Below are 91,180 nucleotides of genomic sequence, written 5' to 3'. Positions count from 1 at the left end.
GCTGGGCACGTCACCATTGTCGGTGACGCGATGACGTGCTGGTCAGCGGTGCCGCACGTCACTTGAGCCGGTCACGGATCCGCTCCCGCATCCGCTTCATCGTGAACCCGCGCGGGTCGATCTTCCCGGGCTGCCACTCCAGGTGCCCGATGACGGACCGTTCCGTCCAGCCGTGGTGGCGGCAGATCGCGGCGGCGGCCTTCGCTATCGCCGCCAGCTGGACCTCCGGCCAGGGATCCTCGCCGTCGCCGAGGTTCTCGCACTCGAAGCCGTAGAAGTACCGGTTGCCGTCGGTGTTCGCCTCGTTGTCGGGCGGCAGCGCCCGCTCCGCGATCACCGCGCGCAGTACGTCGTCGTCGCCGCTGCCCGCGTGGTTGGCGCGGCCGTAGCCGACGAGGTGCACCCGGCCGTCCTTGGTGATCACGCCGTGGCACAGCGGTCCCGGCAGGCCCTCGTAGCCCTTCCGGCACAGCTCCACGGTGTGCTTGCTGCCCTTGGTGACCGTGTGGTGGATCATCACGCCGTGGACCGGTCCCCACGGTCCCTTGTGGTTGCGGTTGTGCCGTCTCCAGTCGCCCACCTCGACGACCGTGAGCCCTTCGGCCCGCAGCCTCGCCAGGAACTTGGCCGCGGACATGGGTGAGGCCATGGCCCGCCTCCTTCACCCGTGCGCGACGGCCGCACCGTGCGACCGTCTGGTACCGCTGGATGTACCGAAACGGAGGCGGCCGGAATCCTCCTTCGCACAGCGTGCGAGCCGATTCGGTCAACATCCGGACGGGCGTTCGTGCGGCCGGGGAGGGCGTGCGCGGCGGCGCGCGCGGCTGGTGAAGGTCCCCATTTCTGCCCGCCGGGGTATTGATCCATTCCCCCTCTTTCGGGTAATAGCATCGACACGCTGAGTGATGGAAGGCTTTTCCGTGAGATCGGTGCCCGGCCCAGATCGCGGCCGGACACACAACCGGGAGGGCAGTTCCATATGTCGGTAGGCGAAGAGGTCCGCACGGAAGAGACCAGGCCCCAGCAGAGCCTTGGTACGGCGGCCGCGCGGAATCTGGCCACCACCACCAAGTCCGTTCCCCAGATGCAGGAGATCAGCTCGCGCTGGCTGCTGCGGATGCTCCCCTGGGTGGACGTGAAGGGCGGCACGTACCGGGTGAACCGGCGGCTCACCTACGCCGTCGGCGACGGCCGCATCACCTTCGTGAAGACCGGTGACCGCGTCGAGGTCATCCCGGCCGAACTGGCCGAACTCCCCGCCCTGCGGGGGTACGAGGACGAGGAGGTGCTGGCGGAGCTGGCGCGGCGCTGTGAACAGCGCGAGTTCCAGGCGGGCCAGGTGATCGCCGACTTCGGCAACCAGACCGACGAGGTCTACCTGCTGGCACACGGCCGCGTCGAGAAGGTCGGCACCGGCCCCTACGGTGACGACGAGAGCCTCGGTGTCCTCGCCGACGGCGCCCACCTCGGGGAGCGGGCGCTGCTCGACCCGGACGCCATCTGGGAGTACTCGGCCCGTGCGGTCACCGCCTGCACCGTCCTCGTGCTGTCCCGGCAGGACGTCGAGCAGGTCGCGGAGCGCTCCGACTCCCTGCGCGAGCACCTGGAGTTCGCGCGGGCCGTCCCCGACCAGCGAGCCAACAGGTACGGCGAGAAGGAGATCGACCTCGCGGCCGGCCACGAGGGCGAGCCGGACATCCCGCACACCTTCGTGGACTACGAGTCCCGGCCCCGCGAGTACGAGCTGAGCATCGCCCAGACGGTCCTGCGCATCCACTCGCGCGTGGCCGACCTCTACAACCAGCCGATGAACCAGACCGAGCAGCAGCTGCGGCTCACGGTCGAGGCGCTGAAGGAGCGCCAGGAGCACGAGCTGGTCAACAACCGCGAGTTCGGGCTGCTGCACAACTGCGAGTACGACCAGCGCATCCAGCCGCACGACGGGGTGCCCGGCCCGGACGACATGGACGAACTGCTCAGCAGGCGGCGCGGCACCAAGCTGTTCCTGGCCCACCCGCGCGCCATCGCCGCGTTCGGGCGGGAGCTGAACAAGCGCGGCCTGGTGCCGGAGACCATCGACATGGCCGGGAACCGCATCCCCACCTGGCGCGGGGTGCCGATCTTCCCGTGCAACAAGATCCCGGTCACCGAGGCCCGTACCAGCTCGATCATCGCGATGCGTCTCGGTGAGGAGGACCAGGGCGTCATCGGGCTGCGGCAGTCGGGCATCCCGGACGAGATCGAGCCGAGCCTGTCGGTGCGGTTCATGGGCATCAACGAGCAGGCGATCATCAAGTACCTGGTGACCGCCTACTACTCGGCCGCGGTCCTCGTCCCGGACGCGCTCGGCGTGCTGGAGAACGTCGAGATCGGCCGGTGGCGGTGACCTCTCCGGCAGGCCTGCCGTGTTCCCGCCCGGCGGGGCGGGAACACCCGGCGCGGCCGGCCGACGCGCGCGAAGGGCGGGGGCCCATCTCCATCCACACCGACGACGGCGACGGCACCGACGGGCGCGACACGGCTGAGGCCCAGGAGGCGGCGGCGATCCTCGCGCGGACCAGGGCGGTGGTCGACCCCGCGCTGCGCACGGCCGTCGGGTCGCTCCCCGGTGTCCTGCGCCGCATCGCCCGCTACCACTTCGGCTGGGAGCAGGCGGACGGCACCCCGGCGCTGGGCAACCCGGGGAAGGCGGTGCGCCCCGCCCTGGTGCTCACGGCCGCCGAGGCCGTCGGCGGCGCCGGGGCACGGGCGACCGCCGTATCCGCGGCCGCGGCGGTGGAGCTGATCCACAACTTCACGTTGCTGCACGACGACGTGATGGACCGCGACACCACCCGCAGACACCGGCCCACCGCGTGGACGGTGTTCGGCGTCGCGGACGCCGTCCTCGCCGGGGACGCCCTCCAGGCGGTGGCCCAGCGGCTGCTCGCCGACGACCCGCACCCGGCGTCCACGGCGGCCGCCTCCCGGCTGGCGTCCTGTGTCGTGGAGCTGTGCGCGGGCCAGCAGGTGGACACGGCACTGGAGGGGTGCCCGCCCGCCGAGGTCACCCTCGACGAGGTCCTCGCCATGGCCGAGGCCAAGACGGGCGCGTTGCTCGGCTGCGCCTGCGCGCTCGGCGGGCTGTACGCGGGAGCGTCGCAGGACGAGGTCGAGGCGCTGGACGTGTTCGGCCGGGCGTCCGGCCTCGCCTTCCAGCTCATCGACGACGTGATCGGCATATGGGGCGACCCGGGCCGCACCGGCAAGCCGGTCGGCGCGGACCTGGCCGCCCGCAAGAAGAGCCTGCCGGTCGTCGCCGCCCTCGCCTCCGGCACCCCGGCGGCGGAGGAACTCGCCGAGCTGTACGGCGCCCCGTACGACCAGGGCGACCTGGAGCGCACGATACGGGCCGTGGAGCGGGCGGGCGGACGCGACTGGGCGCAGGCCCAGGCCGCCGACCGGATGGCGCGGGCGATGCAGGAGCTGTCCCGAGCGATCCCGTCCCCGGAGTCGGCGGGCGGCCTGCTGGCCCTCGCCGAGTACGTGACCCGCCGCACCAGCTAGGCCCCGGCCCCGATGCTCCGGCCGCGCGGTCCCTGACCCCGCGCGGCCGGTCGGCCGTCCCGCCCGCTCAGGGCCCGGACCGAAGTGCCGTCAAAGGGGGTGGGCCCACCCTCTCGACGCCACCCGGTAGGCTCAACTGCCGTACGAGCAAGGCTTGTTGAGGCGTCAACGAGGGAGGGGTGGGCATGGGTGTGGCGATACGGGCGGCGGTGCCGGACGACCGGGAGCTGATCGTCCGGCTGCTGGACGAGGCCTTCCAGGACGACCCGGTGAGCGGCTGGGTCTTCCCCGGCACGGAGTACCGCCGTACGCACCACCACAAGCTGATGGCCGCGTTCACCGACATCGTGCTCGCCGAAGGGCGGATCGACCTCACCGAGGACGGCACGGGCTGCGCGCTGTGGCTGCCGACCCCGGCGGAGGCGCACGGCGACGACGACGGGCCCGCCCAGCTGCGGGCCGCGATCGACCCGGCCAACGAACGCATCGAGCTGATCGGCAGCCTGACGGCCGGGATCCATCCCGCCGGACGGGCGCACGAGTACCTGTGGATGATCGGGGTGTCCCCCCAGCGTCAGGGTGCGGGTCTGGGCACCGCGCTCATCGCCTCGGTCCTCGACCGCTGTGACCGGGAGCAGCGGCCCGCCTACCTGGAGGCCAGCAGCGCCCGCAGCCGCGCGCTCTACGAGCGGCTCGGCTTCGAGCAGCACGGCCCCGCGCTGGAACTGCCCGACGGCCCCCTGATGTGGCCGATGTGGCGCGAGCCCCGCTGACCCCCTTCTATTCCTCCGGCACCACCGCGGTCACGATGCGTTCCACCAGCCCTTCCGGCACGCCCGTCCCGGGCAGGACGCCGTCCAGGACACCCGGCAGGGTCAGGTGTTCCACGATCAGCCCGAGCATGGCGAGGTAGAGCACGGCGACGGTCGTGTCGTCGCCGGGCAGTCCGGCCTCGCGGTGGAACCGCATGCCGTACTCCAGCTGGCCCCGCACCGACTCGGTGTAGGAGGCGCGCAGTTCGGGACGGCGGGTGGCCTCCAGGCGGAGTTCCAGCAGGGCCAGATACCCGGTCCGGTCGCGGGCGGCCCGGCCCATCAGGTCGTGCATCAGTGCCGTGACCAGCGAGCGGTCCCTCGGCAGCGCCATCAGCCCGGCGAGCACCTCCGGGTCCGGCGCGAGCCGCAGGTGCACCCGGGCGTCGATCTGGCGCAGCAGGTCCTCGCGTGAGGTGAAGTAGTTGGAGGCGGTGCCCACCGGCACCCCGGCCGCCGCGTCCACCGCGCGGAAGGTCAGCCCCCGGGCGCCGTCCCGCGCGAGCACCTCGATCCCCGCGTCCACCAGCGCCGCCCGCCGCTCCGGATTGCCCGCCATGAACGGAATCCTCTCTCCCACTTGCGGCACCGCCGCGCCGGTGCCGTAAAAGCCCTTGCGACCACTACAAGCGAAGTACTACAACAGGAGTGGTCAACGACCCAGGCAGCCTACGAAAAGAGACCGGCTTGCGAAAGCTCACCTACTTCATCGCCTGCTCGATCGACGGGTTCATCGGCGACCCGGCGGGCGACGCCACCTCCATGTTCGCCTTCCTCGACGAGGAGTTCCTCGGCCACCTCGCCAAGGAACACGCGGACACCCTGCCGACGCAGGCCCGCCGCGCCCTCGGCGTCGACGACGTACCGAACACGCGCTTCGACACGATCGTCCAGGGCCGCGCCAGCTACGAGACGGCCCTCAAGGAGGGCATCACCAGCCCGTACGCGCATCTGCGCCAGTACGTCGCCTCCCGCACCCTCGGCCCGTCCCCGGACCCGGATGTCGAGATCGTCGCCGACGACCTGCTCGGCCGGGTCCGCGCCCTCAAGGCCGAGGACGGCGGCCTGGGCATCTACCTCTGCGGCGGCTCCCGCATCGCCGGTGAGCTGCTGGACGAGATCGACGAACTGGTCATCAAGACCTACCCGCAGGTGTACGGCACCGGCATGCCGATGTTCGGCGGCACCGGCTTCGCGGTCACCGACTTCGCGCTGGAGTCCGTACGCGCCTTCGGCAACGGCGTGCTCATCCGCACGTACAACAGGAAGCGCTGAGCCCTAGCCCGCCCTACCCTTGGGGCATGGGCAGCAGCGAAGGCCATGCCTGTCCCGTCTGCGGACAGCCCGTCGAGACCGTGGTCCAGCGCCACAAGACGCTCGGTGCCTGGGTGCCGAAGTGGGTGCCTGGCCCGTGCCGCAACCCCGACTGCGCCGCGGCGCACACCGAGGAAGGCGCCACGGCCGAACGGGAAGTACGTCCGTCCCCCGCCCCGGAGATGCCGGACGCCCCGGAGGGATCACGGCAGCCTCCCGGGGCGGCCGGGAGAACCCCGGGGAATCCCTGACCGGGGTGTCGAGAAGCCCGGAACCGGCTCCGACGTCCCCTGTGGACGTGGAGCCCTGGCCGGGGCGGTGCCGCCGGGCGGGGCCCTACGGGCGGCCGGGCAGCCCGCCGGTCGCCGGGTCCCTGCCCGTCAGACAGTACGTACCGCCCACCGGGTCCCGCATGACGGTCCAGTGGGCCCCGCGGGAGACGACGACCGCGCCCAGCCGCTCATGCGCGGCCCGGACCTCGTCCACGTCGGCGCAGGCCAGGTCGAGGTGGGCGGAGTGCGGCCGTTCGTCGTCCAGCCGCTGGAGGAGTATCCGCACCGGCAGCGCGGCCGACGGCCTGACCACGTGGAACTCGGGCCGCGAGCCGGGCGACGCGTGCCATCCGTCCGCCAGCCCGCTCCAGAAGGCGACTTCGGCGTCGTAGCGCGAGGGCGGGATGTCCAGACACACCTGGTCCAGCCGACTGCCCCGCACCACACCCGGCCGCGCCGACTCCCCCTGCCAGGGCACCGCGCAGAACAACTGCCCACCGGGCGAAGCCAGTACGGCCCACCCGTCGTGCCCGGCCACCAGCCGCGCGCCCAGCCCTGTCGCCCGCGCCGTGAACCGCTCGACATCCTCGACGGCGAAGTCCAGATGCGCACCGCCGCCGGACCCGACCCCCTGGACCTTCACACAGGGGTCCGCCCCGTCGGTCGGCACCAGCGTCGCGAACTCGCCCCGCTCACCCCGGGGTTCCGACAGCCGGGTGTCCGTGACGGCGGTCCAGAACCGGACGGCGGGGCCGAGGAGTCCGGCGGGGCGGTCGATGAAGGCGTACGTCCAACGGATGACCATGGAGTGATCGTAGGCGGGTCGGTGAGCGCGGAGGAGCGGTTCGGGTGGCGGAGCGGGGGCCGAGGGGCCCGGTGGAGCGGATGGAACACCATCAGGTCGCGATCTACCTGGCGGCGCTGGCCGCGGGCGCCCTGACCGGCTGGGCCGCGCCCGCGGCCGGTCCGGGCCTGGAGCGCGCGATCGGTCCGGTGCTCGGCGCGCTGCTGTTCGTCACCTTCCTCCAGGTCCCGGCCGCCGAACTGGCCCGCTCGCTGCGCGACGGCCGGTTCCTGTCGGCGGCGCTGGTGGTGAACTTCGTGGTCGTACCGCTCGTCGTCGCCGCGATGTTCGCATTGCTGCCCGCCGACCAGGCCGTACGGCTCGGGGTGCTGCTGGTGCTGCTGAGCCCCTGCGTGGACTACGTGATCGTCTTCTCCGGGCTGGCCGGGGGTTCCCACCGCCGACTGCTGGCGGCCACCCCGCTGCTGCTCGTCGCGCAGATGGCGCTGCTGCCGGTGTTCCTGTACCTGTTCATGGGCTCGGGGCTGGCCGATGTCGTGGAGGCCGGGCCGTTCCTGGAGGCGTTCCTGGTCCTGATCGTCGTACCGCTGACGCTGGCGTGGGCGCTCCAGACGTGGGCCGCGCGCCGCCCGGCCGGACGGGCCGTCACGGAGGCGGCGACGACCACGATGGTGCCGCTGATGGCCGCCACCCTGCTGGTCGTGGTCGCCTCCCAGATCCCGAGGCTCGACGACAGCTTCGGCGATGTCGCCGCGGTCGTCCCGTTCTACGTCGTCTTCCTGGTCGTCATGCCGTTCGCGGGCCGGGGCGTGGCCCGCCTCTTCCGGCTGGACGCCCCGGCCGGGCGCGCGATCGTCTTCACCGGCGCCACCCGCAACTCCCTCGTCGTCCTGCCGCTCGCCCTCGCCCTGCCCGACGACCTCGCCGTGGCGGCGGTCGTCGTGGTCACCCAGACCCTGGTCGAGGTGATCGGCATGGTCGTCTACGTGCGTGTGGTACCGGGGCTGGTGGCGGACCCGGTGGCCAGGGGCGACGGCTGACCCCCGGGGGCGGTGAGCCCGTCCTCCGCCAGCCGGGCGCGCAGGGTGCCCTCGAAGTCCTCGGCGCGGGCCAGCTGGACCCGTAGCTTCTCCACCTGCTCGGCGGCGGCCTGCTGGTAGCCGCGGACGCGTTCGAGGAGGGCCTCGCGCTCCTCGGCGTCCGCGCCCGCGTCGAGACGGTCGGTGGCGTCGAGCAGGTCGCGCATCTGGTCCAGGGAGAAACCGAGCGGCTTCATCCGCCGGACGACCATGAGACGGGCGACGTCGTTCTCCGTGTAGAGACGGAAGCCGCCCTGGGACCGTGCGGAGGGGACGACGAGGCCGGTCTCCTCGTAGTGGCGGATCGTGCGCAGGGACAGCTCGGTCCGTGCGGCGACCTCGCCGATCTGCATGTGCTTGCCGTCCACGCCCGCGTTCCTCTGGTCCCTCTGCCTCGTCAGCGGCGGCCCCTGCCCCAGCCGGGCGCCGCCATCTCTACCCTAACGTCAGGGTAGAGTTGTCTCCGTTGCCGTGTCGGGGCCGATGGTGCCCCCGGCGAAGATCCGATTCTTGCAGGAGAGAAGCGTGCGCGAGTCCCTGACGCCCGTCGCCGCCGCCTGCCCGCCGTGACACCGCGCCCGCCGGCGTAAACCCCGGCCGCGCCCCGCGCCTCCACTGAGTGCCGCCCGGCACTTCCCCTTCCCCTTCCCCTTTCTCTTCCCGCATGCCCCCGTGCCCGCCGCCCGGGTGTGCCCGAGCACGACAGGTTCCGTCTCCCTTGTCTTCTGCCGCCCCTGCTGTGTCCCCGGCCGCGCGCCTGCGCGGTCTGAAGCCCGACTGGATCTCCGACCCGAAGGTCTGGCGCACCGAGGTCCTGGCCGGTCTCGTCGTCGCGCTGGCCCTGATCCCCGAGGCGATCTCGTTCTCGATCATCGCGGGCGTGGACCCGGCGGTGGGCCTGTTCGCCTCGTTCACCATGGCCGTGACGATCGCCGTCGTCGGCGGCCGACGGGCGATGATCTCCGCCGCCACCGGCGCCGTGGCCCTCGTGATCGCCCCGCTCAACCGTGAGCACGGCTTCGGCTACCTCGTGGCCGCGGTCATCCTCGCGGGAGTGTTCCAGGTCGTCCTGGGCGCACTCGGAGTGGCGAAGCTGATGCGGTTCATCCCGCGCTCGGTGATGGTCGGCTTCGTCAACGCGCTCGCCGTCCTGATCTTCATGGCCCAGGTCCCCGAGATGCGGGACGTGCCCTGGGCCGTCTACCCGCTGATCGCCGGCGGTCTCGCGCTCATGGTGTTCTTCCCCCGGATCACCACGGTCGTCCCGGCGCCGCTCGTCTCCATCGTCATCCTCACCGTGATCACCGTCGGCGCGGCCATCGCGGTGCCGACCGTGGGCGACAAGGGCGAACTGCCGTCCGCCCTGCCGGTGCCGGGCCTGCCGGACGTGCCGTTCACGCTGGACACGCTGACGACGATCGCCCCGTACGCCTTCGCCATGGCGCTGGTCGGCCTGATGGAGTCGCTGATGACCGCGAAGCTCGTCGACGACATCACCGACACCCACTCCGACAAGACCCGCGAGTCCGTGGGCCAGGGCATCGCCAACGTCGTCACCGGCTTCTTCGGAGGGATGGGCGGCTGCGCGATGATCGGTCAGACGATGATCAACGTGAAGGTCTCCGGCGCTCGGACCCGTCTGTCGACCTTCCTGGCGGGCGCCTTCCTGATGGTGCTCTGTATCGTCTTCGGACCGGTCGTCTCCGACATCCCGATGGCCGCCCTCGTGGCCGTCATGATCATGGTGTCGTTCGCGACCTTCGACTGGCACTCCATCGCCCCGAAGACCCTCCGGCGGATGCCCGCGGGCGAGATCATCGTCATGCTCGTCACCGTCGCCTGTGTGGTCGCCACCCACAACCTCGCCATCGGTGTGGTCGTCGGCTCCATCACCGCCATGGTCATCTTCGCCAAGCGCGTCGCCCACCTCGCCGAGGTCACCGCGGTCGTCGACCCCGACGGCAGCACGGTGGTCTACCGCGTCACCGGCGAACTGTTCTTCGCCTCGTCCAACGACCTGGTGGGCCAGTTCGGCTACGCCACCGACCCCGACAAGGTGATCATCGACCTGAGCGCGGCCCACATCTGGGACGCCTCCTCCGTCGCCGCCCTCGACGCCATCGAGACCAAGTACACCCAGCGCGGCAAGACCGTAGAGATCACCGGCCTCAACACCCCGAGCGCCCATCTGCACGACAGGCTCAGCGGCGAACTCACGGTCGGCCACTGACCACTTGAGCCGCCCCACGCGGCGGCTGCCCCGCACACGACCGCACCCGGCCCGTCATGGACGGTGGCCGGGTGCGGTCGGGAGCGTGCGGGCCGGGTCAGGCCTTCTTGGTCTCCCAGAAGATCTTGTCGATCTGGGCGATGTAGTCCAGAGCCTTCTGGCCGGTGGCCGGGTCCGTGGACGCCTTGGCGGCCGAGAGGGCCTTCAGGGTGTCGTTGACCAGCTGGTGCAGTTCGGGGTACTTCTCGAAGTGCGGGGGCTTGAAGTAGTCGCTCCAGAGCACCGAGACGTGGTGCTTGGCCAGCTCGGCGCGCTGCTCCTTGATGGTGGTGGCACGAGCCTGGAAGTGCGGGTCGTCGTTGCCGGCCATCTTCTCCTGGACGGCCTTCACCGACTCCGCCTCGATGCGGGCCTGGGCCGGGTCGTACACACCGCAGGGCAGGTCGCAGTGTGCGCTGACCTTGACCTTGGGGGCAAACAGGCGGGAAAGCATGAAGCGTTCCTTCCTCGTGATCGTCTTCTCAGGTGGGACATTACTCCCTGAGGGACGGGATTTCGCGAGTGCCCCCTTGGGCTTAGGACAAAAGTCCGGGGTCAGACTGAGACTGGTGGAGGATCCGACCGGGGAGGTGCCGGGATGCCGGAGTTGTCGCCGGAGAGCGAGCGGGGCAGGGGTGTCCCGCCGTTCGGGCTGGCCGAGGTGACGGGGCCGTCCATGGTGCCGACGCTGTACCACGGGGACAGGCTGGTGCTCCAGCACCGGGCCCGCATCCGGCCGGGGGACGTGATCGTGCTGCGGCATCCGTTCCAGCAGGACCTGCTGGTGGTGAAGCGGGTCGCCGAGCGGCGGGAGAGCGGCTGGTGGGTGCTGGCCGACAATCCGTACGCCGGGGGCGACAGCACGGACTACGGTGCCGTCCCCGACGAGCTGGTGCTGGGGCGGGTACGGCTGCGGTACCGGCCGCCGAAGCCCGGTCAGCGGTCGCCGCTGGCGGTGCTGCGCTGGCTGCTGTCGGCGGCCAGACCGGTCTTCTCCGACCGGTCCGCGCGGTCCGCCTCCAGACGTTTGCGGGCACGGTAGGCGGCCACGTTCGCCCGGGTGGCGCAGCGGTCCGAGCAGTAGCGGCGGGACCGGTTGGTGGAGGTGTCCAGGTAGGCGTTGCGGCAGGGGGCCGCTTCGCACAGGCCGAGGCGGTCCACGCCGTACTCGGTGAGGTGGAAGGCCAGGCCCATCGCCGCGATGGCCGCGTAGCCCGCGGTCGCGTTGGACGGGTGGTCGGCCAGGTGCATGTGCCACAGAGGGCGGCCGTCCTCGTCGCGGTGGTCGTGGCCGGAGATCTGCGGGCTGACCGGGAACTCCAGGAGGAGGGAGTTCAGCAGGTCGACGGAGAGGGTCTCGTCGCCTCCGTCCGCCGCCTCGAAGACCGCGCGCAGCCTGGCCCGTACCGACCGGAACCGGGTGACGTCCGCGTCGGTGGCACGCCGGGCCGCCGACTGGTTGCCGCCGAACAGCTCACGGACCGCCTCGACCGAGGTCAGCGAGTCCTTTCCGCGGGCGGGCTCCTCGCTGTTCACCAGTCGTACGGCGTAGTCCGAGTAATAGGCCAGTTCCACTTGTGGTCCTTCTGGTCCTCGTGGGGCGGTCTGGGGGGGGGGAGGGCGAGTAATGGCTGATCCATGTTCAAGGGTATTACGCGGTGTGACGGGACGGCACGGGCACGGCGAAGGGGCGGTACGGATTCCCGTACCGCCCCTTCGCCGTCGTACCGCTACAGCACCTTGGACAGGAACGACTTCGTCCGTTCGTGCTGCGGGTCGGTCAGGACGTCGCGCGGGTGGCCGGACTCGACCACCACGCCGCCGTCCATGAAGACCAGGCTGTCGCCGACCTCGCGGGCGAAGCCCATCTCGTGGGTGACGACGACCATCGTCATCCCGGACTCGGCGAGGTCGCGCATGACGTCGAGGACGTCACCGACCAGCTCCGGGTCGAGGGCCGAGGTCGGCTCGTCGAACAGCATCAGCTTCGGGTCCATCGCCAGCGCCCGCGCGATGGCGACGCGCTGCTGCTGGCCGCCGGAGAGCTGCGAGGGGTAGTTGCGGGCCTTGTCGCCCAGGCCCACGCGCTCCAGCAGCTCCATCGCCCGCTCCCGGGCCTGGCCGCGGCTGACGCCCTTGACCTGGACCGGGGCCTCGATGACGTTCTCCACGGCCGTCATGTGCGGGAACAGGTTGAAGCGCTGGAAGACCATGCCGATGTCCCGGCGCTTCAGGGCGACCTCGCTGTCCTTCAGCTCGTACAGCTTGTCGCCCTTCTGGCGGTAGCCGACCAGCTCGCCGTCGACGTACAGCCGCCCGGCGTTGATCTTCTCCAGGTGGTTGATGCACCGCAGGAAGGTCGACTTGCCGGAGCCGGACGGGCCGATCAGGCAGAACACCTCACCCGTCTTGACCTCCAGGTCGATGCCCTTGAGGACCTCGACCGGGCCGAAGGACTTGTGGACGCCCTCCGACTTGACCATCGGCACAGTGGCCTGCTTGTCCGTCTCGGTCATGCCGCCGCTCCCTTCCGGTTCGACAGGGAGAGCACGTTCTTCCTGATCTTCTGCCACGGCGTGGGCGGCAGCTGGCGGGTGGAGCCGCGGGCGTAGTAGCGCTCCAGGTAGTACTGGCCGACGCTGAAGACCGACGTCAGGACCAGGTACCAGGCCGCGGCGAGGAACAGCATCTCCGCCGGGGCGCCGGACGTCTGGCCGATGTCCTGGGCGACCCGGAACAACTCGGAGTACTGGACGACCGACACCAGCGAGGTCGTCTTCAGCATGTTGATGACCTCGTTGCCCGTCGGCGGCACGATCACCCGCATCGCCTGGGGTACGACGATCCGGCGCAGCGTCTTGGCGTGGCTCATGCCCAGCGCGTGCGACGCCTCGGTCTGGCCCTCGTCGACCGAGAGCAGACCGGCGCGGCAGATCTCCGCCATGTAGGCGGCCTCGTTGAGGCCGAGGCCGAGCAGCGCGGTCAGGAACGGGGTCATGAAGTCCGACCACTCGTCCCGGTAGAACGGCCCGAGGTTGATGTACTCGAAGACCAGGCCCAGGTTGAACCAGACCACGAGCTGCACCAGCACCGGCGTACCGCGGAAGAACCAGATGTAGAACCACGCGATCGCGCTGGTCACCGGGTTCTTCGAGAGCCGCATCACCGCGAGCAGGATGCCGCCCACCACACCGATCAGCATGGCCAGGACGGTGATCAGCAGCGTCTTGCCGACACCGCTGAGGATGCGGTCGTTGAAGAAGTAGTCCGGGATGGCGCCCCAGTTGATCCTGCCCTGGGAGAACGCGTAGATGATCCCGCCCAGCAGGGCGAGAGCGACGACGGCGGACACATAGCGCCCGTAGTGCCGGACCGGGATGGCCTTGATGGCCTCCGGTCCGGCCGGGGGTGTGTCGGCCGGACCCGTCGTCTTGTCGTTGTCAACAGTCACGGGTGTTGCCTTTCAGTGGCCGCTGGCCGGGGTGTGCCGAGCGATCACTTGCCGCCGTTGACGACGGCCTCGTCGACGGCGCCCTCGGTGACGCCCCACTTCTCCAGGACCTTGGTGTACTCGCCGTTCTCGATGACCGCGTCCATCGCGGCCTTGATCGCGTCGCGCAGCTCGGCCTGGTCCTTGGCGATCGCGATGCCGTACGGAGCGGCCTCGACCTGCTCGCCGACCAGCTGGAAGTCGTTGCCGCCGCCGGAGGTCTTCACCGCGTACGCGGCGACCGGGAAGTCGGAGGAACCGGCGTCGGCACCGCCCGCGCGCAGGCGGGTCTGGGCCTGCTGGTCGTTGTCGAAGGCCTCGATGGTGAGCTTCTTGCCGCTCGGGCACTTCTTGGCCTCGTCCTTGGCGAGGTCCTCGGAGACCGTGCCGCGCTGCACCACGAGCTTCTTGCCACACAGGTCGGACCAGGTCTTGATGCCCTGGTCGTCACCCTTCTTGGTGTAGATCGAGACACCGGCGGTGAAGTAGTCGACGAAGTCCACGCCCTCACCGACCTTCTTGCCGGTCTCGGAGTCGATGCCCTCCTGGCGCTCCTTGGTGTCGGTCATCGCGGACATGGCGATGTCGTAGCGGTTGGAGCGCAGACCGGTGAGCAGGGTGTCGAACGTGCCGTTCTCGAACTCGAACTTCACGCCGAGCTGCTTGCCCATGGCGTCGGCCAGGTCGGGGTCGATACCGACCGTCTTGCCGGACTCGTCCTTGAACTCGACCGGGGCGTAGGCGATGTCCGAGCCGACCCGGATGACGCCCTTGTCGCGGATCGACTGGGGGAGCTTGTCGGCCAGGGGGGCCGCGCTCTGGGTGGCGGTCCCGGTGCTCTCGTCGGAGCCGCCGCCCTCGGTCTGGTCACCGCAGCCGGTGAGAAGCAGGGCGCCTGCGACCGCGATCGAGCCGACCGCTGCCAGCCGGTTGCGGGTGGCGGTCGTACGACGGGTGGAGCTTGCGGTCATGGTGGGTTCCTCCGGCGGATGGGTGGAGTTGCCGATGAGTCTGGGGTCGACGAGAACACACGCCTTCGAGTGTTGCGACCTTGTGTGATTACCGCATCTTGCCATTCGGACTGAACCATTCAGGCGACCCGCTATGTCAAAATCGGATAACGGGTGACCCCCGAACCGCATCATCCGGTACATCACGACCGGATCTTCTGCGGGAATCTGCGCTTCCTACCGGAAGATCTTCGGCGCATCTCGGGATATGGATGCTCGTTCCTTGACCTTTCGACGGGCTTGAGCGCTAGTCAAGGGTTTGTCCAGCACTTGTCCCGATTTCGTGGGAAGAGTCATGTCGCCGCCGTGTGACCTTCGCGTTATGGACTCGTCCGCGACGCCGTCCGTCCGGTAAGAAGGTTCTTTACACCCCTCATCCGGGGCTCAGGGCGCGTGTGCGGCGCGCCCGTCGCGTAATGCCCGATAGGTCCCCAAACGTGCCGGGGGCCAGGGAGTGCGCGGTGCCCGCCCACCCCTCACCAGGAGTGGTCAACCCTCAACCCATGAAGACTTAAGGGGTAAAACGAAGTGGCAGCGGAGATCGTCAATCCTCGCAGCGACAGCGACGTCGGCAGTACGGAACAGGAGGGCGGGGGCGAGCCCCTCGATTCCTTCGACCCGGCGTTCGCGCTGCACCGTGGCGGCAAGATGGCCGTGCAGGCCACCGTGCCGGTCCGCGACAAGGACGACCTGTCCCTGGCGTACACGCCCGGCGTCGCGAAGGTGTGCACCGCGATCGCCGAGCAGCCCGAGCTGGTCCACGACTACACGTGGAAGTCGTCCGTCGTCGCCGTCGTGACGGACGGTACGGCGGTGCTCGGGCTCGGCGACATCGGACCCGAGGCCTCCCTCCCGGTGATGGAGGGCAAGGCCATCCTGTTCAAGCAGTTCGGCGGCGTCGACGCCGTTCCGATCGCGCTGAGCTGCACGGACGTCGACGAGATCGTCGAGACCGTGGTGCGCCTCGCACCCTCGTTCGGCGGAGTGAACCTGGAGGACATCTCGGCGCCCCGGTGCTTCGAGATCGAGCGCAGGCTCCAGGAGGAGCTGGACATCCCGGTCTTCCACGACGACCAGCACGGCACCGCCGTGGTCACCCTGGCCGCGCTGCGCAACGCCGCCCGGCTCAGTGGCCGCGCCGTCGGTGACCTGCGGGCCGTGATCTCGGGCGCCGGTGCGGCCGGGGTCGCCATCGCCAAGATGCTCATCGAGGCCGGGATCGGGGACGTGGCGGTCACCGACCGCAAGGGCGTCGTCTCCGCGGACCGGGAGGACCTGACGCCGGTCAAGCGGGAACTGGCCGGGTTCACCAACAAGGCCGGGCTCTCCGGTTCCCTGGAGGACGCGCTGGCGGGCGCCGACGTGTTCATCGGGGTCTCCGGCGGTACGGTTCCGGAGGCGGCGGTCGCCTCCATGGCCGAGGGCGCGTTCGTGTTCGCCATGGCCAACCCGAACCCCGAGGTGCACCCGGACGTCGCGCACAAGTACGCGGCGGTCGTGGCCACCGGGCGGTCGGACTTCCCCAACCAGATCAACAACGTGCTGGCGTTCCCCGGGATCTTCGCGGGCGCGCTCCAGGTGCGGGCCTCGCGGATCACCGAGGGCATGAAGATCGCGGCGGCGGAGGCGTTGGCGGGGGTCGTCGGGGACGATCTCGCGGCCGACTACGTCATCCCCTCTCCCTTTGACGAGCGGGTCGCTCCGGCCGTTACGGCGGCGGTGGCGGCGGCGGCGCGTGCCGAGGGTGTTGCTCGGCGGTGAGGATGTGTGGACGGCCCTGTCTCCTGTTGGGGGCGGGGTCGTCTTTTTGTGCGCGGGGCCGATCGGGTGGTTTCGGTTTGGTGGCGGGTGCGGGTGGCATGTGGCTTGTCGCGCAGTTCCCCGCGCCCCCGCGGGTGTTGCCCGTACCGGTGTCGCGTCGTCGTGCAAGAGGGTGTGTGTCACAGGCGGGAGCGGTTTCGCCGGGCGACCGCTGCGCCTAGGGTCGGGGGCATGTTTGCCGTCTACGCCGCCCGTATCGATCGTGAGCAGCCGTTGAACGGACTGGAGTTGGGGGAGCGTCCGGCTCCTGAGGTCCGTCCTGGCTGGAGCACCGTCGATGTCCGTGCCGCCTCCCTCAACCACCATGACCTCTGGTCCCTGCGCGGTGTCGGTCTGCCCGAGGACCGGCTGCCGATGATCCTCGGGTGTGACGCCGCCGGTGTCGACGAGGACGGGAACGAGGTCGTCCTGCACTCCGTGATCGGACAGACCGGTCATGGCGTCGGGCCCAGGGAGCCCCGGTCGATCCTGACCGAGCGCTACCCGGGGACCTTCGCCGAGCAGGTCGCCGTGCCGACGTGGAACGTGCTGCCGAAGCCGAAGGAGCTGTCCTTCGAGGAGGCCGCCTGTCTGCCGACGGCGTGGCTGACGGCGTACCGGATGCTGTTCACCAACGCCGGGGTGCGGCCCGGGGACTCCGTGCTGGTGCAGGGCGCCGGGGGCGGGGTCGCCACCGCCGCCATCGTGCTCGGCAAGGCCGCCGGGCTGCGGGTCTTCGCGACCAGCCGGGACGAGGCCAAGCGCAAGCGGGCGCTGGAGCTGGGGGCCGTGGAGGCGGTGGAGACGGGTGCGCGGCTGCCGCAGCGGGTCGACGCCGTGATCGAGACGGTGGGCGCGGCCACCTGGTCGCACTCGGTGAAGTCGCTGCGGCCCGGCGGCACGCTCGTCATCTCCGGGGCCACCAGCGGTGACCGGCCCTCGCACGCCGAGCTGACCCGGATCTTCTTCCTGGAGCTGAAGGTCGTCGGCTCGACCATGGGGACGAAGGACGAGCTGGAGGACCTGCTGTCCTTCTGCGCCGCGACCGGCGTACGGCCCGTCATCGACGAGGTGCTGCCGATGGACCGGGCCCGGGAGGGCTTCGAGCGGATGGCGGCGGGGGAGCAGTTCGGGAAGATCGTGCTGACCAACGGCTGAGGCTCAGCGCGCGTCAGGGGCGGCCGGTCCGGAGTTCCCGGGTCGGCCGTTTTCGTGCGCGATGCGTCAACTCTGGTTGACAGGAGCGGCGTGTCAACGTAGGTTGACGTCATGACCGAAGCAACGGATCTCGCCGAGCGTGCGGGTGACCGCGACCCCCGGGTCGGACTCCGGGCCGTCGCCGCGCTGCGCAGGCTGCTGGAGCAACTGGAGGCCGTGCAGGTGCGCAGTGCGCGCAACCAGGGCTGGTCGTGGCAGGAGATCGCCGCGGAACTCGGCGTGAGCAGGCAGGCCGTGCACAAGAAGTACGGGAGGCGATGATGTTCGAACGGTTCACCAAGGACGCCCGGGCGGTGGTGAAGGGGGCCGTGGAGCACTGCGTCCGGACCGGCGCCCGGACCGTGGAGGCGGAGCACCTGCTGCTCGCCCTGCTCGACCGGGAGGCGAGCCGGGGGGCCTTCGCGCTGGCCTCGCTCGGGCTGACCGAGCGGCGGGAGTCGGTGGCCGGGGCACTGGCCGAGGCGCGGCGCCGGGCCGGACTGTCCCAGGCGGACACCGACGCGCTGGCCGGCCTGGGCATCGACGTCCCGGCGATCGTGTCGCGGGTGGAGGAGGCGCACGGGGTCGGGGCGATGTCCGGTGACCGTAGTGCTGGTCCCGCCGAGGGCAAGGGGTGGTGGGGCGGGCACCGGCCCTTCAGCCGCGGCGCCAAGAAGGTGCTGGAGAACTCGCTGCGCATGGCGCTGGCCCACAGTGACCGTCATATCGGGGACGAGCACCTCCTGCTCGCCCTCACCACCCTGCCGGGCGTGGCCTCCGAGGTGCTCGCCGATCACGGGGTGACCCATGCGTCGGTGACCCGGGTGCTGTACGGCGGGGGAGAGGCGAAGGCCGGCTGAGGCGAAGGCGGGCTGAGGCGAAGGCGGGGCTTGGGGTCCGCGCCCCGCTTTGCCTCCTGCCCTGCCTCGCCTCCTGCCCGGCCCTCGCCTTCGGGGCCGCCTCGCCTTGGGTCCGTTATGCCTTAGGCGCCCGCAGCAGTGCCCCGATGTGGGCCGCCGCTGTGGACAGCTGGCGGCGGGCGTCGCGGAGCTGGTCGGGGGTGACGCCGTGGTCCCGGGCCGCGTCGCGGATGTCGTCGCGGAAGCGGTCGAGGAGGCGGTCCAGATCGCGGGCCGGGTCGCCGGTGGAGATGTCGTCATGGGCCCATGAGGGCTGGTAGTCGGCCGGGAAGTCCTCCGGGGTCACCGAGAACTCCGGCTCCTGGTCCGCCCTGGCGGCACCGGCGCGGCCGAACCCGAAGTCCCGGCCCAGGTCCTTGCCGAAGTCCATGCCGAACTCGCCGAACTCCTTGGCCAGTTCGCTCAGGCCCTCGCGCACTCCCGTCGGCCAGTCGCCGCGGGCGAAGTGGTCCTGCACCTGCTCCTGCACTCGCCGGGCGATCCGCTGGATGCCTTCCTGGGCCAGGGCGCGCGCCTGGTCCTGAGCCTCCTTGGCCTGGCGGCGGGCCCGCTGGGCCTCCTCGCGCGCCCGGCGGCTCTCGTCCTTGGCGCGCCGGGCCTGGTCCTTCCACTCCTGCTTGGCCCGGCGCATCTCCTCCTTGGCGGTCCGCCAGGCCTCCTTGTCGCCCTGGGCGTCCGTGCCGTCCTCGGCGGAGCCGCCGCGCTGGGCCGCGCTCGCCGCCGCCCGCATCTCGCGCCGCAGATCGCCCGCGGCGCCCCGGACGTCGGCGCGGATCTCGGCGGCGAGTTCGGCGACCGACTCGCGGATCTCCAGCTCCAGGTCGGCCAGTTCACCGCTGCGGTCGGCCAGCTCGGCACGGCCCGCGTCCGTGATGGCGTACACCTTGCGGCCGCCCTCGGTGGTGTGGGTGACCAGGCCCTCGGCCTCCAGCTTGGCCAGCCGGGGGTAGACCGTGCCCGCCGAGGGGGCGTAGAGGCCCTGGAAGCGCTCCTCCAGGAGGCGGATCACCTCGTAGCCGTGGCGCGGGGCCTCGTCCAGCAGCTTCAGCAGGTAGAGCCGCAGGCGGCCGTGAGCGAAGACGGGGGCCATGTCAGAGCACCTTCTTGTCGGTCGTGCCGTCGGCCGGGGCGCTGGTCGTGGGGCTGTCCCCGTTCGCCGCGGCATCGGGATCGTCCCCCTGGCCTTGCTGTGGACCCTCCTCCGGCTCTACGTCCCACACCCCGTCGTCCGACTGCGGGCGGCGCAGCAGGGCGATCGAGCCGGAGACGGTGGTGGCCTTCAGCCTGCCGTTGCCCGCGCCGAGGCGGCCGGTGATGCGCTTGGCGCCCCACTGGCCGTCCACCCGCAGGTCCTCGAAGGCGTTGGAGACGCTGCCGCTCGCGGTGTTGGCCTCCACCTCGGCGTCGGCCGGGTGGGGGAGGCGGATGGCGATCTCGCCGGAGACGCTGTTGAGGCTGATGTCGGTGGGACGGCTCGTGGGGTCGAGGTCGACGATCATCGAGCCGCTCACCGAGTCGGCCCGCACCGACGAGCCCGCCTCGACGACGGTCAGGTCCCCGGAGACGGAGTGGAAGCGCAGGTCGCCGGTGAGGGCCTGGGCCTCCAGGTTCCCGGAGACCGTGTCGGCGCGGATCTGGCCGGCGAGGCCGACCAAGGTGGTGTCCCCGGAGACGCCCTTCACGTCCGCCCGCCCCTCCAGGCCGGAGATCACGGCAGCCGCGCCCACCGCGCCCACCTCGACGCGGGTGCGCGCCGGGACGGCGAGGGAGACCACGGCGCTGCGGCGCCAGCCCTTGCGGTCGAGCCATTTGAGGAAGCCCTTCCAGGGCAGGTCCTCGTACGCCACGGTCAGGACGCCGTCGCGCTGGGTGACCACCAGGGGCGGGCCGTCGATGTCGGAGACCTCGAGGCGGGCGGAACCTTCTTCCGTGCCCACCACGTTCACCGTTCCGTTGACGATGCGTACCTGGAGTTCGCTCACGGGCGCGTCGAAGGTGAGCTTGCGCGGCTCCGCGACGGACCACTCGGACATGGTGAAGACCTCCGACCTCCATGGCGACGGACGCGCCATATCGCGTCTCGTGTTATTCACGATATATCGCGGGCGGTGGAAGTCAAGACACTCGTTACGGTGACGGTGGTCGCCGCCCCCGCGGGCAAAGTCGCCGCCTCGGCACGTAAAACCGGACAAATTGCCCTAGCGTGTGCACATGCCGCCGGAAGACCACGCCCCTGCCTCCCCGGGCGCGCTGCTGCTGTGCCGCGCCGAGCCCGGAGCCGTCGTCCCCGTCGCCCGGTTGCTGCGCGAGAACGTGCTGCTCAGCCCCGCGGGCGAGGGCTGGAGCCTTCTCGTGCCGGAGAGCGGCCCTCACTTGTCCGGCACCGACTCAGCCGACCCCGTCGACCGCGTCCTCACCGGCTGGGCCACCGCACTCGCCGTGGGCGCCCCCTGGCCCGTAGTCGCGCTGTGGTGGGACGCGGACCGCGCCGGATACACCCTGGCCTCCGGTTTCCGCCGCCCCGTCGGCTATGTCTGGCTCACGGACGGCACCCCGGCCGGGGAGGACGAGGCGATGCGCACCTTCGCAGCCCGCCTGGGGCTCGACCCCGTCCAGGACGTGGACTCGCTCGGCCCGCTGACCGAGCCGGACCCGGAGGCCGACGCGCGCGCCCGGCTCCGGGGCCTGCTCGCGGTGCTCGCGCGGGTGGGCGTCGCCCTGCCCGCGGGGCTCGAACCGGGCGGCCCGGCCGACCGGCTGCGCGAGGCGCTCCGGGAACGCCACGACGTGCAACGGATCGAGTGGTCCGGCAGCTGGGAGGCCGTCCGTACGGGGCTCAGCGCGGTGGACGCGAGCCGGGTCGGCCCCTGTCTGCCCTGGTCCGGCGACCCCCGGGCGCGCGCACTCGCGCTCGCCCAGATCGCCGCGGGACTCCCGCTCACCCTCTGGGGCCTACGCCGGCACAGCGGCGGCTGGACGACGGCGGGCGCGCTCCTGCTCGCGCAGGGCGCACTCACGCTCGGCTACGACCTCACCCACCCGCCGGACTGACCGCCCCGGGCGGACTGACCTCCTCCGCCCGCCTGACCAGCCCCGCCCGCCTGACCGCCCTACTCGTCGTCCTCGTCGTCCAGCCGGGCCAGCCAGGTCGCCAGCCGCTCCACCGGAACCTCGAAGTCCGGGTTGAGGTCGACGAACGTACGCAACTGCTCGGCGAGCCACTCGAAGGAGACCTCTTCCTCGCCGCGCCGCTTCTCGAGTTCCTCGATGCCTCGGTCGGTGAAGTACATGGCGGCTGCTCTCCTGCTGTCCGGAACGGTGCTGCACGCACAGCCTACGTAATGGCCGCCGGGACCGTCGCGCAGCGGAAGCGAGAAGGTCCGGCCCGGGAGAACCCCGGGCCGGACCTTCAGGCGTGCTCGTCAGCGGCTCAGGCCTCGAACACCTCGCGCACCAACTGCTCCTGCTCCGCCTGGTGGCGCTTCGCCGAGCCCACGGCCGGGGACGACGAGTGCGGGCGGGAGATGCGGCGCAGGCGCTCGCCGTGCGGGACGTCGGCGCCGACCGCGAGGTCCAGGTGGTCGATCAGGTTCAGGGCGATGAACGGCCAGGCGCCCTGGTTCGCCGGTTCCTCCTGGGCCCACAGGTACTTCTCGGCGTTCGGGTACTTGGCGATCTCCGCCTGGAGCTCCGCACCCGGCAGGGGGTACAGGCGCTCGATGCGGATGATCGCGGTGTCCTTGATGCCGCGCTTGACCCGCTCGGCGTCGAGGTCGTAGTAGACCTTGCCGGAGGTGAAGACGACCTTGCGCACCGCCGCCGGGTCCACCGACGCGTCGCCGATGACCGGGCGGAACTGGCCCGTGGTGAACTCCTCCGCCTTCGACGCGGCGGCCTTCAGGCGCAGCATCGACTTCGGGGTGAAGACGACCAGCGGCTTGTGGTGCGGGTTGTGCACCTGCCAGCGCAGGAGGTGGAAGTAGTTCGCGGGGGAGGTGGGCGCGGCGACCGTCATGTTGTTCTGGGCGCACAGCTGCAGGAAGCGCTCGATGCGGGCCGAGGAGTGGTCCGGCCCCTGGCCCTCGTAGCCGTGCGGGAGGAGCAGGGTGACGCCGGAGGTCTGGCCCCACTTCTGCTCCGCCGACGAGATGAACTCGTCCACGACCGTCTGCGCGCCGTTGACGAAGTCGCCGAACTGCGCCTCCCACATCACCAGCGCGTCCGGGCGGGCGAGCGAGTAGCCGTACTCGAAGCCCATCACCGCGTACTCGGAGAGGAGGGAGTTGTAGACGTTGTAGCGGGCCTGGTCCTCCGACAGGTACAGCAGCGGGGTGTGCTCCTCGCCGGTCTCGCGGTCGATGATGACCGCGTGCCGCTGGCCGAAGGTGCCGCGCTGGGAGTCCTGGCCGGAGAGCCGGACCGGGACGCCCTCCAGGAGGAGGGAGCCGACCGCGAGGGTCTCGCCCATGCCCCAGTCGATGGTGCCGTCCTCGACCATGGCCGCCCGGCGCTGGAGCTGCGGCAGCAGCCGCGGGTGGACGGTGATGTGGTCGGGGATGTTGACCTGGGACTCGGCGATCCGCTTGACGATCTCCGTGGACACGGCGGTGTTCACGGAGACCGGGAACTCGGCCTGGGTGTCCGGGGCCGGGACGGACGCGGGCTGCGAGGTGGCCTCGCGGACCTCGGTGAAGACCTTCTCCAGCTGGCCCTGGTAGTCCTGGAGGGCCTGCTCGGCCTCTTCCAGGGTGATGTCGCCGCGACCGATCAGCGACTCGGTGTAGAGCTTGCGCACCGAGCGCTTCTTGTCGATCAGGTCGTACATCAGCGGCTGGGTGAAGGCCGGGTTGTCCGACTCGTTGTGACCGCGGCGGCGGTAGCAGATGAGGTCGATCACCACGTCCTTGTTGAACGCCTGACGGAACTCGAAGGCCAGGCGGGCCACGCGGACCACGGCCTCCGGGTCGTCGCCGTTCACGTGGAAGATCGGGGCCTCGATCATGCGGGCCACGTCCGTCGCGTACATCGAGGAGCGCGAGGACTCCGGGGCGGCCGTGAAGCCGACCTGGTTGTTGATGACGATGTGGACCGTGCCGCCGGTGCGGTAGCCGCGCAGCTGGGACATGTTCAGGGTCTCGGCCACCACGCCCTGGCCCGCGAAGGCCGCGTCGCCGTGGATCGCCACCGGCAGGACGGTGAAGTCCGTGCCGCCCTTGTTGATGATGTCCTGCTTGGCGCGGGCGACGCCCTCCAGTACCGGGTCGACGGCCTCGAGGTGCGACGGGTTCGCGACCAGGGAGACCTTGATCTGCTCGCCGTCCAGGCCGGTGAAGGTGCCCTCGGCGCCCAGGTGGTACTTCACGTCGCCGGAGCCGTGCATCGACTTCGGGTCGAGGTTGCCCTCGAACTCCCGGAAGATCTGCGCGTACGACTTGCCGACGATGTTGGCGAGCACGTTCAGACGGCCGCGGTGGGCCATGCCGATGACGACCTCGTCCAGACGGGACTCCGCCGCCGAGTCGAGGACCGCGTCCAGCAGCGGGATGACGGACTCGCCGCCCTCCAGGGAGAAACGCTTCTGGCCGACGTACTTCGTCTGGAGGAAGGTCTCGAAGGCCTCCGCCGCGTTCAGCCGGCGCAGGACGCGCAGCTGCTCCTCGCGCTCCGGCTTGGCGTGCGGGCGCTCCACGCGGTCCTGGATCCACTTGCGCTGCTTGGGGTCCTGGATGTGCATGAACTCGATGCCGGTGGTGCGGCAGTACGAGTCGCGCAGCACGCCGAGGATGTCGCGCAGCTTCATCATCGACTTGCCCGCGAAGCCGCCGACGGCGAACTCGCGCTCCAGGTCCCACAGGGTGAGCCCGTGCTCGGTGATGTCCAGGTCGGGGTGCTTGCGCTGCTGGTACTCCAGCGGGTCGGTGTCGGCCATGACGTGGCCGCGGACCCGGTAGGAGTGGATCAGCTCGAAGACGCGGGCGGCCTTGGTGACGTCGTCGTCGTGGGAGGCGTCGATGTCCTTGAGCCAGCGGACCGGCTCGTAGGGGATGCGCAGCGCCTCGAAGATGTCGTCGTAGAAGCCGTTCTCGCCGAGGAGCAGGTTGGCGACCTGGCGGAGGAACTCGCCGGAGGCCGCGCCCTGGATCACCCGGTGGTCATACGTCGAGGTGAGCGTCATGACCTTGGAGATGCCGAGCTTGTTCAGCGTGTCCTGGCTGGTGCCCTGGAACTCCGCCGGGTAGTCCATGGCGCCGACGCCCATGATCACCGACTGGCCGGGCATCAGGCGCGGCACCGAGTGGACGGTGCCGAGGCCGCCGGGGTTGGTCAGGGAGACCGTGACGCCGGTGAAGTCGGCCATCGTCAGCTTGTTGTCGCGGGCGCGGCGGACGATGTCCTCGTAGGCCTGCCAGAACTCGAAGAAGTTCAGCGTCTCGGCCTTCTTGATGGCCGCGACGACCAGCTGGCGGTCGCCGTTCGGCTTCACCAGGTCGATGGCGAGGCCGAGGTTGACGTGCTCCGGCTTGACCAGGGTGGGCTTGCCGTCCTTGGTCTGGAACGACCAGTTCATCGACGGCATGGCCTTGATGGCCTGCACCATCGCGTACCCGATGAGGTGGGTGAAGGAGATCTTCCCGCCCCGGGCGCGCTTGAGGTGGTTGTTGATGACGATGCGGTTGTCGAACAGCAGCTTCACCGGGACGGCGCGCACGGACGTGGCCGTGGGCATCTCCAGCGAGGCGTCCATGTTCTTCGCCACGGCGGCGGAGGGGCCGCGCAGGGTCACCAGTTCGGGGCCCTCGGGGGCCTCCGCGGCGGGCTCGGCCTTCTTCGGCTGCGCGGCGGCGGGCTTCGCCGCGGCGGGCTTGGCGGCCGGAGCGGCGGCCGGGGGCTTGGCGGCCGGGGCGGGCGCCGGGGCCGGGGCCGGGGGCTGCGCCGGGGCCGTCGGGGCCGGAGCCGGAGCGGCGGGGGCCGCGGGGGCGGCCGCGGCGGGGCTGGTGGTGTCCGTGGCCCCCGTGGCCGCGGTACCCGCCGGAGCCGGGGTGGCAGGCGCTCCCGGCTTGTAGTCGGCGAAGAAGTCCCACCAGGCGCGGTCTACCGAATTCGGGTCCTGGAGGTACTGCTGATAGATCTCGTCGACGAGCCACTCGTTCGGACCGAACGCGGCAGCGGGGTTCTTGCCCGCTTGGTCTGCGTCGGTCGAGATGCTCGATGCGTTACTGGGGGACTGTGGCGACACGGCGGCAACCGCCCTCTTCCGCTTCACAAGGTGATGGACAGCGGGAATAAAGGCTACGCCTCCATGACCGAGAAGGTCAGGCCAGGCCGGTTCATCGTCGTGTAAGTCACATCCAAGACCGTGTTTCAGTGCCGACAATGGCGGGAAACAAGCGGGGTTTCAAAGGGAAACGGGTACGACGACCCCGGCCCGGCGCGTACGAGACGCGGGCCTCTGCCTGATCACACGTGTCCGTCAGTGCGGACGACCATGGATCATGTGGCTCCGCTTCGAACTTTACGTCAACTTGGCACAGAAGGCAGTCCCGGAAGGGTGACGAGGATCCGGCAGCCGCGCTCGGATTCGGCCACGCCGATCCGGCCGCCGTGCAGGTCCACCGCCCAGCGGGCGATCGCGAGGCCGAGCCCCGTACCGCCGTCGCTGCCCGGGCCGTGCGGCCGGTTCGCCGCGCCCCGGTTGAACCGCTCGAAGACCCGGTGCCACTCCGAGCGCGGAATCCCGGGACCCTCGTCGAGAACCTCCAGCTCAAGCGATTCCGGCCGGGGCCCGCGCCGCGCCTTCACCGTCACCCGGCCGTGCGCCGGGCTGTGCTTGACCGCGTTGTCGATCAGGTTGGCGACGACCTGGTGGATCCGCTCCGGGTCGGCGTGCGCCGTCAGCTCCGGCGGGTGCACGTCCAGGCTCAGATGGACGTCGGTGCGGGTGTGGCTGCCGGACCCGGAAGCAATGCCCGCGCGCGCCGAAGCGACCATGTTGGCCTCCTTCAGCACCCCCGACAGATAGGGCCACACCTCGAAGCGCCGCTGCCGCAGCGGTACGACGCCGTTGTCCAGCCGCGACAGGTCCAGCAGCGTCTCCACGAGCCGTCCCAGCCGCTCGGTCTGCTTCAGCGCCGTACGCATGGTCTCGGGGTCGGCCTCGGCGATGCCGTCGACGACGTTCTCCAGCACCGCCCGCAACGCCGCGATGGGGGTGCGCAGCTCGTGGGAGACGTTCGCCACCAGCTCCTTGCGCTGCCGGTCCTGTGCCTCCAGGTCGTCGGCCATGCGGTTGATGGTGACGGCGAGGTCGCCCAGCTCGTCCCGGCGGTTCTCGCGCACCCGGCGGGTGTAGTCGCCGTGCGAGATGGACCGGGCCACGGCGTTCATCTCGTCCAGCGGCGCGGTCAGGGAGTGGGCGACGAACTGGGTGACCAGCAGGGTGGCGATCATCGAGAAGACCATGATGAAGCGCACCTCGGTCTGGTAGCGCACCGCGTTCACCGACAGTCCGGTGGTGATCAGTACGCCGATGACGACCGTGGCGCCCAGCTTGGTCTTGATCGAGAACGGGCGCACCCGGCCCCACGGCTCCCCGGGGCCTCTCCGGCCGGTCCGCCCCCCGCTCATGGCGTCGGCGTCTCCAGGGCGTACCCGACGCCGTGCACCGTGCGGATCCGCTCGGCGCCGATCTTCCGGCGCAGCGCCTTGATGTGGCTGTCGACGGTGCGGGTGCCGGAGGCGTCCGCCCAGTCCCAGACCTCGGCGAGCAGCTGCTCGCGCGAGAGCACCGCGCGCGGGGTGTTGGCCAGGCAGACCAGCAGGTCGAACTCGGTGGGGGTGAGGTGCACGTCCTCGCTGCGCACCCGCACCCTGCGCTGCGCGTGGTCGATCTCCAGCTCGCCCAGGCGCAGGATGCCGCTGCGCGGGGTCGACGCGGCGATCGCGGCCCGCTCCACCCGGCGCAGCAGGACGTGCACGCGGGCGGCCAGCTCACGCATGGAGAACGGCTTGGTCATGTAGTCGTCGGCGCCGACGCCCAGCCCGACCAGCATGTCGGTCTCGTCGTCGCGCGCGGTGAGCATCAGCACCGGCACCGGACGCGCGGCCTGCACCCGGCGGCAGACCTCGAGGCCGTCGAAGCCGGGCAGCATGATGTCGAGGATCAGCAGGTCGGGCTGCCAGGCCTCGGCGGTGTCCACGGCCGCCGGTCCGTCGCCCGCGGTCTGCACGAGGAATCCCTCGGCGCGCAGGCGGGCCGCGATGGCGTCGACGATCGTCGCGTCGTCCTCGACCACCAGCACCCGGCGCTGCGCGCCCGGAGTGGTCGCCGCCGTGCCGTTGTGGGAGGTGTGTGTCTGCTCCATCGCCCGCCCCTGAAGTGTGCTTTCCGGAATCCGTGGGGTGATCCCATGACTGCGCTTGACGCTTGAATGATCGGCGTCAGGCAAGCAGGGTACGGGGAGTCACCATCGCTCGGCTATCCAGGTCGGACGCCGAGATGAACGACGTCCGGAACGCCCCGGGCAACGGGGATCTCTTCGGTACGCACTTGTTGGAATCCGGCATTCCACAAGGTTCCTTCAAATTCCGGGGAGGGTTTGGCGGACCATACGGCGAGCACTCCGCCGGGCGCCAAAACCCTTGTGCAGCTTGCCAGTCCGGCGGGGGAGTAGAGGCTTTCGTTGGCTTCCGTGACGGTCCAGTCGGGGCCGTTGTCGATGTCCAGGCACAGGGCGTCGAAAGTGGCGGATGTCTCATTGACGTAATCGATCAGATCCGCCTCGACGACTTGGACGCGCGGGTCGGAGAGGGCCTCGCGGGTGAGGGCCGACAGCGGTCCGCCGAGGTGCCAGTCGATGACGGCGCGTTCCCGTTCCACCACCGTGATCCGGCCCCAGCGCGGGTTGCCCGTGGCATGTGCGAGTGAGAATCCGACGCCGAGTCCGCCGATGAGCACCCGTGGTCCGGGGCGGCTGTCCAGGGCGTCGAGGGCCGCGTCGACCAGCAGTCTCTCCGAGCGGCCGTCGGAGGTGTCCATCAGGAAACAGCCGTTGGCGATGATCTGGAGCAGCTCGCCATGACGGCGCAGCACCACCTCGCCGTAGGGACCCTCACGCCGGTCCAGGACTTGGGGAGTGTCGTAAGCGGTGGCCATGGGGTCATCCTGGCACCCGTGTTCGCCGGGTGTCGGCGGAATTACCGGCGGGTGGCGGGCGTACGGCGTCCAGGAGGCGCGTCCAACGGGGGCGTACGCACGGTCAGGCGTCGTCGCGGCCGGTGAACCTGGCGGAGGTCAGCGGGGCTTCCGTCCGCCATTCCAGGTGCTCGTAGAGCGCCCGCCCCGCCGGGGTGCCCGCCAGGACCGCGGTCCTGACGCCCTGTTCGGCGGCGGTGCGGTGCAGGAGGGTCATCACACGGCTGCCGAGGCCCTTGCGCCGGTGCGCCGGTGCCGTCTCTATCTGGTCCACGACCGCGGTCGCGCCGGTGGCGGCGAGCTGGCCGCGGGCCGCGAGGGCGCCGTCCGGCGCGGCGAGCAGCACGCGCGTGACGCCCGCCCGGGTCCACACGCGCAGCCGGAAGCCCTCGGGAATCTCCGGTGCGGCGGGGGCGCGGTCCGGGACGCGGAAGGTCATCAGGTGGCCCGGTTCGGGGTCGGTCCACCAGCCCTCGCCCAGCCAGCCGCCGACCCGCGCGGGGTCGGCGAAGACCTTCAGCCAGACTCCGGCGCCAGGTCACGGCGTCGGCGACCTTGCGGACGGTGGCCTCCTCGACGGCGTCGCCGGTGGCGGCGAGGACATGACGGGTGACGTGCTCGGCCTGGCCCATGTCGATGGTCCAGCCCCAGGGCTCCACCTGCGGCGGGGCGGCCCCGCGGGAGACGACCCAGCCGTCGACCCAGGTTCCGACGACGTTCTCCATGACCCCTCCGTAATGGGTGCTCGGCGGTAATGCCTATTACAGAGGACCGTATGCGGCACCGGCGCCGACCGGCAGGGGTGATCGCCCACAGCGAACGCCGGAGGGGTTGGGGAACATTCAAGGACCGTCGAGCATTGAGTCGGCATAGCTCAACTTGACTGCCTAAGGGGAGATCATGGCTGCTGAGTCCACAGCGTTCACACCGCTCGCCCTGCCCGTGCTGCCGCTCGACGACGAGGTCGTGCTGCCCGGAATGGTGGTCCCGCTGGACCTGAGCGACTCCGAGGTGCGGGCCGCGGTGGAGGCCGCCCAGGCCGCCGCCCGGACCGAACCCGGAAAGCCCAAGGTGCTGCTGGTGCCACGCATCGACGGGACCTACGCGCGTACCGGCGTCCTCGGCACGGTGGAGCAGGTCGGCCGACTGGCCGACGGTGACCCGGGCGCCCTGATCCGCGGCCGCGGCCGTGTGCAGATCGGCGCCGGAACCACCGGGCCCGGCGCGGCGCTGTGGGTCGAGGGCACCCGGATCGACGTGAGCGTGCCCGAGCCGCTGCCCGGCCAGGTCACGGAACTCATGAAGGAGTACAAGGCCCTCGCCGTCGCCTGGCTGAAGAAGCGCGGCGCCTGGCAGGTCGTCGACCGCGTCCAGGCCATCGACGACGTGTCCGCCCTCGCCGACAACTCCGGTTACTCACCGTTCCTCACCATCGAACAGAAGGTGGAGCTGCTGGAGACCGCCGACCCGGTCGCCCGCCTCCGCCTCGCCACCCAGCAACTGCGCGACCACCTCGCCGAGCAGGACGTCGCCGAGACCATCGCCAAGGACGTCCAGGAAGGCGTCGACAAGCAGCAGCGCGAGTTCCTGCTGCGCCGCCAGCTCGAAGCGGTCCGCAAGGAGCTGCGCGAGCTGAACGGCGGGAACGGCAAGGACTCCGCCGAGGAGTCCGACGACTACCGCGCCCGCGTGGAGGCCGCCGACCTGCCGGAGAAGGTCCGCGAGGCCGCGCTGAAGGAGGTCGACAAGCTCGAACGCTCCTCCGACCAGTCCCCCGAGGGCGGCTGGATCCGCACCTGGCTGGACACGGTCCTGGAGATGCCGTGGAACGAGCGGACCCAGGACGAGTACGACATCCAGGGCGCCCAGCGCGTGCTCGACGCCGAGCACGCCGGTCTGGAGGACGTGAAGGAGCGGATCACCGAGTACCTGGCGGTGCGCAAGCGGCGTGCCGACCGCGGCCTCGGGGTCGTCGGCGGGCGACGCGGCGGTGCCGTGCTGGCGCTCGTCGGACCGCCCGGCGTCGGCAAGACCAGCCTCGGTGAGTCCGTGGCGCACGCCATGGGCCGCAAGTTCGTCCGCGTCGCCCTCGGCGGCGTCCGCGACGAGGCCGAGATCCGCGGCCACCGCCGTACGTACGTCGGCGCACTGCCCGGCCGGATCGTCCGCGCCATCAAGGAGGCCGGGTCGATGAACCCGGTCGTGCTGCTCGACGAGATCGACAAGGTCGGCTCCGACTTCCGCGGCGACCCCGCGGCGGCCCTCCTGGAGGTCCTGGACCCGGCGCAGAACCACACCTTCCGCGACCACTACCTGGAGGTCGAACTCGACCTGTCCGACGTGGTCTTCCTCGCCACCGCCAACGTCCTGGAGGCCATCCCCGAGGCGCTGCTGGACCGGATGGAGCTGGTCCGCCTCGACGGCTACACCGAGGACGAGAAGGTCGTCATCGCCCGCGACCACCTGCTGCCCCGGCAGCTGGAGCGCGCCGGGCTCGACAAGGACGAGGTGACCCTCGACGAGGGCGCGCTGCGCAGGCTCGCGGGCGAGTACACCCGGGAGGCGGGCGTGCGCACCCTGGAGCGGTCCATCGCGCGGCTGCTGCGCAAGGTCGCGGCCCAGCACGAACTGGGCGAGCGGAAGCTGCCGTTCACGGTCACCTCCGACGATCTGCGGGGCCTGATCGGACGGCCGCACCACGTGCCCGAGTCCGCCCAGGACCCGGCCGAGCGGCGCACCGCGGTACCGGGCGTGGCGACCGGCCTGGCGGTGACCGGCGCGGGCGGTGACGTGCTGTTCGTCGAGGCGTCGCTGGCCGACCCGGAGACGGGCGCGGCGGGACTGACGCTGACCGGTCAGCTCGGTGACGTGATGAAGGAGTCGGCGCAGATCGCGCTGAGCTTCCTGCGCTCGCACGGCGCCGAACTGGAACTGCCGGTGGCCGACCTGAAGGACCGGGGCGTGCACATCCACTTCCCGGCGGGCGCGGTGCCCAAGGACGGCCCGAGCGCGGGCATCACGATGACCACGGCCCTCGCGTCGCTGCTGTCCGGGCGGCTGGTCCGCACGGACGTGGCGATGACCGGGGAGGTCTCGCTGACCGGGCGGGTCCTGCCGATCGGCGGGGTGAAGCAGAAGCTGCTCGCCGCGCACCGCGCCGGGGTGACCACGGTGATCATCCCCAAGCGCAACGAGCCCGACCTGGACGACGTCCCCGCGGAGGTGCTGGACAAGCTGGACGTCCACGCCGTCACCGACGTCCGGCAGGTCCTGGAGCTGGCGCTGACGCCCGCGACCAGCGGGGCGGCGCCGGAGGTTCCGGTCGCGGCGTGACGGACGCGGCCGGTGAGGTGGAGGCCCGGGTTCTCGTGAGGGAGGCCCGGGCCTTCGCCGTGAGGGTCTCTACGCACGCAGAGACTGCGGAAGGAGATATTCCGGAAGCTGCCGTTGGTCTGAGCCTGCGAAATACTGACCGAACTGCGGCGATGGGCGCCCAGGACGGAAACTTTCAGTGACGGGAAACCGGGCAGGGGTGCTGACGTGCACGAGGACGGAAACGGCGGAGGACACCGGGGGCAACCCGGTGCGTCGACGGCTGGTGCGGACCAGGAGTTCCTGGCGCTGGAGCGCGAGCTGACGGTCTTCCTGCGGCGGGCCCGCGCCAACCAGGGCGAGATGGCCCGCGCGGTCCATCCGGACCTGGAGTCCGCCGCGTACGGACTGCTCGTGCGGCTGGAGGAGCACGGCCGTCAGCGGGCCACCGATCTCGCCGCGTACATCGGCGTCGGCAAGGCCACCATGTCCCGGCAGCTGCGCGCCCTGGAGGACCTCGGCCTGGTGGCCCGGGAACCCGACCCCGCCGACGGGCGCGCCTGGCTGGTGCACCTCACCGAGGAGGGCCGCACCCGCGTCCAGAGCGTCCGCGTCGCCCGCCGCGCCCGCTACGTCGAGAAGCTCTCCCACTGGGACCGCGCGGAGGTCGCGGAACTGGCCCGCCTGCTCAACCAGTTGAACCGCGGCATGGAGAAGTGACGGCCCTGGACGGCGAGGCCGGGCCGCCGGACCCGCGCGAGGTGAGATGACGGGCGCGGTCACCGGGAAGGGCGGCCCACCCGGGGCGCCGCCGGGCGGCTGTCCGCCCGCACCGGGCGACCACGCGCCTGTCCCGGGCAGCCGCCCCGCGTCCGCCCTCGGCGTTCGCCTCCGCCCTCGGTGTTCGCCTCTGCTCCCGGTGTTCGCGTCCGCTCCCGGTGTTCGCGTCCGCCCTCGGCGTTCGCCTCCGCTCCCGGCATCCCGCCGTCACCCGTGGCGTCCCGCGCCCACCCCCGCTCGGCGTGTGACCGGCACGCGACTCGGTGGCCGCCGGGAGGGTCACAGCTCCGCGTGTACCACCGTCGCGTCGTCGTGGGTCTTGCTGCGGCGCAGGTGCGTCCGCCGGTCGCGGTCGGCGGTCTCCAGGGCTCGTACGCGGGCCACCAGGGACCGGGCGCCCTCCTTGCGTACGAGGGCCAGGCACTGGGACCAGTCGCCCTCGCGGAACTTCTCCACCCAGCGGGCCGCCCCGTCCGTCAGGGCGGTGAGGGAGCGGACCCGGTCCCGGGGCAGGGTGCCCGTCACCGCGCGGGCCGCGACCGAGGGGTCCGCCGCGGCGGTCCAGAAGCCGCCCTCCTTGTTGCGGAGCGTGGCGTCGATCACGGCGTCGGAGGTGCGGGCGGCGGCCGGGATGCGGGCCAGGCGGTCGTCGAGGAGCGCGGTGACCGTGCCGTCGGGGGACTCCACCAGCAGGGCCGAGTCGGCGAGCAGCAGGTAGTCGACCGCGTCCGGGGTCCAGCGGGCCAGGGTCACCGTCGCCTGTGGGGTGCGCGGGTGAGAAAGGTCACAGGTTTGCGCATGGGCCCCGGCGGTACGCGTGATCGCCCGGGCCAGCACGTCGGACAGGGGAACATCCGGGAGTGAAACGGTCAGTTCGGTCAGCGCTCCGCCCAGTCGGGCGGTGTACCAGGGCACGGAGTGCCGACAGCCCGTGCCGTCCGCCGGCGGCGTCACCCCGTCCAGCACGACGACCGCCCCACCCTGTCCCGAAGCGGGTAGTCCGACGGCGGCGAAGTCCTCGTTGGGACGGTCCGGGTCACCGGGCTCCGACACAAGTTCCGTTCGCATGGCGCCAGTCTGCACCACCCCTTCACAACGTCCGCGAAAGGGCCGCAGCCACCCCCGAGTCATCGCGCCGCCGCAGGTCAGCTGCCGGTTTTGGGCGGGAATGGAGCGCTCCGGGAAGACGTGGCGGCGAATATTGCCAAAGCCCGCCCCAGACGTCCAACCGGCCCGCCGCACAAGGCCCTCGCACGCACCACGGGAACTTGCCCCTCAACTCCCCCACGGTATTCACTCCTTCGGGTGGCGGGTCAGACGATGCGCGACCACCGCCCACCGGCACTGGGAGGGTTCGTCACCGGTGGGGGTCCCTCCCCGACCGACCGCGGTTCAGCAGCCGGGGAGCGCGCGTCGAGTTGACGGCGGCTCACCCGGGCCCTTGGGTACACGAGTTACGGAATGCGAGCACCGGTGCAGAAGAAGCGGCCTCGGCGCACAGGCAGGCAGACGGCCTCCGAAGGGGGCACCGAGCAGCCCCCCGTCGGCAAGGGCCGCCCCACGCACGTACGCAACCGGCTGATCGTGGCCGTGGCCGTGGTGGCCGCCGCCATCGCCGGTGCGGGCGCCCCCTCCGTGCTCACCGCCTCCGGTGACCTCCACGACTCCCAGGAGCTGGTGACGCTCGCCGAGCAGACCCGGGACGCGCTCATGCTGGCGCACGCCCTGGCCGACGAACGCGACGAGGTCACCTCGTACATCGCCGCCGGACGCCCCAAGTCCAAGGCGCCCGCGGAGGACCCCAGCGCCCGCGTCGACCGGCAGGTCGAGGAGCTGCGGACCGACGCCGACACCCCCGCCGCGCTCCGCGCCGACCTGGAGGGCATCGCCGCCGTCCGCAGAGCGGCGCTCACCGGCAAGAGCACCGCTCTCGAAGCGCACGACGCCTACACGGCGGCCATCACCGAGCTGCACCGGCTCGCCGAGGACCTGGCCGAGCTGACCCCGCCCCGCGCGGGCTCCGGCGACCACGCCCTCGCCGAACTCGACGCCGCCGTCCAGCAGGCCGCCGCCGCCCGCGGACTCCTGCTCGCCGCGCTCAGCGTGCCCAGCACCACCCAGACCGTCTACGACCCGATCACCGGCCTGCCCTCGGAGACCACCGTCACCTCGGAGGCCGACGCCAAGCAGCGCACCGCGCTCAGCGCCGCCGCCCAGCAGGCCCGGCTCCGCTCCGACGCCGCCCTGGCCGACTTCCGCGAGACCGCGACCAAGGCCGCCAAGACGTCGTACGACTCCACCGTCACCGGACCCGAGGTCAACTCGGCGGAGAAGTACCTCGCCGACCTCACCGACCAGCCCACCCTCAGCGACCGCGAACTCGACACCGACCCCGGGAAGCTGGCCGCGGCCCTCTCCGCCCGCATCGACTCCATGCGCGGCGCCGAGTCCGCCCTCTACGACCGGCGCGCCAAGGACCTCGCCCAGCTGCGCGACGACGACGTCACCGCGCTGGAGATCCGCATCGCCGTGCTCGGCGCGCTGATGCTGCTGGCCGTAGGCATCGCCACGGCCATGGCCCGCACCCTCACCCGGCCGCTGTCGGTGCTGCGGCGCGGCTCCGCCCGGCTCGCCGGGGCCGAGGACCCGGCCGCCGAGGAACCCGTGAGGTTCACCGGCCGCAACGACGAGTTCGCCCAGGTCGTCCGGTCCGTCAACGCCCTGCACGCGCACGCCGCCGCCCTCCAGGACCGCATCGTCACCCTGGAGGCCGACCGCAAGCACCTCGTCGGCCAGCGGCAGAAGATGGCCGACGCCCGCGAGGGACTGCGCGGTGAACTCGACGAGGCCGCCGCCCAGCTGGAGCGGCTGCGCGGCAGCATCGGCTCCACCTTCGTCAACCTCGCGCTGCGCACCCTCGGGCTGGTCGAGCGGCAGCTCGCCGTCATCGAGGGCCTGGAGGAGCGCGAGCAGGACCCGGACCGGCTCGCCACCCTCTTCAAGCTCGACCACTTCGCCACCGTCATGCGGCGGCACAGCGAGAACCTGCTCGTCCTCGCCGGTACCGAACACGTCCAGCAGAGCGCCGGTCCCGTCCCGCTCGTGGACGTCGTACGAGCCGCCGTCAGCGAGATCGAGCGCTACGAGCGGGTCCGGATCGCCGCGCTGCCGCCGCACGCGCACATCGCCGGGTTCGCCGCCGACGACCTCTCCCACCTGCTCGCCGAACTCATGGAGAACGCCACCTCGTTCTCCCCGCCCGACCTGCCCGTGGAGATCTCCGGCTGGCTGCTGGAGAACGGCGAGGTCATGCTCTCCGTGCAGGACGAGGGCATCGGCATGACCGACGACCGGATGAGCCGCCTCAACGCCCGGCTCGGCGACTTCGACCCGGAGTCGCCCTACGACCAGGAGGGCGAGGACGGACTCGGGCTCGGCCTGTACGTGGTGGCCCGGCTCGCCCACCGGCACGGGGTGCGGGTGCAGCTGCGGGAGCAGAAGCAGGGCGGCATCGCGGCCGTGGTGATCCTGCCGGAGGCCCTGCTGGCCGCCGCCTCGCCCACGGCCACCGCACCGGCGGCCTCGCCGGTCACCACCACCGGCACCTTCTCGCTGCCCGGCGCGGACGCCGAGGCCAACTCCAACGTCCTGCCCGGCCGGACGGGCGGCGACGACCCGCTGGTGGCATTGGCGGAGAAGGCCGTACGGGAGACGGCTCAGGCGGAGGAGACGGGCGCGGCCACGGGCACCGAGGCCGAGGCCGACCCGGAGGCCGGGACCGACGCCGACACGGCCGAGGAGTCCCCGGCGGAGGACCGCGCCGCCGAGCGCCCCGCCGAGACCACCATGGAACTCCTGATCCCGGCCCAGCCGACCGAGCCCGACCCGGCCCCACCAGCCCCGGCCGCATCCAAGGACGCTCCCGTATCCGAAGCCGATCCCGCACCCGAAGGCGCACCGGAGCCCCCTCCCACCGCCGACCCGTACGCGATCGGCCCCGACACCCACGACCGCACACCCGACGAGGGGGACGACGACCCGGTCACCGACAAGGGGCTGCCCAAGCGCACCCCGAAGATCACCGCGCCCGCGACGGCACCCCGGCCCAGGTCGGGAGCCGTCGACGCCGAGGCGCTTAGGCGCCGGCTGGGCGGTTTCCGTCGGGGGGCGGAGGCCGGCCGGCGCGAGGTGGAGGCGGAGATCACCGAGCAGACGGCCCAGAACCGTACGCCCGACCCGACGGCACCGGACGCCGCACGCGCACGAGCACACGACCACGCTGAAGAAGCCACGGGGGGCACAGTCGAGGAGGCAAGCAGTTGACCGCGCCCAGTACCTTCGGACTGAGCAGTGAGGCCCGCAATCTGCACTGGCTGCTGACCAACCTGGTCGAGGAGGTGCCCGGCATCCTCTCCGTCGCGGTGGTCTCCTCCGACGGCCTGCTGCTGCTCTCCTCCGACCCGGGGCGGATCGAGGCGGCCCGCCAGTCGTCCGACGACCGCCCCACCGGCCCGCGCGGCTCCTCCGCCGACCTGGCCACCATCGTCTCCGGCATCGGCAGCCTCACCGTCGGCGCCGCGAAGCTGCTCCAGTTCGGGAACGTCAAGCACTCCATGGTGGCCATGGAGGAGGGCAGCCTGTTCGTGATGTCGATCAGCGACGGCTCGCTGCTCGGCGTGCACGGCTCCGCTGACTGCGACATGAGCGTGGTGGCGTACCACATGGCGCTCTTCGTGGGCCGCGCCGGACATGTGCTGACCCCGGAACTCCGCAGTGAGCTGCGAAAATCCCTGGAGTCCGCGGAGTCCACCGGGAGCGGCCGATGAGTACGGCGCCGAAGAACCGCAAGGGACAGCTCCCCGTCCGCGGCGGTGACCGCAAGCCCGCCCGGGTGCGCCCCTACTCGCTCACCGGTGGCCGCACCCGCTTCGGCCACGTCCTGCTCGTGGAGACCTTCGTGGGCGCCACGGAAGCCGTCGCGGAGCTGGACGCCGGGCCGGAGCGCAGAGAGCTGACGAATGGTTCCCTCAGCACCCGGGTGATGCCGGAGATGCGGGCCATCGTCGAACTGTGCCGCCGTATGCGCACGGTGGCCGAGATCGCCGCGCTGCTGAAGATGCCGCTCGGCGTGGTCCGCGTTCTGCTGAGCGACCTCGCGGACCAGGGAAAGATCCGTGTGTACGGCACCGGAACCGGCCACGGCACGGGCCGGCCGGACCGCGCTCTGCTGGAAAGGGTGCTGAGTGGACTCCGTCGTCTCTGACGCCGCCGCCTTCGGCGACGCCCCGGCCTTGGAGCCGGACGAGGAACTGCGGCCGTGGCAGACGGACCGCGCCCGCGCCCCCATCGCCACGAAGATCGTGGTCGCGGGCGGCTTCGGCGTCGGCAAGACCACACTGGTCACCGCCGTCTCGGAGATCACGCCCCTCCAGACGGAGGCGCTGATGACCGAGGCGAGCGAGGAGACCGACGATCTCACCGCCACGCCCGGCAAGGTGAGCACCACCGTGGCCATGGACTTCGGCCGCATCACGCTCGACGACGACCTGGTGCTCTACCTGTTCGGCACGCCGGGCCAGCAGCGGTTCTGGTTCATGTGGGACGACCTGGTGCGCGGCGCGATCGGCGCGGTGGTGCTGGTCGACACCCGGCGGCTGAAGGACAGCTGGCCCGCGTTGGACTACTTCGAGAGCTGCGGCCTGCCCTACGTCGTCGCGGTCAACCACTTCGACGGCAGTGAGGTGTTCGAGCCGGAGGACGTGCGGGAGGCGCTGACCATCCCGCGGCACATACCTGTCATGATCATGGATGCGCGGCGCAGGATCTCCGTGATCGAGACCCTCCTGGCCCTGGTGGGCCACGCGCTCGACGAAACCCCCGAGTAGGAGACGGACTTCGTATGCGGAAGATACTCGTCGTGGGAGCCGGTCAGTCCGGACTCCAGCTCGCCCTCGGCCTCCAGTCACACGGATACGACGTCACGCTGATGTCCAACCGGACGGCGGACGAGATCCGTTCCGGCCGGGTCATGTCGACGCAGTGCATGTTCCACACCGCACTCCAGCACGAGCGTGACCTCGGCCTGAACTTCTGGGAGTCCCAGGCACCCAGGATCGAGGGACTCGGCGTCTCCGTCGCCGCGCCCGGCTCCTTCGACCCGGGGCCCACGCAGCGCGCGATCGACTGGGTGGGCAAGCTCGACGGGTTCGCGCAGTCCGTGGACCAGCGGGTGAAGATGGCGGGCTGGATGGAGACGTTCGCCCAGCGCGGCGGCCAGCTGGTCATCCACGGCGCGGCGGTCGGCGACCTCGACTACTTCTCCCGTACGTACGACCTGGTCCTGGTCTCGGCGGGCAAGGGCGAACTCGTGCAGATGTTCGCCCGCGACCCCGAGCGCTCTCCGTACAGCGAGCCGCAGCGCGCCCTCGCCGTCGCCTACGTCCACGGCCTGGGCCCCCGCCCCGAGCACCCCGACATGGAGGCGGTGCGCTGCAACCTGGTGCCCGGCGTCGGCGAGATGTTCGTCATGCCGACGTTCACCACCTCCGGCCGCGCCGACATCCTCTTCTGGGAGGGCATACCCGGCGGCCCGCTCGACGTCTTCAAGGACGTCAAGGACCCCTCCGAGCACCTCGCGCTCACCCTGGAGCTGATGGAGAAGTTCCTGCCCTGGGAGTACGCGCGGGCCACCAAGGTCGAGCTGACCGACGCGGGCGGCACGCTCTCCGGCCGCTACGCGCCCACGGTCCGCAACCCGGTCGGGCGGCTGCCCGGCGGCGGTCTGGTGCTCGGCGTGGCCGACGTCGTCGTCGCCAACGACCCCATCACCGGGCAGGGTTCGAACTCGGCGTCCAAGTGCGCCGCCAGCTACCTCGCCTCGATCCTCGACCACGGCGACAAGCCGTTCGACGAGGACTGGATGCGCGCCACGTTCGACCGCTACTGGGAGACCGCGCGGCACGTCACCAAGTGGACCAACACGATGCTGGCCCCGCCGCCGGAGCACGTCCTGAACCTGATCGGCGCCGCCGGACAGCTGCCCCCGGTCGCCGACCGCTTCGCCAACGGCTTCAACGACCCGGCCGACTTCGAGAACTTCTTCTACGAGCCGGAGAAGACGGCCGCCTACCTGTCCTCGGTGACCGGATAGGCGCTCGGCGCCCCTTCGTCAGCCGGGGCGCACCGCGCCGAGGATGGGGTGGGCGGCGATGGGGGAGACCTTGACCCGCTCGCCCGTCCTGGGAGCCTGGATGACCTTGCCGTCGCCCTGGTAGATGGCCACATGGGTGGCGTCCGGGTAGTAGACGACCAGGTCACCGGGCCGCAGCTCCGTCAGGGGGACCCTCGGCAGCCGCGCCCACTGCTCCTGGCTGGTCCGGGGGATGGGCGTACCGGCACGGGCCCAGGCCTCGGAGGTCAGCCCGGAGCAGTCGTACGTCTCCGGGCCCTCCGCGCCCCACTCGTACGGCTTGCCGAGCTGGCGGGTGGCGTGGCGCAGCGCCCGGTCGCCCCGGTCGGACGGCTTGTGGTCGCCGCCGAGGGCACCGGAGGACAGCAGCCGCCGCTGCGCCTCGTCGACGCCCGACTTCTCGAACTCGGCGAGTGCGGCGAGCTGTTCCGGGGTGAGGGAGGCGAGCAGTTCCTCCACGTCGGTGAGGCGGTCGCGCACGTCGTCGCGCTGCTCGCGCTGCTGCCGGGCGAGGGTGAGCTGCCGGTCCAGGGCGGTACGGGCCTTGCGGGCCAGCTCGGCGGCCTTGTGCTCGGTGCCGGTGAGGCGGTCCAGCGTCTCGGCGCGCTCGCGGGCCAACTGGCCGATCACATGGCCCTGGTCGAGGGCGCGCTGCGGGTCGCGGGCGAGCAGTAGCCGTACGTAGGGGGAGATGTCGCTGGTGCCCTGGTACTGCTGCCGGGCCAGGCGGCCCGCCGCGCCCCGGCTGTCCTGGAGGGAGAGCCGGGCACGGGCCAGGGCGGCGTCAAGGCGGGCGACCTCCGCGCGCTGGGCGCGCAGCTTCTCGTCGGTGGCGTTGTAGGTCTCCGTGGCCCGCTCGGCCCGCCGGTACAGCTGCTGAAGGTCCGTCAGCAGGTCGGAGAGGGTGCGGTGGGCGGGTTCGCGGGGCTCGGGCACGGCCGTCGCCGGGGCGGTCGTGAGGGTGGCGGCCTGGACGGCCATGGCCGCCGTACACACCAGCCGCACGAGCTTGCCTGACATGCCATCACCTCCGGTGCGCGGGGCGGCGTTTCCGCTCCGCACCGCGAGGATCAGGCGGGGGTGCGCGGGGCGCGCGCCGAGTGTGCGCGGGATGGCGTAACGCGTCACCCTTGGGCGTGCCGCGACGTGCTCCAGGGCCACCTCATCCGGCGGCCGCCGTGCTCGCCGGTGGGGTCGTAGGCGTACTTCCAGCGGCGGCCCGTGCCCCGGGGGACCCGGCGGTAGACCAGCACGGTGGGCCGGCCGCCGTCCGGGGCGGGGAGGGGGATGCGGTACGTCTTGGGCGGATGCCCGGTGATGCCCAGGAGGACGGGGAGGACACGGCCGTCCATGGGGCCGCCCTCGAAGGGGGTGTCTTCGCTCTTCACGGGAACAGTTTCCGCCATCGGCGGGGGTGGGCCGGGGTGCCGGGGGCGGGTGCGGGTCGTGGCGGGCTGGTCGCGCAGTTCCCCGCGCCCCTGGGTGGGCCGTCCTGGCCGTGGGTTCCCGGGGGGTGGGGTCAGTCGGACAAGGTTGAGAGGACTGTCGCCGTCTGGGGGTCGCGGGTCGCGGTGACCGTGAGGACGGCGACGAACTGGTCGACCAGCCAGTCCCGCAGCTCCTCCAGGGGGGGCTGCTTGTCCTCGTCGAGCCAGATGAGGGACGCCGCCTCCACCGCCGTGATCCACATGCGGACGGTCATCCGGAGCCGGGGGCCGGGGTCGGCGACGTCCAGATGGCGCATGATGTGGTCGGCGGCGGCGCGGCGCACCCCGTCGACGATGGCGGTGGTGCGGGAGGTCTCGACGACGCTGCCGCCCTGGAGCAGGGCGCTGAACCCGGCGTCGTGGCCGTCGACGAAGGTGAGGTAGCGGTCGAGGGCGCGGTGCAACCGGGGCAGCAGCGGGCCCTCGCGGGGTTCGTCGAAGCAGCCGCGGAGTTCCTCGGCGGCGGAGCGCAGCGCGGCCTCGTAGAGCTGTTGCTTGCCGCCGGGGAAGTACCGGTACACCAGGGGCCGGGAGACCCCCGCCGCCTCCGCCACGTCGTCCAGCGAGACGTCCTCGGGCGCGCGGTGCGCGAAGAGGGAGAGCGCGGCGTCCAGGAGTTGGCTGCGGCGCTCCTCGACGCTGAGACGACGGTAGGCGGGGGTGGCGGCCTGCGGGCTCATGACCAGCAGCGTAACCGCCCGCGCGGACGGGCGGTCACGGTCGGCGGCGGGCGCCACGATTCCGGCCAGGGGTGACGGGCCGGTCAGGCCAGCAGGCCGGAGGACTGCCACAGGCGTCGTCCGACGCCGCGCAGCACGCCGATGTCGTCGAGGAAGTCCGTCAGCCGCTTCGCGCCGGTCTGCATGATCTCCCGCCGGTGGCCGCTCGCCTTGACCTGGGCCATCGCCTCGCGCTTGTCGAGACCCACGTTGGTGTACACCTCCGGGTTGACGAAGGCGACGGAGAAGACGCGGGCGAACTCGCCGGAGGTGACCCGGGTGAACTCCTGCGACCACTTCGGGGCGGTGACCATCTGGCGCCGCAGCTCCTCACGGGCGTACCGGACGTGTCGGGCCTCCTCCACGACGTGGATGCGGGTGACGCCCCGGATCAGGGGCTGTACGCGCTCGTCGGGGAAGGTCAGCCGCTGCATCCAGTCGAGGACCTCCTCACCGAGCAGGGTGGCGGTGAAGGAGCCCGGCGTGGTGGAGATGGTCTTGAACAGGCGGCCGAGGTGCTGGTGGGTCCTGCTCACCGGGTACCAGGGCGTCTCGCCGCGGGATATCAGCCGGGCGAACATCTTGGAGTGGCGGCACTCGTCCTCGATCTCGGTGAGGGCGTAGCGCACGTGGGCGCTCGTGGCGGCCTTGTCGTAGATGTGCCGGACGAGCAGCTGCATCAGGATCAGTTCGAACCAGATGCCGAGCGAGGCGAGCGCCGCCGCCTCGTGCTGGGAGAGCAGGATGCGCTGCTCCTCGCTCATCCGCCGCCACATCGGGGTGTCGTACAGGGACACCAGCTCCGGGGGCCAGAACCACTTGCCGTCCTCGAAGGGGGCGTCCCAGTCGAGTTCCTTGTCCGGGTCGAAGCTGTGCTTGGCGGAAGACTCGAGCAGCCGCTCGGCCACCTGCTCCCGGTCCTTGAGCAGGCCGAGCGCGTCGCGCAGCCCTTCCAGCGCGTCGACTTCCGTCAGGGTTGTCATGGCTGTCCACCTCGTCGTACGGGAGGGCATGGGGTTACTCACGGGTCACTGCACTTATGAGACTGCTTGTCAGCAAGCCCGTCAATCCCCTGCGCGACATCTTGTTGACTCGACGTCTACGTGTGACTCTGCGAAGCATGCCGACCTCAGACGTCTACGCAATGGACCACGGAGAGCCCACCTGGGCCGTGCCCGCGACCGGTGCGGCCCGTTTCAGCTGGGAGTACGACGACGGCCGCGAACGTCTCCTCGCCCTCTACCAGAAGGGCAAGGACAAGCAGTGGGACGGCGCCAGGCGCATCGACTGGGACCTGGAGGTCGACCCCTACGACCCCCTCGGCGTCCCCGACGAGTCGCTGTCCCTGTACGGCACCCGGCACTGGGCCAAGCTCAACGAGAAGGACAAGGGCGAGCTGCGCCGCCACTACGCCTCCTGGCAGTTCAGCCAGTTCCTCCACGGTGAGCAGGGCGCGATGGTCTGCGCCGCCCGGATCGTCGAGTCCGTCCCCGACCTGGACGCCAAGTTCTACTCGGCCACCCAGACCATGGACGAGGCCCGGCACGCCGAGATCTACGGCCGCTTCCTGCACGACAAGATCGGGATGCTCTACCCGATCAACGACAACCTCAAGTCCCTCCTCGGCGACACCCTCCGCGACCGCCGCTGGGACATGCCCTACCTGGGGATGCAGGTCCTGATCGAGGGCCTGGCCCTGGCCGCCTTCGGCATGATCCGCGACTCCACGGACAAGCCCCTGCCGAAGCAGATCCTCGCCTACGTCATGCAGGACGAGGCCCGGCACGTCGCCTTCGGCCGGATGGCCCTGCGCGACTACTACAAACAGCTGACCGACGCCGAACTGCGCGAACGCGAGGAGTTCGTCATCGAGGGCTGCTACCTCATGCGGGACCGGCTGCGGGGCGTCGAGGTCCTGGAGAACTACGGCATCCCGACCGCCGAGGCGGAGGAGTACAGCGAGCAGTCCGAGTTCCTCGCCCTGTTCCGCAAGCTCCTCTTCTCCCGCATCGTCCCCTGCGTCAAGGACATCGGCCTGTGGGGCAAGCGGCTCCAGCAGGCCTACGTCGACATGGGCGTCCTGGAACTGGGCGACTCCAGCCTGGACCTGCTGATGCGCGAGGACGAGGAGGTCGCCGAACGCCTGGACGCGGAACGCTTCGCGGCGGAGGAGAGGGCTCGGGTGGCGGAGGTGACGGAGGCGATCGAGGAGGGTCAACGGCCTGGGGGGTGATCACTCGTTCGACGGGCGAGTCGTCATACCCGCCTGGGTACGCTGGCAGTGCCAGGCAGTCTCCGGCACATGGGAGCGATCATGAGCGCCGCGCGTGACTACGGGCTGGACGACGACTACGAGTGGGCGCGCCCGCATCCGGCTCCGGCCGGTTGCGCTTGTTGAGCTTGATGGTCATCTCCCTGACGGCCTCAAGCTCGTCCGGCACCTGAGACAGGAGGGCGTGTTCCAGCAAGCGCATGGCCAGCGAGTGGAACTGGCGAGTCGATGAGAACGACGGCCTGCCCGTGGTCTACGTCTTCGAACTCGACTCCGCCACCCAGAGCTACGGCCTGACGGGCATCTTCCACGACCGCCTCAAGGTAGCCGCGCCCTTCCCCCTCGACATCGACCTCACCGCCATCAACCGCCGCCGCCCCTGACCACCGCCTCCATCACCGCCCGCGCGATCGGGGCCGCCACCCCGCCGCCGCTGATCTCGCCGCGCCGCGCCGACGCGTCCTCCACCACCACCGCGACCGCCACCGCGGCCTCCGGGGCGTCGTCGCGCTGGGCCCAGGAGATGAACCAGGCGTACGGGGTGCCGGTGTTGCCGACGCCGTGCTGGGCGGTGCCGGTCTTGCCGCCGACGGTGGTGGCGGGGAGGGCGGCGTTGCGGCCGGTGCCGCGTTCGACGACGTCGCGCATCAGGTCGCGCAGGTGGGCGGCCGTGGACGGCTTCATCACCTGGCGTGCGGGGCGCGGGCCGGTCGTGGAGATGGTCGTGCCGTGGGCCGAGGTCGTGCGTTCCACCAGGTACGGCGTGCGCAGCTGACCACCGCTCGCGACGGCGCCCGCGACCATCGCCATCTGGAGCGGGGTGGCCCGGGTGTTGTACTGACCGATGGACGACAGGGCCAGCTGTGCCTTGTCTACGGTGGGGTCGAAGGTGCTGCGCGCGACGGCGTAGGGGATGCGCAGTTCCGCGTCGTTGAAGCCGAAGGCCCGGGCCTTGGCGGCCATGGTCTCCGCGCCGACCGCCACGCCGAGCTTCGCGAACACCGTGTTGCAGGACCAGGTGAACGCCTCCCGCAGGGAGGCGTCCGCACAGCCGTGGAACTCGTTGGTAAGGGCGGTCGTCGTGCCGGGGAGGGTGTACGGGGCGGGGGAGCGGGTCCGTGCGTTCGGGTCGCGTACGACGCCCGCGTCCAGGGCCGCCGCCGCGGTGACCACCTTGAACGTGGAGCCGGGCGGGTACGTCTGACGGGCCGCCCGGTTCAGCATGGGCTTGTCGGGGTCGGCGTTGAGCCGCGCCCAGGCCCGGATCACCGTCTCGTCGTTGCCGGACAGCACGCCGGGGTCGTACGACGGCGTGGACACCAGCGCGAGGACCCGGCCGGTGGACGGCTCGATCGCGGCGACCGCGCCGGTGCGCTCGCCCAGCCCCCGGAACGCCGCCCGCTGCGCCTTCGCGTCGAGGGTGGTGACGACCTGGCCCCCGGCGGCGCGGGCGCGGGCCAGGTCGTTCCAGAGGGGGAGCGCGGAGAGCATCGGGTCGGTGCCGGAGAGCACGGCGTCCTCGGTGGCTTCGAGCAGTGTCTCGCCGTAGCGCTGGGAGGCGAAGCCGGTGACGGGGGCGTACAACGGGCCGTCGGTGTAGGCGCGTTCGTGGCGGAGCTGCTCGCCGGTGTCCTCGGAGCCGGTGATGGGCCGTCCGCCGACGAGGATGTCGCCGCGGGGCTGGGCGTAGCGGGCGATGGTGGGGCGGCGGTCGGCCGGGTTGGTGTCCTGGGCGGTGGCCTGGACGATCTGGAGGCGGGCGGTGTTGAGGAGCAGCGCGGTCAGCAGGACGGCACCGAAGACGGTGGTGTGCCGGATGCACCGGCTCATGACCCGCCCCTCCGCCCCCCTCATCGGCCGCTCCCGGTCCCCGGACCCCGGCGTCCGCCCCGCACCACTCTTCATCCCGCCCTCCACGACTGCTCCACCCCGCCCATGACGCCGCGGCCCGCGGAATGCCGCAGACCGTCCGTCGGTCCGCGGCCCGCGGAGTCCCGCAGTCCGTCCGTGGCGCCGCCGTCTGTCGTGTGCCGCAGGCCGCGTGCCGTTGCGCTGCCTGTCGTGTGCCGCAGTCCGTCCGTGGCGCCGCCGTCTGTCGTGTGCCGCAGTCCGTCCGTCGCGCCGCCGTCTGCCGAGTGCCACGGGTCACGTGCCGTCCCCCCGCCCGCCAAGTGCCGCACCCCGCCCGGCACCCCGGCCCCCGCCGCGCGTCGGAGGCCGCCCGGCATCCCGCCCCCCGGCGACCGCCCCGCCCCGCCCCTCACGCCGCCACCCGGTGGGCGGGGCGGGGGTCGGGCTGGTGGCGGGCGGAGTGGCTGAGGCGGATCAGCAGGGCGAGGATCGCCCAGTTGGTGACCACCGAGGAGCCACCCTGGGCCAGGAACGGCATCGCCATGCCGGTCAGGGGGATCAGGCCGGTCACGCCGCCCGCGATGACGAACACCTGGAGCGCCACGATCGAGGCGAGCCCGACCGCGAGCAGCCGCCCGAACGGGTCGCGCAGGGCGAGGCCCGCCCGGTAGCCGCGCTCCACGAGGAGGCCGTAGAGGAGGAAGATCGCGGACAGGCCGACCCAGCCCAGTTCCTCGCCGGCGGTCGCCAGGATGAAGTCGGACTTGACGGCGAACCCGATGAGGACGGAGTGGCCGAGTCCGAGGCCGGTGCCGAGCAGGCCGCCCGCGGTGAAGGCGAACAGGGACTGGGCGAGCTGGCTGGGGCCCTGGCCCGCCTCGATCGACGCGTAGGGGTGCAGCCAGTCCTGGATGCGGGCCGCGACATGCGGTTCGAGGTGTCCCACCGCGACCGCGCCGAGCACCGCGAGCAGCAGGCCGACGGCGATCCAGCCGGTGCGGCCGGTGGCGACGTAGAGGAGGACGACGAAGAGGCCGAAGAAGAGCAACGACGTGCCGAGGTCGCGTTCCAGGACGAGGACGCCGACGCTGACCAGCCAGACGGCGACGACGGGGCCCAGCACCCGGCCGGTGGGCAGCTGGAGCCGCCGGATACGGCGGCCGGTGTACGTCAGCGCGGTGCGGTTGGCGGCCAGGTAGGCGGCGAAGAACACCGCGAGCAGCACCTTGGCGAACTCGCCGGGCTGGATGGAGAAACCGGCGACGCGGATCCAGATGCGGGCGCCGTTCACCGCGGGGAAGAGGATCGGCAGCGTCAGCAGGCCGAGCGCCGCGGCCACGCAGACGTAGGTGTAGCGCTGGAGGACGCGATGGTCGCGGAGGATGAGGACGATCCCGATGAACAGGGCCACGCCGAGCGTCGACCAGACCAGCTGGGCGGGCGCCGCGGGGTCGCCGGACGTCTCCAGGTCCAGGCGGTAGATCAGCACCAGGCCGAGCCCGTTGAGCAGCACCCCGATGGGCAGCAGCAGCGGGTCCGCGTACGGGGCGCGCAGCCGTACGGCGAGATGGGCGAGCAGGGCGAGCACGCCCAGCCCGGCGCCGTAACCGGCGGCGCCGGGCGGGACGGTGCCCTGCCGGGCCAGGCCGACCTCGCAGTAGCCGTACACCGACAGCAGCACGGCGACGACGATGAGGGCGAGTTCGATGCCACGGCGCCGGGGGAGTCGTACGGCGGGTGGGGAAGCGTCCGCCGTGACGAGGGTTCCGGCCTTGGTGGTTCCGGCCTGGTTCATGTCCGGAACTTATCCAAATGCAACTCCTTGCGCGCCTTGTGTGCCCGGGTGTCCGCCGGGCGCGTCAGCACCAGCGCGGTGCGGGGCCGATGTTGTCGATGTAGCGGGCCGAGGCCCAGGCCCAGGTGCCGTTCGTGAGGAGGTACCACCGGTTGTTGCCGTCCACGTTCTGGCCCACCGTCTTGCAGAAGATCTTGACGATCTGACCCCGGTGGGCGGTCCCGATGACCTGGCTGCCCCGGTTGGGGGCGCTGCGCAGCAGCAGGGTGCTCGCGGTGACCCGGCCCTTGTAGAGGCGTGGGTTCTGGCCGGAGTGGTGACTCCCGCTGTCGTGGCGGGGATCGAACTCGAGCTGGCTGCTGTCGCCGCCGACGCCGTCGCCGCCCCGTTCCTCCCCGGCGGTCGCGGGGGTGACCGCGACGGCGGAGGCGAGGGCGGTGGCCGCGGCGGCTATGGCGAGACGGGCGAGTGCGGAGCGCACGAACATGGGAGATACCTCCGTGAAGGGGGCGAACCTGACTAATCGCCACATTAGGAGGGGGGTGCGGGCGCCGCCCGTCACATTGAGCCATCAGGGCGGGCGCCCTGGGCCGGGGGCCGCTGAGGGAGGGTCAGCCGGGCCTCCGCTCCGCCGTCGGGGGGATTGCCGAACTCCAGCCGGGCACCCAGCACCTCCGTCTGACCGAGCGCGATCGTCAGCCCCAGACCGTGCCCCTTGGCCCCGCCCTCGGTACGGAACCGCTGCGGACCGTGGGCCACCAGGTACCCGGGATAGCCGTCCCCGCGGTCCCGTACGGTGATGACCGGGCCGTTCACCGAGAGGGTCACCGGACGCCGCCCATGGCGGTGGGCGTTGGCGACCAGGTTGCCCAGGACCCGCTCCAGACGCCGCCGGTCGGTCTCCACCCGGGCGTCGCGCACCACCCTGACCTCCGTGCCGCCGCCCGTCGCCCGCACCACCCGGCGGGCCAGGGCGCCCAGCTCCTCGGTGCCCAGTTCGAGCCGCTCCCGCCCGGTGTCGAGGCGGGAGATCTCCAGCAGGTCCTCGGTGAGCGTGCGCAGCGCCGCCACCCGGTCCCGCACCAGCTCGGTCGGGCGGCCCGGCGGCAGCAGCTCCGCCGCCGCGTGCAGCCCGGTCAGCGGGGTGCGCAGCTCGTGCGCGACATCCGCGGTGAACCGCTGCTCGCTCAGCAGCTTGCCCTGCAACGACGCCGCCATCGAGTCCAGCGCGGCGGCGACCGCGGCCACCTCGTCGCGGCCCCGGGTGTCCCGGGAGCGGTCGTCGTGGACGCGGGCGTCCAGGTCACCCGCGCTGATCCGACGGGCGACCCGGGCCGTGGCGTGCAGCCGCCGGGTCACCCGGGTCACCGCCAGCGAGCCCAGCAGCAGCGTCGTACCGATCGCGGGCACCGCGGACCAGACGATCGCCCGGTCGAGCCCGTCGATCGTGCGGGCCTGCTGCGAGTAGTCCACCGCGACGGCGAGCGCCCGGCCGTCGTCCGCGGGCCCCGCCGCCCACATGGTGGGCCGCCCCCGGTGCTGGGCGACCATCGTGCCGCGTTCCCCGTCCGCCGCCAGCTCCCGCAGCGCCGGGGGCAGTCCGGGCGGGTCGATCCCGGCGCCCGGCATCAGGGTGTCCCCGGCCTGGTAGGCGCGTGCCGCGTCGGTGAGCCGGGACAGGGCCTGGTCGCGGGCCTGGCCGACGGTCTGGTTGGTCACCGAGACATGGACGAGGGCGCCGAGGAGCGCGGCGAGCGCACAGCACATCACGGTGATGAAGACGGCCGTCTTCACCGCGAGGGTGCCGGTCCAGCGGGGCAGGGTGAGCCTCATCGGGGGCTCGCGGAGGGGGCGGGGGACGCGGACGGGGAGCGGGTGGCCCGGGGCAGGTGCTGGTGGCCGTCGGTGCGCAGCATCTCGTCGTGGGTGAGCAGCATCGCGCCCTGGTCCTCGGCCCAGGTCCACTGGAGCCGGTACTCGTACCCCGCGACCTCCGAGGGCGCCCGGATGATCACCGACCGGTCGGCCAGCTCCACCCCGCTCACCGCGTCCTCGTAGGCCATGATCTGCGTCAGGCGGTGCCGGTCGACGGTGTAGACCCGGACCGCGGTCAGGTCCTCCGGCAGCAGCCGGAAGCCGAGGGTCAGTTCCGGGCGGCCGTCCCCGGTGAGGTCCCGGTAGTAGGGCCGCAGGACGGGGCACGTACCGCCCTGCCCGGCGTGCGCGCAGTCGTCGATGCGCCGGGCGGTCTCCCGGTACGGCGCCCCGCCGCCGTCGTAGTCCTTCGGGTGCGCGGCGATCTCCGCCCGTACCACCGCCACCGGGTCCGCCTCGCGGATGTCGTCGTCGGGCACGGGCACGCCCTTGACGACCTCCCGGTCGACCTCCCCGATGTCGAACGCCGGGCTCGACGCGGGGGTCAGTTTCGGCCAGAGCTTGTCCGGGCTGACCGCGGTCGGTGTCCCCCCGGCCGCGACCAGCCCCCCGGCGTCACCACAGGCCGCGGTGGCCGCCAGGAGGAGGGCTCCCATGACGGCGGAGAGCGCGCGGCGGGGTACGGGCACGGTGCTCCTGGAGGGCGGCGGAATCGGGGCTGGCGCCGTACACCTTATGCGGGCGTACCGGCCGCGGCCTTCTCGCCTGGGCTGTCGGGGCCTGCGGCGTTATTCGGCCAGTTCCTCCAGGAGGCGTGCGGTCGGCAGACCGGCCCGGAGGTACTCGACGAACAGGTCGTTGTGCAGGGCCCAGGGAGAGCGGCGGCCGCGGATCAGGCGGACGGCGTCCTCGGCGGAGCGTCCTCGGCGGATCAGGGCGTGGGCGACGACGAGTCCGGAGCGGTTGTAGCCGTGGAAGCAGCGGACGAGGACCCGGCGGCCCTGGTCGAGCGCCGCGCAGGCGGCCTCGGCGAGCCGGATGACGCCCGCCAGCTGGGTGCCGTCCAGGGGCCCGTCCGGGATGGGCCACACCTGGTGCTCCACACCGGGGTCCGGCCCGTGCCCGGGCAGCCGCAGCAGGCTCTGCACCAGGTCGAAGTCGTCCCTGACCACCGCGGACTCCAGCCGTCCCGGTGTCCTGGCGAACTGGTGGCCGCCCATCCACAGACCGGGCACGATCTCGTTCCAGGGACTCTCCGGAGCCGGAACCTCACCTTCCGCACCACGGCTGTGCAAGGGCGCCTCCCCAACCGACTCGGAACGACCCGGTCAACTCCTCTCAAAGGTAGCCGGGTTCTTGCCCGCGCAGCACCCCGCCTGTTCCCATGGTCGTGGGGTGATGTGCATGAGCGGAACGAGCCAACTGCGCGTCGTACCGGCCTGGCGACACGGCCAGGAACGCCTCTACGTCTGTCTCACCGACGGTCGGAACATCGCCTGGTACGACCGTGAGGCGGCCCGGGTGAACCTGCTCAGCGACGACCGCAGGGACGACGTCCTCGAAGCCCTCGGCCCCTTCCTCACCGGCGAGGTCGCCGTCGGCCCGCCCCCTGTGCCGACCCCCGCCGAGCTGGCCAGGCTCTCCCTGCACCCGGACGACGACCTGGCCCCCAACCGCCCCGGCGAGGCCCTCCTGGTCGACCTCGACCGGGACCCCGGCCCCACCCGCAGGCTCCGCACCGACCCCAGGCGGCACCGGCTCCAGGCCGAGCGGACCGTCGGTGAGGCGCTGGACCGGATGGACGCGGCGGGCTGGCACGCCCTGCACTCCCTGCCGCTGCCCGGCGGCGACCGCGTCCACCACCTGCTGATCGGCCCGGGCGGACTGTTCGCCGTACACAGCCTGTACGCCCGCAGGCAGCGGGTGCGGATCGCCGACCCGATGGTGGCGCCGGGCCGCCGGGAACCGCTGCCGCTGCTGCGCCGGGTGCGCGCCGACGCCGCCCGCGCCTCCCACGCCCTCACCGCCGAGGTGCGCCCGGTGCTGGCCGTGGTGGAACCCAGCGCGCTCACCTTCACCGTGCCGCCGCGCGAGGTCCGCGTCCTCACCGACGCGGACCTCGGCACCCTGCTCCGGCTGGGCGGGGTGCTCAAACCGGCGGACGTGGAGGCGCTGCACGCCATGGCCCGGGACCGGCACACCTGGGCGCGGCTCTGAGCCACGCCGGTGATCACACCGGGGTGAAGTGCCGCTCGACGGACAGGTGGCCGATGTGCCTGCCCATCCGGTTGCCGACGTCGTCGCTGGTGCGGAAGTGCACCCCGCCGAGGACCCGGGCGTCCCGTACGTCCCGGTTGAAGTCGGCGGCGCTGTGGTAGGTGCGGGTGGTGCCGGTGACCGCCGACGCGATGCGCAGGTCGAGGTCGTCGCCGTCCCGGGCGCGGTCGCCGAGCCGGTCGCCGAGCAGGTCCAGTACGGTCACGGCGGCGCCGTCGACCGCGCAGTGGCCGCTGACGTAGTCCGGGTAGGCGGGGGTGCGCAGCAGGGGTTCCCAGTCCGGGTCGGGTTCGGTGGCGGGGTTGCCGTCGGTGCCGGCGAGCCGGATCGCGGTGATCGGGCGCCACTGGGCGTGGGTGTACTTGGCGTGCCAGGCGGAGATCGTCGCGTCGGCGGTCGCGGTGTTGGCGGCGGCGAACAGCAGCGCCGTCTCCGCCAGGTCGAGGCCGTGCCGGGTGGCCCAGCCGCGGTAGGCGGTCTGGAACTGCACCGGCAGCACGTCGGCGAAGAACCGCGCGGTCTCGGTCTGCCGTGCGGTGCGCGCCGTGCTGTCCTTCCCGCCCAGCGCCCGTACCTCCGCCACGTCGGCGGCGTACTGCCGGGAGGTCAGCGCGGGCGGCGGCTCCGGGAGCAGCTGGCCGGGGGAGTCGAGCAGCAGCGGGCGGGTGCGGGTCAGCCACGGCAGGGCGAACTCGGCGTTCGCGGGCGGGGTGGGCCGCCAGACGCCGGCCGTGGGCGGCCGGTCGTAGGTCACCTTGGCGTCCCGGCCGTCATGGGCGCGCAGCCGGACCAGATGGCGTGCGGCCCGCTCGCCGAAGGTGACGCCCCGGTCCTCGGCGGGGCCGTCGGGGATCTTCGCCAGCGACTCGTGCAGGGCGGTGTCGAGGCGGGACTTCGACGCCGGGAAGTAGGTGCTCAGCACCCGGTGCGCGGCGGTCGCCGCGGCTGCCTCGGGTGAGGCGTCGTGCGGGCCCCTGACCCGCCACTTGTAGGGCTTGAAGTGGCCCTCGATGCCGACGACTGCGTTGTAGACGGCGGCGGAGACGAAGCCGTGCCAGACGAACTGCTCGGCCGAGTACAGCTTGGCGTCCTGGTTGAGTACGGCCTCGGCGGTCCTGTTCCAGTCCAGGACCACCTCGGCGCCGGTGGTCGGCTCCGGCGCGGCAGTCGCGGTCGCGGTGCAGGGGACGGCGGCCAGGGCTAGGCCGGTGAGGCCGGTCAGGAGGGTGCGGCCGAGGGTGCGGGAGGGTGGTCGGGCGTCCATGCGGCTCCTTGCTGACGAGGCTGACGAGGCTGATGAGTGTGCGGGCCGGACGCGCCCCCTCCCGGGCGCTCCCGGCGGGCTAGGGCAGCGGACCGGCGTGGTCCGGGTCGAGCAGCGGGGCCAGCAGATCGCCGTAGTCCTGCACCCGGGGGCCGAGGTCCGAGGCGGTGAAGGCCAGTTGCTCGGGCGCCCCGCAGTTCTCGACCTCTTCCCAGGTCACCGGGGCCGAGACGAGGGGCCGGGGGCGGGCCCGCAGGGTGTAGGGGGTGGCGGTGGTCTTCCGTGCGGCGTTCTGGCTCCAGTCGACGAACACCTTTCCCGGCCGCAGGCTCCGCGTCATCCGGTGTACGACCAACCGGGGCATCGCCCGCTCCGCCGCCACCGCGAGTTCCCTGGCGTAGTCGCTCACCCGCTCGGAGGGCGCCGGGCGCACCGCCGCCAGCAGGTGCAGCCCCTTGGAGCCGGAGGTCTTCGGGTATGCCTCGAAGCCGTCGGCCGCCAGCCGCTCCCGCAGCCAGAGCGCGACCTCGCAGCACTCGACGACGGTCGCGGGGGTGCCGGGGTCGAGGTCGAACACCAGCCGGTCGGCCTCGCCGGGCGCCCCGACCGGCCACTGCGGGGTGTGGAACTCGGTGACCAGGTTGGCGGCCCACATCAGGGACGGCAGGTCCTGCACCAGCACCATCCGCGAGGGCCCCTCGACGCGGGGCACCTCGGCGGTGGTGACCCAGTCGGGGGTGCCCGGCGGCACGTTCTTGGTGAAGAAGACCTGGCCGTCCGGTCCGTCGGGGTACCGCAGGAAGGACACGGGCCGGTCGCGCAGATGGGGGAGCAGGACCTCGGCGGTGGTCGCGTAGTAGTGCAGCACCTCGGCCTTGGTGAAGCCGGTCGCCGGATAGAGGACCTTCTCCAGGTTGCTCAGCGCGATCCGTCGCCCCTCCACGTCTGTGATGGGAGCCATACGATGAGAATCTCATGTAAGTCATATGAAAACGTGCAAACCATCTGAAAGAGGTGCGGCTCGTGCGGTCCATCTGGAACGGAGCCATCTCCTTCGGGCTCGTCAGCATCCCGATCAAGCTGGTGAACGCCACCGAGAGCCACTCGATCTCGTTCCGCCAGATCCACACGGAGGACGGCGGGCGCATTCGCTACCGCAAGGTCTGCGAACTGGAGGAGCGCGAGGTCACCCAGTCGGAGATCGGCAAGGGGTACGAGGACGCCGACGGCACGATTATCCCCATCACGGACGAGGACCTCGCCCATCTGCCGCTGCCGACCGCCAAGACGATCGAGATCGTCGCCTTCGTCCCGGGCGACCGGATCGACCCCCTCCAGATGGACGCCGCCTACTACCTCGCCGCGGGCGGGGCGCCCGCCGCCAAGCCGTACACCCTGCTGCGTGAGGCCCTCAAGCGCAGCAACAAGGTCGCCATCGCCAAGTTCGCGCTGCGCGGCCGGGAACGCCTGGGCATGCTCCGGGTCGTCGGCGACGCCATCGCCATGCACGGGCTGCTCTGGCCCGACGAGGTGCGCGCCCCGGAGGGCGTCGCGCCGGACGCCGGGGTCACGGTCCGCGACAAGGAACTCGATCTCGCGGACGCCCTGATGGACACCCTCGGCGAGGTCGACCTGGCCGATCTGCACGACGAGTACCGCGAGGCCGTGGAGGAGGTCATCGCGGCCAAGGCGGCCGGTGAGGCGCCGCCGGAGGCACCCGAGCGTGCCGAGGGCGGCAAGGTGCTGGACCTGATGGCCGCCCTGGAGAACAGCGTCCGCGCCGCCAAGGAGTCGCGCGGGGAGGAGGCGGAGTCGGGTGAGGTCAGACGGCTCCCGGGCGGGACGGGCCGGGCCGCGCCCAAGGAGACCGGGGGGAAGAAGTCGACCGCGAAGAAGGCGCCCGCGAAGAAGACGGCCGCCGCCCGCAAGTCCACGGCGACAAAGAAGCCCGCGGCCGGGAAGTCGACGGCGAAGAAGGCGGCCGCCTCGAAGTCGGGCCAGGCCGAGAAGCAGACCCAGAAGAAGACGACGGCGAAGAAGACGGCCTCCCGCAAGCGCTCCGCCTGACGGCCTGCCGAGAGCCGTCCAAACCCCTTGTCGCATACCCCTGGGGGGTATAAAGTCCCGGGCATGGATCACACCGCTCACGACCACAGCGCACACCCGGCCCACGCCGCCCACGGTCACGGCACCCCCGGTGCCTCCTGGAACATGGCCGTCAAGGCCACGCTGCACTGCCTCACCGGCTGCGCCGTCGGCGAGGTCCTCGGCATGGTGATCGGCACGGCCCTGATGTGGGGCAACGTGCCGACGATGGCGCTGGCGATAGCCCTGGCGTTCCTCTTCGGCTACTCCTTCACCCTGTACGCCGTCCTGCGGGCCGGGCTCGACCTCAGGGCCGCGGTCAAGGTGGCGCTCGCCGCCGACACCGTCTCCATCGCCGTGATGGAACTCGTCGACAACGCGATCATCGCCCTCACCCCGGGCGCCATGGACGCCCACCTGTCCGAGGGCCTGTTCTGGTACGCCCTGCTGGGCGGCTTCGCGGTCGCCTTCGTGATCACCACGCCGGTCAACAAGTGGATGATCGGCCGTGGCAAGGGTCACGCCGTGGTGCACGCCCTGCACTGAGACCGAGCCCGCGCGCCCCTTGTGACAGCCCTGTGACCGGTGCTCGCAACTGCCCTTTCCCGTGGGCCATAAAGTAGCGGCATGGTTGTTTCCACTCCGACTCACGCCCGAACAGGTGGTGACGCGTGAACAAGCCGTTGAGGCGCATAGCCATCTTCTGCGGCCTTCTGATGCTCGCGCTGCTGGTCCGGGCCAACTGGCTCCAGTACGTGGAGGCCGAGGACCTCGCGACGGACGACCGCAACCGGCGCGTACTGATCAACCAGTACTCGGCGCCGCGCGGCGACATCATCGTCGCCGGGAAGCCGATCACGGGTTCCGTGAAGACGGAGGGGTCCGACCTGGAGTACAAGCGGACCTACGAGGACGGCAAGATGTACGCGCCGGTCACCGGGTACGCCTCGCAGTCCGTCGGCATGACCCTGCTGGAGAGCACCTACGACAGCGTGCTCAGCGGCCAGGACGACCGGCTGGCGTTCGAACGCGTCACCGACGTCGTCACCGGCAAGGAGCGGCGCGGCGGTGACGTGATCACCACGATCGACCCCGAGGCCCAGAAGGCCGGTTACAAGGGGCTCACCGACCTCAAGGCCCGTGGCTCGGTCGTCGCCCTCGACCCGCGCACCGGCAAGATCCTCGCCCTGGTCTCCACCCCCTCCGCCGACCCCGGCACCTTCGCGGGCAACAGCCTGAAGGAGGGCGAGCTGTTCCAGGAGCTCAACGACAACAAGAGCAAGCCGCTCGCCAACCGGGGGCTGCGGGAGACCTTCCCGCCCGGCTCCACCTTCAAGATCCTCACCGCCGCGGCGGCCCTGGAGCACGGCGTGGTGACCGACGTCGACGCCCGCACCGACGCCCAGTCGCCGTACCAGCTGCCGCAGTCCACCAACAAGATCGGCAGCCAGGCCGGCGACGCGGTGTGCGACAAGGCGTCGATGAAGACCGCCATGCAGTACTCCTGCAACAACGTCTTCCTCGACGCGGCCCTGAAGGTCGGCGCCGACAAGATGCGGGAGACCGCCGAGAAGTTCGGCTTCAACGAGGACGTCTACTCCTCCGACTTCGGCGACCTGCGCGCCGTGAAGAGCCTGTACCCCGAGGGCCTCGACAAGCCCGGCACCGCGCTCACCGGCATGGGCCAGGGCAGCCTCACCAGCACCCCGCTCCAGATGGCCATGGTCACCGGCGCGATGGTCAACGACGGCAAGGTCATGCAGCCCTACATCGTCGACGAGGTGCGCTCCCCCAACTCCGACCCCCTGGAGAAGAACGAGCCCGAGGAGATGAGCCAGGCGGTCTCCTCCGAGACGGCCGGCAAGGTCCGGGAGATGATGGAGCACACCGCCCGCGAGGGCAGCGCCCAGCGCGCCCTCATCGACGGCATCACGGTCGGCGGCAAGACCGGCACCGCCCAGCGCGGTGTGGACGTCCGCGACGAGGTGCCGTACGGCTGGTTCGTCTCGTACGGCGTGAAGTCCGACGGGCAGGCCGTCGCGGTGGCGGTGTTCATCGACCCCACCGAGATGGACATCTCCCGTGAGCAGATCTCCGGTGGCTCCCTGGCCGGGCCCATCGCGCGCAGCGTGATGCAGGCCGTGCTCCAGGACTGACCCGCGACCGCCACGCAACGGCCCCCGCCCACCCGGGCGGGGGCCGTTCGGCTTCTCCCTGGGGCCACCAAGGCCTTCCCTATGCGCCTCGCCCGCCGCCTATGCGCACCGCCCGGCAACCCGTGCCCCGGCGCCGCACGGCGCGGTCAACTGTCCCTGAAGTCCGGTCGACTGCACGGCTGAATGACGGAGGCGGTTCGATGACCACACCCCTGGCCGACTACGCCAAGTTCGCGGGCAAGCGCGTCGCGATCGTCGAGCACATGCTGCACCACCCCTTCGTCCTGGGGCTCAACCAGGCCCGGGAGCACGGCCTGGAGGTCTGGCTGCTCACCGGCGACCGCGACTGGTACGCCCACGGCCACGACTGGGACGCCCAGCCGATCGCGGCCGCCGTCGACCGGGTGATCGACGTCGACACCACCGACCTGGAGGCCGTCCTCGCCGCGGTCACCGACGCCGACGGGCGCCCCCGGGTGGACGGCCTCACGTCGTTCTCCGACTACCACACCGTCCTCGCCGCCCAGGCGGCCCGGCGGCTCGGCCTGCCCGGCCCCGACCCCGCCGCCGTGGAGACCGCCAACGTCAAGGACCGGCTGCGGGTCGCCCTCGGCGACGTGCCGTACAACATCCCGCACCTGCTGGTCGGCAGCCGCGACCAGCTCGACGAGGCGGCCCGGCGGCTCGGCTTCCCGATGATCGCCAAGCCGCCCGCGGAGGCCATCAGCTACGGCGTCCGGCGCGTCGACGACATGGCCCAGCTCGAGGAGGCCTGGGAGGAGCTGTCCGGCATCCGGCACAGCCTGCGCGGCCAGCCCCGCTCCGGCGACGTGCTGCTGGAGACCTATGTGGAGGGCGTCGAGGTCAGCGTCGAGACGATGACCGTCAACGGCCACACCCATGTCTTCGGCGTCACCTCCAAGGACCTCTTCGGCGACCCCGCCTACATCGAGTGCGGCCACACCTTCCCCGTGCCGCTCCCCGACGACGAGCGCGACGCCCTCTACACCGTCGTCCGCGAGACCCTGGCGGCCATCGGCTACGACCACGGCCCCTGCCACACCGAGGTGCGGCGTACCGAGACCGGCTGGCGGGTCATCGAGGCCAACCCGCGCACCCCGTCGAGCTGTATGACCATGCTGGTCACCGACGTCACCGGCCGCAGCCCGATCCTGGACGCCTGGCTGCTGGCGATCGGCGAGGTCCCGCCGGTCGAACCCGTCGTCCACAACGGCGGCGCCGCCGTCCGCATGATCTACCCGGCCCGGCGCGGCACCCTCAAGCGCGTCGACGGCGTCGAGGCCGCCGCCGCGGTGCCCGGCGTACAGGTGCTGCTGCACGTGGAGAAGGGCGACAAGCTCCTCCAGCGCATGGACAACTCCTCCTGCGTCGGCTTCACCTACTGCAACGGGCCCGACCGGCTCGAAGCACAGGCCCTCGCCGACAAGGCGGCGGCACTCCTCGACTTCGTGGTCGAGGAGGACGAACGGGACGAGCGCCCGTGAGCGCCGGTACGACCGCCGCCCGCGAGGCCCACGACGTCGTACGGGTGCCCGACGCCGCCGCGCTCCCCGGCGCGGGCTGGGGCGGACTCGTAGGCCCCGAGGACTTCTTCCAGACCCCCCGCTGGCTGGCGGTGCAGGAACGCAACTCCGGCACCACCATGGACTTCCTGGTCCGCCGCCGCGCCGGGCGGCCCGTCGCCGCCCTGGTGACCGCCTGGGCCGACGACTCGGTGCCCTGGCTGCTGGCCCGCCCCGACGCGATGCTCGCCCGCGCCGTCGCGGACGAGGAGCCCGAGGCCGCCGTCCGGCTCGCGGACACCGCGGGCGGCGACCCGGCGGCCCTGCTGCCGTCCCTGGTCTGCGGCGGTCGCCACCTGGGCCGCACCCGCCCGCTCGCCGCGCCCGACGCGCTCCCGGCGGACGTGGCCGCGCTGGTCGCGGAGGCCGAACGGCTCGCCGCCGACCGGGGCGCGGCCAGCGTCTGCTTCCCCCACGTCGACGAACGCGACACCGGCCTGGTGGAGCTGCTGCGCGAGCGCGGCTACCGCTCCCACCCCTCCGCGCACTACGCCTGGCTGCCCATCCCGCCGGGCGGCTGGGACCAGTTCCTCGCCGAGATGAGCAAACACCGCCGCCGCCGGGTCCGCCTGGAGCGCCGGGCGCTCGCCGAGGCGGGGGTCGACGTCCGCGTCGAACCGCTCACCGCGGACCTGGTGCCCCGGCTCGGCCAGCTCGACTGCAACCTGCTGCGCAAGTACGGCAACCCGGCCAGCCCCGAGCACTCGGCGGGCCTGATCGCCTTCATCGCCGAGGTGATGGGCGACGACGTGATGGTCTCCGTCGCCCGCAAGGACGGCGCCGTCGTCGGCTTCGGCATGGTGCTGCGCTCCCGGTCCCGGGGCCGCGAGGAGTGGTTCGGCCACCGCGCGGGCTTCGACTACGACGCCCAGGGCAAGCTGCCCCTCTACTACGACGTCCTGTACTACCGCGTCCTGGAGGCCGCCGCCGCCCAGGGCGTCACCGTCCTGCACGCCGGCATCGGCAGCGTCGAGGCCAAGCTCGCCCGCGGCTGCCTGGCCAGCCAGGAACACTCCTACCTGCTGCGGCTCCCCGCCAGTGACCCCGAGAGGAACCCACGATGACCGGCTGGGACGCCGCTGTCGGCGCCATGGTGAACCCCTCCGGCCGGCGCGGCGGGACCCTGCGGCTGGTGTCGTCGGCCGACGTGGACTCGCTCGACCCGGCGCGGACGTACTACGTGTGGGTGTGGCTGCTGCAACGGCTGCTCAACCGCACCCTGATGGCGTACCCGACCGACCCGGGCCCCGGCGGCCTGGTGCCGGTGCCGGACCTCGCCGCCGGGCCCGGCGAGGTCGGCGACGGCGGCCGGACCTGGACGTACCGGCTGCGCAAGGGCCTGCGCTACGACGACGGCACGCCGGTCACCGCGGCCGACGTGCGGTACGCCGTCCAGCGGGTGTTCGCCCAGGACGTGCTGCCCGGCGGCCCCACCTACCTGGTCCCGCTCCTCGACGACCCGGCCCGGCCCTACCCCGGCCCGTACCGCACCCGGGAGCCGCTGCGGTCGGTGGTCACCCCCGACGACCACACCATCGTCTTCCACCTCAACCAGCCGTTCTCCGACTTCGACCATCTGATGGCCCAGCCCTGCGCCGCGCCCGTGCCCCGGCACGCCGACACCGGCGCCGAGTACGGCAAGGACCCGCGCTCCAGCGGCCCGTACCGGGTCGCCGAGCACCGCCCCGGCGCCTTCCTGCACCTGGAGCGCAACCCGTACTGGGACCCGGCCACCGACCCCGTCCGGCCCGCGCTGCCCGACCGGGTGGAGCTGACCATCGGCCTGGACGTCGACGACCTCGACGCCCGTCTGATCGACGGCGAGTTCGACATCAACCTGGAGGGCCGCGGCATCCAGCACGCCGCCCAGGCCCGCGTCACCACCGACCCCGTACTGCGCGCCCGCACCGACAACCCCCGCACCAGCTTCCTGCACTTCGTCGCCATGCAGCCGCACATCCCGCCCTTCGGCGACGTGCACGTGCGCCGGGCCGTGCAGTACGCGGCCGACCGCGTCCTCCTCCAGGAGGCCCGCGGCGGACCCGTCACCGGCGGCGACCTCACCACCGCCCTCTTCCCGCCCCGCCTCCCCGCCCACCAGCCCGGCTACGACCCCTACCCCAGCGGCCCCGACCTGCGCGGCGACCTGGAAGCGGCGCGGGCCGAACTCGCGGCGGCCGGGCTCCCCGACGGCTTCGAGGCGGTGATCGGCACCCAGCGCGGCAAGTTCCGCCTGGTCGCCGACGCGCTGGTGGAGTCCGTGGCCCGGGTCGGCATCCGGCTCACCGTCAAGGAGCTGGACGTGGCGACGTACTTCAGCCTCGGCAGCGGGCACCCCGGCACCGTGCGCCGACACCGGCTCGGACTCCTCGTCACCGACTGGGGCGCCGACTTCCCCACCGAGTACGGCTTCCTCGCCCCCCTCGTCGACGGCCGTCAGATCAAACGCAACGGCGGCAACTGGAACCTCCCCGAACTCGACGACCCGGTGATCAACGGCCTCATCGACGAGACCCTGCACACCACCGACCCCGAGGCGCGCACCCGCCGCTGGCGCGAGGTGGAACGCCGGGTCATGGACCACGCCGTACTGCTGCCGCTCGTCCACGACAAGACCCTGCACCACCGCAACCCCTGGGTCACCAACGTCTACGTCCACCCGGCGTTCGGCCTGTACGACATCCAGGCGATGGGCCTGACCGCACAAGCACCGACCTCGTGAGGGAACCCCGTATGAACCACGTCCCGTCCGACCTGGAGTTCGTCCCCCTGGCGGCAGACGACGGCGACACCGTCGCCCAGTGGCTCGACCTGCTCGCCGCGTCCGCCCACGCCGACACCGACTCGCTGAGCGCGCCCCCCTGCGCCGCCGACCTGACCGGCTCCCTGCGCTTCGCGCCGCCCGGCACCGCCCTGGACGACTGGGCGGTGCGCGAGGACGGCCGGGTGGTCGGCGCGCTGCGGCTGGTGCTCCCGGACGGCGCACCGGTCGCCGTGGTGGACCAGCTCGTCGTCCACCCCGCCGCCCGCCGCCGCGGCCTCGGCCGGACCCTGCACGGCCACGCCCTCCAACTCGCCCGCAAGCACGGCCGTACGACACTGGTGGCCACCCTCGCCGAGGGCCTGCCGGACGGGCCGCCGCTGGGCGCCGTACCCGCCGCGTTCGCCACCGCCATGGGCGCCGTGCGCGGCGCCGGGCCGGGCGGGCTGCGGCAGTGGCTCGACCTGAACCGGCACGACCCGCTCGCGGACGGCGTCCCCGCGACGCCCGCCGGGTACTCGCTGGTCACCTGGGGGACGATCACGCCCGACGAGTACGCGGTGCCGGTCTCCGCGCTGGAGCTGTCCCTCGGCGACGCGCCCGCGGACACCGCCCAGCAGGAGGTCCGCACCAGCTACGCCCGGCAGTTCGAGCGGATGCGGGTCGGCCGGGGGCGGCGGGCGTACCACACCGGCGTGGTGCACGACGCGAGCGGTGAACTCGCCGGGTACACCAGCGTCTCCAAGACCACCGGCAACCCCGAATTCCTGCTCCAGGGCATGACCGTGGTGCACCGCGCGCACCGCGGGCACGGTCTGGGACTGCTGCTGAAGCTGGCCAACCTGGAACGGGTGCTGCGGGAGGAACCCGCCGTACGGCTGATCGAGACCGCCAACGACGAGACCAACCGGCCGATGATCGCCGTCAACGAGGCGATGGGCTTCGAGCCCTACGAGCGGCTGGTGTCCTGGACCCGGGACGTGGACCCGTCCGGGGCGTAGGGCCCGGCCACCGGGACGCCGGACGCGCGCCGCGCCCGGCGTCCCGACGCCGAACCCAGCAGCACGCCCGCCACCACGGTCACGCTGCCCGCCGCCGCCCAGCCGGTCAGCCGCTCGTCCAGGGCCAGCCAGGCGACCGCCACCCCGACCACCGGCACCAGCATCGAGAACGGCGCCACCACCCCGGCCTCGTAGCGCTTCAGCAGCGTCGTCCAGATCCCCGAACCGGCCACCGACCCGGCCAGCGCGATGTACAGCACCGCCACCAGGCCCGGCCAGCCGTCCGCGCCGAACGACGCGCCCAGGTCCCGCCAGCCCGCCGCCGGGCCCTCGACGACGGCGGACAGCGCCAGCAGCGGCAGCGGCGGTATCACCGACATCCACAGGGCGAACCGCAGCGGATGGTCGGGGCGGGCCTGCCGGGCGGCGATGTTGCCCAGCGCCCAGCCGAGCGCCGCCAGCACGGTCAGCAGCAGCGGCAACAGGGCGGCGGTGCGCCCGCGTTCCACCGCGATCGCGGCCATGCCCAGCACCGCCAGCGCGATCCCGGCCAGCTGCCGTCGGGAGATCCGTTCCCCCAGCAGCAGCGCCCCCAGCAGCACCGTGAACGGCGCCGAAGCCTGCACCACCACCGACGCCTGCCCCGAGGGCATGCCCCGGTCGATGGCGAGGAACAGCAGCCCGAACTGGAACACCCCGAAGCCCGCCCCGTACAGCAGCAGCCAGCGCAGCGGCACCTTCGGCCGGGGCACGAACAGCACCACCGGCACCGCCAGCACCAGGAACCGCAGCGCCGACAGGAAGAACGGCGGGTAGTGGTCGAGGCCGATCCGCACGGCGAGGAAGTTCAGCCCCCACAGCACGGCGACGAAGACCGCGAGCAGCCGGTCCCGGACGCTCAACGGAGGTCGCCCGCCGAGCGGGTCAGCAGGCCCGACTCGATGACCCGGGCGCCGAGCCCGCGCAGGAACAGCCCGTCCCCGATGGGCTTCTGCTCGTCGGCGGCCTGTTGCAGCACCACCACGTAGGCGTCCTGGGCCCGGTCCTGGAGCAGCCAGCAGAACATCATCACGCCCGGTGAGGAACCGGCCTTGAAGTAGACCCGCGGCCAGCGCTCCCGGTCCACGGGGACGCCGGGATAGGTGGTCATGATCTCCTCGACCGTGCCGCTCGCGTCCCGGTCTCCGTCCTCCCGCAGCCGCTGGAGGACGCGCAGCGCGTCGTACGCCGTCATGTGCCAGTCCAGGCCGAGCTGGTGGACCGTCGCACCGAGGTCCGAGCCGCGTACCGTCAGCGGCCGGGCGATCTCCCGCAGCAGTTCCCGGCGCGCGGCCTCGTCCCCGGCCGCCCAGCGCTGACGCAACCGGGCCTCGCCCCAGCCGAGTTCGAAGACCTCACGGCTGCTCAGGAACGGCCGCAGCAGGGAGGGGTCGTGGTGCCCGGAGTCGGCGAGACTGTCCTCCACGGCCTCCCGGCCGACCAGGTCGGCGATGAGGTCGGCGGCCGTGTTGTCGCTCATCGCGATCATCTTGTGGGCGGTCTCGCGGACCGTCACCCGGGTGCCGTCCGGCAGGTCCTGCATGTCGCCGGTGGGCAGACTGCGCAGCTCCGGCCGCACGGTGACCTCGTCGTCCCAGGCCACCTCGCCCCGCTCGACCGCCTTCAACAGGGCCCGCAGCACATACAGCTTGTACGCCGACCCGGTGGGCCGGGGCCGGTCGGCGGCCGTCTCGTGCAGGACGACGGGCCCGGCGGGCGTCAGCCGGGCGGCGAGGAAGGAGTGCTCGACGCCGTCCGTGCGCAGCGCCTCCTCCAGCTCCGGCCACGAGCGCACCTCGGGCACCACGGTCTCCGGCTGGAGGGCGAGGACGCGGATCAGCCCGTTGGAGTCCAGGGTCAGCGACAGGGTGTGCCGGGTCCCGGCCGGGTCGGCCAGCACCACCCAGCCCTTGTGGGCGACCGGCTGGTACTCCGCCACCGTGAACGGCCCCTGCGCCCGCCACCCGGCGAGCGTCGCCGCCAGACCGCGCGGGTGCCGGGCGAGGAACGCGGGCACGAAACGCGGGGCCAGCGCCTCGTCGGCGGGGAGGGCGGGGGCCGTCAGCAGCTCCACCGCCCAGCGGGCCGCGCTCCCGAGGGGGGAGCCGTCCGCGGCGAGCGCCGCCAGGGTCGGGGCGGAACCGGCAGCTTCGATCATCATCGCTCCTTGGTCGGCGCTGGCCGTACGGGCTCAGGTCTCGTCAGGTCTCGGTGACGGTGATGGCCTGGCACGGGCACAGCTCCGCGCACAGCCGGGCCGCGTCGTGCAGTTCGGGCGGGGGAGTGGCGTCGAGCAGGATCACGGTTCCGGTGTCCGGGTCCTGGTCGAAGAGTCCGGGCGCGGTGGCCGCGCAGCGCCCCATGGCGCAGCAGACGTCGGTGTCGACGGCGACCGTGACCGGGCGCTCGGCGCTCACCAGGTCACCGGGAGCGCGCCGAGGCCGTAACTGGACACCTCATGGCGGAAGTCCAGCTCCTCGAACGGCACCGCCAGCTTCGCCCCGGGCATCCAGCGCAGCACCGCCGCGAGGATCTCCTCCAGCTCGACCCGGGCCAGCCACTGGCCCAGGCACTGGTGCATGCCGTGCCCGAAGGCGAGGTGACGGCGGGCGTCGCGGTGCGGGTCGATCCGGTCCGGGTCGGGGAAGACCCGTTCGTCGCGGTTGCCCGCCGACAGCGACAGCACCACGCCCTCACCGGCCCTGATCAGCACGTCGTCGAGCTGTACGTCCGCCACGGCGGCGCGGGCCAGGCCGTTCTGCACGATGGAGTGGAAGCGCAGCAGCTCCTCCACCGCCTTCGGCAGCAGCGCCGGGTCCTCGGTGAGGGCGTCCGCCAGCTTCGGGTCGGTGACCAGGCTGAGCATGCTGAGGCTCGCCTGGCTGGTGGTGGTGCCGTGCCCGGCGACCAGCAGCAGTCGGCACATCGGGACCAGTTCCTCGACGGTCAGGTTCCCGGGCCTCACCTGGTCGAGGACCAGACGGCTGATCAGGTCCCCGCCGGGGTCCGCGAGCCGGTCCTCGACCAGTTCGCGCAAGTAGCCGTCGAGTTCGTCGCGGGCGGCGGCGACCTGGTCGGGGGTGTAGCCGCGGTCGATGAGGACCGCGCTGCGGCTCTCGATGAACTCCCGGCGGTCGTCGCCCGCCCCGAACAGCAGGGTGATCACCCGGGACGGCACCGGTATCGCCAGCCCGGCGACCAGGTCCACCGGCCGCTCACCGGCGACCAGCCCGGCGAGGATGCCGTCCAGCAGCTCACGCACCGTCGGCCGCAGCTCCTCCGCCCGGCGGGCCAGGAAGTCCCGGGTGAGCATCGAGCGCAGCCGTGAGTGGTCCGGGTCGTCCATGCGGATGAACGACGCCGACTTGGGGTTGGCGCGTACCAGCGCCGAGGTGCGGGTGAGCATCGGGAAGCCCGGCGCGCTGGTGACGGCGGTGAAACGCCGGTCGCCCAGCACGGCACGGACCCCGGAGTGCGAGGTCACCAGCCACACCTCGCTGCCGTCCCACAGGGTCACCCGGCTCGCCGCCCGCCCCGACCGCAGCTCGGCGAGCGGGGGTGGCGGGTCCACGGGTGAGGTGCGGGCCATCGGGTACGCCGGTGCCGTCCGCTTCTGCTGAGGCGCCGCCTCGTTCATCATCCACCGCCCGTCGCTGCACAGCTGCCGTGCCATGTCGTCCAGCCAATCTGCCGCAGCCCTCCGGGACCGGGCCGGGCGGGCCACCGGCCGCGCATAACCCGGCCGGGACTGTCATAACCAGGCCGCTGAAATCCGCCGCCCACGCCTGGAGACTTTCCGGGAACGGGAAATCGAGAACCGTCAACGGTCGCACGATGTGGGGTAGATGATGTCATCCGCACTTCAGGGCAAGGTCGCGCTCGTCACCGGTGCCAGCTCCGGGATCGGTGAGGCCACCGCCCGCGCACTGGCCGCCGAGGGCGCCGCCGTGGCGATCGCCGCCCGCCGCGTCGACCGGCTGCGCGCCCTCGCCGACGAACTGACCGCCGCCGGGGCCAAGGTCCACGTCCTCGCACTCGACGTCACCGACCAGGCGGCCGTGGCGGAGGCGGTGCGCTCCACCGTGGCGGCCCTCGGCGGCCTGGACGTCCTGGTGAACAACGCGGGCCTGATGCTGCTCGGCCCGATCGAGGACGCCGACACCACCGACTGGACCCGGATGGTCGACACCAACCTCCTGGGCCTGATGTACATGACCCGAGAGGCCCTGCCGCACCTGCTGCGCGGCAAGGGCACGGTGGTGCAGATGTCGTCCATGGCCGGGCGCGTGGTCACCCGCTTCGCGGGCGTCTACCAGGCGACCAAGTTCGCCGTGAACGCCTTCAGCGAGACCCTGCGCCAGGAGGTCACCGAGCGCGGGGTCCGCGTCGTCGTCATCGAACCCGGCACCACCGACACCGAGCTGCGCGGGCACATCACCCACGCCCCGACGAAGGCGGCGTACGAGGAGCGGATCAGCAGGCTGCGCAAGCTGGAGAGCACCGACATCGCCGAGGCCGTGCGCTACGCCGTGACCGCGCCCCCGCACGTGACGGTCAACGAGATCTTCATCCGCCCCACCGACCAGGCCTGAGGTTCCCCGCCACCCTCGGCTGTCGCCGCGCTCTTCGGGTTCTCTCCGCCGTGGGCGCTGAGGAGAGCCCGAAGAGGACCGTTCCCTACGATCGATTTCCAGCCCTTGAGAAAGACGGACACCGGCGGAAACTCGACGGAAAAGGGAACCGACTTTGTATATCGAGTCAGAGTTTCGTGCAGACCTTCGTGCAGAGCCGAATTCCATTGCCGGTCGGGACGAATGCCCTACGGAGATCCTGGCGCCCTTCAGCCGGGCCGAGCTGGCGCTGCTGGACGCGGTCGGACAGTGCGGCGACCTCGCCGAGGTGGCGCGGCGCACCGGCACCCGGCACGGCAGCGTGGAGCGGCGCCTGGACCGGCTGGACCGGGCGGTCGGAACGCCGCTGACCCTGCGGGGCGGACACACCGCGCGGCTGTCGGCGGCGGGCTCCCGGATGCTGGCCGCCGGGCGCCGCTTCTTCCACCAGATCGACCTCGCCGCCCGCACCCACATCTTCGGTCACGGCAGCGAGGCCGTCGACGCGCCCGAGGTGCTGTCCATCGCCACCACCGAGCCGCTGCCCGACCAGGTCGTGGAGGACGCGGCGGCCACCCTGGGCCTGCTGCTGTCGGTGCGTCACCACTCCCCGCACCAGGCGGTGGCCGAGCTGGCGGGCTACCAGGTCGACGCGGCCTGCACCTGGAGCCTCGGACCACCGCGCGAGCCGGTGGAGCGGGCCACCCGCGGCCACCACATACTCGACGACCCGCTGTGGGTCATCCTGCCCAGGGACCACCCGCTGGCGGGCCACGACCAGGTCTCCCTCGGCGACCTGCGCGAGGAGAACTGGGTGTCCGAGACCGGGCCCGGCGCCGAGGTCCTGGTCGCCCGGGTCTTCCAGGCGGCCGGACTGCCCGCCCCCGCCCGGCTCCAGGTCACCGGCGCCTCCGTGGCCCGGGGCATCCTGCGCCGCGGGGACGCCATGGGCCTGGGCTCGCCCACCCACCCGGCCGTGCTCGCCCCGTCGCTGGTGCGACGCTCCCTGGTCGAACGCCCGCGCCGCACCACCAGCCTGCTCGTCGACCCCACGATCGTGCCGCGCGCGCTCGCCGCACGGCTGGCGGCACTGATCGCCGACAGCCATCTGCGGCGCTTCGCCGAACGGCACCGGGACCTGCTGCACGAGAGCTGGTGGGCCCGCTGGTACGCCGAGCAGTCCGGCCGGCGCCCCGGGACGGACCCCGGCGCGGAACCGTCACCCGGGATGCCGCCGGGGGCCCGCAAACTGGACGTCGAGGACCTCCATCTGCTGCGGGCGGTGGCCCGGCACGGCTCCATCAACCGGGCCGCGGCCGTGCTCTCCATCAGCCAGTCCGCGCTGACCCGCCGTATCCACCGGCTGGAGCAGGACCTCGGCGCCCGGCTGCTGCTGCGCAGCCCGCGCGGCACCAGCCTGACCGGCCCGACCCGGCGCTTCCTGCGGCAACTCGACCGCTCCGAGGGCGAGTTCCAGGACGCCGCCCTGACCTGCCGGTCGGTGGACCGGACGGCGGTGCCGTACCGCCCGGTCCGGCGGCCGCGTCAGCCCGCGCCGAGCGCCACGTAGTCGTACATCCCGAAGGAGCCGGTGACATAGACGTTGCGGGTGTCCGGGTGGCGGTAGAGCAGGGAGCGCGGGTACAGGTACGGCACGATCACGGCGTGGTCCATCGTCAGCCGGTCGATGGTGTGCCAGATCTCCGCGCGCCGGGCCGGGTCGCCGCACCGGGCGCCCTCGTCGAGCAGGGCGTTGATCTCGGGGTCGTCGAGTTCGCCCATGTTCTGGTTGCCGCGTTCCTTGATGGCCCGGCCGTCGACGATCTGCTGGAGGAAGCCGTAGCCGTCGGGGAAGTCGGCGCCCCAGCCGAACATGATGATGCCGATGCCGTGCTCACGCAGGTACTCCGGGCAGCCACCGTAGCGGTCGAAGTAGTCGCCGGAGGGGAAGTCCAGCACCTCCGCCTCGATCCCGACCCGGGCGAGCCCGGCCGCCAGCGCCTCGGCGGCGCGGTACTCCTTCAGCCGGTCCTTGCGCGCGGCGATCTTCGTCCGGAAGCCGTCCGGCATGCCCGCGGCCCTGAGTTCGGCGCGGGCGGCCTCCAGGTCGCCGGTGCCGTCCGGGCCGACCGGGTAGCGGTCGAAGGGGCGGTGGCCGTCGAGGGTCGGCGGCAGGATCGTGGTGGCGATGTCACCGCCCACGGGACCACCGTACGCCTCCTGCATGGCGGCCTTGTCGGTGGCGAACTGGACGGCCCGCCGGCAGTGCACGTCGTCGAACGGGGCGATCCGGCTGGACAGGCAGTAGATCCAGGTGAAGCCGGTCAGCGGGTTGTCGGCGTGGGCGCGCAGCGCCGGGTCGGCGAGGATGCGCTCCTGCGTCGAGGGCTGCACCCCGAACCCGGCCAGGTCGACGTGGGCGGCGCCGTCCAGCAGCATCCGGTCCACCTCGTGCGGGTCCTTGCCGAGGTGGACCTCGATCCGGGCGGCCCGCCGCACCCGTACCGGGTCGGTGGCCGGGTCCCAGTGGGGGTTGGGTTCCAGCACGGCCAGCTCGCCACGGGTGTAGGACGCGACCCGGTACGGCCCCGTCGCCACCGGCCGCAGCCGGTACTCCGCGCCGGTGTCCAGCTTGCGCGGCACGGGCGTGGTGCTCGGCATGGTCGCCAGCAGGTCCATCCCGGCGAAGGGCTCACGCAGCCGGAACACCAGCGTCCGCTCGTCGGGCGTCTCCAGCGTCACCGGCCCGTCGACGTCCGGCTCCCGCCAGGGCCCGCCGAAGTCGGTGCCCAGCAGATGCCGGAAGTACGTCGGCCCGGCGCCCAGCACGTCGGTGCCGTAGTTGCTGCGCGCGATGGCGTACTTGACGTCCGCGGAGGTGACGGCCGTACCGTCCTCGAACCGCAGCCCCTCCCGCAGCCGGTACGTCCACACCCGGCCGCCCTCCGACGGCTCCCCCAACGCCTCGGCCAGGTCCGGCACCAGCCGCTGCCCGGCCTTGCCGGGGGCGGTGTCGAAGGTGACCAGGGTCCGGCCGACGAGGCGAAGAAAGTTCCAGGTGTAGGCGTAGTACGTGTTCCCGGGGTCCAGTGAGTCGAAGTCGTCCGTCCGCACGAGCCGCAGCGTGCCGCCCGTCTCCCCGCTCGGCGCGACCACCCCCCGCACCGCCGCGCCGAACCCCTCGCCTGTGCTCTCCATGTCCCTCCACCCCTCACGCGGTTGCCGTCAGCCCATCGTGCGACCGGCGGGCGTCCGTGCGGGGCCCGGAGCGGGGGGTGCGCATAGCCGGGTGGGGGTCGGTATAGCCCGGGAGAGGCGTGGGTCAGGTCGTGTACTCCGAGTTGAGGCGGACGTAGCCCTCCGTCAGGTCGCAGCCGTACACCGTGAACTCGCCGTCCGAGACGGCGAGGTCGATGCCGATGACGACCTCGTCGCCCTTCAGGTGTTCGGCGACGGCGGCGCGCAGGGTCTCGTCGTCCTCGCCGCTCTCCCCGGTCGGGTAGACCACCACGTCGCCGAAGCGGATGCGGACCCGGTCCTGGTCGATGTCGGTGTCGTCGGAGCACTTGCCGATCGCCATGGCGACCCGGCCCCAGTTGGGGTCGCTGCCGTGCACCGCCGTCTTGACCAGGGGCGAGTTGACGACCGTCTTGCCGACCCGTTTGGCCTGGGCCGTGTCGCGGGCGCCGGTGACCTGGACCTCGATCAGCTTGCTCGCGCCCTCGCCGTCGCTGGCGATGTCCTTCACCAGGGTCAGCGCGGCCGTGTGGAGCGCCTCCTCGAACGCGGCCGGATCGACGTCCCCGGCCAGCCCGTTGGCGAACAGCACCGCCGTGTCGCTGGTGGAGGTGTCCGTGTCAATGCTCACCGCGTTGAAGGTGCGGTCCATCACCCGCCGGAAGATCCGGTCCTGCTCGGCCGGGTCGAGCCGGGCGTCCGTGGCGAAGAACGTCAGCAGCGTCGCCATGTCCGGCTCCAGCATGCCGACGCCCTTGGCGATGCCCACCAGGGTCGCCGGGCCGACGCTCACCCGGACCTCCTTCGGCCGGGTGTCGGTCGTCATGATCGCGCGGGCCGCCCGGTCGAAGCCGCCCTCGGGGAAGGGCCAGGTCAGCGTCTTGATGTGGTCCCGGATGCGCGGCATCGGGTACTGGCGGCCGATCACCCCGGTGGAGGCGATCAGCAGCTCGTCCCCGGGCACCCCGATCGCCCGGGCGACGGACTCGCGCACCTCGCGGGCGTTGGCCTCGCCCTCCCTTCCGGTGGCCACGTTGGCGTTGCGGGCCACCACCACCACGCCGCGCGCCCGCCCGTCGGCGGCCGCCTCCCGGCTCAGCAGCACGCTCGGCCCGGCGAACCGGGAGCGGGTGAAGACCGCGCTGACCACCGCCGGGGCGGTGGAGGCGAGCACGGTGAAGTCGTCCCGGCCGTCGTCGGCCAGACCCACCGGCGCGGTGTGGACGACGAATCCCCGGGGTGTGGACTCGGGCATGTGCATGTCTCCTTCAGGGAGGACGACGGTCGCTGCATTGTTTCCCATTGTGCGGCATAGTCATGCACGCCCGCTCGCGCACGCCGCTCACGCATGCCGGGGACGCGCGACGGCCCCCGCCGCGCCACCCGGACGAGCCGGCGGCCACGGCGGGGGCCGAAACGCTACGACGGTCAGCCGCGAGGCGTGAACGACACCACGTCGCCCGCCCGCTCCCCGCCGGACAGCTGCCCCGCCCGGTCGGTCCGGATGTACACCCGGTGCAGCCACCGGTCCTTGCCGTCCCACCGCGGCGAGAACGGCGTACGGGCGTGCGTGGTGCGGAAGTTGTCGATGATCAGCACATCGCCGGGGACGAGCTTCACACTCACCGTCACCTCGTCCAGCGCCTTCGACAGCACCGCCACGGCCTCCTTGTCCAGCGGGTCGACCGGCGCCAGCAGCTCCCGGTCGTACCCCAGGCAGGGGTCGTCCACATCGCCGTACAACGGCTTGACCTGGGCGATCGCGCCCGGGTCTTCGATCCCGCCGCGGAACGCCACGTCCACACAGCACGGCAGCTTGCGGTCGAACAGCCGGGTCCGCGTCTCGTCGTCGAGCAGCCGCAGCGCCTTGCGCACCGACCCCACGAGCGTCTCCGCGCGGCGCTCGTGGTCCGCGCGGGAGCAGGCCAGCATGACGTAGTTCGGCTGGAGGACGTGGTACGCCATCTCCGTGTGGAACTCCAGCAGGGTCTCGGAGGTCTCCGAGGACAGGTAGTGGGCGCCCGGCGACGGGTACACGTCGTGGTAGACCGTGCCGGAGCGCAGCTCCTGGTACCCCGTGTGCAGCCCGAGGCGGCGGCCGGTCAGCGCCAGCATCGCCTCCATCACCAGCAGTGGACGGTCCACCGGCGCCGGGGTGGTGGTGGGCGTGGGCGGCAGCTCGGACTCGTCCACGGGCAGGCCGCGCAGCACGAGGTACCCGTCCTCGCTGCCCCGCTCGTTGAACGCGTCCAGCACGGCCGCCAGTTCCCGCGGCAGCCGCCCGGACAGCTCCCCGGCCTTCTCCAGGAACCCGTACAGATCGGCGCGCGGCACCTGGGGAAGCTCCGCGGCGAGCGCGAGCAGCTCCGCACGGAACGGGGTGCAGTCGACTATCGGAGAGGTCATGACGCGGTGTCTCCTTCACATCTCACTGTGCTCACTGGGTGCTCACTGGGTGCTCACTGGGTGCTCACTGGGTGCGGTGGGCGCGGGCGTACTGGTAGAGCAGCTCGGCCCCGATCTCGGTGGCCAGTACGGAGGTGATCCCGCCGTGGTCGTAGAGCGGCGACACCTCCATCACGTCGAAGCCGACCGGCTTGAGGTCCCCGACGCAGCGCAGCAGCGCCAGCACCTCGCGCGAGCTGAGCCCGCCCGGCGCGGGCGTGCCGGTGCCGGGGGCGAACGCCGGGTCCACCACGTCGACGTCGACGGACACGTACACCGGCCGCCCGCCCACCCGCTCCCGGATCAGGTCGGCGGTGCCGCGCACGCCCAGGTCGCCGAACTCGTCGGCCGTGACGACGCGTACGCCGTGGCCGCGGGCGTAGTCCAGGGAGTCCGGCTTGGGGTTGTGGCCCCGGATGCCGATCTGGACCATCGCCGACGGGTCGACGAGCTTCTCGTCGATGCCGTGCCGGAACGGTGTGCCGTGGTGGTAACGGCCGCCGTAGAAGGCCGGGTTGGTGTCGGAGTGGGCGTCCAGGTGCACCACGGCGACCGGGCCGTGCTGCTCGGCCACCGCCCGCAGCGCCGCCACCGTCAGCGAGTGGTCGCCGCCCAGCATCAGGAAGGCGGCGTTGTGCTTCAGCAGCCCGGACAGGTGCTCCCGCGCCGTCTCGATGGCGATGTTCATGTCGAACGGGGTGAGGTCGATGTCCCCGCCGTCGGCGCAGTTGATCAGGTCGAAGGTGCCGGGGCCGCGGTCGATGCCGACACCGTGAATGAGCCCCGACTCGTTGCGGATGGCCCGCGGCCCGAACCGGGCGCCGGGCCGGTAGCTGGTGCCGCCGTCGTAGGGCGCCCCGATGACCACGACGTCGTAGCCACGGGGGTCCGGCTCGTGCGGCAGCCGCATGAACGTGGGGATCTGGGCGTAGCGGGGTGAGACGTGCGAGTCGATGCGCTCCACGGCTTCAGCTCCCCTCCTGGGAATCATGGGAATCGACGGCGGCCGGGAACGGGACCCGGCGGGCGGGCGCCGTCACGCCGCCCCCCGGGCGAGACCGTCGGCCACGGACCGCACCACCTCGGCGGTGCTCACCCCCGACGGGTGCCGTCCGGCCGCGACGGTGCGGCCGAACAGCTCCCGGACCACCCGCTGCTTGGCCTTGTGGACCGACGGCTCGGCGACGCCGTGGGCGACGAGCAGCGCGGAGAACGAGGACGTGGTGCCGGAGCCCTCGTGCACCCCGAGCTTGGGCCGCAGCACGGTCTCGGCGGGCAGCGCGCCGGCCATCGCCTCCCGCAGCACCCACTTGTCCCGGCCGTGCCGCCGCTTGAGCCCCGCCTCCAGCGAGACCAGCAGGTCGAGCACGTCCCGGTCCCAGTAGGGGTGGGTGGTCCAGTGCCCGGTGACCGCCGACAGCACCGGGGACATCTCGTTGAGGCCGTCGAAGGTCGCCATGTCGTACGCCACGGCGGTGTCCAGGTCCGGCAGCCGGTCCTCGCGGTGCATGCCCGCGAGCGGGATGTCCGCGCCGTAGCCGGTGAGGATGCGGCGGGGCGGGCCGTCGAGCGCGCGGTAGAGCGCGACCAGCGGCAGCAGGTACTCGATGATGTCCGGGTCCGCCGACTCCGAGGCCCACACGGCGTACGGCAGTTGGGCCAGCAGGTCCTCGGTGGGCACCGTGATCTCCCGGTGCCGGGAGCCCAGGTGCTCGGCGACCGTGCGGGCCTCGGGGAACTCGTCGGCGGTGTCGGTGCCCATGGACACCGTGTCCAGCGCCCCGGCGGCGCGGTGCGCGCAGGCCGCGACCCCGGAGGAGTCGATGCCGCCGGACAGCACCACCAGGGGCGTGCCGCCCGCCGGGACCCGGGCCGCGCAGGCCCGCTGGAGCGCCGTACGCACCGCGTCGACCGCCTCCCGCTCGGGCAGGACGCGGCGGGCCAGCGGCGGGGTCCAGGTACGGTGCGCCTCGGCGGTGCCCGACTCCAGGCCGATGTCGAGGACGGTGCCCGCGGGCACCTGGTAGACGCCGGTCAGGCCGGGCACCCGCCGCGCGTCGGCCAGCGGGAAGCCGCGCGGGGTGGTCGCGTCCCCGGCGAGTGTCTTGGCCTCGGTGGCCGCGTTGACCTCGCCCGGGGCGAGCCGTACGTACAGCGGCACCGAACCGGCGTGGTCGGTGGCCAGCAGCACCCGGTCACCGGTCTGGGCGAGTGCCGCGAACCGCCCGTTGACCAGCCGGAAGGCGTGCGGCCCGTAGCGGTGCAGCAGTTCCAGCAGCAGCTGGGCGTCGCCCTCGGGGGCGGTGCCCGCGGGCAGCACCGACAGCAGCTCGGCGCGGTTGTACAGCTCCCCGGCGACCAGGACGGCGGTGTCCGCGTCCTGCGCGTGCGCGGTCTCGGGGATGCTCTCGGGCGGGTGCACCAGCGTGGCGGCGAGTGACTGCCGCCGCAGCCGTGCGCCGATGACGGTGCGGTCGCCGCGGGTCGCGAAGGCCGCGTCCGGGGCCGGACCCCCGCCCGTGCGGGCGGAGGCCAGGAACCCGAAGGCGGCCGGGAGAACCGGTGCCGTCATGATCAGATGCTCAGGGCGCCGAAGCCGCCCGGCTGGAAGTCGTAGGCGATGGGGACCTCGATGAGGAACGGGCGGCCGAGTTCGGCGCCCTTGCGCAGCGCGGCCAGCAGTTCCTGACGGTCGGTCGCCTTGGTCGCCTCGACGCCGTTGGCCTGGGCGAGGGCGACGAAGTCGACGCCGCCGAACTTGACCGCCGGGTCGTGGCTGCGGTGGTGGCCGAGGTTCTGGTACAGCTCGATCAGGCCGTTGGTGTCGTTGTTGACGACCACGGTGACGATGGGCAGGCCCATCCGGGCGATGGTCTCCAGGTCGGAGCTGTTGGAGTGGAAGCCGCCGTCCCCGGCGATGAGGAAGGTGGGCTGGTCCGGGCGGGCCAGCGCGGCGCCCATCGCGGCCGGGATGCCGTAGCCGAAGCTGGAGCAGCCCGCCGAGGTGAGGAAGCCGAAGGGCTGGTCGGCGCGGGCGAACAGGACGCCGTAGTGCCGGAAGAAGCCGATGTCGGAGACGATGGTGCCCTCGCCGGGGCGGGCGGTCTCCGCCATCACCGTGTTCATGGAGTCCATGACCTGGTGCACCCGCATGCCGTCGTCGTGGACCGTGGGGTCGGCGAGGAAGGTCGCGATGCGCTCGCGCAGCGGGGTGATGTCGTGCCGCTCCTTGGCGGCGACGGACGTGGTGGCCGCCTCAAGGTGCTCCACGAACGCCAGCACGTCGGTGACGACGTCCACGGTCGGCTGGTAGACGCGCGGGATCGGGTTCATGGTGGGCGACACCCGCACGGTCTTCTTCTCGATGCCGCGCTGCCACATGGAGGGCCGCAGGTCCTCGGCGTAGTCGTAGCCGAGGGTGAGGATCACGTCGACCGGCCCGAAGAGGGACTCCAGGGCGGGGAAGTCGAGGATGCCGTCCATGTAGCCGGTGACGGCGCCGTAGTTCAGCTCGTGGCCGTGCGGCAGCACGCCCTTGGCGATGTACGTCGTGATGACCGGCACGTTCAGCCGCTCGGCCAGCGCCCGGATCGCGGGCACCGCGCCGGAGCGGATCGCGGCGGCCCCGACGACGAGCACCGGGTGCTCGGCACCGGCGAGCAGTTCGGCCGCCCGGTCGGCCTCGGCCTGCCAGCCGTCCGCGACGGCGCCGGTCGGCCGGACGGGGGTGCGGGCGGGCGGCAGGGCCGCCGCGGTGTCGATGCCCTCGGCGGAGCCGAGCAGGTCGACGGGGAGGGAGATGAAGGACGGGCCCACCGGCTCGGTCATGGCGGCGCTGACCGCGGAGTCGACGAGGTCGGTGATCTCGGCCGGGCGCTGGAGTTCCACGGCGTACTTGGACATCGGCGCGATGATCGCGACGGAGTCCAGGCACTGGTGGGTGTCGTTGGGGAAGATGTCGTGCGACTCGGACTGGGCGGCCAGCGCGATCACCGGCGACCGGTCCAGCACGGACGTGGCGATGCCGGTGGAGAGGTTGGTCATGCCGGGGCCCAGGGTGGCCCAGCAGGCCTGCGGGCGGCCGGTGATCCGGGCGAGGACGTCGGCCGCGACCCCGGCGGTGAACTCGTGCCGGGTCAGGACGAAGTCGATCCCCTCGACCTCGTCGAAGAGGATCGACGCGGCTTCGCGGCCGACCACTCCGAACACCTTCTCCACGCCGTGGTCGCGCAGCCGCCCCAGCAGGGCGTGCGCGGCGGTCGGCTTGTTGCTGGGGCCGGTCGATACACGGGACATGCGGTCTCCAGACTCGGGCGGCGTTTTCCGGTGAGCCACCCTGGCCCGGGCTGCTCTCCACGCCCTCTCCCGGATGTATCGGGGGACGGCGCGAAGAGATCACGGAGAGATGGGATTCGGCCACTTCGGGGCGGGCGCCCCGGTCTTGCCCGGGGTCGTCGGAGGGCTCTCCTCCACTGGTCCAGTCCAATTTTCGCGCCGTATGTGTCCGGGTTGTTCCCGTTGTGAATCCCCGCGATCACGCGGCTGAGCCCGCCTGATGTCCGCTTTGCTGCTCCTTTGCCGGTAAACCGGATCTGTCCATTCCGGATGGTTGCCGGCCTATCCATTCACGCCAATAGGTGTCCTGAGGGCCGCATTCGGGGAGTGGAAAAAGAGGGGGAACACATAGCCTGGCTCTTATGTCGCAATTCCCCAGCCAGGGCACGTACCCCCCACCTCGAAGACGACGCGCCAGCGGGCGAGTGATCGTTTCTGCATGTGTCGCCGTGGCCTTGACGGCCGGGCTCGGTTACTGGGCATACTCCAGCCTGGTCGCCGACGAGGAAGCGGAGGATCCGCAGGTGGTCGCGGCAACGGCGCAGCTGGAGGAGTTCCTGGCCGCCTGGGAGGCGGGTGACGCGGGACGGGCCGGGGGTCTGACGGACACCCCGGACAACGCCGAGTCGCTCATCGAGTCCGTCACCACGAACCTCGCTCCCACCAAGACGGAGATCACCGCGGGCGAGGGAGATCGAAAAGCGGACGGGCAAGTCGAAATCCCCTTCACGGTCAAGATGGCGCTGCCCGGAGCGGGGAACTACTCCTGGGACTCCAAGGCCCGGGTGGTCGGCGCGGACGACAAGTGGAAGGTCGAATTCCACACCGAGATGGTGCATCCGCAAATGGTTCCCGGGCAGACCCTCGCCCTCAAGTCCCGCGACCGCGCCCTCATCCTCGACACCCACGGCGAGGAACTGCGCTCCGCCTCCCTGGTCGGCGTCGTCGACGAGAACGGCAAGGGCGTCTCCGGCCTCCAGGCCCGCTACGACGAACAGCTCACCGGCGGCTCCGGCGCCGCCCGCTCCGTCGTGGTCGTCGACCGGCAGTCCGGCCAGGTCGTCAAGAAGCTCACCGGCACCAAGGCCGCCAAGGGGGAACCGGTGCGCACCACCATCGACCCCGAGGTGCAGGAAGCCGCCGCCGACGCCCTGGAGGGGGTGGAGAAGAACGCGGCGATCGTCGCGATCGACCCCTCCAGCGGCCATGTCCTCGCCGCGGCGAACCGGCCGTCCGGTATGAACCGTGCCCTGGAGGGCCGCTACCCGCCCGGCTCCACCTTCAAGGTCGTCACCGCCGCCGCCCTGCTGGAGCACGGGATGCGCCCGTCGGACCCCGCCGAGTGCCCCAAGTTCGCCCACGTCGACGGCCAGCGCTTCGAGAACCAGGACCAGTTCACCCTGCCCGCCGGATCGACCTTCAAGGACAGCTTCGCGCACTCCTGCAACACCTTCTTCGTCAACTCCCGCACCGAGCTGACCGAGTCGGACCTGCACGACACCGCCGCCGCCTTCGGCATCGGCGGCACCTGGGACGTCGGCGCCGCGACCTACGACGGCAGCGTCCCCGTCAACACCAGCGACAACGACAAGGCCGCCGCCACCATCGGCCAGGCCCGCGTGGAGACCTCCCCGCTGGTCATGGCCTCCATCGCCGCGACCGTCAAGGAGGGCGGCTTCAAGCAGCCCGTCCTGGTGCCCGACGCGGTCAAGAAGACCCACGAGGCCCCGGCCCGGCTCGACCCCGAAGTCACCGGCGCCCTGCGCGAGATGATGCGCGCCGCCGTCACCGACGGCGCCGCCTCCGCCCTCGCGGGCATCCCCGGCGAGCCGCACGCCAAGACCGGCACCGCCGAGTTCGGCACCGAGACACCGCCGCGCACCCACGCCTGGATGATCGGCTACCAGGGCGACCGCCAGCTCGCCTGGTCGGTCCTGCTGGAGGACGGCGGATCGGGCGGCGCCGACGCCGGGCCCGTCGCGGCCGCGTTCCTGCGGAACCTGGTGGGGTGAGGCCGACAGACACCGCACCTCTGCTCCCACAGCAGAACACCGGCACGGGGGAATCCGAGGACGGCCGTGCCCGGCCGCTCCCGGAGACGGCCCACTTCCCCCTGCCGGGCGACAGAACCGGCGAGATCAGGTCGTGCACCTGCGACCGAAGGAACACACCCAGGCCATGCCTGCCACAAGCGGGCGAGGGCGTAGTTCAGTCATGAGGGGGAATCCGCCATGAGCACCTGGAACGACGTGACGATCCGGCTTCTCGGCCCTGTGGCCCTCGTCAGAGGGGGCGTGCCCATCCCGATACCGGGACAGCGGCAGCGACGGTTCCTCGCCTCCCTGGTGCTGCGCGCCGGACAGGTCATCTCCAAGGAGGCGATCAGCGACGACTCCTGGGACGGTGAACCGCCCCTGACGGTCTCCGGCCAGCTCCAGACCTCGGCCTGGATGATCCGCCGGGTGCTGGAACAGGCGGGGCTGCCCCGCGACACCCTCGGCTCCCACGACCGCGGCTACGAACTGCGGGTGCCGCCGGGCGCCATCGACCTGACGGTGTTCCGGGAGACCGTACGCGAGGCCCGCGACCTCTACGGCCGTGCCCAGCACCGGGACGCCTCCGACCGCCTCGACACCGCGCTGGAACTGTGGCAGGGACCGGCGCTGGCCGACGTCACCTCCAGCAGGCTGCGGCTGAAGGCGGAGGCGCTGGAGGAGGAACGGACCGGGGCGGTCGAACTGCGCGCCCTGATCGACATCGGCCTCGGCCGCCACAACGAGGCGATCGCCCGGCTGTCGGAACTGGTCGACCGCGACCCCTTCCGCGAGGACCTCTACGTCAGCCTCATGAAGGCGTACTACGCCGAGGGCCGCCAGGTCGACGCGATCCAGGTCTTCCACCGCGCCAAACGGCTGCTGCGGGAGCAGATCGGGATCAACCCCGGGGCGAGGATGACCAAGGCGATGCAGGCGATCCTCTCCCAGGACGACAGGTTCATGCGGGTCGGCTGAGCTGACCGGACACGCGGGTCGGCTGAGCTGACCGGACACGCGGGTCGGCTGAGCTGAGGGGACACGTGGGTCGGCTGACTGGATTTCACCACCTCCGTCCTCACCTGACGTAACGTTCCACCCACTCAAAGTGAGCACACCGTGACAGGAGTGGGTGGAACGTTGGCTGGGCGACGGGCGGTTCTCAGGGGAGTCCTGGCGGCGACGGGCGCGGCGGCGGCCGGTGCCGGAGCCATGGCGGCGAGCACACCGACCGCCACGCGACGCGGGCCGTACCGCACCGCCGTACGACTGCGCTGGCTCGGCGTCGCGGGCTGGGAGATCGCCATCGACGGCGGCCCCAGCATCCTCTTCGACCCCTACCTGAGCCGCATGCCCTGCCTCGCCCCGGACGGCACCCTCGACCCCGGGCTCCCGCTCCGGCCGGACCCGGCCACCGTGGACCGGATCGCCGCACGCCAACTCGTCGGCCCGCCCGAGCTGATCCTGGTCAGCCACGGCCACTTCGACCACGTACTGGACGTACCCCAGCTGCTGTCCCGCCCCGCCTGGGCCGGGGCCCGCATCAGGACCGTCTGCGACGAGACGGTCCGCCACCTCCTGGCCGCCATGGAGACCCCCCGCTCCCGGACCGACGACGTCATCCAGGTCAAGGGCGGCGAGTACCTCCGCTTCGACGGCTACACCGTGGAGGTCTTCCGGAGCCTGCACAGCCAGTTCGCCGACCACGGCTACTTCGCCCCCGGCCGCCGTGTCGCCCCGCCCCGCCGGCCGGCCACGCTCGGCGACCTCGTGGAGGGCGACACCCTCGCCTACCAGGTCTCCGTGGACGACGGCCCCAGCATCCTGCTGATGGGCGCCAGCAACTTCGTCGAACGCGAACTGACCGGCATCCGCCCGGACGTCGCCGTGGTCCCGATGAGTTCCCACTCCGCGGTCCACGGCTACCTCGACCGCCTCCTCGACGCCGTGGGGCACCCGCCCCTGCTGCTCCCCAGCCACCACGACGACATGGTCACCCCCGTCACCGGCACTCCCCAGGGCCTCGCCGCCACCACCGACCCCTCGGCCACCAGCGAACTCACCCGCGCCGCGGGCCCCGACTCCCGCGTCCTGTCCCCGCGCCACCTCCAGCCCGTGGACATCACCGCGGCCCTGACCTGACGGGCGGAGCGGGCGAAGACCCCCCGAAGAGAGCTGACGGTGAGGATGAGGAGGGACCCGGAGAGGGACGAAGCCCAACAGAGGGGAGACCCGGGCGATGAACCCGACAGCAAAGGTGAGCCGCTTCCTCGTCGCGGCACTCGCGACCGGCGCGGCACTGCTCACCACGGCGGCCAGCGCACAGGCGGGGGCGGCCGACTTCAGCTTCACGCCCGAGAAGTACAGCCGGCTCCCGTTCGGCACCGCGAAGGCCGACGCCTGGGAACAGCTCGGCGGCGCGCTGTCCCGTCCGGGCAGCGCGGACGGCTGGTGCGAGGACTCCGGCCGGTCCATCACCTGCTGGACCACGTCCTCCGACTACGCGCCCTACGGCACCTTCTCGTTCACCGAGGACGGCAAGCTGTGGAAGAAGCACCACGAGGGCCTCTACGAGCCCACGGCACCGTCCATCCGGCTGGCCCACTACAACCAGGTCCAGGTCGGCATGACCGAGGCCCAGCTGTGGTCGGTGGTACCCAGGGACTCCTGCGTGCTCCAGGACGAGGGCTACCCGAACTGGCCCGCCACGGACGGCCGGATCCAGATGTACTGGTGCGACGCGTCGACCGGCCTGTTCCCGCCGAACGCCCGCTTCTACCTCACCGACGGCACGGTGACGGCGAAGTACCAGCGCTCCCTGACCTGATCCCGTACGCCGCTCAGGGCCGCCCCACCCGCTCCCGCCGCCCGGCGACGGTCACCACCACGGCCGCCACGACACAGCCGACGAGCAGTACGGCGACCACGACGAGCGTGGGATTGACGAACGCGGGGACGAGGTCGTAGTCCGCGTTGCACCGGTTGTGCAGCGGGAACCACTGCGACGGCTCACGCCAGTGCTCGGCCCGGTAGTCGTCGTCGTACCGCACCCCGCGCCGCGCACACTCCTCACCGACGTCGAGCCCCCCGGCGAAGGCCCCGACGAACCAGGTCACACACCCGACCCCCACCAGCACCACCGCGGGAAACACCCACCACCCGGGGCGCCGCCAACGCCGCCCCGGCACCCCGCGCACCGTCTTCCAGACACTCAGCGCGAACAGCCCCAGCACCAGCAGGGGCAGAACGATGGCGACCAGTGCGCTCACTTGCGACGGGGTCCCTTCACGGGCGGACGGACGGGCGGACGGTTGGGCGGACGGGCGGACGGTTGGGCGGACGGGCGGACGGTTGGGCGGACGGACAGGTGGTGCGGTCGGCCCGGACGGGTGGTGCGGTCGCCCGGACGCGACGCTACGAAACGTCGCTCTCCGTCCCATCTTCGTCCATGACGGCGGACGCCCTCGTACGGCCGTATGACACCGGACTGAAACCGGCCACGGCCGACCCGCGGACCACCACGCCCCTCGCCCCACAGCGGCGGTGCGAGTGTGCTTCGGACTCGTCTCCGCGAGGGGCGACGCGAGCGGGTTGTCTCGCCGCCGGGGGCGGAAGCGCGATCGTGGGCGAGGAGTGAGGCAGAGACCGTGGCTGGTTCGATCAGGAGCACGGCAGCAGCGGACGCCTCACCTCGCGGGCGTTCCTGCACTCCGAGAGCGCGGGCGGGATCGTCCTCGTCGCGGCCGCGGTGAGCGCGCTGGTGTGGGGGAGCACCCCGCGGCGGACGGCGACACGCATCTCTGGCAACAGAATTGCTGCGGGAGTACGAGTGATCACGGGACCAAGGGACTCTCATACTCCAGGGGTGGACATGTCCGAGGAAGGCGAAGCGCTCGATCCTGAGTGGGTCGAGGCGGGCAACAACGTGAACGGCATCCTGCACGGCTGCCGAGACGCCTCGCCCGTCGCCGAACGCTTCGTGCGGGCCGGCTGGAGGTCGAGGTCGTCCTCCTGGGACGGCTACGAGGTGGGAACCCGTTGGTGCGAAGTGGAGCTCGACCCCGTCGACGGGCCGGACGTCCTGCTGAACGGAGTCGTCGACCCGCGGCGGCTCGATGACCTCGCCGACCTCCTCCACCGCTTCCGGCTGACGTACTCCCTGGAGCTATACGACGGGGACGGCACCCTGGTCCGCAGGGTCCGAGCCTGACTCGACGAACCGCGCTCAAGGCTCCCGGACACGTCCGAGGGCTTTCGTGTTTGCCGGGGTTGACCTGGGGAATCTCCCCAAGATCCTGTCCACGAATAGTCCACGAACCCCGACATGCGACCGCTCCGCGCTGCATACGCCTGCGCATACGCGAAGACCCCGTCCTCAGCGTCTCCGCTGGTGACGGGGTCTTTGGGCACCTAATTCCTGGTGCCCCCGGCAGGATTCGAACCTGCGCACACGGCTCCGGAGCCCATCAGAGATCGGTGCCCTCGTGAACCGCTGACCTGCGGCGGAGGCATGACCGCGATCCCCGCTCACCAAGATCATCACGCCCCTATTACGTGGGTGACCTGTCGGGCGGTCGGTCCGCCCCGTATGGTCGAAGCATGATCTCGGGCAGCAGCGGGGCATCTGACAGCGGCGGCGCGGAGTTCACGGCGGAGGGCCTGGAGCCCGTCCTCCGGGAGGCATGCGCGAGGGTCGGACTCAACTCCCGCGGCGCCGAGTTGCTGCGGCTCGGGTCGAACGCGGTCTACCGCCTTACGTCGTTACCCGTCATCGTCCGCATCGCGCGTGACCGGTCGGTGCTCGCGGAGATGGAACGGGCCGTGGGCGTGGCCCGGTGGCTTGAGACGCAGGACTTCCCGGCCATGCGCGTGCCAGCGTCGGTGAACCAACCGCTCCTCATCGGCGGCCTGGTGGTCACCTTCTGGGAGAGCGTCCAGGAGACCGTGGAGTACGCGACGGTCGGCGAGCTGGCCGATCTCCTACGCCGCCTGCACTGGCTTGAGGAACCGGAATCCCTGGGCCTGCCGTACCTCGACCCGCTGGCCAAGCTGGCCGCGTCCCTCGAAGGGCTGGACGGTGTATCGGGAGAGGACCGCACGTTCTTGGAGGAGCGAGCGGCGAGCGTTGCCAAGGACTACGACCGACTGGACTTCGTCCTGCCCTTCGGCATGATCCACGGTGATGCCAGCATCGGCAACGTCCTCCGTCATAGGGACGGGCACGCCGTGCTCATCGATCTGGACGGCTTCGCCCTCGCCCCACGCGAGTGGGACCTGATCCAGACGGCAATCTTCTACGACAGGTACCGCTGGCACACAAAGGCGGAGTACACCGACTTCGTACACCGGTACGGCTTCGACCTGATGAACTGGCCCGGGTACGAGACGCTCGCGGACCTACGGGAGCTGATGATGGTCGCCTGGCTCGGCCACCAGGTCACGACCAGCGACCGGTCTGCCGCCGAATTCGCTCGCCGGATGCGGTCCCTGCGCACGGGGGAGGGCCGAGACGAATGGGGCCCGTTCTGAGCACGTACTGACCAGCTCCGTCAGATACCGAGGTGATTACCCGAGGCGATCCACAGTCTGTGCTCTCTGACCTGCTCCGTGAAGATCTGTACGTCCTTGCTGTTCCCGCCCCTCGCAAGGTTCTGCCGAAACTCGGCAAGGTAGCTGACGCAGCGAGCCGACTTCAGTTGCTCACCCAGGTCGAGAGCGTCGAGCGCCACGCGGCAGGCTTCTTCGGCGTCACCAGCACGTAAATGAGCGTCGGCCAGAACCATGGTCGCGAAGAAGTCGCTTCGCACGTGGCTGCCGCTCATGGCGTTCTCTGCGTGGGCGACGGCCTGCCGGGCGCTGTTGACGTCTCGGAAGCAGTGGGCGGCTTCGGCAGCGAGTTCAGCTTCGTCGAAGTAGCTGATCCACTCTGGCTCATCGTCGTTGTTCTTGCTCTCCAGCGCCTTCGTGGCCGCGTTCAGTGCGGCTTCGCAGGCCCGTACGTCACCGGTCCGGGCAAGAGCGCGAGCCTCCATCGCGTGGAACTGGGCGCGCAGTGTCGGAGTGGCCACGGGGGCGATGCCCATGAGAGCCGCGCGGGCGAGCGTGGCGGCCTGCGTGTAGCGACCGAGGAACGTTGCCTGATGGCTCATGGCAGACAGGATGCTTCCGGCAAGTCGGCGGTCGTTGGCGTCCTGGGCCAGTCGGAGGGCCTGGAGGAAGTACCGCTGCGCCAAGCCGTGGCGGCAGGCGTCGTACGACATCCAACCGGCCAGAAGGGTTGCCTCCGCCACGGTGGAGAACAGGGCCCGCCCAACCTGCTCGCTGTACTGGCCGTGCAGGAGCGGCGTCACCTCGTTGCTGAGGTACTGGATGGCTGCGTGCCGAGCGTGATCGCCACCAAAACGATCGTCTAACTCCGCGAACATGTCCGCGGTGATCTTGATGGCGGCAACATCACCCAGACCGACGCGCATTCCGTCGCGACGCTGCCGAGGAACGGACGGCTCGGGCGCGACCAACCACCGGAGCGAGGCTTCGTTCCACGCGGGCTCGGACGGCTCGGCCTGTAGCAGGGGCTCGTACCGATTGAGATCAGCGCGCCACAGCCGACCGACCGCATCGATCGCGCCTTCGGGGCTGGCCGGATAACTGGCGTCCAGGAGCCCAGTGTCCCGCTCGCCTTCTTGCTTCAGCCCCAGCTCGGCGGCGCTGAGACCGAACGCCTCGCACAACAACGGGCCGTAGAAATCATCAGGCGTACTGTGCCCGTTCTCCCAACTGGTAATACGGCGCTTGACGCTCGCATCCGACGGAAGATGGTGGCCTCGACGCATAGCCACCTGATGCAGCTCACGCACCAACCTCGGCTGACTCCAGCCCCGGCCCGCACGGGCTTGCCGTAAGAGAACGCTGGTCGGCTCCAGCGAAGACGTGACCGTTCCCTCCCTCACCTGTGCCTCGGTGCGAGCGCCTGGCGCGCAGGCCCGTTGACTCTCCGACCGAATGTACGCGCTGTTCATCACCATGCGCAGCAAGTCATCGAGCCTGGGGCTCCGTTGACGGCTGACGGGGGATGACGCGTCCACGCGTTACGCGTCATCCCCCGTCACCTCTCGTCATCTGCCCTGGCCAGGGCCGTGGCCTTGAGTCTGGACACAGGGCGGCATCGCGGCCGCAACGGAGTCCGACCGAGGTGAGATGACGTGCAGAGGATGACCAGAAGAGGCATCGAATGGCTCTCCGCGGCGGCTGACGATCCGGTGGCGTGCCGGGCCGTCTGGACAGACGATCCCCGAGCGCCGTACATGCTGCCGACTGGCCGCTTCTTCGACGTGGTGACGGTGGACGAACGAGTCGGCGTAGAGACCTTCGATCAGCTGTTGCGCCGCGGATTGCCTTTCGGGCCAACACTCCTCGACCACAGGGCCCGACGTGTGGGCTTCTTCCTGGGCTCGCAAAGCCTGAAGGACTTCACCCACTACCTCACGCGGGAAGAGGGGACCCCACCCGCGTACCGATACCTGGGCCGCGGCTCGGTCGTGGTCGTGCCTGGCCCCATGCCCATGTCTGGTGACCGTTACGAGTGGCTTCGTGCACCGACTCGGCGGCCCATGGCCAACCCGCTCCGCCCGGTCGCCCTGGCGACCATGCTCGTCGCCGCGGCCGAACTGCTCGCCCGTGTCGACCGGTACGGCGAGCGCTACCCGTCAGCGGCTTCCCTCGCTCGGAATGCCATCGAGAGGGCCTCGACCGATGCGGGATGACCCCTCCGCCCGGCACGACGCCGCTACCTGGTCGCCTCTGGACAGTGACGGCTGGTACGCCGCACGCGATGCCACGACCGCTCTACGGGACGCCCTAATCCGCGCAGGAATGGAAAAGGACTTCCCCTACCTGCGTGCCGACCTGAACGCCTTCGGGCACGGCCTGGTCGAACTCGGGCGTGTGTCGCCGGATACGGCAGAGCGCCTGGCGGAGCTACTGCGGCTCGCGCTGGCCTCCGGGCTACGGCGCCTTGAGGAGAGCGGCGAGGAACCTACTGGACACCGTGAAGAAGGGGACTGACGTCATGACCGACCGACGGGGAGTGGTCGCCAAGCGCGCCGAGAACTTGATGCCGGGCGTTCCGTACGTCCGCGGCTGGACGCAGGCTCGACGCAGCACCGGGGGCTTGGCCGCAGAGTTGACCGCTCTGGGCTTGGAATCGGACTTCCCCGACCTCAAGGCGGACGTGAACGTCTCGGGCGATGGCCTGGTGGACCTGGGGACCGTCCGGCCGGAAGCGGCGCGGCTGTTGGCCGAACTGATCGTGTCGGGTCTTACGGCGGAGATGGCGATGGGTACTGACGCCTGGGTGGCGGAGGCTGGCACGGGCATTACCCGTCGGAATCCGTCTGCCGCTTGATCACATCGACCGGAGACCCTGGCCTGTTGCGGTTCGAGCGTGCTCCTGCGGCTGGCTAGGCCAGGCCCCGTACATCGTCGTCCCCTGGAGACCGACGTGCGGGGCCTTCAGTTCTCCGCGATGCCCTCTGTTCGTTGGTCTGCCGCTCGGCCGGGACCGGCGCCCCAGCGCCGCAGCCCGGACGGAGCGGCAGACCAACAATTTTGCTGGGCGGCGACAATGGGTGTGTTCTCTCCGTACGCGCATGAAGGACATCAGCTTGGGAAGCTGCGGGCATTTGCGACGGGTAGGGCTGCTGAACTGGGCGTTCACCTGGCACCGGGTCTCATCGCCCTCGGTCGCTTTCACCGTGGTTCCCCGCTGTTCCCCGCTCGATCTGGTGCGCTTGTGGTGCGTCGGTCATGTCCTGGCCCGGCGCCGTCGACTCGTCGGCTCCGCCGTACAGATCGGCGCGGAGACGCTCCTTGGCTGCCTCAAGGCGCGGGCCGTAGTCGTGCATGAAGATCTCGCTCAACGTCTTGTCCAGCGTTCCGGAGATCGCGTAGATCGGCGACCAGACGGCTCGGTCGCGCACGATCCCCTCCAGGTCGTCGGACTGGAGTATGACTTGGTAGAGCCAGTCCGACAGCACGAACGCTTGATCGCGCGTGAGCCTGATGGTGATCGCTTCCTCGTCCACGCCCTCAACGTAGCCGTCTCGGCTGGCGGTGTCTTGGGCCGAGCTTCCGTGCGGACCAACACGCTTTCCAACTGTGGTGGTGGGGCGATGGGGTGTGTATAGGGCCGTTCACCTGCGTTCATGGGCGGTTGGCCATGGGAGCGGCTACCGGCTTCGGTCTCGCCTGAACGACGGTGAACGGCGCTGAATGAGACGGAAACTGAGACAGACGGACATGCAGGGCTGAGGCGTCCGGCCGGCCAGATCGCTGGTCTGACAGCTTCCTCCGTACGAGGATGCTGCCATGCGCCATACCGACGAAGAGAACGAGCGGCTCAGGTTGATCCGCCGCTACGTCACGCCCGACCGGCGGTACCTCAAAGTCGGTGGCGTCCTTCTAGGTATGAGTGGACGCGACCGAGCCAGGTTCATGAAGAAGCTGGGCAAGGCTGCCGGTGAGATCAGCCCTCGTGAACTGTGCACCCTGCTCGACGGAGGATGGCGCGAGCGCAAGACGGCGGCCTGGCTCATCGCTGTGGCCGGCAGGACCGAGTTTCGGGAGCGTCTTGGCGAACTCCTGCTCGCCAGCGAAGGGCCGCATGCAGGACAGGCGTACTGCGTGGCGCTGGCCACCTTCGGCACTTCTGCCGACGCAGACGCCTTGGTCGCTTATCTCGACTACTACCTTCCCCAACCTGACCTCTACTACGACCAGCAAGCCGCCCTCGGCGCGCTCTTGCTGCTCGACGCCAAGCTCGGTGCTGACCACGCGGCCCGGTTCCTCGCCCCGAATGGGCTCTGGCAGCAGTGGATCGACGGGCCGCCCAGCAAGGACCGCGATGCCCCCGACAGCTATCGAGAGTTCATTTGTCAGCTCTGCGCTTTCGCTGATGAAGCTGCCAAGCACGTTCGGCACGTAGCTCGGTTTGACCGACACTGACGGTTGAGGGCATCGGCTCTTCTTCTTGCCCTGGGTGTTGCCGGGGATCTAGGGGAGCTGGGTTTTTGCTGGTCGGACAGGTGGACGCCTACGCCTGAGAGGCCGACGGTGGTCGTCGTTGGCTGCCGGCGAGCAGCCTCGGACGACCCAGCGACGGCCCAAGCGGTCGACCGATTCAGACCTCACTCATGCGGTACGGCTCAGGCAACGGCGACAACGGCACGTCGAGTACGCGACCCAACAGCGCTCGCGCCACGGCGTCGCGCTCCGAGTCCGGTTGGCCTGGTCTCATCGAAAGGATCACACGGTCTCGAGTGACGACGGCAGCACCCGTGAAGCTTGGGTCGGTGATCGAAGACTCGTCCAATGTGACGTCCAGCTCTGCGAGGAGCTCAGGCAGAGGGGCGTCGAGAAGGCGCTGAGGACTCAGCACCTTCTGGGCGTAGCCGGTTTTGAGCTTTGACGTCTTCGCTTGGTCTTGGGCGTGCCTTGTCACGGGCCTATCTCCTCAGCCGACCTTTGATGGGGCGCCACAGTCCTTCCCCAGGGCCGGGCCAGAACAACACCACGCTGAACGATCTCCCCATAACAGTGAGGGCAGGAACGCCAGTTCGAGGGCCGCGCTGAGGACATCCGCTTGGGAAGCTTGGGTTTTCTGGCGGCAGTTGCTGTCCTGACCTGCGGCGGGGCGGTATCGGCGACCTGAGCGCACCGTGGCCACTCCCCGCTGTTCCCCGTGGTTCCCCGCAGGATCTGGCACGCTTCTGGCACGACCTCTTCGCCCCGAACTCTCGAATAGGTGATCATTGAGAACTGGGGGTGCTGGCCAGTCGCCCACTGAGAGTGATTGACGCTTGAGCGTAGTCGCGGCGCTTGCTGCCTTCGCTGTTGTATTGCTTCAGGGGCCCGCTGGGAACTCCGCCGAGAGTCACGAACCAGCTCCTCAAGGGAGCGGTCACGGTTCAGGGGTCGAGTCACCGAGGGATCGTCCCATGCCAGATCTCACGGACTGCGAGTCGATGAGCCCTGCGCTCGGCTCCACCTTGCGGCCATCAGCTTCGCGGACCTGACCCGCCGTCTCGCCCGCGACTACGAGAGGCACCCGCACCGCTCCGAAGCCATAATCCACGTCGCGATGATCGACCTCATAAGCCGACGTCTCACCCGCGAATCCACCCCGAACTGGCGCGACACCTGAACCTCGAACCAAACACCCGCGCCGGGACAAAACACTCTTTAAGTGGGCGTTCACCTAGAGTTTTTCCGGTATGCCTGCTTTACCCATGACCTACTTTGGGTGTCTTCACCAGGTAGAGGTGATTTGTTCCCTGCAAGGTCGAGCACTCGGCTGTCCACTTCACGTGCT

The 91,180-nt window shown here is 71.5% G+C and carries 84 protein-coding genes and 2 pseudogenes; 42 read left to right on the top strand and 44 right to left on the bottom strand.

The window, feature by feature from the left end:
• Positions 1-58: 58 nt before the first annotated feature.
• Positions 59-649, bottom strand: coding sequence for an N-acetylmuramoyl-L-alanine amidase (locus KBY47_RS23900; RefSeq protein WP_210923985.1), 591 nt, complete (start codon positions 647-649; stop codon positions 59-61).
• Positions 650-979: 330 nt separating this feature from the next.
• On the opposite strand from KBY47_RS23900, the gene KBY47_RS23895 reads away from it, so the two are divergent.
• From KBY47_RS23895 to KBY47_RS23885, 3 genes are all read left to right on the top strand, one after another.
• The gene (locus tag KBY47_RS23895) at positions 980-2,386 is read left to right on the top strand and encodes a family 2B encapsulin nanocompartment shell protein (protein ID WP_210923983.1); all 1,407 of its coding nucleotides are present in this window, start codon (positions 980-982) and stop codon (positions 2,384-2,386) included.
• A complete protein-coding gene (locus KBY47_RS23890; protein WP_374103104.1) occupies positions 2,383-3,546 on the top strand; it encodes a family 2 encapsulin nanocompartment cargo protein polyprenyl transferase in 1,164 nt (387 codons plus the stop codon). Before KBY47_RS23895 ends, KBY47_RS23890 begins: the two co-directional genes overlap by 4 nt.
• A 185-nt stretch (positions 3,547-3,731) precedes the next feature.
• The gene (locus KBY47_RS23885) at positions 3,732-4,319 is read left to right on the top strand and encodes a GNAT family N-acetyltransferase (RefSeq protein WP_210923981.1); all 588 of its coding nucleotides are present in this window, start codon (positions 3,732-3,734) and stop codon (positions 4,317-4,319) included.
• A 7-nt stretch (positions 4,320-4,326) separates the two neighbouring features.
• Here the strand turns inward: KBY47_RS23885 and KBY47_RS23880 are convergent, their stop codons facing one another.
• On the bottom strand, positions 4,327-4,917 hold the full coding sequence (locus tag KBY47_RS23880; RefSeq protein ID WP_210923979.1) for a TetR/AcrR family transcriptional regulator: 591 nt from the start codon (positions 4,915-4,917) through the stop codon (positions 4,327-4,329).
• Positions 4,918-5,045: 128 nt separating this feature from the next.
• Here KBY47_RS23880 and KBY47_RS23875 point away from each other — a divergent pair, with 128 nt between their 5' ends.
• Positions 5,046-5,633 (top strand): dihydrofolate reductase family protein, encoded by a 588-nt coding sequence (locus KBY47_RS23875; protein ID WP_210923977.1) that lies wholly within the window; start codon positions 5,046-5,048, stop codon positions 5,631-5,633.
• A gap of 375 nt (positions 5,634-6,008) precedes the next feature.
• Here KBY47_RS23875 and KBY47_RS23870 read toward each other — a convergent pair whose 3' ends face one another.
• Positions 6,009-6,749, bottom strand: coding sequence for a VOC family protein (locus KBY47_RS23870; protein ID WP_210923975.1), 741 nt, complete (start codon positions 6,747-6,749; stop codon positions 6,009-6,011).
• Between the two features lie 80 nt (positions 6,750-6,829).
• Between KBY47_RS23870 and KBY47_RS23865 the strand changes: the two genes are divergently transcribed.
• Positions 6,830-7,789 carry a bile acid:sodium symporter gene (locus KBY47_RS23865; RefSeq protein ID WP_210923973.1) on the top strand — a complete coding sequence of 320 codons (960 nt, stop codon included), beginning with the start codon at positions 6,830-6,832 and terminating at the stop codon, positions 7,787-7,789.
• Here KBY47_RS23865 and KBY47_RS23860 read toward each other — a convergent pair.
• Positions 7,732-8,196: a MerR family transcriptional regulator gene (locus tag KBY47_RS23860; RefSeq protein WP_210923971.1), complete on the bottom strand. Its 465-nt coding sequence runs from the start codon at positions 8,194-8,196 to the stop codon at positions 7,732-7,734. The two genes, KBY47_RS23865 and KBY47_RS23860, sit on opposite strands and share 58 nt — an antisense overlap.
• A gap of 371 nt (positions 8,197-8,567) precedes the next feature.
• Between KBY47_RS23860 and KBY47_RS23855 the strand changes: the two genes are divergently transcribed.
• Complete coding sequence (locus tag KBY47_RS23855) at positions 8,568-10,058, top strand: SulP family inorganic anion transporter (RefSeq protein ID WP_308405252.1); 1,491 nt, start codon at positions 8,568-8,570, stop codon at positions 10,056-10,058.
• Between the two features lie 97 nt (positions 10,059-10,155).
• On the opposite strand, the gene sodN is transcribed toward KBY47_RS23855, so the two are convergent.
• Positions 10,156-10,551, bottom strand: coding sequence for a superoxide dismutase, Ni (sodN, locus tag KBY47_RS23850; protein WP_196459426.1), 396 nt, complete (start codon positions 10,549-10,551; stop codon positions 10,156-10,158).
• Between the two features lie 144 nt (positions 10,552-10,695).
• Between sodN and sodX the strand changes: the two genes are divergently transcribed.
• Positions 10,696-11,139: a nickel-type superoxide dismutase maturation protease gene (sodX, locus tag KBY47_RS23845; RefSeq protein ID WP_210923966.1), complete on the top strand. Its 444-nt coding sequence runs from the start codon at positions 10,696-10,698 to the stop codon at positions 11,137-11,139.
• Here the strand turns inward: sodX and KBY47_RS23840 are convergent.
• From KBY47_RS23840 to KBY47_RS23825, 4 genes are all read right to left on the bottom strand, one after another.
• A complete protein-coding gene (locus KBY47_RS23840) occupies positions 11,034-11,672 on the bottom strand; it encodes an ABATE domain-containing protein (protein ID WP_210923964.1) in 639 nt (212 codons plus the stop codon). The genes sodX and KBY47_RS23840 overlap by 106 nt on opposite strands.
• 155 nt (positions 11,673-11,827) lie before the next feature.
• Positions 11,828-12,613 carry an amino acid ABC transporter ATP-binding protein gene (locus KBY47_RS23835; RefSeq protein WP_282108441.1) on the bottom strand — a complete coding sequence of 262 codons (786 nt, stop codon included), beginning with the start codon at positions 12,611-12,613 and terminating at the stop codon, positions 11,828-11,830.
• Positions 12,610-13,548, bottom strand: coding sequence for an amino acid ABC transporter permease (locus KBY47_RS23830; protein WP_210923962.1), 939 nt, complete (start codon positions 13,546-13,548; stop codon positions 12,610-12,612). The genes KBY47_RS23835 and KBY47_RS23830 overlap by 4 nt, the downstream gene beginning before the upstream one ends.
• Positions 13,549-13,592: 44 nt before the next feature.
• Entirely contained in the window at positions 13,593-14,558 is a 966-nt protein-coding gene (locus KBY47_RS23825; RefSeq protein ID WP_210923960.1) for an ABC transporter substrate-binding protein, read from the bottom strand.
• 567 nt (positions 14,559-15,125) lie between these two features.
• On the opposite strand from KBY47_RS23825, the gene KBY47_RS23820 reads away from it, so the two are divergent.
• From KBY47_RS23820 to KBY47_RS37085, 4 genes are all read left to right on the top strand, one after another.
• Complete coding sequence (locus tag KBY47_RS23820) at positions 15,126-16,358, top strand: NADP-dependent malic enzyme (protein ID WP_210923958.1); 1,233 nt, start codon at positions 15,126-15,128, stop codon at positions 16,356-16,358.
• Positions 16,359-16,589: 231 nt separating this feature from the next.
• A complete protein-coding gene (locus tag KBY47_RS23815; RefSeq protein WP_210923956.1) occupies positions 16,590-17,555 on the top strand; it encodes a zinc-binding dehydrogenase in 966 nt (321 codons plus the stop codon).
• A 111-nt stretch (positions 17,556-17,666) separates the two neighbouring features.
• Positions 17,667-17,876 carry a helix-turn-helix domain-containing protein gene (locus KBY47_RS23810; RefSeq protein ID WP_003997975.1) on the top strand — a complete coding sequence of 70 codons (210 nt, stop codon included), beginning with the start codon at positions 17,667-17,669 and terminating at the stop codon, positions 17,874-17,876.
• The gene (locus KBY47_RS37085) at positions 17,876-18,454 is read left to right on the top strand and encodes a Clp protease N-terminal domain-containing protein (protein WP_210924013.1); all 579 of its coding nucleotides are present in this window, start codon (positions 17,876-17,878) and stop codon (positions 18,452-18,454) included. The genes KBY47_RS23810 and KBY47_RS37085 overlap by 1 nt, the downstream gene beginning before the upstream one ends.
• Positions 18,455-18,569: 115 nt before the next feature.
• On the opposite strand, the gene KBY47_RS23800 is transcribed toward KBY47_RS37085, so the two are convergent.
• Positions 18,570-19,604 (bottom strand): PadR family transcriptional regulator, encoded by a 1,035-nt coding sequence (locus tag KBY47_RS23800; RefSeq protein WP_210923955.1) that lies wholly within the window; start codon positions 19,602-19,604, stop codon positions 18,570-18,572.
• A 1-nt stretch (position 19,605) separates the two neighbouring features.
• Positions 19,606-20,547: a DUF4097 family beta strand repeat-containing protein gene (locus KBY47_RS23795; protein ID WP_210923954.1), complete on the bottom strand. Its 942-nt coding sequence runs from the start codon at positions 20,545-20,547 to the stop codon at positions 19,606-19,608.
• A 178-nt stretch (positions 20,548-20,725) separates the two neighbouring features.
• Here KBY47_RS23795 and KBY47_RS23790 point away from each other — a divergent pair, with 178 nt between their 5' ends.
• Positions 20,726-21,565: a hypothetical protein gene (locus KBY47_RS23790; protein ID WP_210923953.1), complete on the top strand. Its 840-nt coding sequence runs from the start codon at positions 20,726-20,728 to the stop codon at positions 21,563-21,565.
• Between the two features lie 59 nt (positions 21,566-21,624).
• Here the strand turns inward: KBY47_RS23790 and KBY47_RS23785 are convergent, their stop codons facing one another.
• The 6 genes from KBY47_RS23785 to KBY47_RS37400 form a co-directional block, all read right to left on the bottom strand.
• Entirely contained in the window at positions 21,625-21,804 is a 180-nt protein-coding gene (locus KBY47_RS23785; protein ID WP_018544467.1) for a DUF6104 family protein, read from the bottom strand.
• Between the two features lie 140 nt (positions 21,805-21,944).
• Positions 21,945-25,751, bottom strand: a complete 3,807-nt coding sequence (locus KBY47_RS23780; RefSeq protein ID WP_210923952.1) for a multifunctional oxoglutarate decarboxylase/oxoglutarate dehydrogenase thiamine pyrophosphate-binding subunit/dihydrolipoyllysine-residue succinyltransferase subunit — start codon at positions 25,749-25,751, stop codon at positions 21,945-21,947.
• Positions 25,752-26,032: 281 nt separating this feature from the next.
• Complete coding sequence (locus tag KBY47_RS23775; protein WP_210923951.1) at positions 26,033-27,139, bottom strand: ATP-binding protein; 1,107 nt, start codon at positions 27,137-27,139, stop codon at positions 26,033-26,035.
• Complete coding sequence (locus KBY47_RS23770) at positions 27,136-27,876, bottom strand: response regulator transcription factor (RefSeq protein ID WP_210923949.1); 741 nt, start codon at positions 27,874-27,876, stop codon at positions 27,136-27,138. Before KBY47_RS23770 ends, KBY47_RS23775 begins: the two co-directional genes overlap by 4 nt.
• Before the next feature lie 113 nt (positions 27,877-27,989).
• Positions 27,990-28,667, bottom strand: a complete 678-nt coding sequence (locus tag KBY47_RS23765) for a spermidine synthase (RefSeq protein ID WP_210923947.1) — start codon at positions 28,665-28,667, stop codon at positions 27,990-27,992.
• A 103-nt stretch (positions 28,668-28,770) separates the two neighbouring features.
• The gene (locus KBY47_RS37400; protein WP_374103103.1) at positions 28,771-29,145 is read right to left on the bottom strand and encodes a GNAT family N-acetyltransferase; all 375 of its coding nucleotides are present in this window, start codon (positions 29,143-29,145) and stop codon (positions 28,771-28,773) included.
• 461 nt (positions 29,146-29,606) lie between these two features.
• Between KBY47_RS37400 and lon the strand changes: the two genes are divergently transcribed.
• Complete coding sequence (gene lon, locus KBY47_RS23755) at positions 29,607-32,039, top strand: endopeptidase La (protein ID WP_210923945.1); 2,433 nt, start codon at positions 29,607-29,609, stop codon at positions 32,037-32,039.
• Between the two features lie 207 nt (positions 32,040-32,246).
• Entirely contained in the window at positions 32,247-32,738 is a 492-nt protein-coding gene (locus KBY47_RS23750; RefSeq protein WP_210923943.1) for a MarR family winged helix-turn-helix transcriptional regulator, read from the top strand.
• Positions 32,739-33,077: 339 nt separating this feature from the next.
• Here the strand turns inward: KBY47_RS23750 and KBY47_RS23745 are convergent, their stop codons facing one another.
• Positions 33,078-33,866 carry a protein phosphatase 2C domain-containing protein gene (locus tag KBY47_RS23745; RefSeq protein WP_210923942.1) on the bottom strand — a complete coding sequence of 263 codons (789 nt, stop codon included), beginning with the start codon at positions 33,864-33,866 and terminating at the stop codon, positions 33,078-33,080.
• A 393-nt stretch (positions 33,867-34,259) separates the two neighbouring features.
• On the opposite strand from KBY47_RS23745, the gene KBY47_RS23740 reads away from it, so the two are divergent.
• From KBY47_RS23740 to KBY47_RS23720, 5 genes are read left to right on the top strand one after another with little or no spacing between them, the layout of a single operon-like run.
• Positions 34,260-37,121 carry a nitrate- and nitrite sensing domain-containing protein gene (locus tag KBY47_RS23740; protein ID WP_210923940.1) on the top strand — a complete coding sequence of 954 codons (2,862 nt, stop codon included), beginning with the start codon at positions 34,260-34,262 and terminating at the stop codon, positions 37,119-37,121.
• Entirely contained in the window at positions 37,118-37,624 is a 507-nt protein-coding gene (locus KBY47_RS23735; RefSeq protein WP_210923938.1) for a roadblock/LC7 domain-containing protein, read from the top strand. The genes KBY47_RS23740 and KBY47_RS23735 overlap by 4 nt, the downstream gene beginning before the upstream one ends.
• On the top strand, positions 37,621-38,061 hold the full coding sequence (locus tag KBY47_RS23730; protein ID WP_210923935.1) for a DUF742 domain-containing protein: 441 nt from the start codon (positions 37,621-37,623) through the stop codon (positions 38,059-38,061). Before KBY47_RS23735 ends, KBY47_RS23730 begins: the two co-directional genes overlap by 4 nt.
• On the top strand, positions 38,042-38,683 hold the full coding sequence (locus tag KBY47_RS23725; RefSeq protein ID WP_210923933.1) for an ATP/GTP-binding protein: 642 nt from the start codon (positions 38,042-38,044) through the stop codon (positions 38,681-38,683). Before KBY47_RS23730 ends, KBY47_RS23725 begins: the two co-directional genes overlap by 20 nt.
• Positions 38,684-38,697: 14 nt before the next feature.
• Complete coding sequence (locus KBY47_RS23720; RefSeq protein ID WP_210923931.1) at positions 38,698-39,948, top strand: styrene monooxygenase/indole monooxygenase family protein; 1,251 nt, start codon at positions 38,698-38,700, stop codon at positions 39,946-39,948.
• A gap of 18 nt (positions 39,949-39,966) precedes the next feature.
• On the opposite strand, the gene KBY47_RS23715 is transcribed toward KBY47_RS23720, so the two are convergent.
• From KBY47_RS23715 to KBY47_RS23700, 4 genes are all read right to left on the bottom strand, one after another.
• Positions 39,967-41,007 carry a C40 family peptidase gene (locus tag KBY47_RS23715; RefSeq protein WP_210923929.1) on the bottom strand — a complete coding sequence of 347 codons (1,041 nt, stop codon included), beginning with the start codon at positions 41,005-41,007 and terminating at the stop codon, positions 39,967-39,969.
• A 104-nt stretch (positions 41,008-41,111) separates the two neighbouring features.
• The gene (locus tag KBY47_RS23710; RefSeq protein ID WP_210923927.1) at positions 41,112-41,375 is read right to left on the bottom strand and encodes a hypothetical protein; all 264 of its coding nucleotides are present in this window, start codon (positions 41,373-41,375) and stop codon (positions 41,112-41,114) included.
• 131 nt (positions 41,376-41,506) lie between these two features.
• Positions 41,507-42,154, bottom strand: a complete 648-nt coding sequence (locus KBY47_RS23705; protein ID WP_210923925.1) for a TetR/AcrR family transcriptional regulator — start codon at positions 42,152-42,154, stop codon at positions 41,507-41,509.
• Between the two features lie 83 nt (positions 42,155-42,237).
• On the bottom strand, positions 42,238-43,176 hold the full coding sequence (locus tag KBY47_RS23700) for a diiron oxygenase (RefSeq protein ID WP_210923924.1): 939 nt from the start codon (positions 43,174-43,176) through the stop codon (positions 42,238-42,240).
• A gap of 137 nt (positions 43,177-43,313) precedes the next feature.
• Here KBY47_RS23700 and KBY47_RS23695 point away from each other — a divergent pair, with 137 nt between their 5' ends.
• Together KBY47_RS23695 and KBY47_RS23690 are read left to right on the top strand one after the other, a co-directional pair.
• Complete coding sequence (locus tag KBY47_RS23695) at positions 43,314-44,426, top strand: ferritin-like domain-containing protein (protein WP_210923923.1); 1,113 nt, start codon at positions 43,314-43,316, stop codon at positions 44,424-44,426.
• 257 nt (positions 44,427-44,683) lie between these two features.
• Positions 44,684-44,848 (top strand): annotated as a pseudogene (locus KBY47_RS23690) (Uma2 family endonuclease); the annotation flags it as partial.
• Here KBY47_RS23690 and KBY47_RS23685 read toward each other — a convergent pair.
• The 6 genes from KBY47_RS23685 to KBY47_RS23660 form a co-directional block, all read right to left on the bottom strand.
• Positions 44,829-46,295 (bottom strand): penicillin-binding transpeptidase domain-containing protein, encoded by a 1,467-nt coding sequence (locus KBY47_RS23685; RefSeq protein ID WP_210923922.1) that lies wholly within the window; start codon positions 46,293-46,295, stop codon positions 44,829-44,831. The pseudogene KBY47_RS23690 and the gene KBY47_RS23685 overlap by 20 nt on opposite strands.
• A gap of 430 nt (positions 46,296-46,725) precedes the next feature.
• Entirely contained in the window at positions 46,726-48,111 is a 1,386-nt protein-coding gene (locus KBY47_RS23680; RefSeq protein WP_210923921.1) for an FtsW/RodA/SpoVE family cell cycle protein, read from the bottom strand.
• A 64-nt stretch (positions 48,112-48,175) separates the two neighbouring features.
• Positions 48,176-48,598, bottom strand: a complete 423-nt coding sequence (locus tag KBY47_RS23675; RefSeq protein ID WP_210923920.1) for an SH3 domain-containing protein — start codon at positions 48,596-48,598, stop codon at positions 48,176-48,178.
• 71 nt (positions 48,599-48,669) lie between these two features.
• The gene (locus KBY47_RS23670; protein WP_210923919.1) at positions 48,670-49,944 is read right to left on the bottom strand and encodes a HAMP domain-containing sensor histidine kinase; all 1,275 of its coding nucleotides are present in this window, start codon (positions 49,942-49,944) and stop codon (positions 48,670-48,672) included.
• The gene (locus KBY47_RS23665; RefSeq protein WP_374103102.1) at positions 49,941-50,675 is read right to left on the bottom strand and encodes a hypothetical protein; all 735 of its coding nucleotides are present in this window, start codon (positions 50,673-50,675) and stop codon (positions 49,941-49,943) included. Before KBY47_RS23665 ends, KBY47_RS23670 begins: the two co-directional genes overlap by 4 nt.
• A 99-nt stretch (positions 50,676-50,774) precedes the next feature.
• Positions 50,775-51,206, bottom strand: a complete 432-nt coding sequence (locus tag KBY47_RS23660; protein WP_374103105.1) for a dual specificity protein phosphatase family protein — start codon at positions 51,204-51,206, stop codon at positions 50,775-50,777.
• Positions 51,207-51,390: 184 nt separating this feature from the next.
• Between KBY47_RS23660 and KBY47_RS23655 the strand changes: the two genes are divergently transcribed.
• Positions 51,391-52,203: a nuclease-related domain-containing protein gene (locus KBY47_RS23655; protein WP_210923916.1), complete on the top strand. Its 813-nt coding sequence runs from the start codon at positions 51,391-51,393 to the stop codon at positions 52,201-52,203.
• Between the two features lie 13 nt (positions 52,204-52,216).
• Here the strand turns inward: KBY47_RS23655 and KBY47_RS23650 are convergent, their stop codons facing one another.
• Both KBY47_RS23650 and ligD read right to left on the bottom strand, forming a co-directional pair.
• Positions 52,217-53,527: a vanadium-dependent haloperoxidase gene (locus tag KBY47_RS23650; RefSeq protein ID WP_210923914.1), complete on the bottom strand. Its 1,311-nt coding sequence runs from the start codon at positions 53,525-53,527 to the stop codon at positions 52,217-52,219.
• A 79-nt stretch (positions 53,528-53,606) separates the two neighbouring features.
• Positions 53,607-54,488 (bottom strand): non-homologous end-joining DNA ligase, encoded by an 882-nt coding sequence (gene ligD / locus KBY47_RS23645; RefSeq protein ID WP_210923912.1) that lies wholly within the window; start codon positions 54,486-54,488, stop codon positions 53,607-53,609.
• Between the two features lie 62 nt (positions 54,489-54,550).
• Between ligD and KBY47_RS23640 the strand changes: the two genes are divergently transcribed.
• The 7 genes from KBY47_RS23640 (at position 54,551) to KBY47_RS23610 (ending at position 63,113) form a co-directional block, all read left to right on the top strand.
• On the top strand, positions 54,551-55,594 hold the full coding sequence (locus KBY47_RS23640) for a Ku protein (protein ID WP_210923910.1): 1,044 nt from the start codon (positions 54,551-54,553) through the stop codon (positions 55,592-55,594).
• Positions 55,595-55,657: 63 nt separating this feature from the next.
• Complete coding sequence (locus tag KBY47_RS23635) at positions 55,658-56,158, top strand: DUF4396 domain-containing protein (protein ID WP_210923908.1); 501 nt, start codon at positions 55,658-55,660, stop codon at positions 56,156-56,158.
• A 125-nt stretch (positions 56,159-56,283) separates the two neighbouring features.
• Positions 56,284-57,768 (top strand): penicillin-binding protein 2, encoded by a 1,485-nt coding sequence (locus tag KBY47_RS23630; protein WP_210923906.1) that lies wholly within the window; start codon positions 56,284-56,286, stop codon positions 57,766-57,768.
• Positions 57,769-57,968: 200 nt separating this feature from the next.
• Entirely contained in the window at positions 57,969-59,273 is a 1,305-nt protein-coding gene (locus KBY47_RS23625) for an ATP-grasp domain-containing protein (protein ID WP_210923904.1), read from the top strand.
• The gene (locus tag KBY47_RS23620) at positions 59,270-60,415 is read left to right on the top strand and encodes a GNAT family N-acetyltransferase (RefSeq protein WP_210923901.1); all 1,146 of its coding nucleotides are present in this window, start codon (positions 59,270-59,272) and stop codon (positions 60,413-60,415) included. The genes KBY47_RS23625 and KBY47_RS23620 overlap by 4 nt, the downstream gene beginning before the upstream one ends.
• The gene (locus tag KBY47_RS23615; RefSeq protein ID WP_210923899.1) at positions 60,412-62,073 is read left to right on the top strand and encodes an ABC transporter substrate-binding protein; all 1,662 of its coding nucleotides are present in this window, start codon (positions 60,412-60,414) and stop codon (positions 62,071-62,073) included. Before KBY47_RS23620 ends, KBY47_RS23615 begins: the two co-directional genes overlap by 4 nt.
• Positions 62,074-62,084: 11 nt before the next feature.
• Positions 62,085-63,113 carry a GNAT family N-acetyltransferase gene (locus KBY47_RS23610; protein WP_210923897.1) on the top strand — a complete coding sequence of 343 codons (1,029 nt, stop codon included), beginning with the start codon at positions 62,085-62,087 and terminating at the stop codon, positions 63,111-63,113.
• Here KBY47_RS23610 and KBY47_RS23605 read toward each other — a convergent pair.
• The 4 genes from KBY47_RS23605 to KBY47_RS23590 are packed head-to-tail and all read right to left on the bottom strand — an operon-like array spanning position 63,062 to position 66,825.
• Complete coding sequence (locus tag KBY47_RS23605) at positions 63,062-64,015, bottom strand: EamA family transporter (RefSeq protein WP_210923895.1); 954 nt, start codon at positions 64,013-64,015, stop codon at positions 63,062-63,064. The two genes, KBY47_RS23610 and KBY47_RS23605, sit on opposite strands and share 52 nt — an antisense overlap.
• Positions 64,012-65,313, bottom strand: a complete 1,302-nt coding sequence (locus KBY47_RS23600) for a serine hydrolase (RefSeq protein WP_247695121.1) — start codon at positions 65,311-65,313, stop codon at positions 64,012-64,014. Before KBY47_RS23600 ends, KBY47_RS23605 begins: the two co-directional genes overlap by 4 nt.
• Before the next feature lie 40 nt (positions 65,314-65,353).
• Positions 65,354-65,569 (bottom strand): ferredoxin, encoded by a 216-nt coding sequence (locus tag KBY47_RS23595; RefSeq protein ID WP_210923893.1) that lies wholly within the window; start codon positions 65,567-65,569, stop codon positions 65,354-65,356.
• Positions 65,566-66,825, bottom strand: coding sequence for a cytochrome P450 (locus tag KBY47_RS23590; RefSeq protein ID WP_247695120.1), 1,260 nt, complete (start codon positions 66,823-66,825; stop codon positions 65,566-65,568). The genes KBY47_RS23595 and KBY47_RS23590 overlap by 4 nt, the downstream gene beginning before the upstream one ends.
• 172 nt (positions 66,826-66,997) lie before the next feature.
• On the opposite strand from KBY47_RS23590, the gene KBY47_RS23585 reads away from it, so the two are divergent.
• Together KBY47_RS23585 and KBY47_RS23580 are read left to right on the top strand one after the other, a co-directional pair.
• Positions 66,998-67,744: an SDR family NAD(P)-dependent oxidoreductase gene (locus KBY47_RS23585; RefSeq protein ID WP_210923892.1), complete on the top strand. Its 747-nt coding sequence runs from the start codon at positions 66,998-67,000 to the stop codon at positions 67,742-67,744.
• A 205-nt stretch (positions 67,745-67,949) separates the two neighbouring features.
• Positions 67,950-69,332 carry a LysR family transcriptional regulator gene (locus KBY47_RS23580; RefSeq protein WP_308405253.1) on the top strand — a complete coding sequence of 461 codons (1,383 nt, stop codon included), beginning with the start codon at positions 67,950-67,952 and terminating at the stop codon, positions 69,330-69,332.
• Here KBY47_RS23580 and KBY47_RS23575 read toward each other — a convergent pair.
• From KBY47_RS23575 to KBY47_RS23550, 6 genes are all read right to left on the bottom strand, one after another.
• Complete coding sequence (locus tag KBY47_RS23575; protein ID WP_210923891.1) at positions 69,308-70,960, bottom strand: ABC transporter substrate-binding protein; 1,653 nt, start codon at positions 70,958-70,960, stop codon at positions 69,308-69,310. The genes KBY47_RS23580 and KBY47_RS23575 overlap by 25 nt on opposite strands.
• A 124-nt stretch (positions 70,961-71,084) precedes the next feature.
• The gene (argJ, locus tag KBY47_RS23570) at positions 71,085-72,260 is read right to left on the bottom strand and encodes a bifunctional glutamate N-acetyltransferase/amino-acid acetyltransferase ArgJ (RefSeq protein WP_374103101.1); all 1,176 of its coding nucleotides are present in this window, start codon (positions 72,258-72,260) and stop codon (positions 71,085-71,087) included.
• 167 nt (positions 72,261-72,427) lie between these two features.
• A complete protein-coding gene (gene cs1, locus KBY47_RS23565) occupies positions 72,428-73,405 on the bottom strand; it encodes a clavaminate synthase Cs1 (protein WP_210923889.1) in 978 nt (325 codons plus the stop codon).
• A 64-nt stretch (positions 73,406-73,469) separates the two neighbouring features.
• Positions 73,470-74,408 (bottom strand): agmatinase, encoded by a 939-nt coding sequence (gene speB, locus KBY47_RS23560; protein ID WP_210923888.1) that lies wholly within the window; start codon positions 74,406-74,408, stop codon positions 73,470-73,472.
• A gap of 72 nt (positions 74,409-74,480) precedes the next feature.
• Positions 74,481-76,016, bottom strand: coding sequence for an asparagine synthase-related protein (locus KBY47_RS23555; RefSeq protein ID WP_210923887.1), 1,536 nt, complete (start codon positions 76,014-76,016; stop codon positions 74,481-74,483).
• Positions 76,017-76,018: 2 nt separating this feature from the next.
• Positions 76,019-77,740 (bottom strand): thiamine pyrophosphate-binding protein, encoded by a 1,722-nt coding sequence (locus KBY47_RS23550; RefSeq protein WP_210923886.1) that lies wholly within the window; start codon positions 77,738-77,740, stop codon positions 76,019-76,021.
• Between the two features lie 401 nt (positions 77,741-78,141).
• Between KBY47_RS23550 and KBY47_RS23545 the strand changes: the two genes are divergently transcribed.
• The 4 genes from KBY47_RS23545 (at position 78,142) to KBY47_RS23530 (ending at position 82,639) form a co-directional block, all read left to right on the top strand.
• Complete coding sequence (locus KBY47_RS23545) at positions 78,142-79,791, top strand: penicillin-binding transpeptidase domain-containing protein (RefSeq protein WP_210923884.1); 1,650 nt, start codon at positions 78,142-78,144, stop codon at positions 79,789-79,791.
• Between the two features lie 219 nt (positions 79,792-80,010).
• Complete coding sequence (locus KBY47_RS23540; RefSeq protein ID WP_210923882.1) at positions 80,011-80,790, top strand: AfsR/SARP family transcriptional regulator; 780 nt, start codon at positions 80,011-80,013, stop codon at positions 80,788-80,790.
• Between the two features lie 162 nt (positions 80,791-80,952).
• Positions 80,953-81,954: an MBL fold metallo-hydrolase gene (locus KBY47_RS23535; RefSeq protein WP_247695119.1), complete on the top strand. Its 1,002-nt coding sequence runs from the start codon at positions 80,953-80,955 to the stop codon at positions 81,952-81,954.
• 97 nt (positions 81,955-82,051) lie between these two features.
• Positions 82,052-82,639 carry a BLIP family protein gene (locus tag KBY47_RS23530; RefSeq protein WP_210923880.1) on the top strand — a complete coding sequence of 196 codons (588 nt, stop codon included), beginning with the start codon at positions 82,052-82,054 and terminating at the stop codon, positions 82,637-82,639.
• Between the two features lie 13 nt (positions 82,640-82,652).
• Here KBY47_RS23530 and KBY47_RS23525 read toward each other — a convergent pair whose 3' ends face one another.
• Together KBY47_RS23525 and KBY47_RS23520 are read right to left on the bottom strand one after the other, a co-directional pair.
• Complete coding sequence (locus KBY47_RS23525) at positions 82,653-83,081, bottom strand: hypothetical protein (RefSeq protein WP_210923878.1); 429 nt, start codon at positions 83,079-83,081, stop codon at positions 82,653-82,655.
• 391 nt (positions 83,082-83,472) lie between these two features.
• On the bottom strand, positions 83,473-83,610 hold the full coding sequence (locus KBY47_RS23520; protein WP_210923876.1) for a hypothetical protein: 138 nt from the start codon (positions 83,608-83,610) through the stop codon (positions 83,473-83,475).
• A 73-nt stretch (positions 83,611-83,683) separates the two neighbouring features.
• Here KBY47_RS23520 and KBY47_RS23515 point away from each other — a divergent pair, with 73 nt between their 5' ends.
• Positions 83,684-84,022, top strand: a complete 339-nt coding sequence (locus KBY47_RS23515) for a hypothetical protein (protein WP_210923874.1) — start codon at positions 83,684-83,686, stop codon at positions 84,020-84,022.
• A 389-nt stretch (positions 84,023-84,411) separates the two neighbouring features.
• Positions 84,412-85,341 carry a phosphotransferase enzyme family protein gene (locus tag KBY47_RS23510; RefSeq protein ID WP_210923872.1) on the top strand — a complete coding sequence of 310 codons (930 nt, stop codon included), beginning with the start codon at positions 84,412-84,414 and terminating at the stop codon, positions 85,339-85,341.
• 20 nt (positions 85,342-85,361) lie between these two features.
• On the opposite strand, the gene KBY47_RS23505 is transcribed toward KBY47_RS23510, so the two are convergent.
• Positions 85,362-86,645, bottom strand: coding sequence for a hypothetical protein (locus KBY47_RS23505; RefSeq protein ID WP_210923989.1), 1,284 nt, complete (start codon positions 86,643-86,645; stop codon positions 85,362-85,364).
• A gap of 378 nt (positions 86,646-87,023) precedes the next feature.
• Between KBY47_RS23505 and KBY47_RS23500 the strand changes: the two genes are divergently transcribed.
• Genes KBY47_RS23500 through KBY47_RS23490 form a run of 3 tightly spaced genes read left to right on the top strand, consistent with a single transcriptional unit; the run spans position 87,024 to position 88,216 of the window.
• Positions 87,024-87,575, top strand: a complete 552-nt coding sequence (locus KBY47_RS23500; protein ID WP_210923987.1) for a bifunctional DNA primase/polymerase — start codon at positions 87,024-87,026, stop codon at positions 87,573-87,575.
• Positions 87,565-87,876, top strand: coding sequence for a hypothetical protein (locus tag KBY47_RS23495; protein ID WP_210923870.1), 312 nt, complete (start codon positions 87,565-87,567; stop codon positions 87,874-87,876). The genes KBY47_RS23500 and KBY47_RS23495 overlap by 11 nt, the downstream gene beginning before the upstream one ends.
• Positions 87,877-87,880: 4 nt before the next feature.
• A complete protein-coding gene (locus tag KBY47_RS23490; RefSeq protein ID WP_210923868.1) occupies positions 87,881-88,216 on the top strand; it encodes a hypothetical protein in 336 nt (111 codons plus the stop codon).
• A 325-nt stretch (positions 88,217-88,541) separates the two neighbouring features.
• On the opposite strand, the gene KBY47_RS23485 is transcribed toward KBY47_RS23490, so the two are convergent.
• A complete protein-coding gene (locus tag KBY47_RS23485; RefSeq protein WP_210923866.1) occupies positions 88,542-88,895 on the bottom strand; it encodes a hypothetical protein in 354 nt (117 codons plus the stop codon).
• Between the two features lie 283 nt (positions 88,896-89,178).
• Here KBY47_RS23485 and KBY47_RS23480 point away from each other — a divergent pair, with 283 nt between their 5' ends.
• Together KBY47_RS23480 and KBY47_RS36665 are read left to right on the top strand one after the other, a co-directional pair.
• A complete protein-coding gene (locus tag KBY47_RS23480) occupies positions 89,179-89,814 on the top strand; it encodes a DUF6000 family protein (protein WP_210923863.1) in 636 nt (211 codons plus the stop codon).
• Between the two features lie 1,072 nt (positions 89,815-90,886).
• A pseudogene (locus KBY47_RS36665) lies at positions 90,887-91,012 on the top strand (IS5/IS1182 family transposase); the annotation flags it as partial.
• Positions 91,013-91,180 lie beyond the last annotated feature (168 nt).

The organism is Streptomyces sp. B93 (assembly GCF_018070565.1).
Taxonomy (GTDB): Bacteria; Actinomycetota; Actinomycetes; order Streptomycetales; family Streptomycetaceae; genus Streptomyces.
Note: the sequence above shows the minus strand (reverse complement) of the source record. Positions and strands in the feature narration are given on the sequence as shown.

Coding starts and splice junctions, on each gene's coding strand:
- KBY47_RS23900 (WP_210923985.1), bottom strand. CDS start 649: ATGGCCTCACCCATGTCCGCGGCCAAGTTCCTGGCGAGGCTGCGGGCC.
- KBY47_RS23895 (WP_210923983.1), top strand. CDS start 980: ATGTCGGTAGGCGAAGAGGTCCGCACGGAAGAGACCAGGCCCCAGCAG.
- KBY47_RS23885 (WP_210923981.1), top strand. CDS start 3,732: ATGGGTGTGGCGATACGGGCGGCGGTGCCGGACGACCGGGAGCTGATC.
- KBY47_RS23880 (WP_210923979.1), bottom strand. CDS start 4,917: ATGGCGGGCAATCCGGAGCGGCGGGCGGCGCTGGTGGACGCGGGGATC.
- KBY47_RS23870 (WP_210923975.1), bottom strand. CDS start 6,749: ATGGTCATCCGTTGGACGTACGCCTTCATCGACCGCCCCGCCGGACTC.
- KBY47_RS23865 (WP_210923973.1), top strand. CDS start 6,830: ATGGAACACCATCAGGTCGCGATCTACCTGGCGGCGCTGGCCGCGGGC.
- sodN (WP_196459426.1), bottom strand. CDS start 10,551: ATGCTTTCCCGCCTGTTTGCCCCCAAGGTCAAGGTCAGCGCACACTGC.
- sodX (WP_210923966.1), top strand. CDS start 10,696: ATGCCGGAGTTGTCGCCGGAGAGCGAGCGGGGCAGGGGTGTCCCGCCG.
- KBY47_RS23835 (WP_282108441.1), bottom strand. CDS start 12,613: ATGACCGAGACGGACAAGCAGGCCACTGTGCCGATGGTCAAGTCGGAG.
- KBY47_RS23825 (WP_210923960.1), bottom strand. CDS start 14,558: ATGACCGCAAGCTCCACCCGTCGTACGACCGCCACCCGCAACCGGCTG.
- KBY47_RS23815 (WP_210923956.1), top strand. CDS start 16,590: ATGTTTGCCGTCTACGCCGCCCGTATCGATCGTGAGCAGCCGTTGAAC.
- KBY47_RS23810 (WP_003997975.1), top strand. CDS start 17,667: ATGACCGAAGCAACGGATCTCGCCGAGCGTGCGGGTGACCGCGACCCC.
- KBY47_RS37085 (WP_210924013.1), top strand. CDS start 17,876: ATGTTCGAACGGTTCACCAAGGACGCCCGGGCGGTGGTGAAGGGGGCC.
- KBY47_RS23800 (WP_210923955.1), bottom strand. CDS start 19,604: ATGGCCCCCGTCTTCGCTCACGGCCGCCTGCGGCTCTACCTGCTGAAG.
- KBY47_RS23795 (WP_210923954.1), bottom strand. CDS start 20,547: ATGTCCGAGTGGTCCGTCGCGGAGCCGCGCAAGCTCACCTTCGACGCG.
- KBY47_RS23790 (WP_210923953.1), top strand. CDS start 20,726: ATGCCGCCGGAAGACCACGCCCCTGCCTCCCCGGGCGCGCTGCTGCTG.
- KBY47_RS23785 (WP_018544467.1), bottom strand. CDS start 21,804: ATGTACTTCACCGACCGAGGCATCGAGGAACTCGAGAAGCGGCGCGGC.
- KBY47_RS23775 (WP_210923951.1), bottom strand. CDS start 27,139: ATGAGCGGGGGGCGGACCGGCCGGAGAGGCCCCGGGGAGCCGTGGGGC.
- KBY47_RS23770 (WP_210923949.1), bottom strand. CDS start 27,876: ATGGAGCAGACACACACCTCCCACAACGGCACGGCGGCGACCACTCCG.
- KBY47_RS23765 (WP_210923947.1), bottom strand. CDS start 28,667: ATGGCCACCGCTTACGACACTCCCCAAGTCCTGGACCGGCGTGAGGGT.
- KBY47_RS37400 (WP_374103103.1), bottom strand. CDS start 29,145: ATGACCTTCCGCGTCCCGGACCGCGCCCCCGCCGCACCGGAGATTCCC.
- lon (WP_210923945.1), top strand. CDS start 29,607: ATGGCTGCTGAGTCCACAGCGTTCACACCGCTCGCCCTGCCCGTGCTG.
- KBY47_RS23745 (WP_210923942.1), bottom strand. CDS start 33,866: ATGCGAACGGAACTTGTGTCGGAGCCCGGTGACCCGGACCGTCCCAAC.
- KBY47_RS23740 (WP_210923940.1), top strand. CDS start 34,260: ATGCGAGCACCGGTGCAGAAGAAGCGGCCTCGGCGCACAGGCAGGCAG.
- KBY47_RS23730 (WP_210923935.1), top strand. CDS start 37,621: ATGAGTACGGCGCCGAAGAACCGCAAGGGACAGCTCCCCGTCCGCGGC.
- KBY47_RS23720 (WP_210923931.1), top strand. CDS start 38,698: ATGCGGAAGATACTCGTCGTGGGAGCCGGTCAGTCCGGACTCCAGCTC.
- KBY47_RS23715 (WP_210923929.1), bottom strand. CDS start 41,007: ATGTCAGGCAAGCTCGTGCGGCTGGTGTGTACGGCGGCCATGGCCGTC.
- KBY47_RS23705 (WP_210923925.1), bottom strand. CDS start 42,154: ATGAGCCCGCAGGCCGCCACCCCCGCCTACCGTCGTCTCAGCGTCGAG.
- KBY47_RS23700 (WP_210923924.1), bottom strand. CDS start 43,176: ATGACAACCCTGACGGAAGTCGACGCGCTGGAAGGGCTGCGCGACGCG.
- KBY47_RS23695 (WP_210923923.1), top strand. CDS start 43,314: ATGCCGACCTCAGACGTCTACGCAATGGACCACGGAGAGCCCACCTGG.
- KBY47_RS23685 (WP_210923922.1), bottom strand. CDS start 46,295: ATGAGCCGGTGCATCCGGCACACCACCGTCTTCGGTGCCGTCCTGCTG.
- KBY47_RS23680 (WP_210923921.1), bottom strand. CDS start 48,111: ATGAACCAGGCCGGAACCACCAAGGCCGGAACCCTCGTCACGGCGGAC.
- KBY47_RS23675 (WP_210923920.1), bottom strand. CDS start 48,598: ATGTTCGTGCGCTCCGCACTCGCCCGTCTCGCCATAGCCGCCGCGGCC.
- KBY47_RS23670 (WP_210923919.1), bottom strand. CDS start 49,944: ATGAGGCTCACCCTGCCCCGCTGGACCGGCACCCTCGCGGTGAAGACG.
- KBY47_RS23660 (WP_374103105.1), bottom strand. CDS start 51,206: ATGGGCGGCCACCAGTTCGCCAGGACACCGGGACGGCTGGAGTCCGCG.
- KBY47_RS23655 (WP_210923916.1), top strand. CDS start 51,391: ATGAGCGGAACGAGCCAACTGCGCGTCGTACCGGCCTGGCGACACGGC.
- KBY47_RS23650 (WP_210923914.1), bottom strand. CDS start 53,527: ATGGACGCCCGACCACCCTCCCGCACCCTCGGCCGCACCCTCCTGACC.
- ligD (WP_210923912.1), bottom strand. CDS start 54,488: ATGGCTCCCATCACAGACGTGGAGGGGCGACGGATCGCGCTGAGCAAC.
- KBY47_RS23635 (WP_210923908.1), top strand. CDS start 55,658: ATGGATCACACCGCTCACGACCACAGCGCACACCCGGCCCACGCCGCC.
- KBY47_RS23625 (WP_210923904.1), top strand. CDS start 57,969: ATGACCACACCCCTGGCCGACTACGCCAAGTTCGCGGGCAAGCGCGTC.
- KBY47_RS23615 (WP_210923899.1), top strand. CDS start 60,412: ATGACCGGCTGGGACGCCGCTGTCGGCGCCATGGTGAACCCCTCCGGC.
- KBY47_RS23610 (WP_210923897.1), top strand. CDS start 62,085: ATGAACCACGTCCCGTCCGACCTGGAGTTCGTCCCCCTGGCGGCAGAC.
- KBY47_RS23600 (WP_247695121.1), bottom strand. CDS start 65,313: ATGATGATCGAAGCTGCCGGTTCCGCCCCGACCCTGGCGGCGCTCGCC.
- KBY47_RS23590 (WP_247695120.1), bottom strand. CDS start 66,825: ATGGCACGGCAGCTGTGCAGCGACGGGCGGTGGATGATGAACGAGGCG.
- KBY47_RS23585 (WP_210923892.1), top strand. CDS start 66,998: ATGATGTCATCCGCACTTCAGGGCAAGGTCGCGCTCGTCACCGGTGCC.
- KBY47_RS23575 (WP_210923891.1), bottom strand. CDS start 70,960: ATGGAGAGCACAGGCGAGGGGTTCGGCGCGGCGGTGCGGGGGGTGGTC.
- argJ (WP_374103101.1), bottom strand. CDS start 72,260: ATGCACATGCCCGAGTCCACACCCCGGGGATTCGTCGTCCACACCGCG.
- cs1 (WP_210923889.1), bottom strand. CDS start 73,405: ATGACCTCTCCGATAGTCGACTGCACCCCGTTCCGTGCGGAGCTGCTC.
- KBY47_RS23555 (WP_210923887.1), bottom strand. CDS start 76,016: ATGACGGCACCGGTTCTCCCGGCCGCCTTCGGGTTCCTGGCCTCCGCC.
- KBY47_RS23550 (WP_210923886.1), bottom strand. CDS start 77,740: ATGTCCCGTGTATCGACCGGCCCCAGCAACAAGCCGACCGCCGCGCAC.
- KBY47_RS23545 (WP_210923884.1), top strand. CDS start 78,142: ATGTCGCAATTCCCCAGCCAGGGCACGTACCCCCCACCTCGAAGACGA.
- KBY47_RS23540 (WP_210923882.1), top strand. CDS start 80,011: ATGAGCACCTGGAACGACGTGACGATCCGGCTTCTCGGCCCTGTGGCC.
- KBY47_RS23530 (WP_210923880.1), top strand. CDS start 82,052: ATGAACCCGACAGCAAAGGTGAGCCGCTTCCTCGTCGCGGCACTCGCG.
- KBY47_RS23520 (WP_210923876.1), bottom strand. CDS start 83,610: ATGCGTGTCGCCGTCCGCCGCGGGGTGCTCCCCCACACCAGCGCGCTC.
- KBY47_RS23515 (WP_210923874.1), top strand. CDS start 83,684: ATGTCCGAGGAAGGCGAAGCGCTCGATCCTGAGTGGGTCGAGGCGGGC.
- KBY47_RS23510 (WP_210923872.1), top strand. CDS start 84,412: ATGATCTCGGGCAGCAGCGGGGCATCTGACAGCGGCGGCGCGGAGTTC.
- KBY47_RS23505 (WP_210923989.1), bottom strand. CDS start 86,645: ATGCGTCGAGGCCACCATCTTCCGTCGGATGCGAGCGTCAAGCGCCGT.
- KBY47_RS23500 (WP_210923987.1), top strand. CDS start 87,024: ATGACCAGAAGAGGCATCGAATGGCTCTCCGCGGCGGCTGACGATCCG.
- KBY47_RS23495 (WP_210923870.1), top strand. CDS start 87,565: ATGCGGGATGACCCCTCCGCCCGGCACGACGCCGCTACCTGGTCGCCT.
- KBY47_RS23490 (WP_210923868.1), top strand. CDS start 87,881: ATGACCGACCGACGGGGAGTGGTCGCCAAGCGCGCCGAGAACTTGATG.
- KBY47_RS23480 (WP_210923863.1), top strand. CDS start 89,179: ATGCGCCATACCGACGAAGAGAACGAGCGGCTCAGGTTGATCCGCCGC.